This window comes from Acinetobacter lwoffii, assembly GCF_029024105.1.
In the GTDB taxonomy this organism is placed as follows: domain Bacteria; phylum Pseudomonadota; class Gammaproteobacteria; order Pseudomonadales; family Moraxellaceae; genus Acinetobacter; species Acinetobacter lwoffii.
In genome coordinates this window covers 1,838,434-1,953,776 of the sequence record NZ_CP118963.1, presented here as the reverse complement: position 1 = coordinate 1,953,776, position 115,343 = coordinate 1,838,434, and the positions used below count along the sequence as shown (strand labels likewise).

Below are 115,343 nucleotides of genomic sequence, written 5' to 3'. Positions count from 1 at the left end.
ATTGCACTGTATGGCTATTTTGCTGGTTCAGGCGCCAGAATGCTTTTTGCTGCCACACCGGATTGCTTGGAACGGGATTCTGTGCTTGACGTGCCAGGAATTCAATCAGTGCGGCACTGACCACCAGTTCGGCACTGATATCCGCAGAAGGTTTGAGCAGGAATTCCTCTTCACGCTGAATCAGGCCAGTATCTAAATGTGCATTTTTAAACGAGTCACACAGCACCAGGCGATCTAGAAAAGCAATATTGTTACCCAGACCATCAACATGGAACTGACCCAGTGCATGGTGCATCTGGGTTAGGGCTGCTTCACGGTTTTTGCCCCAGACAATCAGTTTGGCAATCATCGGATCATAATAAGTGCTGATTTCATCGCCTTCGACAATACCGCTATCCACACGTACACAGTCACTTTGCTCCGGATAATGCAGGTAGCTGATCTGACCAATCGCAGGAATAAAGCCTTTTTCCGGTTCTTCGGCATAAACACGGGCTTCGAGTGCATGTCCATGAATCTGCAACTCATGCTGCTGCTTCGGTAAAGGTTCACCAAAAGCCACGCGCAGTTGCCATTCCACCAGATCCTGTCCGGTAATCATTTCCGTCACTGGATGTTCAACCTGAAGACGGGTGTTCATTTCCATGAAGTAAGCTGTGCCGTCTTGCTCCACGATAAACTCGACTGTACCGGCACCGACATAGTTCACTGCACGCGCAGCATCGATTGCCGCCTGACGCATCGCCTCAAGTTTGTCTTCCGGCATTTTCGGTGCAGGCGCTTCTTCCAGCACTTTCTGGTGACGGCGCTGTACCGAGCAATCACGTTCGAACAGATGTACATAATTGCCGTGGGTATCACCAAATACCTGCACTTCAATATGACGTGGCTGAATCACATAGCGTTCAATCAGAACGTCTTCATTGCCAAAACTTGAACGTGCTTCACTTTTACAAGATGCCAGTGAACTCAGGAAATCTTCACTGCGTTCCACCAGACGCATGCCTTTACCGCCACCGCCGGCACTGGCTTTAATCAATACCGGATAACCAATATTGTCTGCCTGCTGTTTCAGGAAGTCGGCATCCTGATTGGTACCATGATAGCCGGGGGTTAAAGGCACACCGGCTTTTTCCATCAGGGCTTTAGAGGTGGCTTTCAGACCCATTGCCAGAATGGCATCGACTGGTGGGCCAATAAACACAATATTGTTGTCCTGACAGGCCAGGGCGAACTGGTCATTTTCAGACAGGAAACCATAACCTGGGTGAATTGCCTGAGCACCAGTGCTTTTGGCTGCCTGAATAATGTGATCAATCTGTAAATAACTTTGTGCAGCTGGCGATTCACCAATATAGATCGCTTCATCGGCCAGTTTGACATGTTGTGATAGTGCATCGGCATCGGAGTAGACGGCAACAGTAGCAATACCTAATTTCTTCGCTGTACGAATGACACGGCAGGCAATTTCACCACGGTTGGCAATTAAAATCTTTTCAAACATCGTAGGATCCTTCTTGTTGTTATGCCGTGGTCTTGATCCAGGCCGGGCTTTGTTTGTTCAAAAATGCATTCAGTCCATTTTTCGCCTCATCTCCCTGGCGAATATGGGCAATATGCTGTGCTGTTTTAAGCAGTAAATCTTCGGTCAAAACCTGTTGGTCAACCAGTTGGATCAACTGTTTCGATGCGCTCTGTGCAGCAGGACCACCCAGTAAAAGTGCTTCCACAATTTCATCAATTTTGCTGTCGAGCTGTTCTGGTGTAGTAACTTCATGCGCAAGACCAATGCTTTTGGCCTGTTCAGCAGTAATCCGCTCGGCGGTCAGGAAATAACGTGAGGCCTGACGGGCACCAATCGCACGAATCACATAAGGGCTGATGGTCGAAGGTGCCAGACCTAAGCGAACCTCGGAAGTGGCAAACTTGGCATCTGTACTGGCCACACAAATATCACAGGCTGAGGCCAGCCCCATGCCGCCACCAAAGGCAATGCCGTGTACCCGGGCAATGGTTGGCTGTTTTAAGGTCGCCAGACTTTGCAGCATTTTTGCCAGTTTGAGAGCATCCGCTTCGTTGTCTGCCTGTGATGCCTGACCTGCCTGTTTCATCCAGTTCAGATCCGCGCCAGCAGAGAAACTCTTGCCTCGGCCTGCCAAAATCACCACACGCACATCATCATGGTCATTTAAAGACCGGAAACAGGCATGCAGTTCTTCAATCACCTGGGTATTAAAAGCATTGTGCAGTTCGGCACGGTTAATCCAGACTGTCGCGACCTGATCCTGCTGTTCGAGCTGTAAAAATTGATATGTCATTTTGTCACCCCTTACATGCGGAACACGCCGAATTTGGTTGGCTGGATGGGCGCATTCAGTGCCGCAGCCAGACTCAAGGCCAAGACTTCACGCGATTGCGCTGGATCAATCACACCATCATCCCATAAACGCGAAGACGCATAATAAGGGTGGCCTTGGCGTTCGTATTGGTCACGGATTGGTTGTTTAAACTGGTCTTCTTCTTCAGCTGACCAAGTTCCGCCTTTTTGCTCAATCTGGTCACGTTTTAAGGTCGACAAGACGCTGGAGGCCTGTTCACCGCCCATCACTGAAATACGCGAGTTTGGCCAGGTCCACATAAAGCGTGGCGAGTAAGCGCGTCCACACATACCATAGTTGCCTGCACCAAAAGAACCGCCAATCACTAGAGTCAGTTTCGGTACATTGGCATTGGCGACGGCCATCACCAGCTTAGCACCATTTTTGGCAATGCCTTCATTTTCATACTGGCGGCCGACCATAAACCCGGTAATATTTTGCAGGAAAATCAGCGGAATATTGCGCTGGGTACACAGTTCAATAAAATGTGCGCCTTTTTGGGCAGACTCGGAAAATAGAATGCCATTATTGGCAATAATCCCGACCGGCATGCCATAGAGCTTGGCAAAACCGGTCACCAGGGTAGTGCCGAAACGTGCCTTGAACTCGTCAAAACGTGAGCCATCGACAATACGCGCTATCACTTCACGGATATCAAAAGGCTTGCGCGCGTCACTCGGCACAATGCCGTACAGTTCCGAACTGTCAAACAGCGGCGCTTCGATTTCATCTGCGGTCTTGTTTGGCTTTTTGTTCAGGTTGGCCACGATGTTGCGGGCAATCGCAAGTGCATGTTCATCGTTTTCAGCCAGATGATCAGCCACGCCAGACAAACGGGTATGCACATCACCACCACCGAGATCCTCACTGGACACCACTTCACCAGTAGCTGCCTTAACTAGAGGAGGGCCGCCTAGGAAAATGGTGCCCTGATTGCGGACAATAATGGTTTCATCTGACATGGCAGGCACATAAGCACCGCCTGCAGTACAGCTGCCCATCACCACTGCAATTTGGGCGATACCTTGGCTCGACATACGTGCCTGATTGTAGAAAATACGGCCGAAGTGATCGCGGTCTGGAAATACTTCATCCTGTAAAGGCAAATATGCACCGCCTGAATCCACCAGATAAATACAAGTCAGATGGTTCTGTTCGGCAATTTCCTGGGCACGTAAATGCTTTTTCACTGTTAATGGATAATAAGTACCGCCTTTCACCGTAGCATCATTGGCGATGATCATGCAGGTCACACCCTTGACCTGACCAACACCAGCGACCACACCTGCGGCAGGAACATCATCCTGATACACCTGATAGGCAGCCAGCTGACCAATTTCCAAAAAAGCTGTGCCTGGATCAATTAAATGATTAATCCGTTCACGGGGGAGTAATTTGCCACGGTCCAGATGTTTTTGACGGGCAGTTTCGCCACCACCCAAAGCAATTTTTTCAACTTTCTGTTTTAGGTCATCCACCAGTTGCAGCATGGCAGTCTGGTTGGTTTTAAACTCTTCACTACGTATATTGATTTTGCTCGATAACTGATTCATGACCAACATCCTTGTTTTATTCTAAGTGTTAAGGTTTAGGCTGTTTCGTTGAAAAGTTCACGGCCAATCAGCATGCGGCGGATTTCTGAAGTACCGGCGCCAATTTCATACAGTTTGGCATCACGCCATAAACGGCCGGCAGCAAATTCGTTGATATAACCGTTACCACCTAAAGTCTGAATGGTTTCTCCTGCCATCCAGGTCGCTTTTTCAGCAGCATATAAAATGGCACTGGCAGCATCTTTACGCAGGCTACGGCTATGCTCAGCTTTGTCACATTCAGCACCGACCGCATAAACCAGTGCCTTACAGGCTAGCCAGGTCGAATACATGTCGGCAATTTTGCCTTGCATTAACTGGAATTCGCCCAGCGCCTGACCAAACTGTTTACGGTCATGAATATATGGAATCACGGTATCCATACAGGCATCCATAATCCCCAGTGGGCCAGCACTCAATACAGCACGCTCATAGTCCAGACCACTCATCAAGACCTTGGTGCCATTACCGACGCCGCCCATGACGTTTTCTTTCGGAACTTCAACATTGTCAAAAAACAGCGGATAAGTGTTTGAACCACGCATGCCGAGTTTGTCCAAATGGGTGCCGTGGCTAAAACCTGGCATATTTTTCTCAACCAGAAATGCAGTCATGCCTTTGGCACCGGCTTGCAAATCGGTTTTTGCATAGACCACCAGGACATCGGCATCGCCACCATTGGTGATCCACATTTTTGAACCATTCAACAGGTAGTGATCGCCTTTGTCTTCTGCTTTCAGTTTCATGCTCACCACATCCGAGCCTGCATTCGGTTCAGACATTGCCAAGGCACCGACATATTCACCTGAAATCAGTTTAGGCAGATAACGCTGTTTCTGTTCTTCAGTACCATTTCGCTTAATTTGGTTTACACATAGGTTAGAATGTGCGCCATAGGACAGCCCAATGGATGCAGAAGCACGGGAAATTTCCTGCATGGCAATGATGTGCGCCAGATAACCAAAATTTGAACCGCCATATTCCTCACTGACTGTCAGCCCGAGCAGGCCCATCTCGCCAAATTTTTTCCAAAGGTGAGCAGGGAACTCGTTGTCACGGTCAACCTGTTGAGCAATCGGGGTAATTTCTTTGGCGCAAAATGCGGCCACTGAATCACGAAGCGCTATTAGAGTTTCATCCAAACCGAAATCCAAGCTTTGTAAATTCATTCTTCATCCATCCTGAGGTTATATTTGTTGTGTCCAAAAAAGCATTGTTGTTGTGCTTGTGGTTTTAACATACAACGAAAAAATAAAAAAGTGAATCTATATTCACAAAATGATTTACAATTCATTTTATCTTGTTGAGATTAATTTTATGAGTTATAAAAGATCATCATTGATGCAGGAACGAATGGAACAAAATCGCCTGTCGATTTTGGAATCTGCTCGTGAACTGATTATTCAAGGGGGCTTGAAGGAGGCATCGATTCAGGCGATTGCAGAACGCGCAGGCGTTTCTACAGGGCTGGTCTATCGATATTTCGAAAGCAAAAGCCAGATTTTAATTGAGGTTTTGTCGGCCGCGATTCAGCATGAAGTCGGAATTCTGAACCATATTGCCGAGTCAGATTTATCGCCAAAACTGAAATTGCAAAAATCTGTTACAACTTTTGTCAAGCGTGCCATGAATAGCCCCCAATTGGCGTATTCACTGATGTTCGAACCGGTTGATCCGGAAATGGAACATGAGCGTTTTCGCAGTAAGCAGCTGCTTAAGCAGAGCATTAAGGAAATTCTGGCCGAAGGAAAGGTCAATGGAGAATTCGAATTTGAAGATTTGAATACGGCAGCATTAGGTGTGGTTGGTGCCATGACCTTTGTCGTGATTGAACCTTTAAATCCGTCCCGAAATGTCATGTTTGATCAGAAGTATAAGGATCACTTTGTCAAACAGATTGCCGATTTTTGTGTCAACGCAGTACGTGGGCAGGAGGAAAATTTACAAGCATAAACACACAAAAAACCGGTACACAGACAAGGTCGTCGTGGTCATAAAACAATTAGTAAAGTTGAAAATCAGAATTACAAAGAATCAAGGAGATCGATTCAATGACACAAGTACGGTTAAGCTATGCCTATGGAACCAGCAGCCAGCCTTTATTGGGCATGACGATTGGTGAAAAATTTGATCAGGCTTGCGAGCAGTATGCAGAACGTGATGCGGTAGTGAGTTTGCATCAGAACATACGCCTCAGTTACCGGCAGCTACAGGATCAGGTCAATGCCTTTGCCTGTCAGCTGCTGAAACTAGGTATGCAAAAAGGTGACCGTCTGGCAATCTGGTCGCCGAACTGTGTGGAATGGACCATTACCCAGTTTGCGGCCTTCAAGGCAGGCATTATTCTGGTGAACCTGAATCCGGCCTATAAAAGCAATGAGCTTGAATATGTGCTAAACAAGGTCTCCTGTAAGGGACTGGTGATTGCAGCGCAGTTTAAGACGACGGACTATCAGGAAATTCTGACTAAAATTGCACCGGAATTGCAGGAAACCGAGGATAAGTTCCTTAATGCAGAGCGTCTGCCGCATTTAAAACATGTAATTAAAATTGATGACCAGCAGCATACCGGCATCCACCGGTTTCAGGATTTGCTGAGCTCGCCTGGCGAACAAGAGCTGCAACAACTGCAACAGATCTCCAGTGAACTGCAGTTCGATGAAACCATTAATATCCAGTTTACCTCGGGCACCACCGGCAATCCGAAAGGCACCATGCTGACCCATAATAATATTTTAAATAACGGGTACTTTGTTGGCGAAGCCATTCATTTAGGGCCAGAAGACCGTGTCTGTATTTCAGTTCCTTTATTTCACTGCTTTGGTATGGTCATGGGCAATCTGGCCTGTATTACGCATGGTTCCGCCATGATTTATCCGTCTGCCGTGTTTAATCCATTAGAAACCTTAAAAGCCATTCAGCAGGAAAGATGTACCGCGGCTTATGGTGTGCCAACCATGTTTATCGCCATTCTTGAGCATGAACAGTTTGACGAATTTGACCTGTCCAGTCTGCGTACCGGGATTATGGCGGGTAGTCCATGTCCGCAGGAAATTATGCAGCGCGTGATTGAACGGATGCATATGTCTGAAATCACGATTTGTTATGGCATGACTGAAACCGCACCCGTCAGTGCACAAAGCTCAACGGCAGACAGTGTCGAGCAACGTGTCAGTACGGTTGGCCGGGTACATCCGCATCTGGAAGTTAAAATTGTCGATGAAAATGGCAAGGTGGTTCCACGCGGCCAATTGGGTGAGCTGTGTGTACGTGGTTATTCAGTGATGCTCGGTTATTGGGAAGATCAGGATAAAACCCAGGAAGTGATTGATGCGGCGCGCTGGATGCATACCGGTGATATCGCTGAAATGGATGATGAAGGCTTTGTCAAAATCAAGGGCCGAATCAAGGACGTGGTGATTCGTGGAGGGGAAAACCTGTTCCCGAAAGAAATTGAAGATTTCCTTTATACCCATCCGGCAGTTTCGGACGTACAGGTAATTGGGGTGCCAGACCATAAATATGGAGAAGAGCTGTGTGCTTGTATCATCCTGCATGAAAATGATCCATGTACTGAAGAAACCATCCGTCAGTATTGTAAGGAGCATATTTCTCACAACAAAGTGCCGCGTTATGTGCGTTTCTTCCAGGAATTTCCAATGACGGCTTCAGGTAAGGCGCAGAAGTTCAAATTGCGTGAATTTATGCGTGAAGAGCTGAACTTGAAAGAGATTGCTTAAATTATATTGATGCGATTCTTAAGTGGGGCAAAGCAGTATTTAATGCATGCATTGCCTCCATTTGTATAACGGCTTCGATATCAATGTTCAGGCTTTTCTTACTTTTGATGGGCCAAAAGTAAGCAAAGTCCCTTTATTTTGCTGAAGGGACTTCCATGTCGCCGGGCCTATGATCAAATTTCAAGAAAACAGCAAATAAGATCAAGCTATAAGATTTAAATATTCAATCTATCTAAAGACCCGCCTGAGTTTTAGATTCGTGCATAGATTTAGAGTAAAAATATGGCAAAAAACTTTCACAGTGAAGTCGTGGTCGCTAGTTATGACGATCATATCCGTAAACTGATTCCCGGTTATGAACTGGTGCATCAGCAGATTGAAGCAATTTTCAGCATTGAACTCCTGAAAACCGCTCATATATTGATAATAGGTTGCGGAACAGGTTATGAACTGTCCTATTTATTGCAGCGTTATCCAGACTGGACCTTTACTGCAATTGATCCATCAGCAGCTATGCTGGAACAGGCCAGTAAAAATCTGAATTCTATAGATCGACAAAGGGTGAAATTCGTCCAAAGTATGATTCAAGATTTGAATCAGCCAGATACGTTTGATGCTGCGTTAGCCATTCTGGTGGCACATTTCATTTCAAATTCCGAAAAAAACGGATTTTTTCAGGCTATCCAGCAGTGTCTTAAAACCAATGGTCTTGCATTGACCTATGACCTGATGCAACCCGAAGATCAGCAAGACATCAAAATTATGCAGAAGCTGGCACAACAGACAGGGTTAAGCGTGGTGCAAAGTAACAAGATGGTTGAACGCTTGGAGCAGGATTTTCACTTGTTATCTGCACAAAATTTTAAAGCGCTTTTAACCAAAGTCGGATTTAAACAGTGCAAGATTTATTGTCAAATCATGAATTATCATGGCTTTTTGATACGAAAATAAAGATCAAAGAACTTTTTGCAAATTCTAAAGTTTAAGAGAATATTCAGGGAAGTATTAAAACAATGTCGGCATATTACAGTTTTATTCAGCGCGAACAGCATGCAGATGGCAGTACCACGGCCTATTATAGTTCTAATATTCATGCACAAGGTGCATGGAATCCGCATGAGCAGCACATGGCGCCAGCCACCGGTATTCTATGCGTCGAACTGGAACAGTTTCAGCCACGTGCTGACATGCGTATTGGTCGGGTCGGGCTGGATATTTTTGGCCTGATAGCCTTTGGTGAGTTTTCAATTACCACGCGCATGATCCGTCCGGGTAAAACCATCGAACTGGTTGAAGCTGAAATGTGTGCCAATGGGAAAACCTGCATTGTGGCACGTGCCTGGAGAATGCTAACTTCAGATACCAAGGCCATTGCCGGAGTGGAAGACTTTCCGATCGAAAGTCCAGAATATTTACCTATTTGGGAGGGTATGCGTTGCTGGCCAGGCGGTTATATCCAGAGTATTGAAACCCGGGCACATGCCGACCATCGTGCAGGCAAGGGCATTGTCTGGTTAAGAAATTCGCTGGACATGGTAGAAGGCCAACCGACGACAGACTTTAGCCGTTTGCTTGGTATGGTCGATACGGCCAATGGCATCGTGCCACGTCAAGACCCGAATTCCGGTTGGGGATTTCCGAATCTGGACCTGCAGATTCATATGCACCGTCTGCCGCAGGGTAAATGGCTGGGACTGGAAGTGGTGCAGCAATATGGTGAAGATGGTATTGGTCTGACCAGCGGGATTCTGCATGATGTTCATGGACCTTTTGGTCGAAGTGAACAGATTCTGACCCTGCGAAAGTTCTAAAGTCTATTCGAAACATCAAGGCCAATTGCCTCAATCTTTATTTATTGGCATGCTGTGCGTAATTTATCAGGAAGAACAGCAGATGCGGATCAGTATGATTGGGGCAGGGCGAGTGGCATATCATCTTGCCCTTGTATTGTCAGCACACCATGAGATCGTACAGATCTACAGTCGAACCCTAGAAAAAGCACAATATCTGGCTGAGCAATTCAACGCTCAGGCCATCGCTCAGCCTCAACAGCTGGATCATGAGGTGGATCTGGTCATTATCGCGGTCAGTGATCAGTCGATTGCCAACGTCATTGAACAGATTCATCCGTATCTACAGCAGAATCTGATCGTACATACCTCTGGCAGCACCCATCTCAATTTACTGAAAAATGTGCATGCGCGTGCAGGCGTATTTTATCCTTTACAGACCTTTAGTCTCGAACGCCAGATTGATTGGCAGCAGACGCCACTGTTGATTGAAGCGGTGAATGAACAGGACCAAATCCTGTTATTAGAACTGGCAAATAGCCTAAGCAATCGTGTTTATACTTATAGTTCCAGTCAACGTCTCAGTTTGCATCTTGCAGCGGTATTTGCCTGTAATTTTGCCAATTACTGTTATGACATGGCCAAGCAGGTGGTTGATGTACAACAGGTCGATTTCAGTTTGTTGTATCCCTTAATGCTGGAAACTGCCAATAAAGCCACTCAGAATGATCCCAAACAAATGCAGACCGGCCCAGCGATGCGTGGTGATCAGAATATCTTGAATATGCATCAGCAGATGTTAGCCAATATGCAGCGAGAAGATTTACAAAATGTCTATCAGTTGTTGAGCCAGCAGATTCTCACGCGTCATCAGAAATGAAGAAGCTGATAATTTATCTACGAAGCAGGGTTCAAAGCCAAATTTTTCCCATAAAAAAGCGCTGAATAATCAGCGCTTTTTTTGAGTCTTAGATTAAGAAATTTTCTTAAAGATAAAATCATTAATCTTGTGACCTGCTTCAATCCCGCGACGTTCAAACTTGGTTTGTGGACGCCATTCCGGACGAGGATAGCTATTGCCTTTGCCCGCCAGATTTTCCAGACGTGGACGTTCTTCCAATACTTCTATCATCCATTCCGCATACGGTTCCCAGTCCGTTGCAGCATGGAAAGTTCCGCCAAGCTCCAGCTTTTGCTCCACCAGCGGCATACGGTCATGCGAAACAAAGCGGCGTTTAAAATGACGTTTTTTCTGCCATGGATCAGGGAAGTATAACTGAACTGCATTAATACTATTGTCTGGCATTTCACGTAATACCTGAATTGCATCAGCATCCAGCACACGTAAGTTCGTTAGGCCTTCAATACCTGCTTCATACACGCACTGCGCAATTCCAGGTACATGGACTTCAATTCCGACAAAGTTACGTTCAGGATTAGCTTTGGCCATCAATACCAGTGAACGGCCCATACCAAAACCAATTTCTACAGTCAAAGGACGTTCAGGATGTTCAAAGTGCTGACGCAAATCACCGACTGGATATTCCAAAATTAAGTGACCATATTGTTCAAGCGCAGTACGTTGAGAGGTATTCAGCGGCATTGAGCGGCGCATAAACGTCACGATTTCACGGTGCTCGCTTAAGTTTTCCAGCTCCACGACTTGCTGGTCTAATTGATCGTTCGACATAACTTTGGCAAATCTAAAAATTCAGAATGCGGTATTTTAAGTCCTGAGCCGAGCAAGTCAAACTTTTCTCGGTATTTCTCCATAAAAATTGGCGAGATCTTCCAGATAAAATAAAAGAGCCAATTGAGGCTCTTTTATTAATCATCGTTCATCAGCTACTAAAACGGTCAATCAGTGTACTGCTGGCTTCATTTAAACCGATTACTGTTACGTCTATATTTTGGGCTTTAAATTTCTGGATCACATTATTCAACATATTTACCGAAGTCACGTCCCAGATATGTGCGTGGGTTAGATCCAGTTCCACATGCTCAAGCTTCTCTTTAAAATCAAAGAACTGATAGAATTTTTCTGTACTGCTGAAGAATATCTGTCCGGAAATAATATAGCTGCGTGAATGAGCCGAATTCGAATGTGTATGCACATGTACGGTTCTTTCCAATTTATTAATAAAGAACAGAGCAGAAAGCAGCACGCCGACAAATACACCGAGTGCCAGATTATGAGTGGCAAGCACGACAATAATCACGGCAATCATCACGGTATTAAATTCCAGTGGATGTTTGCTGAATTGCTTGATTGCTCCCCATTGGAAGGTGGTAAATGCCACCATAATCATGATTGCAACCAGTGCTGCCATCGGAATATAAGCCAGCCAGTCTTTCAGGAATACCACCAGACAGAGCAGAAATACCCCAGCGACCAGAGTCGATAAACGGGTACGTGCCCCTGAAGACACATTGATAATTGACTGGCCGATCATGGCACAACCGGCCATCCCGCCCATAAAGCCGCTGACAATATTGGCCATACCCTGACCACGACATTCCTGATGACGGTCACCTTCAGTTCCGGTCACTTCATCAATGACCGTAGTGGTCATCATGCTTTCCAGCAAACCGACAGTCGCCAAGGTAAAGGAATAAGGCAGGATAATTTGCAAGGTTTCCAGATTGAGTGGAATTTCTGGAATCAGGAATACTGGCAAAGTATCCGGGAATTGTCCAAGATCGCTCACGGTACGCATATCTGCACTTAACAACAGCGCCAACCCGCTTAATACGATAATACAGATTAAAGGTGAGGGAATGGCTTTGCCAATTTTCGGGATATACGGAAACAGATAAATAATTGCCAGACCAATCGCAATAAACAGATAACCGGTGCTATCCATCCGGTTAATTTCCGGGATTTGTGCCACAAATATCAGGATCGCCAAGGCATTCAAAAATCCGTATACCACCGCCTGCGATACAAAGCGCATTAATTTAGCGACTTTAAAATAACCCGCAATGACCTGAATGATGCCGGTCAGAATTGTGGCAGCCAACAGATATTGCAAACCATGTTCTTTTACCAAGGTAATCATCAAAAGTGCCATTGCGCCTGTAGCCGCAGAGATCATGGCAGGACGGCCACCAAAAAAGGCAATGGATACTGCAATGCAGAAAGAGGCATATAAACCGACTTGCGGATCGACACCGGCAATGGCAGAGAAGGCAATTGATTCAGGAATCAGGGCAAGTCCCACCACCAGACCTGCCAATACATCTGTGCGGATATTGGAAAACCATTCTTCTTTTTTCAGGCTAATCACGAAATATCATCTAAATTTGGAAAACCTGTGTATGTTAAACAGATAGAGATAAAAATCTACACAAGATTGACTTGCAAAAGCCCGGAATATCCTGAATATTGAATGAGTAACTGCCCTGAGGTGACAGTTACGCTTTTTTGCAATTTACAGGTTTGATCACTTGAAAGTTTGTCAGAAGCGATTTAAAACATTGAGAAGTGTATAACAAGGATCAGAAATGAAGCTTTACTATTCACCAGGTGCCTGCTCACTGGCAGCACATATTATTTTAAATGAAATTAATGTCGATTTTGATTTGGAACGTGTTGATTTAAAAACACATAAAACAGAAAAAGGTACGGATTATTACGAAGTTAATCCTAAAGGTTATGTACCAGCGTTAGAAATTAACCCTGGTCTGATCCTGACAGAAAATGTTGCAATTCTACCGTTTCTTGCTCAACACGATCCAAAACAAGATCTGATTCCGCCATCGGGCATGGGACGTGCCAAGGTACTTGAATGGCTAGGTTATCTGAATTCTGAACTACATGATGCCTATGCGGTGTTCTTCGGTGGCAAGTTATCCGACGATGAAAAGAAAAAAGCCTATGCAGAGGTTGATCGCCTATTAAGTTATATCGATAAAGCGATTGGTGAATCAGACAATGATTATCTGGTGGATGATAACTTTGGCCCTGCGGATGCTTATCTGTTTGTCTTGACCAACTGGTCGAACCAGATTGAGCATGATCTGAGTCCATATAAAAATATTATTCATATCCGTAATAAGGTGGCAGAACGTCAGTCTGTACAGATTGCCATGCGTGATGAAGGTCTGATTCCTTAATTACTGGAAAAATAAAGGACTCCATCGAGTCCTTTATTTTTGTTGATGAAAATTTATTTAAAGAAATAGCCGGTTTCCGGCGAGCTGGCATTGGCCATACGCTTGCGCGGCATACGGCCTGCAAGAAAAGCTTCTCGGCCTGCTTCAACTGCTTTTTTCATCGCAGATGCCATCAAGACCGGATTTTGTGCAGCTGCAATCGCCGTATTCATGAGTACACCATCACAACCCAGTTCCATCGCAATCGCGGCATCACTTGCTGTACCGACACCGGCATCGACCAGGACAGGAACTTTGGCATTTTCCTTGATGATTGACAGGGTGTGTGGATTCAGAATGCCCAGACCAGAACCAATCAGGCTACCCAATGGCATAATCGCAACACAGCCCATGCTTTCCAGCTCTTGCGCCACGATTGGATCATCCGAGGTATAAACCATGATCTCAAAGCCATCGTCAATCAAGGTACGAGCGGCTTTCAATGTTTCAGTCACGTTTGGATAAAGCGTTTTTTCATCACCTAAAACTTCAAGTTTGACCAGATTGTGGCCATCGAGCAACTCACGCGCCAGCATACAGGTGCGGACGGCACTATTGGCATCGAAGCAACCTGCAGTATTCGGCAAAATGGTATATTTTTCCGGAGGAATCACTGATAGCAGATTCGGCTGGTCAGGATCTTGGCCAATATTGACACGGCGAATAGCGACAGTGACAATCTCTGCACCACTGGTTTCAATGGCCTGCTGAGTTTCATTTAAATCTTTGTATTTGCCCGTGCCTACCAAAAGGCGTGACTGGAATTGGCGTGAACCAATCTGTAATAAATCTTGCATAATTGTCCCGAGTATTAGCCGCCACCGACCGCGTGAATAATTTCTATTTTGTCTGTATCGCAAATTGGCGTATCGCCCAATCTGCTTTTAGGAATAATCATTTCATTGACTTCAACTGCAAAACGCTTACCCTCAAGCGCCATACTCTGAATCAGTTCCAGCAGATTCTTGCAGTGAGTTTCCTGTTGTTCGCCATTGATGTAAATCATCATTCTAGCAACCCTCCATGATTAAGTGTTGTTCAAACTTATCTGGCGTATTTTAAAGCATTCCAGGCCAGAATTAACCATCCGGCAATCATTAAAGCCCCGCCGATGGGCGTAATAGCACCTAAACCGCGGGGTAATCCTAAGGCCATGATATACAGTGAGCCAGAAAACAGTAAAATGCCGACCTGAATCAGACCGAAGCTCCATTGAATGGGCAATGCAGGGATGACTTTCGCCAGTAAAGAAAGAATCAATAGTCCTAAGGCATGATAGAAAAAATAATCCGTTGCCGTTTGCCACCAGCCGAGCTGTGCTTCAGTCGCCCGCGCTTTTAAACCATGTGCACCAAAAGCACCGAGCATGACTGCAAGTGCCAAATTAAGTGCTGAAATCGCAATCCACATTTGAATTGATCTTCCTGATAAAGTTTGCGCTCAACCTTAGCATAAATTCAAAATGCGGACATAAAAAAGCCTTCATCAAAGAAGGCTTTTTCGAGGTAAATCAGTAACAGAATTTGGTGTTAATTGGATGACATCGCCACTTTAATTTTTTCCATGGCATTTTTTTCCAGCTGACGAATACGTTCCGCAGAAACATTATATTCGGCTGCAAGTTCGTGCAGGGTCGATTTCTCGTCATCTAGCCAGCGACGCTGCAAGATATTACGTGAACGATCATCGAGCTGATCCATGGCTTCATGCAGAGCAGAGGTACTTTGCTCCTCATAGTCTTCATTTTCAATCAGACGAGCCGGGTCATAACGGTTATCTTCAAGATATAATGCTGGTGCCACATGGGTTGAACCTTCATCGTCGTCATCGCTTGAAGCATCAAAAGCCGCATCATACGCCGTCAGACGGCCTTCCATTTCCAGTACTTGTTCTGGTGTGACATTTAAATCATTGGCAATAGACTGTGCTTCTGCGAGCGTCAACTTTTTCGATGATTTCTTCAGGCTGCGCAGATTAAAGAACAGTTTACGTTGCGCTTTAGTGGTGGCGATTTTCACAATACGCCAGTTACGGATCACATATTCGTGAATTTCCGCCTTGATCCAGTGCACGGCAAATGACACAAGACGTACGCCCATATTCGGGTCAAAACGTTTTACAGCTTTCATCAGGCCCAGGTTGCCTTCCTGAATCAGGTCACCTTGTGGCAAACCATAACCTGCATAACTACGCGCAATATGTACTACAAAACGCAAATGCGACATGACCAGCATTTTCGCTGCATCTAAATCTTGGTCATAATAATAGCGTTCAGCCAACTCTTTTTCTTGTTCGGCCGTTAAAATCGGAATCTGATTGACAGTGCTGATATAAGCACCGAGGTTGACACCTGGCGCCGATAATGACAGGGGCATTAACTGATTGCGGCTGTCACTCATGTGTTCTCCTTGAAGTGCGGGATAACCCTAAACTAGGTTTTATCTTAATCCAATCTCTCCGCAAATAATGGATATTTGGGTAGAGAAATGTAAAAAAGTATACGAAAGTGAAGATCAACAGTTTAATTGAAAATTTTTAAGATTCAATTAAGTAGTGAAACTCTGTATCAGAAATTTTTTTAGATTCAAGCTTGAGCTGATGCAGCTGACAATAGCGGCTGACATCTGTCTGGCTATGCGGATCAGATGATTTCAGCAGGAATGTTTTCTGATTTCCGGCCTTTAGTGCGCGCTTTAACATTAATAGCGGCATCGGGCACGGTTTTCCCATAGCGTCTATAAGGCTGAATTGCGCTGGATATTCGGACATTGCGGTTTTATTTAGATAGCAGAAAAGGCTATAAATAGTAGCAAATATGATGCCAGAACCAAACTGGTTTCAGAAAAAGAAGATCTAAATGACTTTATAAAGTCTTTTGACAATTTTCATGAAAAAAATAACTAAATCAAACAGAACATGCTAAAAAAAATCTATTAATTGTGATAAACCCATGTTAAGCTCGTTGCGTATTTGGGACTTTGAATAAACAAAGTGATTGTTTTTCACCCTATTACATAAATGGATGTAACCGGGATTTTGTTGATAGTTTTACAGAATGATTACAAGCTTAAAAATAATATTTTCAAACTTGTTTGCTCTGCTGTTTGCAACACCGGGTGGTCCTTCTTTTAGTTTCAATGAGGATTAACTTATGACAGCTGCTCGCGAACAAGGCGTAGTTAAGTGGTTTAACGATACTAAAGGCTTCGGCTTTATTCAACGTAATGGCGGCGATGACGTATTCGTTCATTTCCGTGCTATCCAAGGTGACGGTCACCGTTCACTTCGTGACGGCCAACGTGTTGAATTCAGTGTTGTTAAAGGCCAAAAAGGCTTTCAAGCTGAAGAAGTTCAACCATTAGACTAATCTTCGGATTAAGCTAAAAAGAAAACGCTCCAATATAACTTGGGGCGTTTTTTGTTTATACTATTCCTATCTTAGTGATTACCCAATTAGAGCACCGCTTTATGTCATCTGGTTTTGAAACCTTAAATTTACATCCCAATCTAAAAAAAGCGATTGATGCTTTAGGCTTTACCACCATGACGCCTATCCAGCAGAAGGTTTTGAAATTCACGCTGGCAGGACATGATGCAATTGGTCGTGCACAGACTGGTACAGGTAAAACTGCGGCCTTTTTAATTAGTATCATGAACGATCTGTTAAATAATCCGATTCAGGAACAACGTTATCGTGGTGAGCCGCGCGCGCTAATTCTGGCACCGACCCGTGAACTGGCATTGCAAATTGAAAGCGATGCACAGCACCTGGCGAAATATGCGGGTTTGCATGTGGTGACCTTGCTGGGTGGTGTGGATTTTGACAAGCAAAAGAACCAGCTTAATAAAGCGCCTGTCGATATTATGGTGGCTACACCAGGTCGTCTGATTGATTTTGTAGAACAAAAAGAAGTCTGGCTGGATCAGATTGAATTTTTAGTCATTGATGAAGCAGACCGTCTACTGGATATGGGTTTCATTCCATCGGTTAAACGGATTGTACGTTTCTCGCCGCGTAAAGAGCAGCGTCAGACTTTAATGTTCTCCGCAACATTTAGCTATGATGTGTTGAATCTTGCGCAGCAATGGCTGTTTGAACCGGTTACGGTTGAAATTGAGCCAGAAAAGAAAACCAATGCTGATGTCGAGCAACGGGTTTATATGGTGGCAAAATCAGATAAATATAAATTGTTGCAAGAAATTCTGCGTGATGAGCCGATTGAGAAAGTCATGATTTTTGCTAACCGTCGGGATCAGGTACGCAAACTTTATGATCATTTAAAACGGGATGGTTATAAGGTGGTGATGTTGTCTGGTGAAATCGCGCAAGATAAACGCACGAAAATGTTAGATCAATTTAAAAATGGTCAGCATAATATTATGATTGCGACGGATGTGGCAGGACGTGGTATTCATGTAGATAACGTATCCCATGTGGTGAACTTTACCTTGCCAGAACAGTCAGATGATTATGTACATCGTATTGGTCGTACAGGCCGTGCCGGTGCGCAAGGTGTAAGTATCAGTTTCTTGTCCGAAGATGATGCGTTCTATCTTCCGGAAATTGAAAAAGCCATTGGTCAAAAATTGCCTTTGACCCGTCTGGAAGGTTATTGTTAATCCAGACCATAGAAAAACCGCTCTTTAAGAGCGGTTTTTTATTGCGCTATGGTTTATTAGCTTATTTGGCCTGACAGCGGAATGTAAGAACCGTCTGATAATCATCATTCTGGTTTAAACCGGTATTGGTACCTGCGATATTCCCGAGAACGGTAGCTGCTGCCTGGATCATCTGACCTGTTTGTTCATCGACCACGCCTTTTAAAGCGCCGTTATAAGCTGTCTTTTCATCCACAATAATTGGGGTTGATCGAGAGCCACAGGCTTTATTGGCCGCAGTAATCGCATTGTTTTTCGAGGTCAGTTGATTTTTACCTAATCCGGTCACCTCATACTGGTTATTTTCCTTTTGCACTGCCAATGCAGTCGGGTTTGAGGCACAAGCAGTAAGCAGTAATGCAGAAATAGCTAATCCGCTGAAAGCGATTGTTTTTTTCATCATAAAATCTCAAGTAAATACGATGCTGAATATTTCAACACAGCAAGCAGCGCAGATTTTGTAGCTGTTGTATAGGTTTGGCAATTTTTGGTATAGCTCTATGTGACTTAGGTGAAAAATAGAGCAGTACGGGCTTGAAAAACCAAGCAAGTTTATTTTTAAGTGTTGATGAGCGTGCTGAATCGCTATGAAGTTTCTAGCGTATTTTTCTTTGAATATGCTAATCTTGAGTATAGTTTTTAAGTGTAGATATACAAGGCAATGACGGAATCTGCGATTGACATCGTTCATCAAAATATTCACCAACGACAATCGATTGGTCATCTGCTGGCACCGGCACCGAATGCAGAACAACTGGAAAAAGCCTTTCAGGCGGCATTAACTGCACCCGATCATCATCGGCTCAAGCCGACCACATTTGTGGTGGTTCCAGATAATCAGCGTGAAGCTTTTGGAGAGTTGCTGTCGCAGGCGCTCGTCGATTTGGGTGAAACTGAAACAGCGCAGATTGAGCGTGTTAAAAATCATCCATTTCGTGCGCCTTTATTGGTACTTGCCTTAACGCGTTTGCAGGATCATCCTAAAGTTCCTCATTTTGAGCAAATCCTTAGTTCAGGCGCAGCCATTCAAAATTTTCTGTTGTCACTTCAGGTTCAGGGTTTCTCGACCATGTGGCGCAGTGGGGCTGTAGTCGAGTCTGGTCTGTTTAAGCAGGCATTGGGAATTTCAAAAGATGATCTGGTTTCGGGGATTATTTATATTGGCACTGCAGCAAAAGCAATTCCAGCACGCGCAGAGGTTCGAACCAGTGATTTTGTAAGTTATTGGAACCAGAACAGCTAGTTGGCACGGTATAACAGGATATTAAAAAATAAGATGTCAGAATTAAATTTCTCAAAACTGGTAGAACCGGTTGCAGTTGATCATAAGACAGCTTTAAGAGTCACAGTATTGGGTGGGGGCAGTTTTGGTACTGCAATGGCCAATACTGCAGTGCGTAATGGTTGCAATACCATGATCTGGATTCGTGACGAAGCAGTTGCGGCAGATATTAATGCCACGCATATTAATAAACGCTATTTGCCAGATTTTAAGTTAGAAGAAAATCTGCTGGCGGTGTCAGACCTGGAACAGGCTGTGCGTGATCGAGATATTATTTTAGTCGCTATTCCGAGTCATTCTTTCCGGGATGTCTTGCAGCAAATCAAACCTTTTATCACGTCGCAAGCCGTGATCTCGCTGACCAAGGGTATTGAAGCCAAAACCTTTAGTTTCATGAGCGATATTATTCGCGAAGTGTTGCCTGAAGTGCCTTATGGTGTGTTATCAGGACCGAACTTGGCCAAGGAAATTGTGGCAGGACAGCCGGCAGGAACCGTGATTGCCAGCCAATCTGAGCTGGTGCGTTATGCGGTACAACAAGCCTTACATAGCGCCTTGTTCCGCGTATTCGCTAGTGATGATGTGCATGGCGTAGAGCTCGGGGGCGCATTAAAAAATATCTATGCTGTCGCGATGGGCATGGCTGCTGCGTATAACGTGGGTGAAAATACCAAGAGTATGATCCTGACCCGTGCTTTGGCCGAAATGAGCCGTTTTGCAGTAAAACTCGGTGCTAATCCGCTGACTTTCCTTGGGCTTTCAGGTGTGGGTGATTTGTTCGCTACCTGTAGCAGCCCTCTTAGCCGTAATTATCAGGTGGGTTATGCGCTTGGTAAAGGTAAAACCTTGGAGCAAGCAACGACTGAGTTGGGGCAAACGGCAGAAGGGATTAATACCATTGTACAGGTCAAGGCACGTTCGGAAGAGCTCGATGTGTATATGCCGATTACCTCGGCCTTGTATGATGTGATTTTTGAAGGTGCGCCGCCACTCAATATTGCATTGTCATTGATGAAAAACGGTCATCGCAGTGATGTTGAATTTGTCTTGCCACATCATCAAGTCTGATCTATAACACAGGGACTGTCTGCGAATTGTCATATTCGCTGCTTATCATGCAGGCAAAAGAATATAAGGAAATCAAATGCAACTGACTTTAGTTCGACATGGCGAGGCCGCACCACCGGTCAATGGTAATGACACCAAGCGACCTTTAACGGAGCGTGGTCATCAACAGGCTGAGCAAACTGCGCAGTTCTTAAAGGATCTGATTAAGCCTGAAGTCTTTGTGGTCAGTCCGTTATTGCGAGCGCAGGAAACTCTGGCACATTTGCAGCAGTATTTTAAAGATGTGCCGGTGGTGATCTGTAATACGATCAAACCGGATGATGATGCCAAAGTCGCAGTGGAATGGTTATCGCAACTGCCTTATGAGTCGATTGTAGTGGTGTGTCATATGAATGTGGTGGCCCATATGTCTTCCATTCTGCTGGCTGAATCTTTTCATCCCTATGCATTGGCAGAAGCACGCATTTATGATCAGGCGGTGATTGCCCAGGGCTTATCCACACAGATTAAAAGTTTTATTCCTACACTATAAAAAATTAATTAAAACGGCAGAACACAATCGATGTTGTATTTATGGATGCCTGAAGCCAATGGGGTTTGGCAATGGTCAACTGGGGAATTCTGGAACACTGCAGCCACACTTGAGCAGCTGATTCAGGATATACAGGCTCATCATGGCGAAGAGGCGGTGGTGTTTTTTCCGAGCCGTCATGTGCAAATTTTGCAGCAGACCTTGCCCAAGAGCCAATATAAGAAAATGGGCAATGATGGCATTAAATATTTGCTTGAAGAATACGTGGTGCTGCCGGTAGATGCTATGAAAGTGCTACATCATTTTCAGCAGCCGGATCAGATCAGCATTATGGGGGTTGCGAATTCTACGCTTGAGACCTTGCAACATGCTTTAAGCCTGATCCCAGTCAAGCTGGCAGCTTTGTTACCGGACTTTTTGGTGCTGCCTGTTCCTGATGCCAATCAGCGTGTGATTGCGCAAATCGGTGGACGTTTGCTGGTGCGCGAGTCGGAATATATCGGCCAGTCGCTGGATGATCTAAGCCTTTATCTGGATTATCAGCCCAAGGATCTCAGCTATAAGGTGAGCAATCTGAATCAGGAGCAGTTGCGTAGTCTTGAAGCACTGGTCACTCAGGAGCAACTGGAGTCTTTCCAATATGGAATTCCTGTACTAAAAAAACCGAAACAGCATCCGTTTAATGTCTTGCCTAAAGCAAAATCCAATGGCGCTATTTCCGGCTACTGGAAAGCCTGCGCGGCGGTTTTTCTGGGTATTTTAGTATTGCAGTTTAGTTATGATGCTGTGCGCTGGTATCAATATAAGAAAGTGGCGAATCAGACCGCCGCGCAAGCCATCGACCAGTTTAAATACTGGTTTGGACAAAATTATCCGGTCACTGAGCAGAATATCAAAAGTCAGTTTGAAGGGCAGTTGCGTCAAAGCCAGATTGCAGATACGCATGCATTGCAGCTGATTAGTCGGGTGGGGCCAGTCTTGATGCAAAATCAGATTGTGGCACAACGGGTGAATTATGATGCTTCTGTGTTAAGTATGGAGCTTAAAGCCAATTCATCAGAAACGTTAAATGCACTGACCACACAATTAAGCCAGCAAGGCTTTAAGGTGGAGCTGGGGAATATTCAGGCCAGCGGAACAGCTGCGATCGGACTGGTGAGGATTCAATAATGAAAGGCATTGAAGCGCTACAAAATCGTATGGATCAGTCTTTTGAAAAACTGAGTGATTATCTGGACAGCTTGTCGGTACGTGAACGGGTAATGGTGATTTTTACCACTGTTTTTGTGATTGTGGCGGCAGTCGGTTCTGCACTCTGGTATATGCATCAGGCGGCAGATACCCAGCAAAAACGCTTAAATCAGCTGAAAGATACCATTGTTTGGATGCAAAGTAATGCAGTAACCATGAAACCGGCTGGGGACACCCAACTGGATGCAGCGGAGAAAGTACAGCGAGTCGCACAGCAGCAAGGATTGTCGGTGGCTTCCCAGCAAATGGAAGGAAAAATTCAATTGGCGGTCATGCATGAAAATTATGCAGTACTGGCAAATTTCCTGACTCAGCTGGCACAAATGGGGCTAAGTATCGAGAAAATGGAACTAAATAATGAGGCGGGACAGATTAAATTAACGGCGACCATACAATAAACGGTAAAAATAAAGATTTGCAAAGCATGGTTTTTAAGTCAGCCTATGCCTATAATATGCCGACTTAAAAAGCAGTAGACTTTTCTGGATATGTTGTATTCTCTAGCCCGCCCTTTGTTGTTTTCTTTAGCACCAGAGCGTGCACATGAGCTGACATTATCACTATTGAAATCATCCCATAAAATGGGCTTGATGCGTCAAAACGTTGCTGCGAAACCTGTGACCTGTATGGGAATCGAATTTCCCAATCCGGTAGGTCTTGCGGCAGGTTTGGACAAAAATGGTGCCTATATTGACGCCCTTGCCGGTCAAGGTTTTGGTTTTATTGAAATTGGTACCATTACCCCGCGACCGCAAGCCGGCAATCCTCATCCGCGTTTATTCCGTTTACCACAGGCCAAAGCCATTATTAACCGTATGGGCTTTAATAATGATGGCGTGGATCAGCTGGTTGAAAATGTCAAAGCTGCCAAATTTAAAGGCATTCTCGGTATTAATATCGGTAAAAACGCTGATACTCCGGTAGAAAAAGCAGTAGATGATTACCTCATCTGTTTAGAAAAAGTCTATAATTATGCTTCTTATATTACCGTCAATATTTCTTCTCCCAATACCAAAAACCTGCGCAGCCTGCAAAGTGGTGATGCACTCACCGAACTGCTGGAAACATTGAAGAAGCGTCAGCTTGAATTGGCTCAGGAATACCAGCATTATGTACCTTTGGTACTGAAAGTGGCGCCTGATCTGGATAACAGCGATATTGCCTTTATTGCCAAACAGTTATTGCAATTCAAGATCGATGGTCTGATCGTGACCAATACCACACTGTCACGTGAAGGGGTAGAGGGTCTGGAGCATGCAGAGGAAGCGGGCGGTTTGTCTGGCGCGCCAGTATTTGAGAAAAGTACCGCATGTCTGGCTGCATTTGCTGCGGTATTAAAAGGACAAATTCCATTGATTGGTGTGGGTGGTATTCTTTCAGGTGCAGATGCTGTTGCCAAGAAACAGGCAGGCGCCAGCCTTGTACAGGTTTATAGTGGCCTCATCTATACTGGACCTAAACTTGTAAAAGATTGTGTAGACGCACTTTAAATCCTATGAATGTCATTGATATCTTTCTACTGATTATCTTGCTCATTGGAGGGCTCAACGGTTTGCGTCAAGGATTTATTAAAGCCTTTGCGAACTTAGTGGGATGGATCTTTGCCCTGATTGTTGCGGCAAAATATTCAACGCTACTTGCGCCGTCTATGGTTGCTCTGAGTACAGATCCAGTTGTACAAAAGATTGCGGCCTTCGCCTTTATCGTCCTGCTGATTGTAGTTCTGACCTGGATCGTTACTGCACTGTTGAACCGTATTTTAAAGAGTCTTAAACTGGGTCCTCTCAACCGTCTGGCTGGTGGTGTCTTTGGTAGCCTGAAAGGTTTGCTGATTGTTCTGATTACCATGCAGGGGATTGGTCCGTGGGTAGAAAGCTCGCCGCACTGGAAACAGTCCAAGTTTATTCAAGCCTTATTGCCTTATGCGCCTTGGGCGACTCAAATGTCGAAAGAAGCCGCGAATGGCGCACTACAACATATCAAGCCTGAAGGGGCATCGAAACCTTCAGCTTCATCATCTGAAACATCGTCCAAGTCTGGAGTTGCAGATGAGTCTACAAATAATCCTTTTTATTAATCCTAGCTTGTCTGCGAGGTTGCTATGTGTGGAGTAGTTGGTATAGCTGGTAAATCACCCGTTAACCAAATGTTGTTTGATGCATTAACGATGTTACAACATCGTGGACAAGATGCAGCTGGGATCGTGACATGTGATGAAGGACGTTTATTCCTGCGCAAAGACAATGGTATGGTGCGTGATGTATTCCATACCCGTCATATGCGTGCTTTGAAAGGAAATTACGGTATTGGTCATGTGCGTTATCCAACAGCCGGTTCATCGAGCAGTGCTGAAGCACAGCCGTTTTATGTGAACTCGCCGTACGGGATTACCTTGGCACATAATGGTAACCTGACCAATGCTGAAGAAATTCATGATGACCTGTTCAAAACTGACTTGCGTCATATGAACACTGATTCTGATTCAGAAGTCCTGTTAAACGTGTTTGCGCATGAACTGCAAAAACATGGCAAACTGGTGCCAACGTCGGAAGATATTTTCCATGCGGTAACACGTGTGCATGAGCGTTGCAAAGGTGCTTATGGCGTGGTGGCGATGATTACCGGTCAGGGTCTGGTGGGCTTCCGTGATCCAAATGGTATTCGTCCATTGATCTACGGTTCACGTGAAACTGAACAGGGTATGGAATATATTATTGCTTCTGAATCTGTTGCGATTACTGCGCTGGGCTTTAAAGTTGAGCGTGATATTCTGCCAGGTGAAGCGGTATTTATTGATTTAGAAGGTAATTTCTTTACCAAGCAATGTGCCGTAAATGCCGAATATCGTCCTTGTATTTTTGAATACGTTTATTTTGCCCGTCCAGATGCCATTATTGATGGAATCTCGGTGTATAAAGCACGTTTAAAAATGGGTGAGAAACTGGCGCAAAAAATTCTGCGTGAGTGGGGTGAAGAGCATGATATTGATGTGGTGATTCCGATTCCGGATACTTCACGTACTTCAGCGCTAGAACTTGCCAATATGCTGGGTGTGAAATTCCGTGAAGGTTTCATGAAAAACCGCTATATCGGCCGTACCTTTATTATGCCGGGACAGCAGCTGCGTAAAAAATCGGTACGTCAGAAACTCAACCCGGTTGAGCTTGAGTTTAAAGGTAAAAACGTACTGTTGGTGGATGACTCGATTGTCCGTGGTACGACCTGTAATGAAATTATCCAGATGGCTCGTGATTCTGGCGCGAAAAAAGTATTCTTTGCGTCTGCAGCACCGATGGTGAAATATCCAAACGTTTACGGTATTGATATGCCGGCGAAATCTGAGCTGATTGCATCGGGACGTAGCGTAGAAGAAATCCGTGAAATTATTGGTGCTGACCGTCTGATTTTCCAGGATCTGGAAGATTTGAAAGATGCGGTAAGAACCACCAAAGTACCGGATGTCAAAGACTTTGATTGTTCAGTCTTTGATGGCATCTATGTTTCGGGCGGTATTGATGCGCAATATCTGGATGATCTTCAGCAAAAACGTAGTGACAGTGCCATGAAAGAAAGCAATTATATTGATGTCAATATTGATGCAGCTTCAGTGGATTTGACTGGCGTACGCGAAGTCTAAGTAGTTAAAATCATCATGAAAAAGCGGGAATTTCCCGCTTTTTTGTTTTATGATGAGCCCATTGAAAATCATCATTTTAGGATTCTGCATTGCGAAACGTAGGATACGATTTTATAAAAAACAAAAATATAGTACTGCCTGTAAGTTTTTGCCTGATTGCAATTCTGTTGACTATTTTTATTATTAATACCGTTGTTGGTCTCTTTGTTTTTTATACTGATCCTAGCCAGTCAATCTTCTGGCATGCGCTGAGTCCTTACCTGATTGCTTTGTTGTTATGTGCCATGATGATCTCGGTCATCTACGAGTTTTATATTTTTCGGAATGGTGGTTATTCACTGGCGAAGCAGTTGGGTGCGCGTCGGTTGAGTCCGATGGACAGTATTCCAGAAGAAAGTGCTGCACTGCACATTAACCAGCAACTGGCAGAGACTTTTCTGATTGAAGTTCCGGCGGTGTATGTGCTGCCCGATGAAGTTGGTGTTAATGCACTGACGGCGGGATTTAGTCCGCGGGATACCGCGATTATTCTGACTTGGGGTGCGATACAAACACTCGATAAAGTCGAGCTGTATGGCTTACTCAGCCATGAATTCAATAAAATCCTCTCTGGTGAGGCTGCGGAAAATACCCGTTTGAAAATTCTGTATAGCAGTTTAACTACGTTTAGTCAGTGTGGCAGTAAGATTGCCAAGTCTGGTTTTTATCGAGCGGGTAGTCCGCGTGAAAACAAGTTCGAAACCTTCTATGTGGCAGTTGGTGCGGTGATCTGGCTGATTGGTAGTTTGGGCGTTTTGATTTCCCGTTTTATTAAATATATTTCGTTGGGTGGTCGAACCTATAAAAATGATCAGAAAACTCGTCGCCTGATTCAAAATGATGCCAATATCCAGACTTTACTCAGAATCCATGTGCATCATTCCGGATCCCAGATTTATAGTGAATATGCTGAATCCATTTCACATATGTGCTTTGCCAATTCTTTGAGCCCGCAAAACTGGCTGAATATTCATCCCAATATCAATCAGCGGATTTATGAATTAAATCCTGCCTTGATTCAGGACTTACAGCTTGAGAATCTGAAAAAACTCAAAAATCAGCCTTTGTTTAGTTTGTTCCGTTCTTTGGAAGAAGTGGTGCCTGAAACTGCAATGAGCTGGAGTTCGCCACAGCCTTTGCCATTATTACGGCTGTCTCCGATCAGTTTTGCGATTAAAGATGCGATCAAGCCGCTGAATCCGGAACTTCGGCTCAAGATGCCACGTCCGGAACTGATTGAGCGTGCATTACAAACGGCAACCGGCTCTCGTGAAGTGATGGTCGCCATTTTAATGATTCGTCAATATCGTGAATTTATTCCGACTGAGGCTGAAGTTAGTCGTGCAATTGTAGATTCATTGCTCAATCTCGATGGGCGTGTGCATATTTCGATTTTCCAGCAAGCCTGCAAGAATATCGGCGGCATGCCGACAACTGTCGCACGGCAGTTTTTGATGAAGCTGGCACGGATTATTCAGGAAGATGGCGAAATTGGCCTGCTGGATGCGTTATTACTGGAATGTGTGAAATATGAGTTAAATCTGCTTCCTGCACATACTCCTACAGCACTCGAAGAAGTCAAGCCACAGATTGTGCGTTTGATTGACGCCTTGCTGCATGTACAGCAGATTAATAGCGGCAACCAGCTTGAGGTGCGGGAGCGGATTTTAAACCGGATTCTGACCGCTCAGGAACTGGACTTATACAATGAAATTTCTGATGAGCCGATTGATCTTGCAGAAATTCTGAATGATATTGCGGGGCTGTTATTACGTGATCGTCTCAGTATTTTAGGTATTGCAGAAGCCTGTTTGTGGAGTGATCGTATCGTGACACAGGATGAGTTGGACGTGATGGAGCTGTTGTATTGGCGCTTGGGTTTTGAGGCAGAACAGGTCGTTCAGCAAATGTTAAAGAAGAACAGTTTAACCATTCTGTAGAAAATAAATGACAACGCGCAGCTTTAGCCGGAATCTGTTATAACAGCAGAAATGGTTTGATGGTGTATTAAAAGCACGGTTTTTAGCAGACAGCTAAACTTTGTACTAGAATCCATCAGGATAAAAAAGAAAAGCTGAAAAAGTTCGGCAAAGCACAGGCAATCCGGCTAAAATGTTCAGCCTGAAATTGGTGATGATGAAAAGATGATTGGGCATCAGCGTGACATACTGGCAACATTAGGAATCGATCTCTGGATTCCTAGGGACAGCGCATGTCAGCCGCACCAGGTTTCGATCTGGCGTGATCAGGCTGCACCTGAATTTCACACCGATATCGTCTTACCACAGCCTGCTTCCGTAGAGGCGTTGGCTGATCTACCGATTCCTGAGCCAGAGCCAATTGTTACGCTTAAGGTTGATACACCAGCTGCGGCACCGACTCACATTGCAACTGTTCAGGAAGAGCGTGAAATCGTACAAATCCCGCCATTCAGTTTGCAGGCTTTAAGTCTGGCACATTGCAGTATCGTGATTGATGCAACTGCAATGACCGAAGACACCCAGAATTTATGGGGCAATATCCAGCGTGCAGTCCCAGGTGAGTTTCATGAGCTGAACTGGCCATTTCCCTGGGCCAATGTTCAGGATGGACGTGGTGTAGAATCCTATATTCAGGGTTTTCTGGATGGAATGAGTGCAGAGAAAAATATTATTTTCCTCGGGCCTGTAGCGCATATATCAAATACGAAAATGATCCAGTTGGCATCTTTACAAGAAATGCTGGATCAGCCGATTCTAAAAAAACGTTTATGGCAGTTTATGCAAAATAGGACTGCCAGTCTGGAATAATCTTGCTGTGGAATAAAAATAGATGAAACAAAAAGTGGTTGTATTTAGTCAAATTGATACTGATATTCAAAACAAGCTGGAACAAAATTATCAGGTTAGTTATATACAACCGAAGCTAGGCGATGTGAATCAACAGCTTTTGCAGCAGGTTCAGGATGCTGATGGCATGATTGGCGCAGGGCGCTTGTTGAATCGCGATAATCTGGCCAGTGCCACCCGGTTAAAAATTATCTCCAGTGTCAGTGTCGGTTATGACAACTATGAACTGGATTATTTAAATGAAAAGAAAATTTATCTCAGTCATACGCCGCATGTACTGACTGAAACCACTGCTGACCTGGCTTTCACTTTACTGATGTCAGCAGCACGCAAAGTGGCTTACCTGGATCAATGGACCAAGCAGGGACAATGGCAGCGTACCGTGGGCGAAGCACAATTTGGTATGGATATTTTTGGAAAAACCCTCGGAATTATTGGTCTCGGTCATATTGGGGCGGCAATCGCACGTCGTGGTTTTTACGGTTTTAATATGAATATTCTGTATCATAATCGCCGGGAAAAACCAGAACTCGCTCAAGGGGTGAATGCGCAATATTGCCAGCTTGATGAACTGTTACAGCGTTCTGACTTTGTGGTTGTTGCAGTAGATTTGAATGCGGATTCCAAGGCGCTGATTGCAGCAGCAGAATTGGCGAAAATGCAACCTCATGCGGTATTGGTCAATATTTCACGTGGTTCGGTCATTGATGAGCAGGCATTAATTGAAGCTTTAAAAACCAAGCAGATTTTTGCTGCCGGTCTGGATGTATATCAGAAAGAGCCGTTAAAAGAATCGGAATTATTCCAGTTGGATAATGTGGTTACATTGCCACATGTGGGTTCGGCCACTGCAGCCACCCGTAAAAAAATGGCAGAACTGGCTTATCAGAATCTTGTTGATGCCTTGGAAGGACGAGTGCCCCGTTATGTGGTCAATCCGGAATTTTAAAATGCATCTGATTCGTCGTTTAAATGGTATTAAAAAATAACATTTTCTTGCGTCTCTGCTCATTGTTCAATGCTATATTCAAGATAAATTAGATCGGCAGGATTAGAGATTTTTCATTGAAACGATTGGCGCTGGCGTGTGGCTTAAGTCTGTATATGGTAGCAGGGCACGGCTCTAACCATGATTTTAATCAAGTAAATGTACAATTTTCTGTGCCTGATATTGGTACAGGCGTCGGCTTACTCGATCAACAAAAAGAAAAAATGATCGGTGAAAAAGTCTATCGTGAAGTGCATAAACAAATGCCGGTCCTGCAAAATCCATGGCTTGAAGATCAGCTGCTTTCAGTATTTTCTCATATCCTGAGTCAGACTCAATTGCAACAGCCGATCGGTTTGCTGGTTATTAATGACCCGCAAATTAATGCCTTTGCTGTACCAGGTGGTCTTTTTGCACTTAATGCTGGTCTGATTAATTCAGCCCGAAACATGGATGAAGTGGCAGGAGTGATGGCACATGAAATTGCACATGTCACACAACGTCATTACAGTCGCTCTCAGGATGCCTTTAAAGGGCAAGGTTTACTGGCGCTAGCTGGAATTCTCGTCGGTGCTTTGGTCGCTTCTCAGGCAGATGGTGATGTCGGCACAGCGGTCATGATGGGTTCACAGGCAGCACTTCTGGATAAACAGCTCACTTATAGTCGTAATCAGGAACGTGAGGCAGACCGGATTGGTATGCAATATATGTATCGTTCCGGCTATAACCCGCATAGTATGGCAGATTTCTTTGAGGTCATGCATCGCTCGACCAGCCGCTTAAGCTTTCTGCCGGATTTCTGGTTCACTCATCCACTCACCACCGAGCGTATGAGTGAAGCACGTTTACGTGCCAACCAGCTTCCTGCGGTGAAACGCAGTCTCAATGACCAAGACTTTGACATTATCAAGTGGTATAGCAGGGTATTGTCTGGTCAGACCAATGCAGAGCAGCTTATCCTGATGGACCAGCAAAATAATTTTGCAGGCCAGCTTGCCTTAACTGCCTATCGAATACAGCAAAGTGATTTCCAGGCCGCGCAGGCCACTTTAGATCGAGCAAAAAAGCATAACCAGATGCATCCTTTACAGGTTTTATTCCAGACTGATATTTATTTAGCTCAGAACCAGCTTGATGCAGCTTTGGAAAGTGTAGCGTCAGCAGCGCGGATCATGCCGGAAAATCGAGCGCTCAATTATAAATATGCAGAAGTGCTGATTCGCGCCAAGCAACCCGATAAAGCAAAAGTTTTAGTGCAGCGATTTCTAAATGCCAATTCACGGGATGTCAGTGGCTGGCGACTAATGCAACTGGCTGCCAATGCAGAGCCAGATTCGCCGATTAAGGCTGCTAATGTGCTGCGCTATCGTGCAGAAGTAGAATATTGGTCAGGATATGAAGAAACTGCCATCAAATCATTATTACATGCCCAGCGTAGCGTAAAGAATAATCAATCTTTATCGTCCACCATTCGCCAGCGTCTGAAACAGATGCAGCAGGCACATCAATACAAGATTTAAGGTTGCACTGGGTTTTAAGTTTTTGTATCAGGATGATATAGCAAGAATATATTCAATCAGGCTACAATATTTTTGAAAGATCAGCGTGAATCAAACTGAAGCATAATATGAAAAAAATACTATTGGGCGTGTGTCTACTGGGATGGAGTTATGGGGTTTTTGCTGCGAGTGCAGTTGAATATGTAGAAGCAATAGAACGAATTAATGCGGATTATAAAAAGGAATCGCGTCAGTTTTTAAGTGGTTTAAATCCGCAGCAACAGGGATTTAGTCCTGAGCAGAATGCAAAATTTTGTGGAATTGTAGGACGTTATGTTGATCGTTTATATCAGGCCGCTGACCAGAATCGTCCTTATCTGGATCGTCAGTTTCAAAATATGAGTAAACAGGATGTAATTGTAGAAGTGAAATCGTCGAAAGAGATGCAATTACTTAAGCGTTATCAGGTCGATTGTAATTTGCAATAAGAATACGTCAGGAACTGTCTTTGATTAAAGGCAGTTCAACGTTAAAGAGGAAATGCTAGAAAGTAGGGATTAAGCAAGTTGCGCTTTGATTTTGGCGGAAACTTGTGCAGGATCGGCGCGCCCGGCTATGAGCGGACGCAGAGAATTCATCACCTTACCCATATCTTTCATGCTAGTAGCTTGTTGCGCTGCAATAGCTTGCGCAATCATGGAATCAAGTTCTTCCTCAGTCATAGCTTCTGGTAGAAACTGAGACAAAATCTCAATTTCGGCTTGTTCCTTACTAGCTAAATCATCTCGGCCAGCGCCTGCAAAGGCTTTAACCGATTCTTTACGTTGTTTAATTTGTTTTTCAATGACCGCAAGAACCTGAGCGTCGTCAAGTTCTTTGCGCTCATCGACTTCGATTTGCTTAATTGCTGCCTGTAGACTACGAATGACCGTCAGCTTGGACATTTCTTTGGCACGCATTGTTGCTTTCAAAACATCCGTGATTTGGTCTTTTAAAGTCGTCATTATTTATTCCAGGCAATCAATCACAAATTAATCTTAGTAAAGGCGAGTTGTACGTACTGATTCACGCGCCAATTTCTTTTGGTAGCGTTTAACAGCAGCAGCTTTTTTGCGCTTACGTTCTTGAGTTGGTTTCTCGTAGAATTCACGCTTACGTACGTCAGCAAGAACACCCGCTTTTTCGCATGAACGTTTGAAACGACGGATAGCTACGTCTACTGGTTCGCCTTCTTTCAATTTAACTTGTGGCATGAAGAATCCTCATATCAGTTAGGGTAAGATCTCGGGCTGAATTGCCCTCAATCACAAGTGAAGGTCAGTATTTTACTCATTTACATCTCATACCACAAGTCTATAATAGTTGCTGCAATAGAATTGATACAGGTTATAGGCAGTTTAATGATCGTTTTAGGCTTGGAAACGTCGTGTGATGAAACAGGACTTGCGCTGTATGACAGCGAGTTGGGTTTGCGCGGACAGGTGCTTTATAGCCAGATTAAACTGCATGCAGAATATGGCGGTGTAGTTCCAGAGCTGGCGTCACGTGATCATGTGCGTAAACTGATTCCACTCATCAATGAGCTGCTTGAACAGAGCGGCGTGAAAAAATCAGAAATTGATGCAGTCGCATATACCCGTGGCCCGGGTCTGATGGGCGCACTCATGACCGGTGCATTGTTTGGTCGTACTTTGGCCTTTGCGCTGAATAAACCCGCAATTGGTGTGCATCATATGGAAGGTCATATGCTGGCACCTTTATTGTCAGAAACTCCGCCTGAGTTTCCATTTGTTGCATTATTGGTATCGGGTGGACATTCTCAGCTCATGGCTGCTTATGGCATTGGCCAGTATGAACTCTTGGGTGAATCCATTGATGATGCGGCAGGCGAAGCATTTGATAAAGTCGCGAAGATGATGGGTCTGCCGTATCCAGGTGGTCCAAATATCTCCAAACTGGCGGAGCAGGGTGACCCGAATGCCTTTGCATTCCCGCGTCCAATGCTGCATCAAGGCCTAGAATTTTCATTCAGTGGTTTAAAAACAGCTGTTTCTGTACAGATGAAAAAACTTGGTGATGAAAATCGTGATGCCGATATCGCTGCCAGTTTTCAGGAAGCCATTGTTGATACTTTGGTGAAAAAGTCGGTAAAAGCACTGAAGCAAACTGGGCTTAAACGTCTGGTGATTGCGGGCGGTGTTAGTGCCAACAAGCGTTTACGTGAGCGTTTAGAAGCAGATTTAGCCAAGATTCGTGCATCTGTTTATTATGCTGAACCTGCACTCTGTACAGACAATGGTGCCATGATTGCTTTTGCGGGCTATCAGCGTCTCAAAGCAGGACAGCATGATGGCTTGGCTGTGACGACAACTCCACGTTGGCCAATGACGGAACTGACTAATCCGACTGAGGCATAGATTTCAGGCTTGAAGAAAAGAGGCTTAGGCCTCTTTTTTATTGTGAATTTTTAAATGAAAACTTATAGCAACGGTATGTTGTAAATATATAGTTTTATAGCTGTATTTAGAACTCTTATATTCTATTGAAACTGGAAAAATAGTTTAATAGCTTAAGTTGATATCATGCATATTTTTACAGGTTTGCAGCAGAGGCAATCTCGAATGGAAAATATAAATTTCAAAAGTTTTCAGGATGCTGGAGAGGCAGTATTAAAGTTTCTGCATCAGCATTTTGGCTTTAATTTATGGATGATCACCCGGGTAGAAGGCCAAGACTGGATTGTGCTGCAAAGTGAAGATCATGGTTATGATATACGACCCGGTCAAGTGTTTCAGTGGGCTGATTCTTTTTGTTCTCATATGGTCGCAGGTAAGGCCCCGAGAATTGCCCCCCGCTCTGAAGAAATTCCTTTATACGCCACAGCGCCGATTAATCAGCAGGTCTGTATAAAATCTTATATTGGTCAGCCACTCCTTAAAGAAGATGGCAGTTTGTTTGGAACGCTCTGTGCGATTGATCCAGAAACCAAATCAGAAGCTATTGTGCAAGATATACAACTGGTCGAGTTGTTGGGACAATTACTCAGTTCGATCTTGCAGGCAGAATTACGTCAGAGTGAGCAGATGAGACAGCATGAATTATTGCAGGAAGAAGCCAGTAAAGATGAATTGACCGGGCTATATAATCGTCGCGCTTGGGAAAAACTGCTGCGAGCAGAAGAAGAGCGTTGCAAGCAATATGGTCATCCCGCCGCTGTATTATTTATTGACCTGAATGACCTAAAAAAAGTGAATGATAATTTAGGTCATGATGAAGGTGACAAACTGATTCAAAATGCAGCGCAAATATTACGAGATAATGTACGGATCAATGATATTGTTGCTCGTTTGGGTGGTGATGAGTTTGTGATTCTTAGCGTGGAAAATGATGAAACGGGTACTGAAAGTTTAGTGGATCGTTTAATTAATGCCTTTGCAGCAGCAAACATTGGCGCAGCGATTGGTATGGCGATGCGTCATCCTGGTCATGGTTTATTTGCAGCGCTCGCACAAGCGGATCAGAACATGTTTGAATATAAGCGTCGGAAAAAATTCAGTGAATCCGTGACCAATCTAAAATAATCGACGCTTTAAATCTTCTGTAAATAATTAAGTATTTCATATCATGAAAATGATCATTTTATATGCTCTAAAGTCATCCTATCTTTCAATATTCTCTTTCATGGCTCTGTATAAAAGTTGAACATGATTCTCCATAAAAAGAAAATTCAATCCATCTTTAACTTAACAATTACAAATTTTATAAGCTTTGTTGCAAAGTAAATTGATTTAATTAAATGCGCTTTAATTGTATTGAAAAGTGACACTGGTAAGGAACAAGATTCACATAAGCACTTCATTTCTTATGATAATTGTTGTTTGAAATATACATTAAAATTACAGAACCAAAAATTTCTTTGTTTAAAGATAAAGCGATATCGAAGGATAAAGCTGGCTGCCAAGAAAAAATATCACCGGCAGAAATAGCATTTGAGCTGTTCAGTTTCGAGAAGGCCAATCTTTAGTGATCACCAAATAAAAATGCAAAGAAATTTTAGGGAATAAATTTTATGAAAAAGCAGATTTCTATCTTTGGACTTGCTCTTGTTTCGGGTTTAATGAGTGCCTGTGGCGGTGGTGGGGGAAGTAGCTCAGACAGTCCTACTGTCACTACACCTCCAAATGTTCCTACGGAAAGTATTTCCCCTGAGCTTTCAGAGGAGTTTGTCCCGTTTGAAGATCAGGATATTGTAAAGAAAATTCGCGATAAAATTTCCGGAAATACCAGTAATGATACCGACTATAATGTTGCTCTAGGTCACATGATTGGAGAAGTATTCGCAGATTATCCTTATGGGCGTACTGCACGTATTATCAAAATTTATAATTTGGGCATCAATAGTATTAAATATCCAAATCTGATCTGTTCGGAAGTCAATACCACTGGTTCGGTCAAAACCCTGAAATTAAAAATAGATAAAGATAACTGTATTATTCTGGATAAAATTTACCGTAAAGGCTCAAACATTACTCAGACGGTGAATGGTGACACGACGACTTTAAGCTTTAGCAATGTCCGTTATGGTTCAAATGTAGATTTTAATCTCAAGGACGACTACCTGATTTCTGGCACAATTGTGCATCGTAAAACCAAAAATAACATGGGGCAATCCGAATCTTATCAAATCGATCAGTTGGAATTCCAGCGTATCGCCGAGACCGGTCAGGCAGGTACTTCTGGAATCGCATTTGATACAAAGAGCAAAGAATATCTGCAGGTGCGTAATTATAATTACAGCTTGGTTGATGATTATGGCAGTGGCAGTAATGGGATTCGTACCTTAACCAGTCGTGGTACGATTATCGGTCAGCCTGATCTGGCAGATTATCGTTACAGTTTTGATTTTAATACCACGACACCATTTAAAATGGATGAAACCGTATTAAATAACTATAAGCATTTGCCAAAAGAGGGCGTGCTTAGAATTAAGGACAGCGATGATCAGGTGATTGAAGTCAAACAGAACCAGCCTGAATCATTGAAGGCTACTGTTTATTTCAATGGCAGTGAAATTGATGACCTGCTATGGTCTACCATTATCGGTGATAAACAATAATTCGAGATGTCAAAAAAGCCCTGTATTTCCAGGGCTTTTTTTATTATTGATTGGGGAGAAGTCTTTATTACAAAACTATTTTGAATAGCCGTGCTAATAAATCAGGTAACTGTAGCATCCAATAACAATTCGGCGGGATAAACCGCTTGCCATGAAGTTTTAAACTGTTTATGCACTTGGTCAATTGGGAAAGTACTGAGTTTTGCAATATTTTGCGCTTTTTGAATATTGTCGGCGCGCATATATGCAATCAAATAGTCCTGACCATGAAGTTGCAGATAAAACCAAGACTCGACATGAACCTGTTCAGCCTTAAGCGTTTCAATTACTTCGTCTTGACGTGCTTTCAAAGTACGCTGCCAGTCATGAACTTGCTGCATGTGTAAGGGCTTAAGTTGAATGAGAACTGCGCCGACATCCATAATTTTAATTTTCTTTTGAGTATCATCATTATATAAATGATTTATATGAAAAAAGCGACCTGAACCGGTCGCTTTTAAGTTGTTAAGAGGCATTTAGTTGGGTTGAACCAATCCAGTGCTTGGAAAACTGATAGGCAGCACGTCCTGAACGTTGACCGCGTGCCTGACACCAGCGTAGGGCTTCAGCACGGGTTTCTGGCGTGAGTTCCATGCCTGCCTTTTTGAGGTAATGTTCGACAATTTCCAAATACAGGTTCTGATCCATTGGATAGAAAGACAGCCATAAACCAAAGCGGTCAGACAGTGAAATTTTTTCTTCAATCGCTTCCTGAGGATGTAATTCAGTATATTGCGGCACATCAACTCGGGTAACGGGCGTATTTTCATGCATGAATTCGGGTAATAAATGACGACGGTTACTGGTCGCATAAATCACAAAATTGCTGGAACCGGACTGTAAAGAACCATCCAGAACACTCTTTAAACTGCGATAATTTTCATCTTCGGCATTAAAGGCCAGATCATCACAGTAGACAATGAACTTCTCTGGACGCTCTGCAATGAGTTGCTGAATTTGAGGCAGATCGGATAAATCATCCCGTTCGATTTCAATTAATCGTAACCCTTGATCTGCATACTCGGTGAGTAGGGCACGAACAATGGAGGATTTACCCGTACCGCGTGAACCGGTCAGTAAGACATCATTGGCAGGTAAGCCGTTTAAAAACTGCAACGTGTTCTGGATGACTTTTTCTTTTTGTCGCTCAATCCCTTTTAAATCGGCCAGTTCCATCTGTCTAAGCTGATGAATAGGTTTGAGTTCACCCTGTTGCCACTTATAGGCATGAGCAGACAAATCAGGAATTTGTTTTAGTTCGGGCAGACTTTGCTGAAGTTGCTGCAGAACAGTCGAAAGGGCATTTAAAATATGGTCAGGTAACTCAATTTTCGCCATGATTTAACATTACAGATTTAAAATTATGGCTAAGATAGTACCATTGCAAAATTCACAGTCAAAGCCAGAAAAGTATGATAATTTGCTTAAAGTAGAGAATTTTCGTTATTGTAGAGGATAGAAAATTTGTACACATTTTCTGGCTCTGGGTACGAGCTGTATCAAGAATAAATATAGGGAAAAGGCAGATGCTGTTTAAAGATTTTACTCAGGATATTAATCCACATCAGGCCTATCGTATTAAAAAGCTCAAGCAGCAGCTGCAACAGGCTGAGTCCTATGAGGAATGGAAATATATTGCCCTGAAAATAGATGAAGAATCAGGTGCACAGGAATGGAAATTTGATAACAGTTCACCCTACTTTGATGCAGAAGTGATCGCACATCGTCTGGGTAAATTACGACGCTATCGACAACAAAAGCGCACCCGTGACCTGATGTATATTTTGCGCGAAGGCCTGAGCTACGATATTGCCAACATTGCCCATCCTCTACTGTTTACCGAAGCCTATGTGGGCACTAAAAGAATTATTGAAGATTATGTCGAAGAAGTCAGCCAAGGCTTAGCCTATATTGCTTCAATAGACTGTACCTGTCTCAGTATGGAAGAAAAAATCGAATATTTTCAGCATTGTCAGCGCGCCTATGGCCAGCCAGCCCTGATGTTTTCCGGTGGTTCGACGCTGGGTCTGTTTCATACTGGTGTATGCAAAGCCTTAATGGAGCAGGACTTGTTGCCGAAGGTAATGTCCGGTTCAAGTGCGGGTGCCATCATGACCGCCATGTTAGGTGTATCCAAACCTTCGCAATATATTGATATTTTGAAAGGCCATAATTTCTTTCATGAGGCTTTTCATTTCCGCACCATGAGTGAATTGATGAAAGGTAATGGTGGTCTGGCGGATGTAAAATATCTAAAAAAATTTCTGGTCGAAAATCTGGGTGATCTGACCTTCGAAGAAGCACTCAAAACCTCAAGTCTGCATATCAATATTGCGGTTGCACCTTATGATGCTGGACAGGATGCACGCATTTTAAATGCCTATACTTCTCCGGATTTGCTGGTCTGGAGTGCGGTACTGGCGTCTTGTGCGGTGCCGGTTCTGTTTCCACCGGTTCGTTTGACCAGTAAGCGCTATGATGGTCAATATACGCCTTATATGGGTTCAACCCGCTGGGTGGATGGCAGCGTGCGCAGTGATTTTCCGCAGGAGAAAATGGCACGCCTGTATAATATTAATTATACCATTGCCAGTCAGACCAACCCGCATATCGTGCCATTCATGCAGGATGATATTTCACGTTTCCGTAAAGGTACCTTGAGCTGGCCGCAACGGATTGTTCGCCGTCAGGGCGCGGTGATTACCAAAGGCATGATGGATTTTGCCAGAGAGCATGCCGGAAGCTTACCTCCTGTACGCCGTCTGCTGGATCATGGCTATGGTGTAGTTGACCAGCGTTATTATGGTGATGTGAATATTGTCGGTAAATATAGCCTGCGCCACTATAGCTATATGTTGCAGAATCCACGGCCGTATCTGTTTAAAATTTTACAGCGTGAAGGCGAGCGTGCCACATGGCCGAAAATTTCCCTCATTGAGACTCAGGAACGGGTCGGGAAAACTATTCAGCATTGTCTGGAGCTGCTAAATTATCAGCATACACTTAATCCAATACCTGAATACATTGCCACGACTTAATTTAGATCATCTCGATATTTCTGATTTTGAACTACGAACCAAAGCCCGTAGTCTGGGTTTTGGTCGGCGTCTTTATTATGCCAAGGGAAATGCGCTCTGGCTAAAAACCCAGATATCGCATAGATCTGATAGTTTAATATCATCTCCACATGCTGAACTAGGCTGGCAACATGAGCTGGATTTTTATCAGGCTCATGCCAGCTCAGGTGATCTAAATTTTTTCCTTCCACATCAAATTATTCAACAGCTTTTCAAGATCAATCATGAACAATTTGAGCAGGCCTTAATTCTGGTCGATGCGCCGGCGCATTTTCAGATCATGCCGCATCAGCAATCCATCACGCAAATTCGGCAACATTTGCTGCAAGCTGTGGAGCCTTTAATCTGCCTGCAAGAATTGGGTTATTTGCATGCCGATTTAAAGCAAGAACATTTTGTAAATAATCAGGGCAGGGTCTGCCTGCTTGATTTTGAGCATGTCCAAATACTCCATCAGAATGACCTGCATGAACTGAATGCGACACCGCGTTATATGGCACCTGAACTGTTTCAAGGCCAAGCTAAAAGCTTACAAAGTGAAGTTTATGCTTTGGGTGTTATTTTTTATGAGTGGTTGAGTGGTCAGCGTTTACAGGCGACAGATTATCTGGATTGGGCCTTTTTGCATTGTCAGCGTCTGAAAGTTGAGTTACCGCAGCACTTACAGGCTTTTCAAGGCTTATTAGAAGAAATGTTAAGTAAGCAGAAGCAGCATAGATTGGCCGATTTTCAAGCGGTTAAAGACTACTTAATGACTGAAATTGAATGAGAAAAATACAATAAAACTAGGATTGTTTCTTATTTAATCAAACGAGTGTTTTTTTATGATAAACGGCTTGTCAGCTGGAAATGATCTCTATAATATACACAGCCATTGGGGACGTGGCGAAATTGGTAGACGCACTGGATTTAGGTTCCAGCGCCGCGAGGTGTGAGAGTTCGAGTCTCTCCGTCCCCACCAATCGATATTTGGGTAACTGGATATTGGGTGGAAGTAGAGGATTGGTGTAATGGTAGCATGACGGTCTCCAAAACCGTTCGTCAAGGTTCGAATCCTTGATCCTCTGCCAAAGTTTGAAAGAAATCCAACGCTAAGTTGGTACCCTGATGGGGACGTGGCGAAATTGGTAGACGCACTGGATTTAGGTTCCAGCGCCGCGAGGTGTGAGAGTTCGAGTCTCTCCGTCCCCACCATCATATTAAAGCAAGGCGAGTGCCTTGCTTTTTTATTGCCTGAAATTTAAGGGCGGTTTTTTAGTACCAGATTTTTGCTGTCATGGTTGATGAACATCAATGCGTTCTGGATTTAAATTCTCCAGCGAATGATCATGCAAGGGCAGAACTTTAGCAAATTTCATGGTATTGCATGCAATCTGCATATTGAATAATTTAAATGTTATATGGATCAGTTCCATTGTATTCATCAATTTTATATGTTGGTCTAAATAGAGCATTATTTGCTCAATAATGAATTAACTGCTTAATTTTTGATATAAAAGTATTTAGCTTTTTGCAGAACTACTTGTGAATCAGGTCTGATCGCTATAATATACACAGCCATGGGGATATGGCGGAATTGGTAGACGCACTGTGTTCAGGTCGCAGCGCCTTCTAGGCGTGAGAGTTCGAGTCTCTCTATCCCCACCATCATATTAAAGCAAGGCGAGTGCCTTGCTTTTTTATTGCCTGAAATTTGGTAAAGCTGTTGTTATTTATGCGGTATTGTATTCTGATTTCAAGCACTGGTTCAGACATTATTTATCAATAATAGTTTCAGTATTCTGAATGCCTATGTTGATCAAGATTAGAAATTCATTTGAGTTTTAATTTAAAATGCTGGAATTGAATCGAAATGATTAAAAATAACGAATGGGCAGTCATATCCTAAAATGAATCAAATTTTCGGCAGAAATTTTATAAAAAATTAAAAAATAGAACTAACTGTTTATTTTATAGTGGAATAGATTGTGATTGCTTGTAAAATCGCTTGTCAATGTCGGTCTATCTCTATAATATACACAGCCATTGGGGACGTGGCGAAATTGGTAGACGCACTGGATTTAGGTTCCAGCGCCGCGAGGTGTGAGAGTTCGAGTCTCTCCGTCCCCACCAATCAATATTTGAGTAACTGGATATTGGGTGGAAGTAGAGGATTGGTGTAATGGTAGCATGACGGTCTCCAAAACCGTTCGTCAAGGTTCGAATCCTTGATCCTCTGCCAAAGTTTGAAAGAAATCCAATGCTAAGTTGGTACCCTGATGGGGACGTGGCGAAATTGGTAGACGCACTGGATTTAGGTTCCAGCGCCGCGAGGTGTGAGAGTTCGAGTCTCTCCGTCCCCACCATCATATTAAAGCAAGGCAAATGCCTTGCTTTTTTATTGCCTCAAATTTACTAAACAAAGAAAAGCCCATCGAAATGGGCTGAATAACTGGAGAATAGCGCTGTTGAATCAGTGGAAAGATTAATTTATTTTTCTGCTCTTAAATAGAAGCAATCAGGCTTTTAAATGATCTTCAAATTCCTCGCCTAGTTGTAGTGCCAGGGCATTACCTGCCAGATCACAGGTCACCAGGCCATATTCTTTCTTGAAGCTGAAACTGAAACCACGATCATCGGCCAGGGTGCGTACCGAATATCCCAATTTTTCTAACCATAGTCGAAATGCAATCAAATTTTTCGCTTTAACCACTTTTTTCACGAGATCACTCCTTCATCATTGTTAAATCTTAAATAAGGGTGAAAAATTATCTTTTAAAGGGCAAATGCCTTTATTTAAATTAATTTAAATGAATTTGTGTATATAGTGAACATCGGTTGATTAAGAAAAAATCAATTTAAACGTTAAGTAAATGATTTTTATCATATTGAATAGGTTGTAACTAAATATTAAGTTTTTATAAGCTATAAATTTGGATAATTAATTTTCTAATTCAATAGCTTATTAGTGAACCAGGTTATTTTCTAATTTTATCAACCGTATGAAATAGAAAATTTCAGATCTACAATGAGAAAATTAAAATCCAATCGACTTATTTATTAAAAGAATACCGGCTGCTGGTTTTCTGATCTTTAACCTCATTTGCATGCTTTATACTGTCTGAAATGTAATTCTAAAACTGAATACTCGTACCATGACTGAACTGACCATTGAACACTATGTGAATCAGAAAATTAAATTGATGCAACAGCAGGGACTTGAGCCGGTTGCTGTGATGTGGGGACATGAAGACTGGTTGAGCTTTAGTGTTCAGTCGAAAGTGACCTATACGCCTTTTGGCAGTGTCCGTCGTTATCAGCCTGCTTTAGGTGGCTTGCTACTGGTACGTATTGATGAAATGCAGGCGGTGCGTGTCGTTACTCAAGGTGAACTGGATACTTATGCACAAAGTAACCAGATTCTTTAACATTGCTTCATGCGACAGATACGTTGTCAGTTTTAGTAAATAGAATCCAAGAAACTAGTTAATGCTATCCTACATATCATCATTCGGGATCGACATGGCCAATGTCACTTTTAAAGTTGAACGACAGAACTAATGTCATGCTCTGAAAGCAGATATTTCATTTCTATTTTGGTTTAAAGTTTAATTTCGAATAATGCCCATTATATTAAATGGGTGCAAATGAGAGAGGGTATCTAAATCTCACTTGTCAAAAATAGACAGTATAGACAGTGAATCGTTCATGAAGTAAATGGTTAAATATCCTAATACTACAGCCATATCAGGATAATAATTCCTGCTGCCCAACGGTTTATAGGCCTTTCAACTAAGGTTTCTGCAAGAATTCTACAATCATCTATAATGTTTTGTGGGGTAAGCTTGATAACTAATAAAATACCTAAAGGTACAACAATAATATCGTCTAAATACCCAAGTACGGGAATAAAATCTGGAATTAAATCAATTGGTGAGAAGGCATAGGCAGCAATAATTAAAGCTAAAAACTTTATAGAATTGGGCGTTCGCTTGTCTTTTGCAATAAGCCAAACAACCAAGATATCTTTTTTAATTGATTTAGCCCATTTTTTGATTCTTTGATACATAGCAAATATTAAAAGAACTATAGAGATTTAATCATAAGAGAGTTTTCTTAAAACAATATAGATTTTTATTATCCTATTACGATTTTCTAGAATTAACATAATACACGTTATCCGAAATTCTTTTTTTTATTATATATAAATCATACCTTTATAGTTTTTTAAAAGCCCAATTCAAGTAAATTGGGCTTTTTAAATAATTTATTAGGTTCCATGTTGATTATTTAAGCAATGTTCCACGAATTTCTCTAATTTAAATCAATATCATCCTGTTATTTATAAGTCATTATTTCATGTGTTGGAACTGAAATTGGTTTCTAAAAAAATAGAGGACTTGATTAATTATAAGAAAGCAAAAATGGCACAGAAAGACATTTTTTAGATGGAGATTCAACTTATTCCAATTTGTGCAAAATTTGTACGTGCCTTTCAATAACATTCTATGCATCGCAAATGACAAATAAGTAAGTCGGCTGAAGCATTGATCTTCAGCTTTGAATCCGGTTTAAAACTGATCTTTCAGGGTTCTTAAACGCTGGAATTCTTCCACGCTTTCTGCGCGCAGAAAAGGATTGGTTTGCAATTCATCTTCAATACTACTTGGCAGCGTGCACTGGCCTAGTATACGCAAACGCTCAATATGTTCGAAGCGTTCCAGAATTGCCGAATTGTCCGGTTCAACGTGTTTGGCAAACTGTGCATTCGATAATGTGTATTCATGGGTGCAATAGACTTGGGTGCGCGGTGGCAAGGCAGCCAGACGGGACAGTGAATGATACATCTGTGAATAGGTGCCTTCAAAAACCCGGCCACAACCCATGGCAAATAAGGTATCGCCGCAGAACAGTACATCAATCGCATCAATAAAATAAACAATATGGCCGAGTGTATGCCCGGGTACAGCAATCACCTGGATATCTATTCCATGAAAATTAAACTGTTCTTCATGCTCAAGAGGATGGGTGATAAACGGAATTTTGCTTAGTTCTGCCCGTGGGCCATACACAGGCAGATTTTGTCCTTGGATCAGTTCCGGCACACCGCCAATATGATCTTTATGCCAGTGAGTCAGCCAGATTTGACTTACAGTTAAACCGTGTTCGGCACAATAGTCTTGTACCAATTCTGCTTCGGTTGGATCAATCACAGCCACCTGATGCGACGCGGTATGTTCAAGCAACCAGATATAATTTTGCAGTGAATTCTGGACATCAATACAGTGAATTTTAAAGGGTGTCATAGCACATCACATCAAATGAAGATTATAGATAAAGTAGCATAATTTCGGCTACTCTGGTGCTGGTTGATATCGTCTGATCATCCGCGATTACTTTCATTTATTCCAAATTTGAAAAATTTATAATTCCGGATCATCAATGCTCACCGCATTGCCGATGGTGTAAAAATGCCCGCCGGCTACATGATGAATACTTTTCCACTCTTCAGCCACTTCATGATAATGCCAGTGGCCGTCGCGGAAGACCCGATCATCGGCATAGGCTGCAATCACCTTGCCTATAAACAGGTCATGCATTTGCTGGTTATGCGGCTCAGGAATCAGCTCGCAGAGTATCCAGGCCGCACAGCCTTGTACTACAGGAATATCAGCATCAGGAAAATGAAATAGTTCTACTCCTGATTGTGAGAGTTTGTCCGGCACATCATGCAAGCTCTGCGTACCCAGACGATAGACCATATTCAGTTGTTTCAGTGTCGGAATTTGTAGCGCGAAATAACCTGAATTTTCAATAATATTTCGGGTTTTGGTACTTTTGTCCAGAACCACCGTCACTTTGGCGGGGCTGAATTCCAGTGCACATGCCCATGCTGCGGCCATGACATCTGTATCGTGCTGATCTTGAGCAGAAACCAGTATAGTAGGGCCATGGGTAATCAGACGATAAGCTTTTTCTAAAGGAACACTTTGAATATGGGAGTTTGTCATGCAGCACCATTTGCTCTATTCATTTAATAGGCTAGATTAATGAGATCATTAACATATTCAAGTTCATTCTTGCAAAAAAGCTTTTAAACTAGAGATCTTTATATTCAGGAATTCAAAAAATGAAAATGTACCAGGTCGATGCGTTTACCACGGAACTGTTTAAAGGCAATCCTGCAGCCGTGATTGTGCTGGATGAATGGCTCGAAGATGGTCTGATGCAAAATATCGCCTTGGAAAATAATCTGTCCGAAACGGCTTTTGTTAAAGTCATCGATAGCGATAATTATGCCATCCGCTGGTTTACGCCAACCAAGGAAGTGGATTTTTGTGGTCATGCGACATTGGCCAGCAGCTTTGTACTATTCAATCAATTTGATACGGGGAAAACGATTCATTTTCATGTAAAAGACTTAGGCATTTTTGTAGTCAATCAGGATGCAGATGGCAAGATCAGAATGAACTTTCCAGTTCGTCGTGCAGAGCCAGTTGCTGAATATCCTGAAGCTTTAAGACAGGCCTTGAGCAAACCGTTTAAACAGGTTTATCTGAACGCGCAGGGCTATATTGTTGAATATGAATCGGTACAGGATGTGCTGGATGAAATGCCTGATTTTGAACTGTTAAAACAGTTGAATGGCAAGCGTACAGCCATTACTGCTCAGAATACCTATTTAGACGTCGCGATCACTTCACAAGATACCCAATACGACTGTATTTCACGTTATTTTGCACCGAGTAATGGAATCAATGAAGATCCGGTAACCGGTTCAATTCACACTGGAATTGCGCCGCTCTGGGCCGAGAAACTTGGTAAAAATGAACTGGTTGCCTATCAGGCCTCGGCGCGTGGTGGGGTGCTATATTGTGCCTTGCAAGATCAGAATCGAATTGAAATTTCCGGTTACGGCAAGCTATATATGCAAGCTGAGATTTATCTTTAATTTTTTAATTACATAGAACTACATGTCGTCAGGTGAGGCGGCATGTTATTTTGATGGTCCGGCTTGGAATAGATTATTCAGAAAAAGAATCATTCTCTAAGAAGGGCGCGAATAAAAATTTATATTTATAATTTGGATGAAGAATGTTGCTACGTTATAAAAATTTAAGTCTGGCGATTGTATTGTCTGGCTGTAGTGCACTGAGTTTTGCACAACCTGTTTTGGTGAAAACGGAACAAAATGTTGAAGAATACCGACTGGATAATGGACTGCGCATTATCCTGGCACCGAATGATAAAGAAAATAAAGTTTTTATGAATACGGTCTATCTGACCGGCTCCCTGAATGATCCTCAAGGCAAGGGCGGTCTGGCGCATCTGCTGGAACATTTGGCCTTTAAAGGCACAGAAAATGTCAAAGGGGATGAATTCCAGCGTCGACTGGATCAATATACCTTGATGACCAATGCCAGTACCGACTATTACTCAACCAAATATACTAATGTGATCCGTCCTGAAAAAATTGCGCTGAGTGAAGTCATTTTTCTCGAAGCCGAACGCATGGACAAGCTGGTGCTTCAGGAAAAATATGTACCGACTGAAATTGATATTGTAAAACGCGAGCGTGAAATTCGTCTGGATCAGCCATTTTCAGTATTGATCGATCAGGTGTTTAAATCTGCTTATGGCAATCAGTATTTAGGCCGTTTGCCGATTGGTGACCTAAATGAGCTGCAATCAATCAATATGCAGGAACTAAACCATTTTTACCGTCAATGGTATGCACCGAATAATGCCTTTGTGGTCATTTCGGGCAAATTTGATAAGGCCGAAGTCTTAAAACAGCTGGATACGCATTTCAGTCCGATTCAATCCCGAAATGTACCAGCGCAAGTGAAAGTCCCAGCGCTTAAACCAGAGCAAATCAAACAGCGTGAATTTACAGTAAAGAAAGGCAGTGATCTGGCCAAGTTTAATCTTTATTTGAATCAATCCGAAGAAAGCATTAAAACGGCTTTGGCTGTTTCGCCAACGCTCTATACTTTGCAGCCAAGTGGACATCTCTATCAGAATATGGTGGAAACTGGGAAGTCAACAGCGGTGCAATCCAGTACCTGGCTGGATAAAGACTTTAATCTGGTGTTTATGGGAGCAATCTATGCTCCGAATCATCAGGCACAAGCGATAGAGCAGGGACTGATTCAAGGCGTAGAACAGAGTCAGCCATTTACCGAAGCAGAATTAAACCGGGCTAAAAATCTGACCCGAAATCAGGCCGACAATATTAAAAACAGTGCGACTGCTTTGGGTTCACGTTTAAGCGATTATGCAGTGGCGTATTCAGGTGACTGGAGCCAGTATTTTAAAGATCTGAATGCAATTCAAAGCCTGAGTGTGAATCAGGTCAATCAGGTCTATAAGAATTTTTTAAAACCTGAATACCGTATTTCTGGCAATATTTTACCTACCCCGGAAGATCAGAAGAAAGCGCAGGAACTGGCACAGACAGAAGCACCGGCAAAAACTCTGGATCAGCAGGCTGAAGCAGAAGAGCCAATGAAAGATGTCAGTGTCTATCAGGCTGAAGTAAAGCAATATGTCCAGGAATCCAAACAGTATTTGTACAGTAAAGACAAACAGATTCAGCGTGGCAAGTTGAAAAATGGCATTAAATACGCGCTGTTTCCGACGACTACCCGCGATGACAAGGTCTATGCCACAATTTCACTGGATTTTGGTACCGCTCAAAGCCTGATGAATAAAGGCGAGATTCTGGACCTGACGGCTTATTTAATGTTGCGCTCTTCGGAAACTCAAAGCTTGCAGCAGATTGCCGATAAAATTATTGAAGTAGGCGGTTCGGCAACTGCCGGTGCATCGGGCAATGGCCTGACCTTGCAGATCAGCGCCAAAAAAGAAAAGTTTGAAGAGTTTTTTCAGTATGTGGTTGATGTGCTGAAAACGCCGGCATTTGAACAAAGTCAGTTTGATTTAATCAAGGGACAGACTTTATCCAGTCTGGATCGTCCTTATACTGAACCAGATACGGTGTCGAGCTTGACGATGGCCCGAACGATCGAGATCTATCAGCCTGGCGATCTGCGTTTCCATTTCGAGCCTGAACTGGCCAAAAAACAGTATCAGAAAGCGACTCGCGAACAGGTTATGGCACTGTATCAGCAGTTTTTAAAAACCCAGCATGCACAAATCGCGGTCACAGGTGAGTTTAATCCAAAATCGATGCAAAAAACGCTGAAAAACAGTTTCTCAGACTGGAAAGCTACACAGCCTTATGAGCGTCTGAAATCGGAATATCGAAGCTATCCAGCCCAGAAAATTCATGCTTTGTCTGAGCAGCGTGAATTCGGGAGTTATGAGGCATTCATGAGCATGCCGGTCGGCGCAGATCATGCCGATGCACCTGCATTACAGGTATTTCGATATATTCTGGGTGATTCACAGTTATCGTCACGACTGGCACAAGAGCTACGCGAGAAAAATGCACTAGTCTATGGTTTTAGTGCAGATGTGCAACTCGATGAATGGGCAGATGTGGGCGCCATGATGATTAGTGCCAATTATACGGCTGGAAAATCCGCACAGGTTTCTCAGGCAGTGCATAAGGTACTCAATGAACTGCTGACACGTGGCGTGACTGAACAGGAAGTGGAAGCGGCAAAAGCCAGTATCTTGAAACAGCGTTTAACTGCACTGGAAGATGATCGTCGTATTCACGCTATGCTGATTCCACAGCTGGAAAAAGACCGTAATCTGGTTTATCGGGAAAAACGTGATCAAGCAATTGCTCAACTGAGTAAAGCTGATATTGATGCCATGATTAAAAAATACATCAAGCCGGATCAGCTGGTTGAAGTGATGGCTGATCAGTACGGTAAGCAAGTGAAAACATCATAGTGTTGATAAAAAATCCCCTCAAGTGAGGGGATTTTTTGATTTTAGTTTTATGCTCCAGGTTGCTCTATGGCTAAAAATAACTCCTCCGATTATGCCCGCAAGGATAGATAGGGGCAGACTCCAATCAGATGCGATAAGAAGAAAAATCAATATTCCACAGCCAATCAAAGTTGAAACGAAAGCAATATCTTGATCAAAAGGATGATGGATCGCCACTTGATAATAATAAGACGTTATCCAGCTTGAAATAATAGTGAGTAAAATACAAAGTCCTTTGCCTGAAGGCGTATTTAGACTGGAATCTGTTATCCAACTTAGCATGTTCTCATCTACTCAAAGTCGATAAAAACGTTTAGCATTTTCATAAAAAATCGACTTTAAGGCATTTTCATTGTAGTCCTGCACAATATCGCTAAAGGCATCAATAATGTTGGTGAGTGAGCTACTGACACTGTCCATTGGAAAGTTGGATGCAAACATCACGCGCCCAGAACCAAAACAGTCTAAAGTATGCTGGATCACGGGTGCGGCACGTTCCACTAATTCCTGTTTACTTGCCAGCCGTTTCTGCGTGTGAAAATCATGTCCCAAGACTGGCATAAACAGACCAGACATTTTGGTCGATACATTTTTGCATTCGGCCAGTTCTGCCAACTGATCTTTCCAGTCTGCAAATATCTGGGTGCGATCTTGTTCGGTCTTGCCTGTAGCTTTGCCCACTTTGCCAAATAAACCTGCGGGCGTACCCAGATGATCCAGCACAATAGGGGTGTTTGGAAAGGCTTTGGCCAGCGCAGTAACATCCGCAATCTGGGTAGAGTACACCCAGGCATCAAAGCTTAAATCTTGCCTGGCCAGTTCCTCAAAACCTTTCAAGAAATCTTTATTACGATAGAGATGCGGTTCATCCGTCCAGGCATGAATTCCTTTATCTGAATGTACCGCAGCCATTTTACGGATGCCGCGAAATTTGGGAGAAGCTTCGCGATGCAATTCAATCAACTGTTTAAATTTTTTCTGCCGTGGATCAGCCGTAGCGACAATTCCACCTAACTGGATATTGTGCTGGTCAAAAGGAAGTCCAGCGATAAAATGGGTTTCATCCACCACGCCTGTGCCTTTCTGGTCATGCCAGCTGGCTTCAACATGCACAACTTGCTCAACTTCATAATGTCCTGCATCTCTCTTGTAATTTGCAGGCAGATAAGGTGCAGTCAGGTGCTGTGTCAGGCCAATGGTCTCAATGACGTCTTTGGGTTTCAACAGTTAGCGCTGCCGCATGTGGGGTATTGTACGGATCCCATTGGTGAATATGTGGGTCAATGATCGGGAAGGGAAGTTGCTGCATGCTATGCCTTGTTTTCGTTTATTTATTATTCAATTTATATAGTGCTTAAATCACTTTAAAGTCAATATCTTAAATTACAACAAATATGAAAAGCCCCGCGGGGCTTTTCATATTTTAATCAATGATCGTGTTTGTGATCATGGTTATGCTTGTTGGCATGAAACTCTTCATTGTGACGAAAACGCAAATAGTTTTCGAACTGTTCACAGTATTCATCATAGTTATCTTCCAGCATCATTTGAAATTGCTGCAAAATATAAGACATGACCTGATCTTTGGCATCACGCATCTCGTTGCCATCTTTAAAATTATTTGCTGCCACCCAGGTATTGAAACGGGCAGTACCAAATAACATCGCCGCACTGACTTGACCGCGCTTATCGCTCGGTTTTTCCTGTGAGCCTTTTTCTACGCGACAAAACTCGTTGGCTTGTTGAATAAATTCATCAGCACGTTCAAAGAATGCCGCATTTAACGCTTCTTCTTCGGTTACATCGGTTGCTTCAATCTTTTGAACCATGAATTTGTTCCTAACACTAAAATCTCAATCGCTAATTATAGGCAAAGCCTTGCAGAAACTAAACCTTTGCCTTAATCTAAAAAATAGCCTAAGCATATAAAAGTGAATGCCATGCAGGATGCGATTGCAGTACAAAGTCTAAAAAGTGATATTGCCTTATTGCGCCAGAATATCTGGCCACCGGTAAATCTGGCCAATGTTGAAGGCTTGCCGATTTATTATGGCAGCCAGTCACAGGTAGATGAATACTATAGCCAGTGGCTCGGTTTGATTGAAAGAGCACAGGATCTGTTTCAGCCTTTTATGGAAGATGAAATCTTGGATGCGATCCATCTGCCGAGTCATTTAAACCTGCCGCTGTTTTATTTTCATGTTGACCGGATCCGGATCAATAAAACCCGTGCCAAAGAATCCAAAACTTTTCGTGGGGTCGCCAGTCTGATCGAAAAATGTGGCCAGTTCGAGCCAGAACAGGTTGCGGCCATGCGGCAGTGGCTTGATAGTGACGATACCGCAGTATTAGTGGCACACCGTGAATTTGTAGATTTACGCACTTATGTGTTTCAGCATGGCCAGAGCGAATATACGCGCACCCGTTTTTATGTGAATGGGATTGTGCTGAGTGTTGAGCCACATTTTGAACTGGTCGATGCACGCGATAAGCCACGCAAGCAACGCAGCGACAGTTATAACGATCCTCTGGCAGACAATAATACCTGGAAAGTATTCGGCAAATATCGCTAGCACAATTTGACCAAGCCCGGTCTTACCAGAAGGGCTTGGTATTTTCTGCAAACTGCTGTAAACGCTCTGCTGCTTCGTTCGACAAACGCTGCTGTTCCGCACTTATCCAGCCTAGCACAAACCAGGCCTTGGCCTGTTGTTTGACATAAGGTCTAAATAATTCGTCTGCTACAAATAGGTCATTATAATGCCCGAGACTTTCCTGCAAGGGTTTTAAGGCTTTTAGATAGGCTTTAACCTCTTTTTCAGGAAATAAGCTTTGCAAGAATTCTACATTATAGCGTAAGCGTTTAACCCGTTTGCGTGTGCGATGTCGGGATTCAATATCCAGTTCTTGATAGTTCTCGGCATCCTGACAGATTTGCTGGTGCAGCTTGCTCAGGCCTTTACACAAAATTTTATGCGAAGACTTGGCTTTACCCTCTGTATTTTCTTGGCTAAAGCTGAATAGTTGCAGCATTAATTCTACTGTGGCAGGACTTCTGAACAGTGTACTGATATCTGGTTGTTTTTGTCGGTGTGGTGGTAATTTCAGTAAGGGTGAACCTGCTTTTTCTAGTTGTGGAATCAGGCTTTCTGCCAAGGCATCGCGATCTCGGGTAGAACCCAGTTGCTGGAAAATATCCCGCAGCTGTTCTGGCCATTCTGGCTGTACATGTTCAGTTACGGACTGGAAAATTTTAAAGGCACTGCGCAAACGTCGAATCGCAACACGTGCCTGATGCACATGATCACTATTATAATTTTCTGCAGCAATCGCCGTCGCATTTGGGAAAAGATGAGCCAGACAGTTGGTGACAATCTTTTGCAAAATCGTACTGATCTGATCTTTCTGTTCAAGCACTAAGGGAAGCTGATGCTGAATCGGCAGATTCTCTTCGCCATGTAATAAGGCATAACCGCGTTCCGATTTGCTCCGTGTATCTAGCCACAAAGCATAACGCTGAACCCAGGGCTGAATGAAATCAATCAATTCACTCAGCTGGCCGGATTTAAGCTCAAATTCGACTTCATAAATATCGATGGCTTGATCATTGTGTCGAATTTCTCCGACATCAAAGGCAATTTCAATCTTACTGTCCAGATGACTTTCTGTGAGTACATACCGTACGACATCTGTTTCAAATTGCAGAATAAGCGGTGTCTCCAGATCACCGAGCGCCTGTTTCAGGATTTTTTTGGCCGGTTTATGTTTGCGATATAACTGAAAATCACAATGTTCCGGAGGACTTTTTAATTCATGCTCAAGTTCAAAACGTTCAAATTGTTGTTCGGTCGCTGCTTTCAGGGTTTGAATCCATTGCTGGTCTTCCAGACGTTGCCGCAGGGCAATCTGATGTTGTTGTAATTGTTGCGCTTCAGTATCAAAGTAGCGTGCACACAGACGATGCCGAGTCGGCTGAAGTTTCTGGATGTCCTGTTCAAATTGCACACGAGACTGTGGCGGAATCTGGAATTTGAGTTCTATTTCTGCCATCGGGTTATTCCTCCGCGATGTTGGTTTTACAGATTAATATAGCCCAAAGATCAGCAGGGGTGTGATGTGCTTCTGCAACAAAAAGCACGCCATAGAAGGCGTGCTTTAAGTATTTCTCGTGATATTTATTTCAATATGTTTATTTCAGGAATTTACGGCTGACCAGGAACTGTTCGGTCGCTTCAAGCAGTTTCTGCGCATAGACTTCCTGCTTGGCGGTCAGCCAGCCCAGCACAAACCAGTCACTTGCTTCCAGTTCGGTCTGCTGAATATAAACTGCAGAAGAGGCCAAGGTTTGATATTCACTGGCTGCCAGTTGTGCATCATTCAGCGCTTTGCTGTATTTCTGCAAATTTTTGACATCATAGATCGTGGTTAAAATCGGAAAGCTGAATTTGAGTTCCTGAATCCGGCTGGCCAATTGATCCAGACTTTCAAAATCGGTGATATCCGTCTGGTTCATTTGTTCCTGCAAGGCTTTATATTGCTGTTGCAAGGTGGTTTGTGCAGCAGTTTTCAGATCCAGAGAAGCATGATCATTATCATTTAAACTAAACATCAGCAATTCCAGATAATGATGCACATTCTGGGTGGATTTGACCAGATTACCGAGTTTCTCCTGCGCATACAGAATATCTTTGCTCAGGTTTTCTGCCGTGGTTGGATTTTGCAGGAAGCCGGCCAAGCTGTTTTGCATGTGTTGCAAATGTTGCAGATGTTCAAATTGCTGCTTAAAGGCCGCCAGTTGATGTGCCCATTTGTCCGAAAGCTGAGGATGCCAGTCTTTGAACAGCAGCAAGGTCAGATATAAGTGATCCAGTGCCAGTCGTGCCTGATCAATATGTTCCTGCTCTGCAACCTGTGCTGCAATCGCCGCGATATTCGGCAATAAATGCTGCATCTGCTGCGCAATCAGACTGCGCATGGTTTTACTGGCGCTGTCTTTTTTGCTGATCTGAAATTCTTTGCTAAGGGTCGCAGGGCTAACGCGCTGTGAAGTGGCCAATAAATTGCCTATTTCTGCTTTGCTGCGTACATCGAGCCAGAGCTGGTATTTCTTGACCCATTCAAAACTAAAGGCCAGCAGATGTTGAATTGAACCATTTTTTAGTTCGAACTCAACTTCATGTACTTCTTGCTCAGCATCCTGTGTGCGGATCTGTCCAATATCCAAGCTGACTTCGATCTGGGTATCTTCATAGTCAATTACCCTTAACGTACGGGAAATATCGGTTTCAAACTGGAGTTGTAGCTGGTCGAACTGATTGCCGAGCGCATTGCTGAGAATTGTCCCGGCTTCTGGAAATTTTTTATAAATATCTAAATCCAGTTCAGGAGATGCAGTTAATTCCCCTAGATCATGATTATGTTCAAAGCGTTCGATGTGGCTTTTTCCGGCCGCTTTTAGGGTTTGAAACCAACGTGTACCTTCCAGACGCTGACGTAGTGCCACCCCATGCCGGGCCAGTTGACGGTCAGCAGTATCATAATATTTGGCTTGAAGCTGGATCTGTTGAGACTTTTTCGGATCAAGTGCCTTCAGCAGCGCAGTGCGTCGTGCCACAGGAATCTGGAACTTGAGTTCAACTTCAACCATGATGATCATCCTATCTGTTCAGTGCAATTAAGCACTGAATCTTCACTTGAATAAGGTTTTGAAATGAGGCGGACAGCAGCCGCAATTATATTTTTAGATTTGTGCGCAGCAGATTGTAACCAAAATCAAAATGCATGTAAGACTTGACTGAACATAAAAAGCTTAAACAGAACTTTTAAGATTGAATTTCATCGGTTCATTTTAGGCTAAAACGATCGGATTCAGACGTTCAGGGGGATGTTCAAGATACATTGAAGCGCGAATCAAAAGGCTGTTATTTGGCTAAAATATACGCTAAGGTAAAACAAAAACGTCAGGATGATGACAGATGAATGTACAAGTACAACCAGAAAGTAAGAATGAGGTGGTGGCTCAGCCCCAGATGCCGATTAAAAATTATCATGAATTTTATCGCTTCTATTTGACCGAACATCGGCATATTATCAGTCGCCGTCTGCACGTGGCCGGCAGTAGCATCGGTTTATACTGTTTTGCTAAAGCCATTCGTCAAGGCAAGCCGCGATATTTTGCCTATGGTTTACTCACGGGTTATGCTTGTGCTTGGGTCGGACATTTTATCTTTGAGCGCAATAAACCGGCCAGTTTCAAACAGCCTGTATATAGCTTTATCTCGGACTGGCGCATGTTTGCCGATGTCCTGCGTGGCAATATCAGTCTGATAGACCGTAAATACGATAAAATTTCCAGTTGAGCCAGAATGACTTTTATCGGAATGTGCTCACTTAAAGCATGAAATTTCGATAAAAGCCTTGCAAGTCTAGAATTATTATTCTAATAATTATGTTATTGCAGATTTGGTTTTTTGATCAACCATTATATTTTAGTCATACATCAGTTTTCCAAGCCTGGAGCGACCTTCTCCGGGCTTTTTTTATGTCTGTTTAATATCAATAAAATTTTAAGATTTTGCTGATGCTATTATGTAAATAGTCATAGAAGCTTTTATGCGGATGTGTGCTGAAAGTAAAAGATCCTTTCTGGCTTTGAAACGTCTTCCCACAAACGAAGGACTCAAAACCAGAAAGGATCGGGTATTACCAACACAGGTATTTATTTTTCTGTTTATTGTCTGTGTCTAAGACTATTTAAGTCGCTTCGTGCCGATTGGGCTATCCCTGAAAATGGGTATTTTTAACATTCATTAATTTGAGTGCGCTTGAACTAGGTGAAAAAAAACAAAAAAATCGCTCTTAGAATTTTGCAACTTCTCCACCAAGTTGTCTGCAAAATCCTAAAAGCGTTTGTCGGAGGGCGTAAGTATTAACACGTTATAATTATTGTTATAAAGCGATTAAAACGTAGATTTAATAGCCGGTATATCCCTGAAAATGGTGATATTTAAAATTTAACGGATAAATTGTACTAAAAAACTGCAAATCTGTTGTTGCCCGCGGTCTCAGAAACAGCAGGACTGCGGAAATCTAGCGGAGTTATGCCTATAATAGAGCCATTCTAGGAAATGGCGAGCAAGATGCGCGGTTTATATTTAATTACCAATGATGATCCATTAGAGCTTTTATTAGCGAAGTTGGAAGGTGCAATGGCCAATGGTGGTGTTGCGGTCTTGCAATATCGCCGTAAAAAAGTGGCGAAAGAAGATCAAATTTACGAAATCGAGTACATGAAAGCCATGTGTGCTGAATATGGCGTACCTTTCGTGATTAACGATGATCTGGAAATGGCGGTTAAATACGGCGTGGGTGTGCATTTAGGCCAGGATGATGGTTCGATTGTCGACGCTGTTGCGCGTTTGCCTAAAGGCGTGTTGATTGGCCGTAGCTGTAATAACTCACTTGAGCTGGCTAAACAGGCCATTGCCGATGGTGCGAATTATGTGGCATTTGGAGCAATTTATGCGACTGATAGTAAACCTGAAGCGGGTAATATTGGTCTTGAAACCTTAAAACTGGCCAAAGAAAAATTGAACGTGCCTCTCTGTGCCATTGGTGGTTTAACGGTTGAAAATTCAAAGGATGTCATTGAGTCAGGTGCGGATTATTGCGCGGTGATTAGTGATATATTGGGACTTCCTATGAATGCCATTCCTGAACGTTTAGATGAATGGTCTGCGCTTTTTCAAGCTACAGCATAAAATTTTTTGATTGATTTAATTTTGAGTCGAGTGCCTTCATGAGCTTATCTCCAAAGCAAGAACAATTGTTCAAACAAGCCAATAAACATATCCCGGGTGGCGTCAATTCACCTGTACGCGCATTTAATAGTGTCGGTGGGACGCCGGTCTTTATCGAAAAAGCCCAAGGTGCGTATCTTTATGATGTCGATGGCAAACGTTATGTGGACTATGTGGGTTCATGGGGGCCGATGATTTTGGGTCATGCGCATCCTGCGATTATTAAAGCAGTTCAGGATGCTGCGGTCGATGGTTTGAGTTTTGGTGCGCCTACAGTCCATGAAACTACGCTTGCAGATATTATTTGCGAGATCATGCCATCGATTGAACTAGTGCGTATGACCAACTCGGGTACAGAAGCAACCATGACCGCGATTCGTTTAGCACGTGGTTATACTGGCCGTGACAAGATTGTAAAATTTGAAGGCTGTTATCACGGTCACTCGGATTCATTATTGGTAAAAGCCGGTTCAGGTTTATTGACCAGTGGTGAAGGGGAAGCGACGTCTGCAGGTGTGCCGGCGGATTTTGCAAAACATACGCTGACACTTCCATATAACGACATCGCGACTTTAAAAGAATGCTTTGCCAAATTCGGTTCAGAAATTGCCGGCGTGATTGTTGAGCCTGTGGCAGGTAACATGAACCTTGTGAAACCGATTGATGGTTTCCTGCAAGCGATTCGTGATGTCTGTGATGAGCATGGTTCAGTGTTTATCATTGATGAAGTAATGACCGGTTTCCGTGTCGGTCTTGGCGGTGCGCAAGCACATTATGGCGTTACTCCGGATTTAACCACTTTAGGTAAAATCATCGGTGCAGGCTTACCAGTGGGTGCTTTCGGTGGTAAACGTGAAGTGATGGAATGCATCGCGCCATTGGGTAAGGTATACCAAGCAGGTACATTGTCGGGTAATCCACTGGCAATGCGTGCCGGTATCGAGATGTTCAAGCATTTACGTACCGAAGATTTTTATGAAAAATTAACCGCACAACTCGAAAAATTGCTCGCCGGTTTACAAACTGCTGCTGATGAAGCAGGCATTTCATTCAAGACCCAACAAGTGGGCGGTATGTTTGGTCTTTACTTTACCGATCAGGAAGATATTACTAGCTTCGACTCTATGCTGAAATGCGATGTCGATGCGTTCCGTAAATTCTTCCATGGCATGTTAAATCGTGGCGTAAACCTTGCACCATCTGCTTTTGAAGCAGGATTTATTTCTGCTGCGCATAGTGATGAAGATATTGCTTACACGATTCAAGCGGCTAAAGAAACTTTTGCTGAGATGAAAGCGTAATACCTCTCCCAAACCCTCTCCTTAAAGGAGAGGGCTTTCATCTATCGAATAGAAATGAAAATTTAAAGACTTCCTCCAGTATTCTTGCGCTATATATGGCTCAGGCTTAGGGGGAATTACATTTAAAATTAGAGATCATTTTCATGCAAACCAAACATTATTTGACTTTAAGCGATGCGGAATTTTTATTAGATCAAGCCCATCAATATGCCATTCAGAACAGTTTTAATGTCAGTATTGCAGTCGTAGATGAAACGGGTAATTTGCTTGCGATGAAGCGTATGAATGGTGCAGCACCGATGACTGCAAATCTGGCCGTCGAAAAGGCTAAATGTTCAGCTATGAGTCGCCATCCCTCCAAACTGTTTGAGGATATTATCAAAGGCGGACAGATGGGTTTTCTGACCATGGAAACTTTCTCAGGAATGTTGGAAGGTGGTGAACCGATTCTGTATCAAGGCCAGCTCGTCGGTGCGATGGGTGTGTCGGGTGTGAAGTCGTTTGAAGATGCGGAGATTGCACAGGTAGCCATTGAGAAATTTTTGGCTAAGCAAAGCTAATCCAAAATAGAAATTGATCAGCTTAATTTAGGGTGTGTTGACACTTTTAGCTTAAAAAAATAGCGAAGTAGTAAAATCAAATCGCCAAACCCAATTTTACTATTCGCTATGCCTCGTACCATGCTGACAGATCAACACTGGCAAAAGTTGAAAGTTATTCTGCGTAATTTATCCATTCACCACAACTCAAATTTACGCAATTTTATTGAAGCTATTCTCTATAGAATTAGAACAGGCTGTCCGTGGCGAGATATTCCTTGCTGTTTTGGTCATTCAAACTCTATTTTCAAACGTTTTAATCGTTGGTCAAGCAGCGGTAAGTTACTTAGATTATTCAAATTACTAGCCTCATGCCCCGATATGGAGTGGATTTTTATTGATGGCTCTCATGTACGTGCTCATCAACATTCTGCCGGCATAGCGAATCAATCTATTTCTAAAAGTGTAGGAGGAAACTCCTCAAAAATACATTTGATTGTTGATGCACATGGCAATCCTATTGATTTCATGATTACCGATGGAACCACACATGATGTTAAAGTTGCACCTGATTTAATATCAACATTAGATTTAAAAGAGACAAAAGTGGTATGTGCAGATAAAGGCTATGATTCAGAACCACTGCGTGAACAGATCAGGAAAACAGGGACTAAAGCGAATATACCAAAGAAAACAAATAGCCAATCGAACAATGACCATATGGACTGGTATTTATATAAAATCAGGCATTTAGTTGAAAATATGTTTTGTAGATTAAAGCAATTTAGAGGAATAGCTACTCGATATGACAAGCTCAAAAGAAATTATCAAAGTTCTGTTGCTTTAGCCTGTATATTTTTATGGCTACCTTTATAGGGTTAATTATGAACAGTAAATGTCAACAGACCCTAATAAAATCATTCAAAGTTGTACCAAAATGAAGCGTGGAACGTGAAATATCAACTAAAAAGCCCAATCGCTAATGAGTGGGCTTGTCTATATACAATAAAGTTATAATTTAAAAAGGAAATCAAAAGATGTTATTCACCAATTAAAATGTCTATGCGATAAACCATTTAAAATGTCCTGTTTTTAACCACAAGAGTCAAGCACAGGATTTAACTTTCTTTGTTCAATAACAGCTTTCTGAGCTTTACGACTCGGCATACTTTTCTTGAGACGGGAACGTTTATTCTGTTTTTCCAACTCTTCATGCTGTTGCTGAATATGTGCCAGAACTGTACCTAACCGTTTATTCTCAACGATCTCATTCTGCTGTAGCCCAGCTAATTTATTGAAAATGCTGTAGTTGAGCTTTCGTTCCTCGTGCATGAGGGCCACAGTCCCATCCGGGTACTCCAGAAATGAAATATATTGCCCAACAAGCTTATGATTCAGCTCTATCGGTTCAAGCAGATAAATACATTTGTCATAGGTCAGGGTCAGATTCTTGGTGACCTTACGCGGTTCCTGCCAGGTAAAAATATCATCCAGTTCAAGATGAGATTCGGTTAATGGCCGATGTAAATTCTTTGAGTTTCGCGCACACTTGGCAAACTTCTGATTGAAATGCTCAATAAAGCAGGGCAGCCAGGCATTTGCCTCGGCAATTGAACAGATACCTTCTAGGCGCATTTCCTTGATCAGGCGATCCTGGAGTGTTCTATTGGCACGTTCCACACGGCCTTTGGCCTGGGGTGAGTTGGCGAAGATAATATCAATATTTAACTCATTCAGAATCCGCCCAAATTGCGTGATCTGGCTATCTTGGCTCGATTTCTGATTCACTCGGAATACCGAGTGTTTATCGCTATAAAACGCTAAAGGCTTGCCGTATTGCTCAATGTAGGCTCGGGTTGAAAGCATATAATCAAAGGTCGTTTCAGCCTCACAAAAGCGCAGATGCAACAGCTTTCCAGTGGCGTCATCGATATAAACTAGCAAGCAGCATTTGGAAGCTCGACCTTCAAACCAGTCATGATATGAGCCATCGATCTGGATCAGCTCACCGAAGCAATCACGGTTGTATCGAGGCTGATATGGACGTTTCAGGCGCTTGGATCGAGGAATCCAGAGGTCATTTGCATGTCATCCAGCGCCGAACCGTTTCTACCGGGATATGCAGGCCAAACATGCTGCTGAGCTTCTCATGAGCCAATGTAGGACCAAAGCCAAGTAAATGTTCAGAAATAATGGAAAGACATTCTGATTTTAACAGGACGTCATGGCGACGATGACCCGGTTGACCACGACTGGCATGTGCCATACCTGAGACACCATCTTGATTGAGCTTCTGCAATAACCGGGTAATTTGACGGGTGGAAAGATTCAGGATTTCAGCAGCACGGACCTGGGTAATACGATGATCTCTAACGTCTTGCAGAACTGCAAGACGTTGAATTTCTTTATCAGACATAGTGATCAGCATCTATATTTTATATCCAGTCCATGGTGATAAAAACCATCATAAACCAGACATTTTTATTGGTGAGAATATAGACACTTTAAATGGGTTCTAACAAAAGAATTTCGTATAACGTGTATTATGTTAATTTTAGAAATAATTAAAAGTTTGGAAATACTAGTGAAATGCAACTTATAGAAATAGAGCCTTATTTTTGGGAACTATATGAGGATAGCGAAAATATATACCTCAATGTTTGTATAAATATGAGTGCAGTTTCTTGGGCGAAAACTATCTGCCTAGATAAACAAACGATTCAGCAATATCAGACTCAAGGAAAAGGTTTTATTGATGACTTAGCTAAAAGAATTGAAAGCAGCCAATTTAGAAAAGATTATGAAAGATTTTATTCATTTCCAGATGCCTCCGCAGAACAAAAAGAGGGAATGCTTCTAGCATTTAATGAATATAGGGCTAAGCAAAATTAAAGCCATTTAACATAATGGCGATGATACGAAATTAGAACAATAAACCTCTGTGAAATCAAAGTGTTTTTCAAATCGATGCTAAACTAAAATAGCATGAATCATCATGCTATTTTGTATTTATAAGAGCCTCCCATGCTGTACCCCATCCCTAAAAAAATCCAACTTGCTCCATCCCAAGCCAAATGGCAGCTTGCATCAAATGAATCTGTTTTGGTTTTAGTGGGATTACAAAATTTAAGGATGATGGTAGGCATACAAGAAAGCGACCTAATGAGTCATCTGATCCAGATCAGCAATAAAGCCAAAGCACTCGATATTCCGATTGTTGACTTATATGGTGATGACCTGATGCAAGGCATGCAGCAATTGGGAGAATATGCCTCAATGCATCCGCAACTGATTTTTGCCGGGCAGGTTACACCGATGCTGAAACAGATTTTGCCGCATCTGATGAGTGTGACGGATCAAATCGGTGTGGTCGATGATGTGATTTTATTGGCGAATCAAGATCAGCATATTCAATGGATCGAAAATATTTCAGCACAGGGGATACATCACTTAAATACCTATAGCCTGACCCGCTTATGGGATTTAAGCGCATCTTCCGAATATGTATTGTCGGCCAAAGGCATTATGTTGGCTGTCGCAGAACAGCTGGATATGGATGCTTTGGAAATTGATCCCTATGTCGACTTAAAAAATTATGGTCTGGATTCGGTAGCGGTGGTGAGTCTAGTCGGTATATGGCGTGCACATGGTGCCAATATCCGTTATGAAGATGTGCTAAAACATCCGTCTTTGCACGAATTGGCAAGCTTCATTTTAAAATCCTCAGGTTGATGCGCTGCGATTGAGCAATTTTATGCGCTAAATCGGAAATTTCATCGTCATTTACATAAATGCGCATTGTAATTATTGGCTAAGCTTTCTATCATTGCCGCCTTGTTTTTCACGATCAGCCTGGGATTGAACTTTGAGTAATTTTCTAACCGAACATCTGATACATCGTGATGACGATTTCATGGTCATCCACAAACCTGCAGGTTTACTCACAGTTCCCGGTAAAACAGAAGACTTACAAGATTGCCTGATCAACCGTCTGGTCAAATTAGAACCCAAAACTTTACTGATTCATCGACTGGATCGCGATACATCCGGTATTTTGGCCTTTGGTCTGAGCAAATGGGGACAAAAAACCATTTCCCGCCAGTTTCAGGAACGCCAGACTGATAAAACCTATCAGGCTATGGTTGCCGGTACACTCGAAGGTGAAGGCACTATTGAAGTGCCAGTGGTGTATGATCCAAGCCGTCCCCCCTTACATATCGCAGATCCCGCACATAATAAGCCGGCCATCACGCATTGGCAGGCGATCGAACATTTTAATATTCAGGGACAGCCCGTGACTCGGGTGAAACTGACCCCAATTACCGGCCGTTCACATCAGCTACGGGTGCATATGCAATATCTCGGACATCCGATTATTGGCGATACCTTATATGCGACATCCGAACAGCAACAGCTCAGCTCGCGTTTATGTTTACACGCGGAACGTTTGAGTTTTTATCATCCTCAAACAGAGCAGTTGGTCGAATTTTATTGTCCGGCGCCGTTCTAGGAAATACTTCTTTAATCGGCGTGAATTATGCTCACTTTTTAGTGGGCTTTATGTCAAAATACATTGCTTGAAGGTGTGGAATTTTGCTCCAATGACGTTTCGTGATTGAGCCTAATATTCATAATCTTGTACTTAAGATAAAGGTGGAAAAATTGCAGCAATTTGCTATTGGTCAACGTTGGTTATCAGATACTGAAACAGAACTCGGTTTAGGCGTTCTTATTGATGTTGATGAGCGGTCGGTCAGCATTTTATTCCCGAAAAGCGATGAAACCCGCGTCTATGCACGCAGCAATGCACCCTTATCTCGTATCGTATTTAATGTGAAAGATGAATTACAGGATCAGGAAGGGACCAAGTGGATTGTAGAATCCGTTGAAGACCGCAATGGCGTGGTGCGTTATCATGTCGTTCGTACCTTGGAAGATGGAACTGAAGAACGTAAATCGCTGAATGAAACCCGTATTGGTGCGACCATCCAGCTGTCTAAGCCTCTAGACCGTTTATTGGCCAGTCAGGTTGATTATAAAGAATGGTATGACCTGCGTATTGAAGCACTGCTGATGCAGGCCAATATGCAAAGCAGTCCACTGCGTGGTCTGGTGGGTTCACGTGTCGGTCTGATTCCGCATCAGCTTTATATTGCGCATGAAGTTGGTCAGCGTTTTGCACCGCGTGTATTACTGGCCGATGAAGTGGGTCTGGGTAAAACTATTGAAGCGGGTCTGATCATCCATCAACAGCTGAAAACTGGCCGTTCTGAACGTATCCTGATTTTAGTGCCGGATTCACTGCAATATCAGTGGATGATCGAGATGCGCCGTCGTTTCAATCTTGAGTTCTCGCTGTTTGATTTGACTCGTACGGCATCGATCAAAGAACATGATCCTGAACAGAACCCATTCCTGACCGAACAAAAAATTATTGCCTCTGTCGATTTGATGGTCGACCATGAAGATCTGCGTGAACAGGCACTTGAAGCAGGTTTCGATTTGTTGGTGGTCGATGAAGCGCATCATTTGATGTGGAGTGAAGAAGATGGTGGTAATGACCGTTATGATCTGGTCGAAGAGCTGGCTGAACATACGCCGGGCGTGTTGTTATTGACGGCAACACCTGAACAGCTCGGTGTGGAAAGTCACTTTGCACGCCTACGTTTGCTTGATCCACAGCGTTTTAACTCGCTGGATCGTTTCCTCGACGAAGAAGCACAGTATCAGCATACAGCTAAAATTGCAGAAGTGCTGATGTCAGACATGCCGCTAGAAGCCGAGCATTTAACTGCGATTGAAGCCTTGTTAGGTCATCCGATTGAAGATCAGCCTGAACAGCGTTTCCGTGCCATTCACGAACTTTTAGACCGTCATGGTACAGGTCGTATCCTGTTCCGTAATACACGTGAAGCCATTCAAGGTTTCCCGGGTCGTGACTGTCAGCCGGCACCATTGCCAGCACCAGAAAACTGGTCGAAAGATGGCAAGTTGCGTGAACAGATGTGGCCTGAAGAGGCGCAGCTCGATGGCGCATGGATGGAAGCCGATCCACGCGTGATGTGGCTGATGGAGCGTTTGCGTACCGATTTAAAACACAAAAAAGTCTTACTGATTGCGCGTAGCGGGCCAGTGGTTGAAGCGCTGGAAAATGTACTGCGCTTACATGCCGGTATTCGTACCGCCATGTTCCATGAAGGCATGAGCTTATTAGAACGTGACCAGGCCGCAGCTTATTTTGCTGAAGATTCGTATGGCGCGCAGATTTTACTCTGCTCGGAAATTGGTTCGGAAGGTCGTAACTTCCAGTTTGCCTCTGACCTGATTCTGTTTGACCTACCTGCGAACCCGGACGTGTTGGAACAGCGTATTGGTCGTCTGGATCGTATCGGTCAGGAAAACCGGATTCAGATTCATGTGCCTTATCTGGTGGGAACTGCACAAGAACGTATGTTCCGCTGGTATAACGAAGCGCTGAATATCTTCAGCAATATTTCTCCAGCTGCACAAACCTTGCAAGAAAATTTTATTGTTCGCTTGAAAGACTGTCTATTGGCAGACAAAGGTCAAGATTTTGAAGACCTGCTGGAAGAAGTTAGCGTGCAACGTGAAGCGCTGGAAGCTGAATTGCAGGAAGGTCGAGACCGTTTGCTTGAATACAACTCTTGCCGTCCGGTGGTGGCACAGGAAATTGTCAACGCGCTTGAAGACTATGATGACAATACCACTTTGCCGATTTTCATGAAGCGCTTTATGGCGTCTACGAATATCGACTTTGACGAGCAAAGTAACGGTACAGTGATCATCAAGCCAACCGATCAAATGCAGGTTCAAGGTTTGACGTTGGATGAAGAAGGGATTACAGCGACTTTCTATCGTGATCAGGCACAAATCCGCGAAGATGCGCAATACCTGACACTGGAACATCCATTCACTGAAAGTGTGATGGAAATGATCAATACGCAAGGCTTTGGTAGCACTAACGTTGCGGTACTAAAATCTGCAGCACTGCCACAGGGTTCGGTATTACTTGAAGTATGGTTCAAGGTCGATGTGGTGGCTCCGAAAGCATTGAACTTGCCGTCTAGCTTGCCGCAACAGTTGATTCGTGTCTTGCTCAGTGAAAAAGGTCAGGATCTATCACAAAAGATTGCACCAGAAATCCTGAAACCGTACTTGCATCATTTAGATGGCAATAGTTGCCGTCAGGTGGTGAAAGCACGTCGTGATGTGATTGAGGCACGTTATCAGCAAGCGCTTGAACTGGCACGCAGTGCATTGCCTGGCTTCAAGCAGCAAGCCAAAGAAGTGTATGGCAATAAATGGCAATATGAAATTGATCGCCTGACCTATCTGAAACAGTTCAATCCAAGTATCCGTGAAGATGAAATTGCACGTTTACAAAAGTTGCAGAAAGAAGGTTTAAGCCTGCTGGATGGTCTATCGGTAACACCGGAAGCAATTCAGGTGATGGTCGTGGTCAAGCCTTAAGCTTTACGCAATAAAAAAATGCAGCTTTCGGGCTGCTTTTTTTATAGGCAAAATCCGGGTTTATTATTTTTTTGGTCGGAGAATGCTGGTCTGTTATTTTCCTCCTGTTTAAAATTAGGCTACTGAATAATAAGAATGACAAAGTATGTCAAAAGCACTGATTACCCTTGGCACAAAGACCAGTCATGGCGGCATGGTGACTGAATGCGAACTCTCTTTTTTGATCAATGGTATTGCCGTACATTTAAATGGCATGAAGCATTATTGTCCCAAATGCCAGACTATGGTCACCGCAATTTCCAGCAATTTGTCTATTACTGTCAAAGGACGGGCAGTGGTCATCGCGGGGGATAAGGCCAGTTGCGGCGCGACTTTTCTACCGATGCAACATTTGACTGTATCGCAGAAATAGACTTTAAATTCTGAAGGAATACAGAGAAATGACTTTGAGGTCATGCTTTGAGCATTTTTGCGCTGCCGAATAAATCTTTAAAGCGGTAAGCTCATCTTACGATTTCAGGATGAATACGCACTGCGTTTAAAAATAATGAAGCAAGCCTTACATTTTACCCATGCCAATGGTATCCCTTCGGCAACTTATCGGAAGTTTCTGGACTGTTTTCAGCAAGACTATGAGGTCAAAGCGATTCCCTTTATCGGCATGAACCCACAATATCCAATTACGCGAGACTGGCCTTATCTGGTCGATGAAGTCATTGCAGATATCGAGCAGCAGTTTCCTCAGCAGCAAGTGATTGGCTTAGGACATTCCTTTGGTGGTCTGGTGACCCTTATGGCGGCGTATCGACGTCCCGAACTGTTTTCCAAGCTGATCATTATGGATCCACCATTTGTGATTGGAAAAAACAGCGCCATGTTTGAACTGATCAAAAAGCTGAATCTAAAAAGTGTCGATCGTTATACACCCGCAGGAATTACGCTAAAACGCAAAGATTATTGGTCATCAAAACAGGTCGCTATTGAAGCACTCCGGTTTAACCGCTTATTTAAAAATTTCGATGAGCAGTGTTTTGCTGATTATATCGAGAGCGGCATTCAGCCAGAACCTGAACGTGGTGGGGTGACGTTAACTATTCCAAAACAGATAGAAGCGGAAATCTTCCGGACTGTGCCAGCCTGGTGGTGGAGAACGCCACGCCGACCGCCTGAAGTGCCGATGCATCTGATGACTGCAGAGCAAAGCCAGTTTTATCAGCAGGGGTTGCCACAAGGGATGCACAAGATTTATCGGATTAATTATTCTGTGGTCGAGGGCGGGCATATGTTCCCGCTTGAGTATCCGGAAGCCACTGCAAAGGCAGTCAAAGCTCAACTCGCACTTTTGTAATCATCATAAAAAAGAGACGCTGATTACGTCTCTTTTTATACTAGTTCATGCAAATCGGAAAATTAGCGCAGCTGAGAATCTTCCAGATGACGTGCACCTTCAAGGATCATCCGGATCATGATCATGGTCTGTTCGGCAATTTCTTTGCGGTCTTCGGCAGGCATATCAATCACATTAGCACCCATGTTGAAGACCAGTTGGGTAATGGCTTTGGCTGCAATATCGGGATGAAATAACTTCTTATTGTTTAGGCGTTCCAGACGAATTAAATCTTCCTGAAGTTCCTGCTGAAAATAATTTAATTGGCGTTCCACCGCCTGTTTATAAGATTTGGAACCGGTATAGCCTTCACGTAATAACAGGCTCAGATTGCCTTCATCGGCATCCAGCTGGGCAATAAAGACTTCTACAGAACTGCGGATAATGCTGTTCTGGCGAGAAGCTTGCAGACGTGCTTCATGCAAAATCTGACGCAATACAATCCCGGCACGATCAATCAGCTCAATGGCCAGTTCATCAATATCTTTAAAATGACGATAGAAGCTGTTCGGTGCAATACCAGCTTCACGCGCGACTTCACGTAGACTTAAAGAGGAAATACTTTTTTGTGGCCCAATCAGATTCAACGCAGCCTGAAACAGTTCTTCCTTGGTAATGGTGGCCTTGCGACCGACACTCCGTACGATAATCGGCTCATCAATGCTTTTCGATTGTAATAAAGATGCGTCACTGCTTATTTTCATTGAAGGCTCGTTCATCGATAGGTTCATGCATGAATCATTTTATTATAACCGAGCCAGTCAAGCTTGTGAAATGATTAGAAACAATACGGTTGTATATACAAATATATATACATGTGTATAATAATTAAAAACCCAAGGTGATGTCACAAACGATGCATGTACTGCAAAAACTTAAAATGCCATTGAATGCACTGTCTGATAGTGTAGTTGATCAGCATGCAATTAATTTCTGGATTCAGAAACTCAATCCTGTATGGTCGTTGAATCAGCCATTAGGCAAGATCGTGCATATAGAAAATGCAGCACAGGATATGCTGAGTCTGAAAATTCAAGTGAATCGCTTATTTAAGTTTGGTGAAGCAGGGCAGCATCATCCGGTCTATGTGGTGGTAAACGGCATCCGTTATGAACGTAGCTATAGTTTGACCCGTGTAGATGCGCAACATGTTTTATTGACCGTGAAAAAAGTCAATGCCGGTAAAGTCAGTACCTGGTTGGCAGAACAGGCACAAGTAGGTGATGTGATCGAATTTGGTCAGCCTTATGGTGATATGACCTTGCCTGTGCAGACGAGTCCATTGATCTTGCTTGCAGCAGGGAGTGGTATTACCCCAATGCTCAGTATGCTGGAAAGCTTGAGCAAAAAAGGTGAACTATCTGCACCGGTCACTCTCTGGTACTGGGTTAAAAAAGATCAGGATGCCGCATTTAAAGCACGGTTTGAAGAGCTTGCTCAGAAACATGCAAATTTCTCATTTCATGTGTATGCCACTCAAGAACAGCCAGCTGCTGCACGTCTGGATGAAACCTATCTGACAGATCTGCAAAATCTGGAAAATAGCATCGTATATTGCTGTGGTCCTTCAGGTTTTGTATCTAAAGCAGAACAGCTTTTTGCTCAGGCAAAACAGTTTAAAGGTGAAGCCTTTAGCATGAGTTTGGCGGATCTATCGGATACCGGCTTTATTAATGTCACCCTGACCCAGTCGAAAAAAATTGTCAGCATTCCAAAAGGCCAATCCATTCTAGTGAGCCTGGAACAGCAAAATATTAAACCGACCCATGGTTGCCGTATGGGCATTTGTAATAAATGTGCCTGCAATAAAGTAGAAGGTTCGACCAAGAATTTGGTCAACGGTGCACAAAATACCGAACCCGGCAACCTGCTCAAAATTTGTATTAACTCAGCGCAGACTGACCTTGTCATCGACTTATAAGCGAGTTTTATCTTATGAATATGCCAGTAAAATTACAGTATTTTAAAAATCCTAAAAACCGTGAATTAACCCAGTTTGAACTTGATGAACTTGCACGTGAGCTCGATGCGATTAAGCAAGAAGTGCTAGATGATCTAGGTGAAAAAGATGCGAAATATATCCGTCGTGTCTATTCAACCATTCGTTACTCATCGATTGCCGGTCGCGCCTTATTGTTTGCAGGCTGGTTCCCGCCAGCATGGTTGCTAGGCACAGGTCTATTAGGCTTTGCCAAAATCATGGAAAACATGGAGTTGGGTCATAACGTCATGCATGGTCAATATGACTGGATGAATGATCCTAAACTCAATGGTCAGACTTATGAATGGGATATTGTAGGGACTTCAGACAACTGGCGTCAAACCCATAACTTTAAGCATCATACTTATACCAATATTAAGGGTATGGATGATGATATCGGTTATGGTCTATTACGCTTGTTCCCGGAACAGCGCTGGAAACCGGGTTATTTATTGCAACCGATTTATGCAGTGCCATTCTGTTTATTGTTCCAGTGGGGTGTTGCGATTCAGAATCTTGAATTGGGTAAATACTTCAAAGGTCGCAAAAGCAAAGAGCAGACCAAAGAAGAATGGCGTCCAATGCAGAGCAAAATTGGTAAACAGTTGTTTAAGGATTATGTATTCTTTCCATTGATAGCAGGTCCTGCGGCTTTACCGGTTTTGACCGGTAATATGGTGGCCAATGGTCTGCGTAATATCTGGACCTTTAGTATTATTTTTTGTGGTCACTTTACCAAAGATGTCGAAGTGTTCCCAAAATCGGTACTTCAAAATGAAAGTCGTGGTCACTGGTATATGCGTCAGATCCGTGGTTCATCTAACCTGACCGGTTCTGAAGCGTTTCATATCTTGACGGGTCATTTAAGTCATCAGATTGAACATCATTTGTATCCTGATGTACCTGCACGTCGCTATCGTCAAATGGCACCGAAAGTTCAGGCTGTTTGTGAAAAATATGGTTTGAACTATAACAATGCCAGTCTGGTTAAGCAGTACGGCAGTGTAATTAAACGTATTGTGAAATATGCATTTCCGTTTAAGAAATAATTTTTCTTAAAGCTAAAAAAACCACTTCAAATGAAGTGGTTTTTTTATTTAAGAGGCTAATACTTCAGGAAGTAGAAGTCCTGATTGCGAAGCTATTTAATATGATTTCAAGGCATAAAGTAAAAAAGTTAATCTGCCATTTATAGTATTGTCTAAAGGTGTTTAGTAGATCAGCCAGATAAAATAGAAAGGACTAATATGGCATCGAATTAGATAAAATATTAATTTTTGGAAGCTGTTTATCATGCCCTTCGAGATAACGTTGATGCGCTAGACTCAACATTTCTTCATCCTCCTCACTATTCCCATAAGCATAAATTTCCGCATAATTATCCAGATTATATTTTTCTAGAATTCTAATTTTCTTTTGTGTGTTACTACAGTCAGGGGTTTGATAAAACCCTGTCATTTTCCCAGCTTTGATTTCAACTTCGCTACAGATTAAATCGATATTTAAATAGCTGCAGACCGGTTTTAAATATAAATCCAGAGATGCGGAAACTAGCACCACTTTATGGTCTAATTCTTGATGTTGCCTAAGCTGTTCTAGTAATTTCGGATTTAACTTAAGCATCAATTGTTGTGCATAGTCTTGAGCCAAATGCAGAATTTCCTCTGCATCACTGTCTTTAAACATGCTGACGTACAACTTGGGACGCATGTGGTGTGCTGGATACAGTTTTAAATAATAAGCCTGAATCCACGGCAGAATTTGCAGGCCGCGTTTCACAATATGCCGTTTTCTCAAGGCGTAGAAAATGAACCCAGTAAAACTGTCATGCAGATACAGGGTTCCATCAAAATCGAATAAGACTAGAGTTTTAGGTTTTTGATTTTGCGCATGCATGTTTGATATCGACCATCGACGCGGGTAGCAAACCAGTTGGTATTATAATCACGACTTAATTTTGGTCCGGAAATAACCACTTCAGGCATGATCGCATAAATAGGGTCTTTACCGGTTTTTTCCTGATAGAGCTTGCTGACACCACGATAAGTCATCGTATCTTCAAAGTCTTTATCTTTTTCTTTCTTTAAATCAGCTCGGATTTGACGTTCAGTGATAATAAAATTATTTTTGGCAAAAACACTGATTAACTCACGCTCAGATTGACTCTTCTGCGAACGGATCGCGCCATCTTTAGTATAGAGCAATAAGTCGCCATCCAGATCAAGTTCGGCTTCAGTTAAATCATTTAACATGCTCTGAAAAGCGGCATTTCGACTGGAATACATGCCCGAGTTATAGTCCGCAAAACGATAAATTGGCTTGTCATAATCCGCCGGATACATCATCAGGCGATGAATCCCATAATACAGACCGCCATATTGACTGTAGAGATCGGTACGTAACTCTGCGATATTGCCGCCTTGGCGTTTATGTTCTTTCGCATAGCTGATATGTACCTGCATTGAACCCAAGGTGGTAATTGGATTCATTTTCTCGCCAATATTCTGGCCGACCAGTTTGGCAGCACCAGTCAGGGCGCTAACATGATAATGCTTTGACATATAATCAAATATTTCACGATATAATTCGTCGAGTTCACGTTCGGTTTTGACCCGGCGCATCTGGCTTAAGTAGTTGTCTTCAGGACTCGGATGGTTCTTGAGAACTTCCTGGAAATATCCTGCAACTGTGCCACCAATTGCTTGACCAAGCTTATCTTTGAATTTTTCATCAAGGCGACCTTGGACTTCCTTAACCGCCTTTTCACCCAAACCCGGAACAGTAGGATCTGCAACAAAGTTAGATTCCTGATCAACCACTGCCACAATCGTACAAACATTTTCCTTGGTCTGAGGAATGCCGAGCTGTTCGGTAATGTCATAAATATCTTGTGCCCAAGACTCACGTTGGTTGACACGGTTTGGAATAGCTTTGCGAATATGTTCAACTTCAAGTGTCGGTTCATCATCTTTTGACCACCATGAACCATTGCCACAACCGGCAAGACCCAGAGAAAGTACAAGTACAGACAATGACTTAAAAGAAAAACAAGAAGCGAAAGTTTTATTCATGGTGTCGTAAATTAATTGAAAAGATGAGCGAATAAGGCAGATGCAGTATACTATGCCCATCAAAAAAGTGATGAATTTATATGTATATTGGTCCATATCAACTGTCAAACAATTTGATTGTCGCTCCCATGGCAGGTGTGACCGATCGTCCGTTTAGAACCTTGTGCAAATACTTTGGTGCAGGCCATGCTGTCAGTGAAATGATGACATCTGACAAAACTTTGCGCATGAGTAAAAAGAGCTTATATCGTGCCAATTTTGATGGAGAGCTGGCACCTATTTCAGCGCAGATTGCTGGTTCAGATCCCCATGATCTGGCTGAAGCGGCACGTTATCAGGTGGCCAATGGTGCGCAAATTGTTGATATTAATATGGGCTGCCCAGCCAAAAAGGTCTGTAACCGACTCGCCGGTTCTGCTTTATTGCAGGATGAAGATCTAGTTGCGCGTATTCTGGATGCAGTTGTGGCTGCAGTTGATGTGCCAGTGACCTTAAAAACCCGTCTTGGTTATTTGAACGGCCAGGAAAATATTATACGGGTCGCCAAACGTGCTGAACAAGCCGGAATTGCGGCACTGGCTTTACATGGCCGTACCCGTGAAGATATGTACCTGAATACCGCGCGTTATTCTTTAATCAAAGACGTAAAGGAAATGTTGAAGATTCCCGTGATTGCTAACGGTGATATCGACAGTCCGGAAAAAGCCAAATATGTGCTGGATTATACTGGTGCAGACGCAATTATGATTGGTCGTGCAGCACAAGGTCGGCCCTGGATTTTTCGTGAAATTGCCCATTATTTGAAAACCGGTCAACATCTTGATGCACCGAGTATTACAGAAGTGAAAGATGTTCTATTGGGACATTTGACAGAATTATACGAGTTCTATGGCGAGTATTCCGGCTGCCGGATTTCCCGTAAACATATTGCCTGGTACACCAAAGGACTGCGTTCTAGTAATGAATTTCGTCAAAGCATGTATCAGGTGGAAAATACGGCTGATCAATATCGTGTGGTAGAGGATTATTTTAATGCACTGCTAGAACATGGTTTAACCATGAATGATGTACAAGTCGAGCAGGTGAATTTACTGGAAACCAAGTAATGGCGGGCAAAATTCAGCGAATCAAGTAATATTTTTTGTGTGAAATCCCTACCTTTTTTATCTTGAGCAGGCTGATTTTTGCATTCTGTTTACACTTCAGCCTGTCTAATACATAGCAGCACAGTTTGTTCACTTAAACTGGACAGGACTTGGACATTGCTTACTCAAGCTTCCTCTATGATGAATCTATCCAGATATAAACCAGATGTGATCCATCTTGTTTATCGTCATCATTGAGGGAGATCTGTAATGACAAATACCAATCGTCCAGTCACAGAGTTTAGCCATAAAACGTCAACGGAATTGTCACAAGAGCGCAGTGAAGGCCTGAATATCAATCCGACTGATACTAACGCGCGTCCAGATTTGAATACACCCGTGAAAGATAATCCTCGTGTTCCAGACATGAATGAAGGTGAGGATAATCTGGCTGCGACCAGTGCCGGTACTTTGGGTGGAGCTGCGGTAGGCGCAGTTGCAGGTCTGGTAGGTGGCCCTCCAGGTGCAGTGGTGGGTGGTATTATCGGTGGTGTTGTTGGCGGTATTGCAGGTAATGACATTGCGACACCTGATCATGAGAAACAGGCAGATAATTACCAGCACCCAGAGAACTTGCCTGAGGCAGATAACTATCGACATCCAGATCATTTGAGAGCAGAAGATAATTACTGGAGAGATGAGTATCATAATCGCCCGTATTTCAATGAAACGCGTAGCACATATGGCGATCTAGATTATGATCGTGATTATCGCGGTGCTTACCGGGTCGGTTATGAAAATCGTCCGATGTATGAGCATGATACGGATTTTGACCGTGCCGAACCTGAACTGCGTACCAAGTGGGAACAGTTAAAAGGTGAGTCTCGCCTCAACTGGGAAGAAGCGAAATTTGCAGTTAAAGATGCCTGGCATCGTGTCACACGCTAATTCTAGATAAATTAAAAACCTCTCCATGTGGAGAGGTTTTTTTATGATTCAAGTATTAAAGATGCTTCATTTCCAGTATGAGCTGGTTAATCAGATCGGAAGCTTCCATTTCACGAATCTGTGCCACGTTCGAACCTGCCCAGAATGCACCATAACCTTGATCCCCATGTTTGGCAGCAGCAGCATGTAATTGCTTGGCCAGATCATAAGTATATGGATAAGCCGGAACATCCAGCCGATCGGGTGTATCCACTTCAATATGCCAGTGGTTAATGATGCCGCGTGCAGGACGACCAGAAATACTGGCACTCACTTGAGTAAGTGGCTTGGAAAATAAGGCTTTACGATAAGCATCATTGGCATTGGAAGATTTACACTGCACAAATGCAGTCCCGAGTTGCACGGCATCTGCGCCGAAATCCATCATTTGGCGGGCTTGTTCACCCATCATAATCCCGCCTGCTGCTACAATCGGCAGGGAAGAATGCTGTTTGATTAGCTTCACCAGATTGGAGGTTTTAACTGAAGCATCAAACTTGGTGCTAAAAATCCCACGATGGCCGCCGGCCTCAATACCCTGTGCAATAATAATGTCGATTCCGGCTGCCTCAATAGCTTTGGCTTCGGCATAATTGGTGGCAGATACCATGGTCAGAATCCCGGCCTGTTTTAAGGCTTGAATCTGATGCGGATGTGGAATCCCAAAATGAAAGCTGACCGCTCGCGGTTTGGTTTCCAATACCAGATTCAGGAAGTCATCATTGTCTTTAAAACTTTGATAAATACACTCCAAATGCTCCGGTGCCTGAGCACCATATTCGGCAAATTTATCCTTAAACTGTGCAATCCATGCCTGTGCTACAGCTTCATCTACAGGCACACTCTCATGACAGAAAAAATTGACCTGAAAAGGGCAATCTGTCAGTTCCTGAGTCTTTAAAATCTGTTCTCGTGCAGCCTCAATACTGCTGGCCCCCAGACCCAGTGAGCCCAAGCCGCCCTGATTGGACACTTCGGCAGCAAGCTCAGGTGTAGAGACACCTGCCATCGGTGCCAAGAAAATAGGGTGTTTAATTCCGAGATTTTCTAATAAAGACATAGATTTGCTCCTTGTTATGCTTTTACTTTGCCTTTGAGCACAAAATTAAGCAAATCATATTGGTTATTTTATTTTGAAATACTGCAGCATGGGTTACGTGTTATTTACATTTCTTGCGACACGCTACGTCGCCAAAAAGATAGAACTTTTATTAGCCTAGAATTGAACACTTTATAATAGCCTTTTGGTCACATATTCTCTGAGCTCATGTCTGATCGTATCCGTGAAAAACTGCAAATTTTAGCCGATGCTGCCAAGTATGATGTGTCGTGCTCATCCAGCGGTAGCAACCGTAAAAATAAAGACAAGGGTGTGGGCAATACCGGGAATGGCATCTGTCATAGTTATACCGAAGATGGCCGCTGTGTTTCCTTGCTGAAAATTCTGTTCTCTAATGTCTGTATTTTTGACTGTTCCTATTGTGTTTCGCGCCGTTCCAATGACGTCCAGCGTGCAGCATTTACCGTGCAGGAAGTCGTGGATTTGACCATGAATTTTTATCGGCGTAATTATATTGAGGGTCTGTTTCTCAGTTCGGGAATTTTTAAATCGGCCGATCACACCATGGAACGGATGCTACAGGTGGTCAAAAAACTTAGACTCGAAGAAAACTTTAATGGCTATATCCATCTGAAAACTATTCCGGGTGCATCACAGGAGATCATTACCGAAGCCGGACTGTATGTCGATCGTATGAGTATTAATCTGGAAATGCCGACGGAGGCGGGACTGCAAAAATTTGCGCCTGAGAAAACCCATGCCGAAGTACAAAAAGACTTGGGCATTGTGCGCGACCGGTTGATCCAGCTCAAAGATGAACGCAAGCTGATCAAGTCCGTTCCAAAATTTGTACCTGCCGGACAAACTACACAAATGGTGGTGGGCGCGCATAGTGAAACCGATCAGGACATTATTTTAATGGCTGACCGGCATTACAAGGAATTTAAGCTGAAGCGGGTGTATTTCTCTGGCTATATCCCGATTAATCCTGAAGATAAAGCCTTACCTGCTATCGGCTCAGCACCGCCATTATTAAGAGAAAACCGTCTGTATCAATCTGACTGGCTGATGCGTTTTTATGGCTTTGCTGCTGATGAAATTGTTGATGATCAGCATCCGAATCTGGAGCTGGAGATTGATCCTAAACTCAGTTGGGCCTTGCGTCATTCTGAAGCCTTTCCAGTCGATATTAACCGTGCCGACTATAAAATGATTCTACGGGTACCCGGCATAGGCGTGCGTTCTGCCCAGAAAATTGTACAGGCACGCCGTTTTGGACAGATTCATATTGACCAGCTAAGGCGCATGGGCGTGGCTTATAACCGGGCGCAGCATTTTATTCGCTGTGCGGATACACCGAAATTTAAGAAAGATCAGCACGCCCATCAGATTCGCCAGCAAATTTTGATGTCAGGACAATCCAAATATCAGCAGCAACTTTCACCTCAATTAGGATTTGGTTTCTAGTGGCAAGTTACTGTTTTGATGGCAGCATGACTGGTCTGCTCAGTTGTGTATTTCGTGCTTTCGAGTTTAAAGAATTTAACGTGATAGTGACGGCCAATCCTCAAGCACAAACAGGTTTATTTGATGAATTTATCCATGTGGCCTCTAATGATCAGCATGGGCAGCGGGTGTGGCAGGGATTAAAGCAGAAAGTATCTTCCAGTAGTTTGCGTGCTTTTTACTATACCTTTTTGTCAGAGCAGGAAGCAGCGTTCCAGACTCTTTTTGATTTTGCAGTCTATGTCTTTCAAAACCAGCGTCCAGTCGATAAAGATTATGGTCATGCTGCGGTGATCGGCATGTCGCAATGGGCCAAGCAAGTGGGGCGGGAAAAGCATCGTATGGAGGCTTTTGTACGCTTTAAAAAAGCCAAAGATGGTTTGTTTCTGAGTCTGGTCAGACCGGATTTTAATGTCTTGCCGATTATTTCCCGACATTTTCAGGAGCGTTATCAGGATCAAAGCTGGCTGATTTATGACGAGCAGCGTAATTACGGTATTTATTATGATTTAAGGCAGATGCATCAGGTCGAGATGAACGCTGAAATAATCGATCCACAAATCCGGATTGGTCATAGTCAATCATTCAGTATTGAACTGGATGATCAAGAGCTGCTATATGATCAGCTCTGGAAAGACTATTTTAACAGTGTGAATATTCAGGCGCGCAAGAACATGAAATTGCATATTCAATATGTGCCAAAGCGCTACTGGCGTTATATGAATGAGAAATTACTTTAAACAGTACATCAAGCTGCTTTCAGGCATAATAAGCATTGGTATATTTAAATTGAGTGTATAAACATGAAGGTATGGCTAACGTCATTAGCGCTGCTCACTGGATTAACTGCATGTTCGGAACAACCACAAAAACCGGTCGTAGATCCAGCCAAATATCAGGTTCAGACCGCACAGGAACTGCAGCAACGTTTTGATGCACTCAATGTCCAGTTAGCCCAAGACTTTCAGAAATTTAAGAAAGTCGAAAGCATTGCTTTCGCACACCAGTTTCCTTTAGATGTCAATAATCTGCAAAGCTTGAACCAGCATCTCGTTAGCAGTACCGCATTAAAACCTAGTAAAATCGCCTATTGCGATATGATGAATAGTTATTTTGCCGATATGTTCCGTTTGGGACATTACAATCTGGAACTGGTCGATGACATTAAATTGCCCAATGCCAAGAATGAAAATTTAAAAGCTAATTTCTCTGATGCTGATCATTTTTATACCTTTATTCTGGATCGTTATACGACTTATCGTCAGGTTCAGCAGACCATGGGTTATGGCTGTAATTTAAAAGCTGCGCTGTAAATCCTAAAGCCAGAAAAAAGCCCATCACAGATGGGCTTTTTTGATTTTAAGCATTAGCAACCGGTCAGTTTTTCAGGCTGCGGTTTTTCATTCGGGAAGAAAATCGGACGAAGTTTTACCCCGATCCCATTACCAATAAAAGCGAAGACCAGCCATAACCAGCCATGCAGACTACCCGACGCAATTCCACTGAAATATGCACCGATATTACAACCGTAGGCCAGGCGTGCGCCATAGCCCAGCATTATGCCACCTATAACAGCAGCAATCAGTGAACGTTTTGGAATATTGAAATTCGGCGCAAATTTACCTGCCAAACTTGCTGCCAACAAAGCACCCAGCATGATACCGAAGTTCATCATTGAGGTAATATCAAACCATAATGATTCTGCCAGTGCTTTGGCATTGCCTGCTTTTTGCCAATAATCCCAAGAAGCTACATCAACACCCACAAGCGTAGCACCTTTGGCACCCCAAACTGCCAGCGCAGAGGTTACGCCCCAAGGACGACCTGCGAGTGCCAGCGTAGCAAAGTTGAGCAAGGTCAGAATAATACCGCCCCAAATCAAAGGCCATGGACCACGAACAAAGCGCTTCCAGCCCTGATATTCACTGCGTGGCTCAATTTCCAGGCTGCCATGACGTTTCTTTTCGAAATAAACTGTTGCTGCAGCAATGATGGCAAAAACGATAAAGCTCAACAGTAATCCAGGGAGAACGCCTAAACTTTCTACCAGTGAAATCGGTTCAAGATGTGGCAGGGCAAACCACCAGTCAAGGTGCGAGGTCGCAATCACAGACCCGATACAGAAGAACAAGAGCGTCACCAGCATACGTGCGCTACCGCCACCTACAGTATACAACGTACCTGATGCACAGCCGCCACCAAGTTGCATGCCGATACCGAAAATAAAGGCACCAATCATGACTGACATGGAAACAGGATTAACGTTACCTTTAACTGGGTTGCCGAATAATTTACCTGCACCTAAAGCCGGGAAAAACAGCAGGACCGCCAGAGCGAGCATAATCATTTGTGCACGTAAACCACGGCCGCGACGTTCCTTGATAAAGACACGCCAGCTCGAAGTAAAACCAAATGAAGCATGGTACAGGGTCATGCCCAGTGCACCACCAATCAAGAATAATAGAGCCTGATTTAAGCCTACGATTTGATAGGCACCGATTGTACCTATGATAAGCAAGATAAAAGCTGCCCAGACCGAAATATTCGACCGTTGGGAAGCAGCAACAATGACTGACATGGGAGATTAAATTATTAAAAATAAAGGCTGGTATTCTACTGAATTTCAGTTTAAATGCAGCCCGTTTTGCCGAGTGAATCACAATTAAGTCATTCTAATACTTGATAAGTTCTATCAGTTTATCTGATTTTGTCGACTCATTTAGATAAAAAATGATCCCATCAAGAATTAATGCAATTTCAATTTAGATCATTCGCTATTTAAAATCATCTCTAATAAAAAAGCCTGCAATCGCAGGCTTTTAAACATCAAACTGAATGCTAAAATCAGTTTTCAGCTTTTTCCCGAACGTCTCCCGCACCTTCTTCAACTGCCGCAGCAGTTGCTGCAGTTGCTTTACGTGCTGCTTCCGCAGTGGCATCTGCTGCTCTAGACGTTGCAGCAGCTGCTTCGTCCGCTGCCTGAGCAGTATTTTCTGCGGCATTATCCATTGCTCGTTCGGTTTCTACCGCAGCCTCACGGCTGGCATCTTCCATATCATGGCCGGCTTGATTGGCTGCATTTTCTAAATGCTCACCTGTGGTTGCGCCGGTTTCAGGCGCTTCTTCTTTACTACAGCCGACTAAGGCAACAGTGGTCGCCAAACCTAAAGCAATCAGTAATTTATTCATCGAGTAATATCCTTTTGTTGTTGTAGAGCTGCAATCTAATTTAGCAGCCATTTATTTAGATTTATGCTAGCAAATAGATCAACATTTGTTGATTAACTGTAACTTTTTTCGATACTTATACTGTAATGGCACAGCCGGAAGTTGTTTTAAGTTTCATGGAATAGTGATATTCACAGAGAGGGGAGTTTCAAAAGTATCATTCAAAAGTCAGGTTATAGTATGAAGCTTGGTATTTAAATATTTGTCATCAGGACCTAGAGATAATTCTAAAAATGAAAAAATAAAAGACATAAAAAAAGCCCGCATGATGCAGGCTTTTTTAAAGAAAAACTTATAGACCAGCAGAGGCTTTAAGCGCTTCCACTTTGTCAGTTTTTTCCCAGGTAAATGCAGTATCAGAACCTTCACGACCGAAGTGACCATAAGCAGCAGTTTGCTTATACATCGGCTGGATCAGGTCAAGCATACGGGTAATGCCATATGGACGTAAGTCGAAATGTTCACGAACCAGTGCAATAATCAATTCTTCAGAGACTTTTGCAGTATTGAAGGTATTGATTGAAATTGAAGTTGGCTCAGCAACACCAATTGCATAAGACACCTGAATTTCACACTTGTCAGCCAGGCCAGCAGCAACGATATTTTTCGCCACATAACGACCTGCGTACGCAGCAGAACGGTCAACTTTAGAGGGATCTTTACCAGAGAAAGCACCACCGCCGTGACGTGCCATACCGCCGTAGGTATCTACGATAATTTTACGGCCAGTTAAACCACAGTCACCTACAGGACCACCGATCACAAACATACCCGTTGGGTTGATGTGGAATTTGGTGTCTGCATGGAACATGTCAGCAGGAATGATTTTTTTCACGATTTCTTCAATCACAGCTTCTTTCAGGTTCGCTTGAGTGATTTCAGGATCATGTTGAGTCGAAAGAACGACAGCATCTAAACGAACTGGTACGCCATTTTCATAAGCAAAAGTTACCTGACTTTTTGCATCTGGGCGTAACCATGGCAAGGTGCCATTACGGCGTAATTCAGCCTGCTTTTCCATTAAGCGATGCGCATATGAAATCGGTGCAGGCATTAATACATCAGTTTCGCGGCTTGCATAACCGAACATTAAACCTTGGTCGCCGGCACCCTGATCTTCAGGTTTCTGGCGGTCTACACCCTGAGCAATTTCAGGTGACTGTTTACCAATCATGTTGATCACGGCACAGGTTGAACCATCAAAACCAAGATCAGAATGGTGATAACCAATTCCGTTTACGGTATGACGTACAATTGCCTCAAAATCAACATTTGCTGTCGTTGTGATTTCACCGGCAAGTACAACCGCACCTGTTTTTACAAGCGTTTCACAAGCAACCCGTGCATATGGGTCTTCTTTTAAGATTGCATCCAAAATAGCGTCACTGATTTGGTCAGCCATTTTATCTGGATGGCCTTCGCTTACAGATTCCGAAGTAAATACAGCGTACTCGCGCATAGTCCTATCACAGTTAATTTTAAAGACCCGATATGTTACATCGAGTTGCGCTCTAGGACTAGCTTAACACGACAAAATTGGTCGAAATTGTTTCAAATTATTGTGTTTTTAATTGATTAATAGAATTAAAAAAATTGATATATCTATTTAGACAGCATTATTGATTGGGGAATATGAAGCAACAATATTTTAATCCGTCAGACTGTCAGAAAATTAAATGCTTAGATTTCCGATTAAATCTTAAAAAAATAGACGATAGAAAAAATACAAAGCTCAAAATTCAAAATTTACTTAAGCAAGTGATCATTACATCAATAAAGCAGATTCAGGCTGTGCGCCTTGCGACCAAATGTCTTGTTGATGTTCGGGTATATCTTCATATTAGCGCTAAGTCTTCCACATTAGCTGGTTAGGAATGGCGACATCTTTTGCTATGGACTTCTTGGAGCAAGACTGTAAGGAGATCAGAAATCATGTATCAAAAGGCATTTACCCTGATTGAAGTGCTGATCGTGCTCATCATTATCGCGATTTTAGTGACGATGGCTTTTATGAGTTATCAAGCTTATGTCGTGCGTAATCAATTGGCCGAAGTGTTTGAACAGGCTGGAGCATATCGAACCCAGTTTATTGCTTCGGATCAGCACTGTGATGCCGGACGCCAGATTGGTGGGCATGGTCAATATATCGAAAAAGTCATTATTAATGCCGCTTGCCGGATAGAGTTCAAGATACGAGAGCAGGGAGTCGATATGGCCATTCGCGGGAAATCAGTCGCTTTTGATGTTCATAGTGGCAAATGTTATTCCACTGATATTCAGCAGCGCTATTTGCCTAAAGACTGTCAGGGACATTAAGTCTACCGAAGTTGAAAATTAGCCTAAGCAAATTTGATTTCACCTGTATATCAAACAATCCTGCCAATATTTTATAAAATTTAGTAAAAATTACATTATGAATGGATCAGTGAATTGTATAGATTTTCTTTAAAAATAATGATGTGAGACATATAAAATAGAAATAAAATCAGCATAAATTCAATCCTGTTTATCAGCTTAGAATCCAGATACAGACAAGAAAGTTAATTAGAAAATGCGGGATAATTCAATCTGAAGAACCGAAGCCGAAGAAGAAATGTGGAATAATTGTACGATAAGGCAAGAGACACTCAATAAACTGATAAATATTGTTGGTTAGTCTTTACCCCTCGCTGTTTTTTTAAGACAATAGACAGCAGTTTTGAAAGTCTTTTCATCATTTCCTATTTCTGAATATTTTGGACTCTGATTTATGACAACCCCGCTTAATGAACGTCGTATTGCAAACGCAATTCGTGTATTGGCAATGGATGCTGTGCAAAAAGCAAACTCAGGACATCCAGGTGCTCCAATGGGGATGGCAGATATCGCTGATGTGGTTTGGCGTGAATTCATGAACCATAACCCGACCAACCCGAATTGGGCAAACCGTGACCGTTTTGTATTATCAAATGGCCATGGCTCTATGCTTCAATATGCGCTTCTTCATTTAACGGGCTACGATCTTTCGATTGAAGATCTTAAAGCATTCCGTCAACTTCATTCTAAAACACCTGGTCACCCGGAGTTGGGCTATGCACCAGGGATTGAAACGACGACTGGTCCTTTAGGTCAAGGCATCGCGAATGCTGTCGGTTTTGCACTGGCTGAAAAAACTCTAGCTGCGCAATTCAACAAAGACGACATCCAAGTTGTAGATCACTTCACTTATTGCTTCCTCGGCGATGGCTGTTTGATGGAAGGTGTTTCTCACGAAGCATGTTCTTTGGCGGGTACATTGGGTCTGGGCAAATTGATTGCTTACTATGACGACAATGGCATCTCGATTGATGGCGAAGTGGAAGGCTGGTTCTCTGACGATACAGAACAACGCTTCTTGGCGTACGGCTGGCAAGTGATTAAAGTTGATGGCCACGATGCAGATGCAATCCGTCAGGCAACTGTTGAGGCGAAAGCTGAAACTGCTAAACCAACCATCATTATCTGTAAAACCGTGATTGGTTTGGGTTCACCAAACAAGCAAGGTAAAGAAGACAGTCATGGTGCACCACTCGGTCATGACGAAATCGTCTTGACTCGTGAAGCACTAGGCTGGACTGATGAAGCATTTGTAATTCCTGAAGATGTTTATGCAGCTTGGGATGCGAAAGCCAAAGGTGCTGAATCAGAAGCAGCTTGGAACGAAACATTTGCTGCTTATGCTGCAAAATATCCAACTGAAGCCGCTGAATTTAAACGTCGTTTATCTGGTGAATTACCGGCTGACTTCGTTGCAAAAGCGGATGCCTATATTGCAGAAGTGAATGCCAAAGCTGAAACAATTGCAACGCGTAAAGCCAGCCAAAATGCATTGCAAGCACTTGTTCCATTATTGCCAGAAGTTCTAGGTGGTTCTGCGGATCTTGCAGGTTCTAACCTGACCCTTTGGAAAGGCGCGCAAGGCGTACAGGACAATCCGGCAGGTAACTACGTACACTATGGCGTACGTGAATTCGGTATGACTGCAATCGCGAATGGTGTTGCACTGCATGGCGGGTTCATCCCTTATGTAGCAACATTCCTGATGTTTATGGAATATGCACGTAATGCGGTACGTATGTCTGCATTAATGAAAAAGCGCGTGATCCATGTGTATACGCATGACTCAATTGGTCTGGGTGAAGATGGCCCAACGCATCAACCTGTTGAGCAGATCGCATCCCTTCGTGGTACACCAAACCTAAATACATGGCGCCCATGTGACACCGTTGAAGCAGCAATTTCTTGGAAATCTGCATTAACGCGTGCTGAAGGTCCAACCGCATTGATCTTCTCTCGTCAGAACTTGCCATTCCAAACCCGTACTCAAGCTCAAATTGAGAACGCTGCGAAAGGTGGCTATGTATTGGCTGAAGAAAAAGGCGAATTGAAAGCCATCATCATTGCAACTGGTTCTGAAGTATCTCTGGCAATGGAAGCTTATGCACAGCTTGAAGGCGTGCGTGTCGTGTCTATGCCATGTGCTGAAGAATTCATGAAGCAAGATGCAGCTTATCGTGAAGCGGTTCTTCCATCAAATATTCGTGCACGTGTTGCTGTTGAGGCTGCACATGTTGATTACTGGTGGAAATTTGTAGGTCTTGATGGTCGTGTCATTGGTATGACCACTTATGGTGAATCTGCACCTGCAAAAGATCTGTTCCAGTTCTTCGGGATTACCACTGAAGCAGTGGTTGCAGCTGTAAAAGAGATTACTGCATAATCAACTGATTAGGCGGTTTATTAAAAGGCGCTCCAGTTTTGGGGCGTCTTTTGCTTTTTAGCGTTGTTTTCATGTGGCAACTGTTAGAAAGTTCTCCCATAGTCGAAATGAAAGAGTGAGATGAACATGAGCTTGTATGAACAAATTAACGATGAAATTACTTTAATGGATGCAGGCGAACTCAAGTGGATCGGACAGGAATTACCTCTTGAAGCGATGGTTGCAGTTGATTTAATGCTGCAGAATTAGCCGAAGAAAATATCATTAAAGTGCGTCGTAAAAATCATGAAAAGACGACTGGCCTAAAACAGGTTGATCGTATTCTGGTTGAAAAACTTTAAACATAAAGCATGAAAAGTCCCTGATTGGGACTTTTTTATGCCGGATGATTTTTCATCTGACAGGTTGCTTATGAACATCAGATGAGATAAAGCTAGGTTTAGGCCGCTATAAAAATTCAGCGACCACTATCGAAACGACTTAAATTAAAGAAATAAGCCAAAGAAGCGGTTAAACATGAATATACAGCCCCAGATCCAGATCAAATCTCTAGAGCAAATATCACAGCCGGAATGGCTATTTTTATGGCAAGACTATCAACGCTTTTATCAGACGCAAATTTCGGATGAGGTGAGTGAAAATACCTGGGATAAATTAACCAATTATGAATTAGATTCAATATACGGTTTTGCGGCCTTGATTGATGGAAAGGTCGTTGGGATGGTGCATGTCATCGAACATAACAGTAGCTGGACAGTAAGACCTTATGCCTATTTGCAGGATCTATTTACCCATCCTGACTATCGGGGAAAGGGTGTGGCGCGTAAGTTGATTCAACATGTCTATCAGGTTGCACAGCAGCGTAATTGCGACCGGGTTTACTGGCTGACTCAGGAATCAAATCATCAGGCACAAGCGTTGTATAACAAAGTCGCCAAGAAAACTGGATTCATCCAGTACCGTATGGATTAAAGCTCAAAAATTAAAAAAATAACTTACAATTTTATCGTTTCATCACTGCAACAAAACGTTTTATCTTTAGGGCTGTAAACGGTTCCAGATTCTATACACTTAATAACATCCAAAACGTGAGATAAAAACATGAATTTCAAAACATTAGCATTAGGCTTGGCGGTCGCATCTGTAGCAACAGTTTCTATGGCAAAACCAGTGGCCTATACGATTGACCCGACTCATTCAGCAACGGTGTTCTCTTGGAGCCACTTTGGTTTCTCTACACCATCTGCAAACTTCAGTGACATCCAGGGTACGATTAATGTTGATAATGCAAAACCTGCGAATTCTTCGGTCAATGTGAACATCCCGGTTGCAAGCATTAATACGAATGTGAAAGCGCTGGATGACCATATTAAGACAGCAGAATTTTTTGATGCTGCCAAATATCCGAATATCACTTTTAAAAGTACTAAAGTTCAGGCTTTAGGCAAAAACAAATACAAAATCACCGGTAACTTAACCGTAAAAGATGTCACTAAACCTGTGGTACTGGACGCAGTTTTAAATAAACAAGGCGTGCACCCAATGACAAAATTACAAACGATTGGTTTCAATGCAACCACTTCATTTAACCGTTCAGCCTTTGGGGTAGGCGGTTATGTTCCAAATGTGGGCGATAAAATTACAGTGAACATTACTACCGAGGCTTCTGTTCCTGCTCCGAAAAAATGAGCATGACAAATTAAAAAAGCACCCAACTGGGTGCTTTTTTATTACGGTTATTTAAGTTGCAAGTTTTCTAAATAATGCAGCAATACCGAACTGGCGGCCTGTTCAAGCGCGGGCGCATAGCTTTGATGATCCGCCCGTAAGGCGGGAATATTGATCTGGGCTTTGCGTAACTCACAGGTATGTCCAATCAGCCATTTCTCTAAACTTTCACTGGCCACTTCAGCATGGAATTGTAGTGCTAGAATATTCTGTCCTACCCGAAAGGCCTGATTTGGATAAAGATCAGAGCTGGCCAGTAATTCTACCTGTTCAGGTAGGTCAAAGGTATCACCATGCCAATGCAGGACGTCAATATCCTCCAGAGCTTTTAGTGGATTGTTTTCAATAGAAGCAAGACTGAGTTTAGACCAGCCAATTTCCTTCACATCTCCGGGATAGACTTTAGCATTCAATGCAGCAGCAATTAACTGCGCACCTAAACAGATGCCTAAAGTCGGTAAATTCTTTTCCAGTCGAACTTTAAGTAAGTCTATTTCTTGTTGTAAGAAAGGGTAATCCTCAGTTTCATAGACTGCAATCGGGCCACCGAGAATAATTGTTAATCCAGGATGTTTAAAAGCCTTGGTAAGATCATCGATGCCAGCTTCGAAATAACGCACACGTAAGCCGAGCTGATAAAAAATATCTTCCCAAGCACCTAAGTCTTCAAAAGCCAAATGTTGAATGGCATACACGGTATCGGAGAGGTGGGCTAAGTTCAGCATAGTTTTTTGATATCAAGAGAATGATTTAATTTAACGTGAATCAAAAGCAAAATAAAAGGCTTTATGCCCCACATCATGTGCAAAATAGAAAATAATGAACATCGCTGCGCTATCGGCAACTGTGTAAACATTTTCGTGTGATCGCTACATGAAGCAGTTCATTTTTCCTTTTATATAGGAAAGAGAGTAGAGTAAGGCTGCCGTACTGAATAAAAACAACAAGCCTATCAGGATCAAGGATATGCAAAATATACGTTTATATGTCGATAAAAATAGAATCAGCCCTTATGCCATGTCGGTCTATGTTGCCTTAAAAGAAAAGGGTTTAGATTTTCAGGAAATAGTGGTCGATTTAGATCAGCAGCAACAGAAATCTGCGGCTTATCAAGCCATTTGTCCAAGTGCTAAAGTTCCGTGTTTAATAGTAGATAACTTTAGCCTGTTTGAATCATGGGCGATCACTGAATATTTGGAAGATGCCTTTCCAGCACCTAATTATCCAGCCTTATATCCTAAGGAAATTTATGCTAGAGCTAAATGTCGGGCCATACAAGCCTTGGTCAAAACCGATTTTATGCAAATCCGCCAGCAGATGCCTTCCGATTCGGTATTTCATCTAGCAAAAATGTCTATACCTCTTACAGCTTCGATCACTGAAGAAATTCAGCGCTTGGTGAATGTGGCAGAATATATGCTGGAGGACATATGGTTGACTGAACACTGGTCCATTGCAGACTTTGATCTGGCCTTTATGTTGCATCGTTTGCTGAGCCATCAGGTGAAACTTCCTGTGAAAATAATAGAATATGTCGAGCGTAATTTTAAGTGTGCTTCGGTACAGGCCTGGCTGGCAGAACATGAAAAAGCTAAAACTTTAATCTAATGTCGACTGATAAAACAGTTCATAAAAAACCTACTTAAATAGGTAAAATTCAAGCGTAATATGAATCAGAACAAAACTTGAAAAGATGCTGAGGATACAGTCCTCGTTGAATAAGAAGGAGGGAGGGGCCGGTGGGGAATTCACATCATCATGAACATAGTCATGTCGCCGTGACTGCAAAAAATGCCAGAAAATTATCAATAGCGCTGGGATTAACCACCACTTTTTTAATTGTGGAAGTGATTGCTGGTTTTCTAACTCAAAGTTTGGCCTTACTTTCTGATGCTGCGCATATGTTTACCGATGCTGCTGCACTGGCTATCGCTTTAGTCGCTATCAAAATTGGACAAAAACCGGCAGACAATAAACGGACATTTGGTTATCAGCGCTTTGAGATTTTGGCTGCTTTGTTTAACGCCTTAATGCTGTTTGTGGTTGCGATTTATATCTTGTTTGAAGCTTATCAGCGTTTGAGTCATCCACCAGAAATTCAAAGCCTTGGCATGATGATTGTTGCTGTTTTGGGGCTGATCATTAATCTGATTTCCATGAAAATTCTGGTGTCTAGTAGTCAGGAAAGTCTCAATGTCAAAGGTGCTTATCTGGAAGTGCTCAGTGATGCACTGGGATCTGTAGGCGTGATTATTGGAGCACTAGTGATTTATTTCACCGGCTGGATGTGGATAGATACACTCATTGCAGTATTAATCGGATTTTGGGTATTGCCAAGAACCTGGATTTTGCTGAAACAGAGCATCAATATTCTGCTTGAAGGTGTGCCGGAGGAAATTGATATTGAAAAATTACGTCACGATCTTTTGGCGCTTGATGGGGTCCAGGATATTCATCAGCTCAAGGTTTGGGCGATTACTTCCAAAAAAGTCATGCTGACCGTGCATCTGGTTGCACCGAATGTGGATTATCAGAAACTGCGGCATCAGACCTTTGAGATGCTTCACCATGAGCATCATATTACCGAGATGACCTTGCAGATTGAAGCAGAAGATTGCCCGCCGGAACATCGGGGACAATCCTCACATCCGCATTCACATGCTGAAACCCATCAGCATTGAAGTGGAATAATCTAAGCATCGGGAAAGTTGATTATTTTTTTAAAAGTGAACGAATCACATCCAGATAACTTGGCGGAGCATCGACATACTCACGCTCCCTTAACATCTGATGCATTTTCGCCAGCTTTTGATGCGGAACAGAGGCCATCAAATGATGTTCAATATGATAGTTCACATGAATTGGGGCTACAAAAGCACGTGCCAGCCAGTCTGCACGGGTGGTGCGGGTATTGCTAAGGGCGGAATGACTGGTTTCTAGGCCCGCATGCTCAGCCATAGCGCGGATGCGGATGAACAAAGGAAATGGAGTGATATAGGCGAGAGGCCATAATAAATACATTTTAGGATGGCCGCTGGCCCACAGAGCAGAAAAAATTGCTGCATTTGAAATTAACATACCAGAACTATTTTTAAGCAAGTTTTTCGCTAACTCTAAATTGCTGCGATCACCATGCGGAATTGGCTTGGGGTCATTGGAAACACTCCATTCCAGCAATTCCAGATCCATTAATACTCGACCAGCGAGAAATTTAAGCCCCGATTGCCCATTCAGGTCACGGAAGAATTTCCTGAATAGTGAGCTTTGCGTAATGGGAAAGTTTTTTACCAACCCCAAGTCAGGATCATCTGGCTGCGAGGTTTTAGCATGATGTTTCAGGTGATAAGGACGGTATTTGCTGACATCATTCCAGATCGGGCGTGCACAGAGCCAATCAGTCAGATGGGTATTTAACCATTTGGTTTTGAACAGGCTATGGTGCGAGGCATCATGCATCAAAATAGCCATCGCAAGCTGGCGTCCAGCAAGAATAGCCAATGCCAATGCACATATCAGGATTTTTCCCCATGTAGGTAAATATTCCCAGCTATAGGCAACCGTACCAAAGGTCATGACAATTACGGTCCAGGTTGAACCTACTGCCCAGGCACCGTGTAAGTCTGAGGTCGTGGTGAGTTCTTTAATTTCGTCACGACTAAAAAGTTCTGTGACACTGACCTTTCTGTTCATTCTTCTGCCTATATTTAGTTCTTATTGCTTTATTCAATATATTTGGATGAAATATTACAGTCAATTCATTTTTGTGTATAAAAAAGAAATAAATTAGACCCCTTGGTCTTTAAAATAGTGTTGCCATAAAAGTTGTCCCTGTTTTTCTATTTTGCGGACTGCGAGCTCAAATTGTTGTCGAGCCTCGGTATCTATCCATTCTGCAGGAAGCAAAGGGTCAGCACGCAAACTAAATAGGGCAGATTTACCTAAATAAAAAGCACTTTTTGCAGCCTCTGCTAAAGTCAGATTTTGGTAATTTTCAAACCAGTCGTTAATATCATGCTGTACTTGATGATAGGTCTGATGTAGCTCTTCGATATCCCATAAATCACGAATTTCGGTTTCACTTTCCAGTTGACTGACTTGAAAAAAACGTGCGTCAGGATCTAATCCAAACTGGATTACAGCTGTTTTTAATGGACTTAGATTTAGCGTTAAATTATCGGGACGAATAAAAACATTTTGCTCTAGTTCCTGAAAACCATAATAACGTAGCGCTTTTTCCCTTTTAGATAATGCCGTACGGTCTACACGTCCCAAAGTACCGGTATAGACCAGCACATATTTTCCGTTCCATGTAGTCGCCGTTTGCATATCAGGATGTTTGTTTAAGCTGATAAAAGAAGTATCGAATTTTTTCTCTAGCAATTGATACACGCCGCGCTCTACAGCTTGAATGACATTTTCCTGATTTAATCGGGCTACAGCGACACGGATACCATTGTCAGATATACCTAATAATTCAGCAGCAGCTAAGATCCGCTTAATAGACAGGGTGGAGTTTTTAGATGCATATAAAAGATCTAGAATTAGATGACGAGCATTTAATTTATAAGTCATGAAACGATATCGTTATGAAAGGGATTGAAAGTTTTAAAGTTTATCCACAATAGCACTTTGTCATGACTAACCCAAAAAAATTGTCAGGGTAAAAGAGGATGAATAAGTGATTTGAGATATGCATTTTATTAATAAATTTTTTTCAAACACAATAAAAAACCCTTATCTTTCGATAAGGGTTTTTCGTATTCTGGAGCGGGAAAGGAGACTCGAACTCCCGACCCCAACCTTGGCAAGGTTATGCTCTACCAACTGAGCTATTCCCGCAATGAGGTGAATTATAGAGAATTCCACAGCAGTGTCAACTCTCTATAAATCTGTTTGATTAATTAATCAGCACGGCGCCAAACTGTACCTTGACGGGTATCCTCAAGAACAACACCTTGATCAAGTAAAGATTGACGGATTTCGTCTGCGCGTGCGAATTCTTTGGATTTCTTGGCATCCTGACGCTGTTGAATCAAATCTTCAATTTGTTCAGGCGATAGTCCCAATGCTTCTTGACCAATGTCAGATTTGAGGAACTCATCTACATTTTGCTGTACCAGACCGAGAATATTGGTCAGGTGACGTAAAGTTGCGTAGTAGATCGCTGCCTGTTCCGCATTTTCTTCTTTCACGGTACGATTCAGCTCTTTATTGATTTCGAACAATACCGCAATCGCTTCAGGCGTATTGAAATCATCACGCATAGCGGCATTGAAACGCTCAACCAAAGCCTCATCCAGAGTTTCAATCAGATGATCACCATAAACCGCCTGATAGGTTTTAAAAGAATGGTAGAAACGAGACAAGGTATTTTTTGCTTCTTTTAAGGCAACATCCGAGTAATTCACCGGGCTACGATAATGGGAAGAGACAATAAAGTAACGCACCACTTCCGGATGGAATTTTTCAATCACGTCGCGAATGGTGAAGAAATTGCCTAAAGACTTCGACATTTTCTCGCCATCGACATTAATAAATCCGGCATGCATCCAGTAATTGACATACTGTTCACCAGTTGCTGCTTCAGATTGTGCAATTTCATTTTCATGATGCGGGAAGGTTAAATCAGCACCACCGCCATGAATATCGAAATGATTGCCTAGGCAGCAGGTCGACATTGCGGAACATTCAATATGCCAGCCTGGACGGCCATTGCCCCAAGGTGATGCCCATGACGGTTCATTTTCCTTGGCATGTTTCCACAGTACAAAGTCAAATGGATGTTTCTTTTCAACTTCGACATCGACACGTTCAGACGCACCCGCTTGCATATCTTCCAGTTTACGGCCAGAAAGACGACCATATTTGGCAAACTTCTCGACCTCAAAGTAGACATCACCATTATTGGATGGATAAGCCGTACCTTTGTCGACCAGGTTGCTGATCATATCCTGCATCTGATCGATGTAATCTGTGGCTTTAGGTGCTACATCAGGTGCAAGGCAGCCCAGTTTGGCAAAATCCTCATTCATCGCATCAATAAAGCGGCTGGTTAGCTCTGAGATACTTTCGCCATTTTCATTGGCACGTTTAATAATTTTGTCGTCAATATCCGTAATATTACGCACATATTTGACTTTCCAGCCTTGGCTACGCAGGAAACGGATAATATAGTCAAATGCAACCACTGTACGTGCATGTCCAATATGACAGTAGTCATAAACCGTCATACCACAGACATACAGATCAATTTGACCTTCAACACGAGGTACGAATTCTACTTTTTTGCGTTGCTCTGAGTTATATAGAACAAATGGTTGCATAGCTGTTCAAAAGACTTCAAATAAAAGGATGAATCATCTTAACCTAAGCATAATTATTCATAAAGATAAAAGCGTAAAAAGCCTCAGTTATTTAGGGTAGTTAGGCGATGAGAGTGATTTAGAAAGAAGAGGTTCAGGAAGTAAAATGACGATATTGAGCTTACATTTTCAGAGACAGTATCCGTCAGGGTAATTGAGTTAAATTGAAATGAGGATGATTTAGTATGAATCCCATTCATTGAGACGAGAGTGAGGATATTCTAATAAAAAATAAAAATAAGCACATTCTACAGTTTTAAAAATGGAGTGAATGTAGAGGCGGAGATACCAGATTGCGCAAGTTGAATACAATCTGAATATATTAAAAATCCGTCGAATCTTCTACATTTAGAAAGCTTACAATTGCATAGCTATGCTAAAATTGCGAAAATTATGCCCATCAAACCAGAGTTTTTCTCTGTCCTTAGCGTAGGTAAACAGGCTTTGAATCCACAAAAAACAGCGAATCAACTAGATTTCCAGAAAGTCGCACTTGAAACACTGCGCATCGAAGAAAATGCACTACAGATTTTAGCAACACAGATTGATGACCGTTTTAGCCGGGCATGTGAAATTATTCTACAGTGTACTGGCCGTCTGGTGATTACCGGAATGGGCAAGTCAGGTCATATTGGCCGTAAAATGGCGGCGACCTTTGCTTCGACCGGAACTCCCTCATTCTTTATGCATCCAGGTGAAGCTGGTCATGGCGACTTGGGTATGCTGGTGGCTGGTGATGTGCTGATTGCAATTTCAAACTCGGGCAAGAGTGATGAAATCATGATGCTGATGCCACTCATCAAACATCTGGAAATTCCGCTGATTACCATCAGTGGTGATGATCGTGGTCCAATGCCACAAAATGCTGATGTGGCTTTGACGCTAGGTAATATTCAGGAGGCTTGTCCACTGGGTTTAGCGCCGACATCGTCAACGACGGCAACATTGGCTTTGGGTGATGCTTTAGCGGTGGCTTTACTGGATGCTCGCGGCTTTACTTCGGATGATTTTGCACGTTCACATCCTGCAGGTGCATTGGGTAAACGTCTGTTATTGCACGTGAAGCATCTGATGCGTACTGGTACTGATTTACCTAAAGTCTCGCCAGATACCGCCATGAATAAAGTATTGTACGAAATTTCTAACAAGCGCTTGGGCTTAACCACAGTCGTCGATGAAAATGATGTGTTGCTGGGGATTTTTACCGATGGTGACTTGCGTCGCTTGATTGATAAGCAGCAAGGTTTTGATGTCAATCTGGCTATTCAGGACGTGATGACCAAAAATCCGTTGACCATTTCTCAGGAAGCACGTGCAGTGGTGGCACTGGAACGTATGAATGAGCATAAAATTAATCAATTTGTAGTTGTTGATGATGCCAATAAAGTCATTGGTGTGATTAGTATGCATGACCTGATTCAGGCTGGGGTAAATTAATAAATGGCATCTTATGTATTATTAGAGCAGGCACGTCATATTGCAGCACTGGTGCTTGATGTAGATGGTATTTTAAGTGATGGCTTTGTAACGCTGACCAATACTGGCGATGAGATCAAATCCTTTGATATTCGTGATGGTCTGGGCATGAAACTGGTTCAGCAAGCAGGGATCAAGGTGATTATTATCACCGGACGTAAAAGCAATATTGTAGAAAAGCGTATGTCGGATCTGGGTGTTGATCTGGTCTATCAGGGCCGTGAAGATAAAGGTACAGCACTTCGTGAAGCCTGTGCGCAGCTCAACATTGATCCTGAAGATTGCCTGTATATGGGCGATGACTGGCCTGATCTGTCTGCGTTCGCCATTGCCGGCATGAAAGTGACCGTACCTAATGGTCATGTCGAAGTTCGCCGCCGTGCCGATCTCGTGACTCAGGCACAGGGTGGACGTGGTGCGGTGCGTGAAATCTGCGATATGTTGTTAATGTCCAAAGGCATGTACCAAGAGTTACTTGAAAAATATACTCGTGCGCCTTATTAATAAGTCATATCTTTTGGATTAAGTACACCGCTTATGGATACTAAAGTTTTATATATTACGGCTGTGATTATTGCCGCAATAAGTGGTGGTTATTACTATTACAGCGGCAAGGGCAACAAGCTGCAGGCAGACTCTGCGCGCAGCATGACCTATTCCGCTCAAAATATTAACTTAACCCAGACGGATGAAGCAGGCCAGGTGTCGGTTCGTGCCCAAGTGGACCGACTCGAGCAGAACCTGCAGCTAGAAACCTCAAAGCTGGAAAATCTGCGAGCATCGACCTATGACAATGGTAAAGTCGATGCGACTTTCTTTGCCAAAATGGCGCATGGTTATGATGACAATACAAAAGTTGTACTCTCTCAAGAAGTGCTCGCCACCAAAATCATGCAAAATGGAAAAATGCAGTTTCGTACTGAAGAACTGACTGCTTTTCCGAAAACACGTGAAATTGAAACAGACAAGACAGTGATTGTGGAATCTCCACAGGCTGAATTCGTCAGCCAGGGTCTTAAAGCCAATCTTAATGATGGTCAATACGAATTCTTTAATATTCGAGGAAAGTATGAACCAAACTCCTAAAGCCAAAATGATGCACACTTTCCTGAAGCGTATGACGCTGGCGACTGTGGTTGGACTCGGTTCAATCGCTGCTTTTGCACTGCCATCTGACCGTAACCAGCCAATCACTTTGCTGGCTGACCGGGCGACTTTCAATGAGCGGACGGGTGTGACGACGTATTCGGGCAACGTTATCATTGAACAGGGCACCATGAAGCTGCAAGCCAATTCGATTGTGGCCAATCTGAACAATAAGCGTCAGATCAGCCTGATTACAGCGACAGGCAGCCCGGCACAGTTCCAGCAAAAAGTGGATCCGGCCAAAGGTCTTGCCAAAGGTCAGGCGCAGAAAATTGTCTACAATGCTGAAACCGGGATTATTACCTTGTCAGGTAATGCCTTCCTGCAACAGGACGGTGCCAGTATTCGTGGTGCGACTTTAAAATACAGCATGAACAAAGGCGATATCGAAGCTACCGGAACACCAAATAAAACCGGTTCATCGTCTGGCCGTGTACAAATCGTGATTCCACCCTCTAGTTCAACATCCTTCCCGGGAGCGCGTGATTAATGGAGCAATCGCAGCAGGTTCAAACCTTAACCATTAAGCATCTGGCGAAAAACTATAATAAACGCTGGGTAGTGAAAGATGTGTCGTTCAGCATGGAAAGTGGCCAGATTGTTGGGTTGCTGGGACCAAATGGCGCCGGTAAAACCACCAGTTTCTATATGGTGGTCGGTCTGGTGCGGATGGATAAGGGGGAAATCTATCTCGATGATCTAGATCTTTCCGACCTCGCAATGCATGAACGGGCACGTAAGGGAATTGGTTATTTGCCGCAGGAAGCTTCGATTTTCCGAAAACTGACAATTTCCGAAAATATTATGGCGATTCTGGAAACCCGTAAAGATATGACCAAAGCACAACGTCAGCAACGTCTGGCGGAGCTATTGGCAGACTTTAAAATCACTCATATTAAAGATTCTTTGGGCATGAGTGTATCCGGTGGGGAGCGACGTCGTGCCGAGATTGCGCGTGCACTTGCTGCGGACCCAAAATTTATGCTACTCGATGAGCCTTTTGCTGGTGTCGATCCGATTTCGGTTGGAGATATTAAGGATATTATTACGACCTTGAAAAATCGCGGAATTGGTGTACTGATTACCGATCATAACGTGCGTGAAACGCTGGCGATTTGTGAGCATGCTTATATTGTTAGTGAAGGCGCATTGCTTGCTGAAGGTACACCAGAAGAAATCCTGGCGAATGAGACCGTAAGAAAAGTTTATCTGGGTGATGATTTCACTGTTTAAATAATCCTGCTTTATATAAAATCCTGCATCAGACGCCAGTTGTCGGATGCAGGGTTTTTTTTGATCAAATCAAAGTGAAAAAGATTTCTTTTAAAGGGGTTTGATATATTGTTAGACTAAAACAAGAAACATTACATAATTATGCGATTTAGGGAAGAACACTTTAAAAAAAATCAGGGGAAAACAGATCAAAAAAGAAAGAGATTGATACTTCTTCTTTTGCCTTTATCTGTATCTTTGGTGCATGCAGAAAGCTCACCCCATTATTTTGCCAATCTCAAAAATGGCTTGGGTCAGCTGATTGCACCCAAACCACACGATCCGCGCATACCATTGATATCACGTCGCTGGGTCATTATGCATTAGATACATCAAAAGAAGCTGAGCTGCCACAGATTACTCGTTCACAGTCAGGACAGCCAACTTTAAATCCTACGATCACAGCTGGTATTCCACAAAAAATGAATCTGGTGGGAGCCGTACACCGCGCAGTGCAGCGACGTCCTGAAATCACCCAGAGTATTTCGACATTATCTGCGCAGGCAGCGAATATTGATGTAGCGAGAGCGGGTTATTATCCGCAGGTGTCCGGTGGTATCGGGACAGGGGATCTCACTTCCGGTGAACGTGGACGACAAATCGTTTCTTTGAATGCCACCCAGATGCTGTATGACTTTGGCAAAATTAAAACCAATATCAGTGTGGAAGAAGCCCGCTTGGCAGAAGAACAGGCAAGAGTGCTGGTTAGTTTGGATCAGATTGCATTTGAAGTAGCAGATGCAATAGTGAATATCAAACGTTATCAGCAAATCACCCAGATTGCCCAACAGCAGATTCAGGGCATTGGACGGATTGCAGAAATTGCCAATTTGCGTGCCCGCGCCGGAATCAGCAGTCAGGCCGACCCGATTCAGGCCCAGTCCAATCTGGAAGCAGCGCAATCGAATCTGATTGTACAGCAGACCCAGCTCAGACAATATCAACAACGCTTGCGTACCTTGCTAGGATTTGATGTATCCACTGTTGAATGGGATATTCCTGATCGTATTGTGGCACAGGCCGATCTTTATCAGGATCCGGAATTTACCCAGATTCCGAACATGATTCTGGCCCATGCCGGGGTCAATATTGCCCGTTTGCAAAAAGATCAGGCGCGGCTAAGCCCTTATCCGACCATTAGTGTTAAAGGTAGTCTAAGTCAGGCGATGAATGGACGGAATCCAAATAATAATGAAGATGATGGCTTTTATAATTCAGTCATGATTGAAGCCAGCAGTAATTTGTATCAGGGTGGTGCAACGCGTTCACAGACCCGTGCCGCAAGCTATGCCGAAGAAGCTGCACGCGCACAGGTCAATACGGTCTATCTGGATGTGCAGGATCAGGTGCGCTTGATCCGCGAGCAGATTGAAAATAAACAAAAACAAATGGGGGGTTTATCCCAGCGCCGCGCAACCACGGTACGCACCAAAGAGCTGTATCAAGAACAATATAAATTGGGTACCCGAACCGTAGTGGATTTGCTGAATGCAGAGCAAGTCATTCATAGTACCGCGCAGGAAATTGAATCGGCACGCTATGACATTTACTCGGCGATCGTACAGTACATTCAGGTCACGGGCCGTACACGGGATATTTACGCGCTTAACAGCATTTCTATTCAGGGGTTTGAAGTTCAGCCATGAGTACTACAATAATAAATTATCAACCTTGGCTTCAGGCAGTTTTAAATATTGCCCGGCATTACCGGATCGAGCCTTCTGAGGAGCGGATACGCCTGCAACTGGACTGGAACCAGCATCATGACATCGATGACATGCTCAAGATAGTCAGTCGTCAGATGGGTTTAAATGTCCGTAAAAATAAATTTGAGCGCAGCCTGCTGAATCCATGGTGTTTACCTTTACTGGTTGAATTCGGTAGTGGTGATGTGGGGGTGATCGAACGCATCGACACGCAAGGCAATGTCAGCATTCAGCTCAGTGGTGATGAAGGTTTATCTCAAAGCTTTACAGTTGAACAATTAGATACTGGCGTAAAGCATCTTTATGTACTGCGTCCTGAATCTTCAGTTCCAGATGCGCGGGTGGATGAGTATATCAAACCCTTTGAGAAAAACTGGTTCTGGTCAATTGTCCTGAATGACTGGAAGCGTTATATCGATGTGATGTTTGCGTCTTTAATTGCCAATATTTTGGCATTGGCCACGATAGTCTTCTCGATGAATGTCTATGACCGTGTCATTCCATCGCAGTCTATTCCGACGTTATGGGTGTTGGCTGGTGGGGTGCTGATCGCCGCGATTTTCGAGTTTGTTTTACGTGTCTCGCGGATCTATCTGTCAGATATTATTGGTAAACGCGCGGATTTAAAAATTTCTGACCGGGTATTTGGTCATTCATTACGGATTAAAAACAGCGAACGTTCCAAATCAACAGGAACCTTTATTTCACAAATTCGCGAGCTGGAAGGCGTCCGCGAACTGGTGACTTCAACCACAGTTACGGCCATTGCCGATCTGCCATTTTTCTTCCTGTTCTTAGGGATATTCTGGGTCATTGGGGGAAATCTGTTCTGGGTTATGCTGCTGGTGGTACCACTCATGATTCTCCCGGGAATTCTGGCACAGAAAAAACTGGCACAGCTGGCCCAGTTGGGGATGCGTGAATCTGCCATTCGCAATGCCTTGCTGGTAGAAGCCGTACAAGGTATTGAAGACATCAAGCTGTTAAGAGCTGAAACACGTTTCCAGAATCATTGGAATCATATGAATGAAGTGTCAGCCGATGTCAGCATGCAGCAACGTAAAATTGTCGGCTTGATGACCGCCTGGACCCAAAAAATTCAGGGACTGACCTTTGCAATTGTAGTCTTGGTCGGGGCTTTTGCGGTGATGGAGGGTGACATGACCACAGGCGCACTGGTGGCCTGTTCGATTCTATCTTCACGCATGCTGGCACCAATTTCAAAAATTACGGGCGTACTGGGTCGCTTGCAGCAGGCCAAAGTAGCGAAATCCGGTCTGGATGAATTGATGAAAAAACCGGTGGATCAGCCGGACTATTCGCACCTGATTCATCGTCCGGCACTGGATGGGCATTATGAGCTCAACGGTGTGGTGTTTAAATATGGCGATGATGATCCGAAACCGAGTTTGATGATTCCCAAGCTGGAAATCAAGCCCGGGGAGAAAATTGCGATTCTGGGCCGTAATGGTGCAGGAAAGTCGACCTTGTTGCAGCTCTTGTCTGGGATGCAGACACCGCTACAGGGCAAGGTCAAGCTGGATGGTATTGATCTGACCCTGATTGATCCGTCAGATGTACGTCGTGATATGGGCTTGCTGAATCAGAACTCACAGTTATTTTATGGTTCAATTCGTGAAAACCTGACTTTGGGTGCACCCTTGGCCACCGATCAGCAAATTCTGGAAGCCTTACAGATTACCGGTGCACTGGGATTTGTACAGGAGAAAAAAGAAGGGCTGGATCATATCATTTTGGAAGGCGGTGCCGGCTTTTCTGGTGGGCAGCGTCAAGCCTTGTTATTGGCGCGGCTATTGATCCGTCAACCAAAAATTTTACTGCTGGATGAACCGACTGCCGCCATTGATGATGTATCAGAAAAGCAGTTGATTGATTATCTTAAAGGCTATTTAACCCATCGTACGATGATCGTTGCAACTCATCGCCGTGCGGTATTGGAACTAGTGGATCGTATTCTGGTGGTCAATGATGGCAGGATTCTGATGGATGGACCAAGGGATCAGATCCTGAATCAGTCGCAAGGTGGTAATAAGCGGGTTGTGGGAGCAAGTGCATGAGTGAACTACAACAACTAAAACGTTCCAGCAAGGTCAGCTTTCAGGAACCACCCTTACCCAAATCAAGTGTCATCATCTGGATTATTGGCATTGGCCTATTGGTATTGCTGAGCTGGGCATGGTTATTCAAATTGGAAGAAGTGTCTACCGGGACCGGGAAAATAATTCCATCATCCAAAGAGCAGGTGATTCAGTCTCTGGATGGCGATATTCTGACCACACTCAACGTCAAAGAAGGTGAAATTGTCGAGCGTGGGCAAGTATTGGCCCAGCTTGATCCAACCCGCTTTGAATCCAATGTCGGTGAATCAGAATCCTTGCTGGTTTCATCACGTGCCACTTCAGCCCGTTTACGTGCGGAAGTCACCGGCGCACCGTTGGTCTTTCCTGAAGAAGTGTTGAAATACCCCAAATTGGTTAAAGAAGAAACGGCCCTGTATCAGTCGCGTCGAGCCAATTTGCAAGAATCTGTTGCAGGCCTGGAACAGGCTTTGTTACTGGTGCAGCAAGAACTGGAAATGACCGCGCCATTGGTCGCCAAAGGGGCAGCCAGTGAGGTTGAAGTGTTGCGTCTAAAACGTGAAGCCAATGACCTGCGTAATCAGATGAATGATATCCGTAATCAATATTATGTGAATGCGCGGGAAGAATTGTCCAAAGCCAATACTGATGTAGAAACCCAGCAACAGGTGGTACGTGGCAAGTCGGATACTTTGAGCCGAACTGTTTTTAAATCACCGGTTCGCGGTGTCGTCAAAGAGATTGATGTGATGACGCTGGGCGGCGTGATTCCACAAAATGGCAAGTTGATGACCATCGTGCCACTGGATGAAAAATTACTGGTTGAAGCACGAATCTCGCCGCGTGATATTGCCTTTATTCGCCCTGATCAGGAAGCATTGGTTAAAATTACAGCTTATGATTATTCGATCTATGGTGGGTTGAATGGTAAAGTTGCGATGATTTCACCGGATACCTTGCGTGATGAAGTCAAGCAGGATCAATTTTATTATCGGGTGTATATCCGTACCGATAGCGACAAGCTCAGCAATAATGCCGGGCAGGAGTTCAATATTACTCCAGGGATGGTGGCCACCGTGGATATTCGTACTGGTTCAAAAACCGTGATGGATTATCTGATCAAGCCATTTAATAAAGCCAAAGAAGCCTTGCGTGAACGGTAATATTTGCCAAGCAATTGAGTAAAACAATCGATCAAAATCAGGCCTCTCCGTGGAGAGGCTTTTTATTTGTCTGTGCAAAGCGGGTATACTGCAGCAGTGAGAGTTTAAAGCCTGAAGTTATGCCATTTACCATTGCCAGCCTGGTCAGTTTTGAGGAAGACATCAAAAAAAGCCGCTTTCAGGCCTTTGCCACCCCTGTTGAGAATGAGCAGGACGTCAAAGATTTTCTGGAAACTTATCGTGATCCAAGCACCACGCATCAATGCTGGGCCTGGAAAATTGGCCATCAGGTACGCTTTAATGATGATGGTGAACCTTCAGGCACAGCGGGACGCCCGATTCTGGCGACCATTGAAGGCAATGAGCTGACCAATGTGCTGGTACTGGTCAATCGCTGGTATGGCGGGATCAAGCTGGGAACAGGGGGCTTGGTACGTGCCTATGGCGGTTGCGCTGGACAATGTTTGTTGTTGGCAGAAAAAATTGAACTGATTGAAAAGAAGAAGGTGCAATTTTCCTGTCAATTCAATGAATGGGCCATCTTTCAATATGAATTGAATCAGCAGCAAATCGATTATCAGGAAGAATATACAGCCGAAGGGGTGCAGATCAGCGCCTTATTTCAGTTACATCAAATTCAACCTTTTGCCTTAAAAATTCAAGATGTGACCCGCGGCCGTGAACAGCTCAAAATCATAGAAGAAGCGACAGATGACTGACGTAGATCCATTACTGAAATATCGTGAGCAGCATAAACATCGCCTGAATTACATGCCTTGGCTGTACTGGTCTTTAAAGCCAAAAAATCGCGGTTGGGCAGAAGCGTGGCAAAAGGACTATCAGGCTTACTTGATGGAAATGGAAACCGTCGAGATTGGTGAAAACTGTTTTATTTCACCTCTTGCACATATTTTCGCGGAGCCGGGACGCAAAATCATTATTGGTGATAATAGCTTTATTGCTGCAGATTGCACCTTACATGGCCCCCTAGAGATCGGTAATGAAGTGGCGATCAATCATCACTGTATTCTGGATGGTGGCCGGGTGGGGATTAAACTGCATGATCAGGTGCGCATCGCCGCTTATTGTCATCTTTATGCCTTTGATCATGGCATGGATTTGGAGCAGCCGATTTATCAGCAGCCAGTACGTTCGCAAGGCATCGAGATTGGTCGGGATGTGTGGCTCGGTGCGCATGTCGGTATCAAGGACGGAATTAAAATCGCAGATCAGGCCGTGGTGGGAATGAACAGTATGGTGACCAAGGATGTCGAGAAGCGTGCGATTGTCGCCGGTAATCCGGCCCAATTCATTCGCTATCGTGAATAAGCTTTTGGAAGTCAAGTGCTTGATGCAACAGCCTGACTCAGCAGATGGTTCGATATATTGATCTATATTTGTTCACATAAAAGTTAACATATTTCAAGTCAAGCCTTACAGATTTCGCTGCACATTTTTGAATGCTTATGCTAAGTTAAAAATAACTAAGAAATTTTTATCATAAATAGAAGAGAGGCTAAACATGAAACGTGTCATCGCCTGCATCGACTCATCACCATGTATAAACGCGCTGGCTGACGCGGCGGCATGGATTGCCAAACAGACTGGCCGTGAACTGGTCCTGTTACAGGTTTTGGATTATTACCCGGCCAGTTATCATCTGGGGGAAATCAGTGGGGTTATTGGCTTTGAAAGCAATGCCATGTTACTCAAAGAGTTGGCTGAGCTTGAACAAAAACAAAGTGAAATTGCGCTGGATTATAGCAATAACCTGCTGCAACACATTTCCGAGCGGATTCTGGCAGAACATGGTATTCAAACCACACATATTCAGGAAAAAGGTGATTTTCTGGAACAAAGCTTCCAGATCCTGCAGCCTGATGATATCGCAGTAATTGGATTACTCGGTGAACGCTCCGCTGAAAAAAACAAACCGATCGGCACCAATGTCGAAAATTTTATTCGTGGGGCCAATTGTACCGTGATGACTGTCGGAGAACAGTTTAAGCCGCCGACACGATTTATTTTCGCCTATGAATATTCACCGACCTGTATCAAGATGATGAAACGGATTGCGGAAAGTGATCTGCTGCGCTTATTGCAATGTCATCTGTTATATATCGGTGATCATGCTGAAATTCTAAATGAACCTTTGCAATATTTAAATCAGGCCGGTTTAGATGTGGTGCCACAATACCGCTATGGCGATGTCGCAGAAAATATTTTGACCTATCAACAGGAACTCGGGATTCAACTGATCGTGTTGGGTGCATTTAGTCACAGTAAAATTCACCAGTTCTTTTTGGGCAGTATTGCGACCACGATTTTCCGGAATTCCAAAGTACCTTTACTGGTTGCGAAGTAAGGATTGCATAAAATAGCCAAGCGCGAAGTCTAATCGTAAATTGTTACAGCTTGATTTAAAAATGACCAGAGTTATCCTCATATATTGTGGATAACTCTGTGGTTAATATTTATAAGTTAATGTTATTTATAATAAATATGTCATTGGGTGATTTTTGTTCTTCTTGTTTTATTTCACAATCGCGAGTGCAAAACCATCATGTCCTTTGCTGCCAACCGTTTGTAAAGCAGTGCATGACAAGATACGTGGATGATTTTGAAGCGCTTTAAACATGTCACGAATGCCTTCAATACTTGGTTTATTATTGTCCGGATTAATGATCTCGCCAGCACGAATCACATTGTCTAGAAAAATAAGCGTACCTGAGTGGGACAGGTTTAAACTGAGTTCCAGATATTCCGGATAACTCTGTTTGTCTGCATCAATAAAGATGAAATCGAAAGCTTCCGTATCTTCAGGCAGGGCTTTAAGCACATCTGCTGCACGGCCGCATTTCAGTTCGACGGTCTGTTTAAGCTGCGCGCGATCAATATTTTCCTGACCCATCGCTGCATGGGTATCACGTCCTTCAATGGTCAGGATATAGCCATCATCCGGCAAAGCACGTGCCAGCCACATGGTGCTATATGCTGCAAATGTGCCGAGTTCCAGTATACGTTTACATTGGTTCATCTGGATTAGCATCTGCAACAACATGCCTTGGTTCGGTGCCACAGCCAGATGATCAGGAAAACCGTGCGCTGCGGTATTCTCAAGAGTTTGATTCAGAATAGGGTCTTCAGGAATTAAATGTGAATCAATATAGTGATCAATGTCTGTCCACATTTGTTGCATAGTCTTAGCACCTCGATTGCGATGCGTGCATTTTAAACTTTTCGCGGCAGAGCGCAATTTATTGTTCTATAGGTGATGATTTTTTAGGCTCTACAAAGTCCTGCATGAACTTTGTAGAGTGGTTGTCATGACTTAGTAATTACACATCGAGGAATTACGGCCTAAACTCGGTCCCCACGTACGATAACCTTGGGTATCGATGTGGATTTGACCTGAAGCATACATGCCAAGTCCCATATTCAGACTTTGACCATGCTGTACCCAGAACTGACACAATTTGAACTTGGTATTTTCAATATAGCTATAATCTTGTGCCTGCGGATATTCAGGCCCAATTCGGAAATCGATCGCAGAGTTATACAGATGGCGTGAAGAATTGGCACCACCGGCACACTGGTTTAAAGGTAGGTCACGATAGACTGATGTGACTTCAAAATCAGTCAGTACATTGGCTGCAACCAGATATTTAAAAACTTTTAAAGTTGGGATCTGATTGGCCCATAATTCACGGCTTGGAATCATGTATTGGGAACGGCCACACTTGGCCCAATCACGTGCAGTACGCATCAATTCGAAACTTGGAATGATATTGCCAACCCCATGACGTTCCAGAAAAACCTCATATTCACGCACGCGTGACAAATTATCCAGTGCCGATACCCAGTGGGTATACACATAAGGCACAGTTTTTGGGTGGGCTTTACGATCGTATTGAACACGTTCTTGTGGAATGTAAATCCGTTTTCCAGCAGGTGTGGTGGCCTGTCCAGGTTGTTTTGTGGTCGTGGTACAGCCCACAAAAACAAGAGGAATTATACAAAGACTCAATAATCCCTTTAACAAGTTCTTCATTTATAGAAATCAGATATTTACAAAATAGCGCTATTTTAGACTAAATATAGGGAGAAATTTGGAGAATATTGCAATGAAATGTGTGCGTTGAGTATAAAAAAGATCAGCATTTGCTGATCTTTTAAAGTTTAAACTAATTACTTTTCAAGGTATTGTAATTTGTCTGCTTTGCCATTCCATTCTTCACGGTCTGCTGGCTGGTCACCAATTTGTGTGATATTTGGCCATTTTTGTGACAGGTCAGCATTCAGTTCAATAAAGACTTCTTGACCCTCTGGTAATTCGTCTTCAGAGAAAATTGCATTTGCCGGGCATTCAGGTTCGCATAACGCACAGTCGATACATTCGTCCGGGTTAATCACAAGGAAGTTAGGACCTTCATAGAAACAGTCTACAGGGCAAACTTCAACACAGTCTTGATATTTACATTTAATACAATTTTCAGTGACAACGAAGGTCATGGCGACAGCTACCTAAAAAATATGGTTCTAATTACGAATGCTGTATTTTAGGCAAAAACAGGGGGAACTAACAATTCCTTTTATTGATATTTGTTATATATAGGGCTGTTAAATTTGAAAAAAGGTCGCATACCGATGAATTACAGCATTCATCGGTATGTTCAGGACATCGACCCTATGCCAGATGAGGTCTAGGACCGAGAATTAACTTGACTGTTTGATCAGGTCTTTGAGCGCATATAACTGCTGCAAGGCTTCACGCGGAGTTAAACTATCTACATCAATATCTTCGAGTAAGTCCAGTGCAGGCGATTCTTTCTCAATTTCGATGATACGTTCTATAGGCTCCATAACTTCAGGCATTGCAAACAGATCATGCTGCGGGCTCAGTGGCTTGGCCTGATGCTGTTTTTCCAGAATCTTTAAGCGGTTTTGCGCTTCTTTAATCACTGCAGCTGGAATGCCTGCCAGTTTGGCAACCTGCAAGCCATGACTCTGACTGGCCGGGCCATGTTGTACTTTATGCAATAAAATCAGATTGCCATTCAGCTCTTTGGCCGTGACATGGTAGTTGTTAATGCCACTTTCCTTATCCAGTTCAGTCAGTTCGAAATAATGCGTGGCGAATAAACACAAACATTGAATGCGTTTCGTTAGATCTAGCACACAGGCCCAAGCCAGCGACAAGCCATCATAGGTACTGGTTCCACGGCCAACTTCATCCATCAGTACCAAAGAATGACTGGTGGCATGATGCAGGATTTGCGAGGTTTCGGTCATTTCCACCATAAAAGTCGATTTGCCTGTCGATAAATCATCGGCAGAGCCAATACGGGTGAAGACACGATCTACAGGGCCTAGGGTTGCAGCTTGCGCTGGAACATAAGCGCCACAATAAGCCAAGAGTACGATCAATGCAGTCTGGCGCATAAATGTAGATTTACCACCCATATTCGGGCCGGTAATGATGGCCATCCGATGGGAAAAATCCAGTCGCATATCGTTCGGAGTAAAGGCCGATTTACTGAGGGCTTCTACCACCGGATGCCGACCAGCAGTGATACTTACACCAACTTCAGGACTGAATTTTGGACGCGACCAGTTGCGTAAACGCGCCTGATGGGCAAAATTCGCAATCAGATCAATCTGGGCTATGGCGCTGCTCATCATCTGTAAATTGCCGATATCCTGACGCAGTTCATCCAGCAGCATTTCAAACAGCATTTTCTCACGGGCCAAAGCACGCGATTCGCTAGATAAGACTTTGTCTTCAAATGCTTTTAGTTCAGGGGTGATGTAGCGTTCGGCATTTTTCAGGGTTTGCCGGCGAATATAATGCTCGGGTGCTTGTTCGGCCTGTGCGCGGGTCAGTTCAATATAATAGCCACTGACGCGGTTGTAGCCAATTTTCAGTCCCGGAATTCCGCTTTGTTCACGCTCTTTAATTTCCAGATCAATCAGGAACTGGCTGGCATGATCACGAATCTGACGCAATTCATCCAGTTCACTGTCAAAACCTTCGGCAATGACATTACCATCACGAAGCAGGACGGGCGGGTTTTGCACAATGGCGGACATCAGACGTTGATGCAGACCATGGAAGTCGCCTAGCTCTTCATTGAGTTGTACTAAAAGTTTGGACTGTTGCTGACTGACAATCGGTTGCAGGGCATGGCGTAAAAATGGAATTTGCGCACAGGCCTGACGCAGTTGTACCAGATCACGTGGACGGGCACTGCCAAGCGCAATACGGCTCAGCACACGTTCAATATCGCTAATCTCTTTTAGAACCAGACGTACAGGCACTTCGTGGAAACCTTGAAGTAATGCTTGAATGGCATCCAGGCGCTCATCCAGCAGTGCAGTATCGCGTAAAGGTTGCATCAGGGTGCGACTAAGCAGGCGTCCACCCATAGCAGTCTGGCAATCATTGATTAGCTGAAATAAGGACGTCCCATGTTCAAATAAAGGCTCAATCAGCTCCAGATTGCGGCGTGTCACCGGATCCAAAGCAATAAAATCTGAACTTTGTTCTAGCTGAATCGTGCGGATATGCGGTAACGCAGTTTTCTGGGTTTCTTTTGCATAGTGAATCAGTGCCGCAGCCGCTGCTTTAGCCAAAGGTAAATGATCAATGCCGAAACCTGAAAGCGTGCTGACAGCAAACTGGTCGCATAAGGTTTTTTGCGCATTGTTCAGGTTGAAGTCGACATCGGGACGTTTGGTGACCGAGATATCCAGTTGCTGTTTGAGTTGTTCGGTCAATGTTGGATCAGTGATACTTTCATCCAGCAGAATTTCGCTTGGCATCAAACGCGCCAGTTCAATCATGAGCTGGTTAAGATCATAATCCTGCTGCTGGACTTTAAATAGGCCGGCGCTGAGATCGAGAAGTGCAATGCCAATCTGATTCTGTTGAATACACAAAGCCACCAGATTCGAGCTTTGATGTGCACCGAGCATGGCATCATCGGTCAGGGTGCCCGGCGTAATAATCCGAACTACACCACGCTCAACCGGTCCTTTGCCAGTGACTTCACCGATCTGCTCGCAGATCACCACGGTTTCGCCTTTTTTGACCAGACGTGCCAGATAACCTTCGGCTGCATGATAAGGCACGCCCGCCATAGGAATTGGCTGACCATTGGCTTTACCACGATGGGTCAGGGTAATGCCTAAAATCTTGGCTGCCTTGTGTGCATCTTCAAAGAACAGTTCATAAAAATCACCCATACGATAAAACATCAAAGAATGCGGATGCTGCATTTTCACCGACATGTATTGCTGCATCATGGGCGTTAAGGTAGAAAGATCAGCCATAATTTCTGAACTGGTCATTAAAAATAAATCCTTTCAACAAGAGATAAATGCAAATACTGCTCAATAGGCTATGCAGGAAAATTTAAAGCACATTTTCAATCAGGCCAATCCAACATGGTTGAGCACAGGAGATCGAAAATGTGAAATGAATCTGCTGATTCAATTCAGCTTTAAAGCTGTATTGCAGCAAGTCTATCAAATTTAATTTTTAGAAAGAAATGAAATTCCAGATGAATCTTTAAGTCAGCGCTCAGATCTGTCGCTATGGCTTCTTATTCAGCATTATTTGCAATTTTAAAAAATAAACCACCGGATGCGAACATGCGGTGGCAAGTCTCAATCAAGACGATAGTTTATTCCGGATCATAAAGACCAAGATCGGTCAGATGTAATCTGAGAATCCGGCGTAATTCCAGTACGGCTTCAGGCGTTTCCTGAATCGAATGGCCACCCTTAATGACTTTGCTAGATACAGCACCATTTAGGTAAGCACTCTCATATGAAACGATATCATCGCTCATGAGCTTGGTGTCTTGCGTATCTACGGTATTGCCGATAATCGAGTGAAATTTGATATCTTTAGAAGGCTGAATATCCTGGGTCAACGCCGTGAATTTTGAATTTTCACTCAGATCGCTTGGGCCATTTTGAATCAGGTCATGCCCCAGTTCTTTGACAAACTCGTTTAACCCGATCTCACCTTGCAGGGTATCGGCAAAGGCACCCAAAAATGCGCCCGGTATACGGATAATTTTACGGGCCAGTTTGGTGTGCCAGCGGTCGGCATATTCCGTTCCACGATGCGGTGTCGCTAAGAAAATGGCTCGGCTAAAGTTCGGAATAGGCTGCATTTGCAGGCGTGCTTTAAATAACGGGTTATCTTTAAACTGGGCAATGCGGGTATTTTGTACCAGCTTGAATGCATCTTGGGTAATATCGGCCTGACTGACCATTAAACGGGCAATTACACCTCCCATACTGTGTCCGACCAGTACCGCATCTTTTTTGGCTGGCGCATTGTTCGCAACCCGGGCAAAGCCTTGCTGAACCAGTGCATTAATTTGAAAACGGCTTTCCAGAATCGGCATATTAGTAGAATAAAATACCTGCCAGACCTGGAAATTTTCTCTTAATACCGGATCACCCATAATGTCGTTGGTCAGACGAATCCAGGCTTCAGGACTACTGGCCAGGCCATGAATCAATACCAGCACTTTCTTGTCCGGATTATAAGGTTCCAGCATGTACAGGTGCGGCATGCTCAGACTGTCTTCGCGATTAATCAGCGTCAGATAGGCTAAACGCCCCAGATTGTTCTCGGCCAGCCATAAACCGTAAGGTGCGGAAAAGTTGGCGGCTAGCGCATATTCTTTCGAAGCCACCTTAATCTTTTTATGCTTATAAGGATCATACAGTTTCAGGTGAAACTCTGAAGTAGATAAAATCTGTTCCGTCGAATTCGCGGATTTGGGTACAGCGGTAATGGTGGTCGCCAGATAGCGGGCTGAATGAATGTTTGGATTGATACCATTTGGATAGTTGTGCTTGAGCGGATCGACAATATATTTTTTATCCTGCTCGGTTTGCTGTGCTTCAGGTAAGACCACTAAAAATTCTGAACCAAAACCATCACGGCGGGTGATAGAACGCAGGCCGGAAAAGTTCATGTTATAGGTGGACATCAGCTGTTCAATGGTCTGGTTTTTCAGCTGCGGAAAATTTTCCAGATCAATGGTATATACACTATCACCGACCTGAATGCGCTGGCCGGACTGTTTGGTTTTATAACGTTCAGCATAGCGTTGAATCAGATGGGCAATCGCCAGGTTATAAAAGTCACGAATCTGAACCTGGCGGTTATCAAAAATACGCTCTTGCGGCGCACGCTCGGTTTTAAATAGATAGGCATAGCTATAACGAATGCTTTTATCCAGCATAGTGAGCTGCTGATCCAGACATTTCTGGATATTCTGCTTGTGTTGTTGCTGTTTTTCCGGTGATCGGGTTTTGTTTAAAACACCGGTGTTGCATTCGGCAGACTTGGCATTTTGTAAGGAGTTGGCTAGATATAATTCACTTGCTGTAGAAAGCAATTGTTCATCTAAAATCTGGGGAATACTTTTCAGATCTTCCACACATTCTTCGGGCTGATCAATACAGATCTGAGCTTCACGACCTGTCATGGACAACACATTCAGACTGGCTTCGCTAAGCTTGTCGCGGGTCAAGATGCTGTCACGCTCATTGTTCAGCGTGACATTAATCGCCTGTTCCTTAACACTGACCACCTGACAGCCGCTGAGTACGCTGGTGATGAGTAAAGTGCACAGCATTAATCTTTTATTTATTTTTTCGTGCATAAAACTTTTCACTGAATTCAAGTTATAAAGCGGGATAATGTTTTGTATTTTACTAATTTTTTCCCATAAAAATAGACCGCCGTAGCAGTCTATTTGTAATCAAATTGAAGTGAATCTTGATTATGGGGTTACCGGTGCTGTTGCTGGGTCTGTAGCCGGAGCGGGTGTTGATGTTTGCAGAATTTGCCAAACATTCCAGCGGCCATTTTTTTCAATTTCCTGAATCAGACGGTCGGCTACTTCAGCTTCTTGCGGATATTTCACCTTATAGTTCGCCAAGGTTTGAGTGGCATTTTTTTTCTGTTCTAATGCAATATAGTTATTGGCTGCAGAAAGATAAGCCTCCTGAACGCCAGCTTTCATGGCTTTGTCCAGATAAGCGATGGCTTCACGTTGACCACCGCCTTCAGACAGACCAAAACCAAACCAGAAGTTGACTTCAGGATCATCCGGGTTAATTTTGAGAATACGCTGGGCATAGGTCAGGGAATTGGTGGTATAAACTGAACCCAGATCCAGGTTACGTGCCATCACGCTGGCTTTAAAAGCACGCATCAACACATCAAAAGAGGCATTTGGACGGGCCGCTAAAGTATCCAGTTGTCGGGTGACTTCACGCAATTTGGCTTCAAAACCACGGCGTTCCTGACGATCGCTGAAACGTGGTGGATAATGACGTGCCTTACCTTCGACCATTTGCAGGAAATCGTCAATTTCGGTGATATCGATTTCATTTGAATTGGCAAGTGCTGCATAACGCATTGCACGTGTATTGCTATCTACCACTGGAATAATCAGTTTATTCACATCCAGGGTCAGTTGCTTGGATGGATCATTAGGATCCGTCACCACCATCTTGGTTACAGGCTGCGCTGCAGCTTTTTTCAAATGCACTTCAAATTCAGGTGGTTCATTATAATTGAATGGATTTAAAGCATAAAATGGTGGGCTCAGTTCAGGCTCTACAAAAACCACTTGATCTACAGGTTTCTCAGCAGATTTCTGAGGAGTGGTTGAACACGCAGTAATTGTGAATGCTAAGCAAGCAAGTGCCAAGGGCTTAAAGGTCATAATAGTCATCCATTCTGTTATTTTTAAAACATCTATTCAAAAATTGCATGATCGTCAGTCTATGAAAACTATAACGATCATGCAAGTAAACCCGTGTTACAGAGTGAAGTGTGATATTCAGGCCTTGGATTGGCTGGTTTGCGCTTCACATTCACGGCGCGCTTCTTCCAGAATCTCCAACTCTTTTTTGCTCAAAGGCTGGCCATCCTGTTGCTGCTTGTTAAAGGTCGGATCTAACAAAGAAAGACGATTGCACAAGTTGTTCATGCGTTTTTCATTTTGCTGAATGCGATCCAGCAGAATCCGCATACCTTCTAAAATCGGATCAGACTGATCTTCAGTCGCGGCATAGGGCTGGAAACCGATACTTTCGGCATAGTCACGACGACGGGCTTCAGCATCATCTTTGGGTTTGTCTTTGGTAATAAAACGTGCCGGGTTGCCCACAGCTGTGGCGTTTTCAGGAACCGCTTTGGTAACGACCGCATTAGAACCGACTTTGGCATTTTTACCTACGGTAAATGGCCCAAGAATCTTGGCACCAGCACCGACTACCACGCCATCTTCTAGCGTTGGATGACGTTTACCTTTATTCCAGGTCGTTCCACCCAAAGTCACACCGTGATAAAGGGTGACATCATCGCCAATTTCAGCAGTTTCGCCAATTACGACACCCATACCGTGATCGATAAAGAAACGGCGGCCAATTTTTGCACCCGGATGGATTTCAATGCCCGTGGCAAACCGGCTAAACGAAGACAACGCACGCGCAGTTCCTTTACAGTCTTTGTTCCATAGCTCATGTGCCATGCGATGCATGATCAGCGCATGAATGCCAGGGTAAGTGGTTAAGACTTCTAAGGTATTGCGTGCTGCAGGATCGCGCGCAAAGACAGCTTGTATATCTTCTTTGAGCTGTTTTAGCATTAGATTTGATCCTCGTCCTGTGATGATGTGTGTGAAGATTTTTTCCAGGTACCGTTATTCAATGCCTGAACACGGCTGAAAATACCACGAAGTAAGTGATATTCCATACGATCTAATTGTATACGTCCGAAGAGACGACGCAAGCGTAAAGGCAATAATCTTGGATTTTTTGGATCCATAAATTCAATTTCTGCCAGCATTTTTTCCAAGTGCGGATAGAACTGTTCCATCTGCGCATGATTGACTAAAGGTTCATCCCATTCCATTTCAATACCATCAATGACTTGCATGGTCGCTTTAGCATCACGTGGCTGTTCAATTTGACTCATCGTTGCCATGCGCATCTCATAGCAGATCACCTGAATCGCCTGAGCTACATTCAGTACGCCATAATCAGTATTCACAGGAATAGTCAGATGATAATTGGCCATCGCCAGTTCTTCATTGGTCAGACCACGGTCTTCACGGCCAAATAGAATCGCGACTTCCTGCTGATTTTGTACCACGGCGGACATGGCTTTTTCAGCGGCAGGGCGCACATCTAACAGCGGCCAGGGAATGGTACGGCTACGTGCGCTGGTACCGAATACAATCTGACAGTCTTTAATGGCATCTTCAAGGGTTTCTACAATCTCGATCTGCTCGATCAGGTCAGTTGCACCCGCGGCCAGCGCGTCAATATCCGGATGCGGATAGGTTTTCGGTGCCACCAGAACCAGCTTAGACAAGCCCATGGTTTTCATGGCACGTAAGGCACTGCCGATATTGGCAGGTAAAGTGGTATTGACCATGACAATACGCACATGGGAGAGATGTGCTGAAACAGCAGCATTGTCAATTTGACTCATGAGGATTCCAATTTTAAGGTGTTTTAAAGATCAGGATTTATGAATATTGCGGCTGGGATTCAGCCTGATACAGCTCCAGTGCATCATCCATGCTCATGCCCGCAGGCGGCGGAGGAATATCCACC

The 115,343-nt window shown here is 43.3% G+C and carries 107 protein-coding genes, 8 tRNA genes and 5 pseudogenes (2 of these 120 only partly in view); 73 read left to right on the top strand and 47 right to left on the bottom strand.

All coding sequences use genetic code 11. From position 1 onward, the window contains the following. The 4 genes in view from PYW33_RS09465 to PYW33_RS09450 are tightly spaced (at most 35 nt apart) and all read right to left on the bottom strand, a layout consistent with a single transcriptional unit that may run on beyond the window. On the bottom strand, positions 1 to 1,504 hold the 5' portion of the coding sequence (locus PYW33_RS09465; RefSeq protein WP_004646589.1) for an acetyl/propionyl/methylcrotonyl-CoA carboxylase subunit alpha. 491 nt of this gene lie to the left of the window's left edge; 1,504 of the gene's 1,995 nt are visible here — the first part of the coding sequence; it begins with the start codon at positions 1,502 to 1,504; the stop codon falls past the left edge of the window. Positions 1,505 to 1,523: 19 nt separating this feature from the next. Next, positions 1,524 to 2,318, bottom strand: coding sequence for an enoyl-CoA hydratase/isomerase family protein (locus PYW33_RS09460; RefSeq protein WP_004646590.1), 795 nt, complete (start codon positions 2,316 to 2,318; stop codon positions 1,524 to 1,526). 11 nt (positions 2,319 to 2,329) lie between these two features. After that, entirely contained in the window at positions 2,330 to 3,931 is a 1,602-nt protein-coding gene (locus PYW33_RS09455; RefSeq protein ID WP_004646591.1) for a carboxyl transferase domain-containing protein, read from the bottom strand. A gap of 35 nt (positions 3,932 to 3,966) precedes the next feature. Beyond that, positions 3,967 to 5,139, bottom strand: coding sequence for an isovaleryl-CoA dehydrogenase (locus PYW33_RS09450; protein WP_004646592.1), 1,173 nt, complete (start codon positions 5,137 to 5,139; stop codon positions 3,967 to 3,969). Between the two features lie 148 nt (positions 5,140 to 5,287). Here PYW33_RS09450 and PYW33_RS09445 point away from each other — a divergent pair, with 148 nt between their 5' ends. The 5 genes from PYW33_RS09445 to PYW33_RS09425 all read left to right on the top strand — a co-directional run bounded on the left by PYW33_RS09445 (position 5,288) and on the right by PYW33_RS09425 (position 10,380). Next, entirely contained in the window at positions 5,288 to 5,923 is a 636-nt protein-coding gene (locus PYW33_RS09445; RefSeq protein WP_005251442.1) for a TetR/AcrR family transcriptional regulator, read from the top strand. Positions 5,924 to 6,021: 98 nt separating this feature from the next. After that, positions 6,022 to 7,710 carry an AMP-binding protein gene (locus PYW33_RS09440; RefSeq protein WP_004646595.1) on the top strand — a complete coding sequence of 563 codons (1,689 nt, stop codon included), beginning with the start codon at positions 6,022 to 6,024 and terminating at the stop codon, positions 7,708 to 7,710. 282 nt (positions 7,711 to 7,992) lie between these two features. Continuing rightward, positions 7,993 to 8,661 (top strand): class I SAM-dependent methyltransferase, encoded by a 669-nt coding sequence (locus PYW33_RS09435; protein WP_004646596.1) that lies wholly within the window; start codon positions 7,993 to 7,995, stop codon positions 8,659 to 8,661. A 62-nt stretch (positions 8,662 to 8,723) separates the two neighbouring features. Beyond that, on the top strand, positions 8,724 to 9,521 hold the full coding sequence (locus PYW33_RS09430; protein ID WP_004646597.1) for a thioesterase family protein: 798 nt from the start codon (positions 8,724 to 8,726) through the stop codon (positions 9,519 to 9,521). 82 nt (positions 9,522 to 9,603) lie between these two features. Beyond that, entirely contained in the window at positions 9,604 to 10,380 is a 777-nt protein-coding gene (locus PYW33_RS09425) for a Rossmann-like and DUF2520 domain-containing protein (RefSeq protein WP_004280112.1), read from the top strand. Between the two features lie 93 nt (positions 10,381 to 10,473). Here PYW33_RS09425 and trmB read toward each other — a convergent pair whose 3' ends face one another. Both trmB and PYW33_RS09415 read right to left on the bottom strand, forming a co-directional pair. Beyond that, positions 10,474 to 11,190 (bottom strand): tRNA (guanosine(46)-N7)-methyltransferase TrmB, encoded by a 717-nt coding sequence (trmB, locus tag PYW33_RS09420; protein WP_004280110.1) that lies wholly within the window; start codon positions 11,188 to 11,190, stop codon positions 10,474 to 10,476. A gap of 151 nt (positions 11,191 to 11,341) precedes the next feature. Next, positions 11,342 to 12,787 (bottom strand): SulP family inorganic anion transporter, encoded by a 1,446-nt coding sequence (locus PYW33_RS09415; RefSeq protein WP_004646598.1) that lies wholly within the window; start codon positions 12,785 to 12,787, stop codon positions 11,342 to 11,344. A gap of 217 nt (positions 12,788 to 13,004) precedes the next feature. Here PYW33_RS09415 and PYW33_RS09410 point away from each other — a divergent pair, with 217 nt between their 5' ends. Beyond that, on the top strand, positions 13,005 to 13,616 hold the full coding sequence (locus PYW33_RS09410; protein ID WP_004646600.1) for a glutathione binding-like protein: 612 nt from the start codon (positions 13,005 to 13,007) through the stop codon (positions 13,614 to 13,616). A gap of 53 nt (positions 13,617 to 13,669) precedes the next feature. On the opposite strand, the gene PYW33_RS09405 is transcribed toward PYW33_RS09410, so the two are convergent. From PYW33_RS09405 to PYW33_RS09385, 5 genes are all read right to left on the bottom strand, one after another. Then, positions 13,670 to 14,452: a thiazole synthase gene (locus tag PYW33_RS09405; protein WP_004646601.1), complete on the bottom strand. Its 783-nt coding sequence runs from the start codon at positions 14,450 to 14,452 to the stop codon at positions 13,670 to 13,672. 14 nt (positions 14,453 to 14,466) lie between these two features. Continuing rightward, positions 14,467 to 14,664, bottom strand: coding sequence for a sulfur carrier protein ThiS (gene thiS / locus PYW33_RS09400; protein ID WP_004280105.1), 198 nt, complete (start codon positions 14,662 to 14,664; stop codon positions 14,467 to 14,469). 35 nt (positions 14,665 to 14,699) lie between these two features. Next, on the bottom strand, positions 14,700 to 15,065 hold the full coding sequence (locus PYW33_RS09395; protein ID WP_004280103.1) for a DUF423 domain-containing protein: 366 nt from the start codon (positions 15,063 to 15,065) through the stop codon (positions 14,700 to 14,702). Between the two features lie 119 nt (positions 15,066 to 15,184). Beyond that, entirely contained in the window at positions 15,185 to 16,054 is an 870-nt protein-coding gene (gene rpoH / locus PYW33_RS09390; protein ID WP_004280101.1) for an RNA polymerase sigma factor RpoH, read from the bottom strand. Between the two features lie 136 nt (positions 16,055 to 16,190). Next, the gene (locus PYW33_RS09385; RefSeq protein ID WP_026055754.1) at positions 16,191 to 16,424 is read right to left on the bottom strand and encodes a sulfurtransferase TusA family protein; all 234 of its coding nucleotides are present in this window, start codon (positions 16,422 to 16,424) and stop codon (positions 16,191 to 16,193) included. A 382-nt stretch (positions 16,425 to 16,806) separates the two neighbouring features. On the opposite strand from PYW33_RS09385, the gene PYW33_RS09380 reads away from it, so the two are divergent. Together PYW33_RS09380 and rhlB are read left to right on the top strand one after the other, a co-directional pair. Beyond that, positions 16,807 to 17,022 carry a cold-shock protein gene (locus PYW33_RS09380; RefSeq protein ID WP_004280099.1) on the top strand — a complete coding sequence of 72 codons (216 nt, stop codon included), beginning with the start codon at positions 16,807 to 16,809 and terminating at the stop codon, positions 17,020 to 17,022. Between the two features lie 101 nt (positions 17,023 to 17,123). Further along, positions 17,124 to 18,275: an ATP-dependent RNA helicase RhlB gene (rhlB, locus tag PYW33_RS09375; RefSeq protein ID WP_004646602.1), complete on the top strand. Its 1,152-nt coding sequence runs from the start codon at positions 17,124 to 17,126 to the stop codon at positions 18,273 to 18,275. 61 nt (positions 18,276 to 18,336) lie between these two features. Here rhlB and PYW33_RS09370 read toward each other — a convergent pair whose 3' ends face one another. Continuing rightward, positions 18,337 to 18,717, bottom strand: coding sequence for a hypothetical protein (locus PYW33_RS09370; RefSeq protein ID WP_004646604.1), 381 nt, complete (start codon positions 18,715 to 18,717; stop codon positions 18,337 to 18,339). A gap of 258 nt (positions 18,718 to 18,975) precedes the next feature. Here PYW33_RS09370 and PYW33_RS09365 point away from each other — a divergent pair, with 258 nt between their 5' ends. From PYW33_RS09365 to PYW33_RS09305, 13 genes are all read left to right on the top strand, one after another. Further along, positions 18,976 to 19,557: a nitroreductase family protein gene (locus PYW33_RS09365; RefSeq protein WP_004646605.1), complete on the top strand. Its 582-nt coding sequence runs from the start codon at positions 18,976 to 18,978 to the stop codon at positions 19,555 to 19,557. Positions 19,558 to 19,590: 33 nt separating this feature from the next. After that, the gene (locus PYW33_RS09360; protein ID WP_004280094.1) at positions 19,591 to 20,664 is read left to right on the top strand and encodes an NAD(P)H-dependent glycerol-3-phosphate dehydrogenase; all 1,074 of its coding nucleotides are present in this window, start codon (positions 19,591 to 19,593) and stop codon (positions 20,662 to 20,664) included. Positions 20,665 to 20,740: 76 nt separating this feature from the next. Then, a complete protein-coding gene (sixA, locus tag PYW33_RS09355; RefSeq protein ID WP_004646606.1) occupies positions 20,741 to 21,196 on the top strand; it encodes a phosphohistidine phosphatase SixA in 456 nt (151 codons plus the stop codon). A gap of 30 nt (positions 21,197 to 21,226) precedes the next feature. Beyond that, the gene (gspL, locus tag PYW33_RS09350) at positions 21,227 to 22,366 is read left to right on the top strand and encodes a type II secretion system protein GspL (RefSeq protein ID WP_004646607.1); all 1,140 of its coding nucleotides are present in this window, start codon (positions 21,227 to 21,229) and stop codon (positions 22,364 to 22,366) included. Next, on the top strand, positions 22,366 to 22,845 hold the full coding sequence (gspM, locus tag PYW33_RS09345; RefSeq protein ID WP_004280088.1) for a type II secretion system protein GspM: 480 nt from the start codon (positions 22,366 to 22,368) through the stop codon (positions 22,843 to 22,845). Before gspL ends, gspM begins: the two co-directional genes overlap by 1 nt. A gap of 90 nt (positions 22,846 to 22,935) precedes the next feature. Continuing rightward, complete coding sequence (locus PYW33_RS09340) at positions 22,936 to 23,937, top strand: quinone-dependent dihydroorotate dehydrogenase (protein ID WP_004646608.1); 1,002 nt, start codon at positions 22,936 to 22,938, stop codon at positions 23,935 to 23,937. A gap of 5 nt (positions 23,938 to 23,942) precedes the next feature. Continuing rightward, the gene (locus tag PYW33_RS09335; RefSeq protein ID WP_004646609.1) at positions 23,943 to 24,524 is read left to right on the top strand and encodes a CvpA family protein; all 582 of its coding nucleotides are present in this window, start codon (positions 23,943 to 23,945) and stop codon (positions 24,522 to 24,524) included. Positions 24,525 to 24,548: 24 nt separating this feature from the next. Next, positions 24,549 to 26,084: an amidophosphoribosyltransferase gene (gene purF, locus PYW33_RS09330; RefSeq protein ID WP_004646610.1), complete on the top strand. Its 1,536-nt coding sequence runs from the start codon at positions 24,549 to 24,551 to the stop codon at positions 26,082 to 26,084. Positions 26,085 to 26,173: 89 nt separating this feature from the next. Continuing rightward, positions 26,174 to 28,063, top strand: coding sequence for a M48 family metalloprotease (locus PYW33_RS09325; RefSeq protein WP_004646611.1), 1,890 nt, complete (start codon positions 26,174 to 26,176; stop codon positions 28,061 to 28,063). Between the two features lie 204 nt (positions 28,064 to 28,267). Next, a complete protein-coding gene (locus tag PYW33_RS09320) occupies positions 28,268 to 28,912 on the top strand; it encodes a hypothetical protein (RefSeq protein ID WP_004646613.1) in 645 nt (214 codons plus the stop codon). A gap of 22 nt (positions 28,913 to 28,934) precedes the next feature. Continuing rightward, positions 28,935 to 29,900, top strand: coding sequence for a 2-hydroxyacid dehydrogenase (locus PYW33_RS09315; RefSeq protein ID WP_004646614.1), 966 nt, complete (start codon positions 28,935 to 28,937; stop codon positions 29,898 to 29,900). 116 nt (positions 29,901 to 30,016) lie between these two features. After that, complete coding sequence (locus PYW33_RS09310) at positions 30,017 to 31,459, top strand: M48 family metalloprotease (RefSeq protein WP_004646615.1); 1,443 nt, start codon at positions 30,017 to 30,019, stop codon at positions 31,457 to 31,459. Positions 31,460 to 31,566: 107 nt separating this feature from the next. Further along, entirely contained in the window at positions 31,567 to 31,926 is a 360-nt protein-coding gene (locus PYW33_RS09305) for a hypothetical protein (RefSeq protein ID WP_004646616.1), read from the top strand. Between the two features lie 69 nt (positions 31,927 to 31,995). Here PYW33_RS09305 and PYW33_RS09300 read toward each other — a convergent pair whose 3' ends face one another. Together PYW33_RS09300 and rpsU are read right to left on the bottom strand one after the other, a co-directional pair. Then, complete coding sequence (locus tag PYW33_RS09300) at positions 31,996 to 32,442, bottom strand: GatB/YqeY domain-containing protein (protein WP_004280076.1); 447 nt, start codon at positions 32,440 to 32,442, stop codon at positions 31,996 to 31,998. A gap of 33 nt (positions 32,443 to 32,475) precedes the next feature. After that, positions 32,476 to 32,691 carry a 30S ribosomal protein S21 gene (gene rpsU, locus PYW33_RS09295; protein ID WP_001136722.1) on the bottom strand — a complete coding sequence of 72 codons (216 nt, stop codon included), beginning with the start codon at positions 32,689 to 32,691 and terminating at the stop codon, positions 32,476 to 32,478. A gap of 147 nt (positions 32,692 to 32,838) precedes the next feature. On the opposite strand from rpsU, the gene tsaD reads away from it, so the two are divergent. The 3 genes from tsaD to PYW33_RS09280 all read left to right on the top strand — a co-directional run bounded on the left by tsaD (position 32,839) and on the right by PYW33_RS09280 (position 36,554). Then, on the top strand, positions 32,839 to 33,855 hold the full coding sequence (tsaD, locus tag PYW33_RS09290) for a tRNA (adenosine(37)-N6)-threonylcarbamoyltransferase complex transferase subunit TsaD (RefSeq protein WP_004280030.1): 1,017 nt from the start codon (positions 32,839 to 32,841) through the stop codon (positions 33,853 to 33,855). A gap of 204 nt (positions 33,856 to 34,059) precedes the next feature. Continuing rightward, on the top strand, positions 34,060 to 35,019 hold the full coding sequence (locus PYW33_RS09285; RefSeq protein WP_004646617.1) for a sensor domain-containing diguanylate cyclase: 960 nt from the start codon (positions 34,060 to 34,062) through the stop codon (positions 35,017 to 35,019). A 488-nt stretch (positions 35,020 to 35,507) separates the two neighbouring features. After that, positions 35,508 to 36,554, top strand: a complete 1,047-nt coding sequence (locus tag PYW33_RS09280) for a hypothetical protein (RefSeq protein ID WP_004646619.1) — start codon at positions 35,508 to 35,510, stop codon at positions 36,552 to 36,554. Positions 36,555 to 36,655: 101 nt separating this feature from the next. Here PYW33_RS09280 and PYW33_RS09275 read toward each other — a convergent pair whose 3' ends face one another. Together PYW33_RS09275 and PYW33_RS09270 are read right to left on the bottom strand one after the other, a co-directional pair. Further along, positions 36,656 to 37,069 carry a DUF6176 family protein gene (locus tag PYW33_RS09275; protein ID WP_004646620.1) on the bottom strand — a complete coding sequence of 138 codons (414 nt, stop codon included), beginning with the start codon at positions 37,067 to 37,069 and terminating at the stop codon, positions 36,656 to 36,658. Beyond that, the gene (locus PYW33_RS09270; protein WP_004646621.1) at positions 37,059 to 37,931 is read right to left on the bottom strand and encodes an ATP-binding protein; all 873 of its coding nucleotides are present in this window, start codon (positions 37,929 to 37,931) and stop codon (positions 37,059 to 37,061) included. Before PYW33_RS09270 ends, PYW33_RS09275 begins: the two co-directional genes overlap by 11 nt. Positions 37,932 to 38,119: 188 nt before the next feature. Here PYW33_RS09270 and PYW33_RS09265 point away from each other — a divergent pair, with 188 nt between their 5' ends. The 9 genes from PYW33_RS09265 (at position 38,120) to PYW33_RS09225 (ending at position 42,015) form a co-directional block, all read left to right on the top strand. Then, positions 38,120 to 39,631 carry a DUF3336 domain-containing protein gene (locus PYW33_RS09265; RefSeq protein WP_004646622.1) on the top strand — a complete coding sequence of 504 codons (1,512 nt, stop codon included), beginning with the start codon at positions 38,120 to 38,122 and terminating at the stop codon, positions 39,629 to 39,631. Beyond that, positions 39,618 to 40,439: a protein kinase domain-containing protein gene (locus PYW33_RS09260; protein ID WP_004646623.1), complete on the top strand. Its 822-nt coding sequence runs from the start codon at positions 39,618 to 39,620 to the stop codon at positions 40,437 to 40,439. The genes PYW33_RS09265 and PYW33_RS09260 overlap by 14 nt, the downstream gene beginning before the upstream one ends. Positions 40,440 to 40,546: 107 nt before the next feature. Then, positions 40,547 to 40,631, top strand: a tRNA-Leu gene (locus PYW33_RS09255). 35 nt (positions 40,632 to 40,666) lie between these two features. Beyond that, positions 40,667 to 40,740 (top strand) — tRNA-Trp (locus PYW33_RS09250). Positions 40,741 to 40,779: 39 nt separating this feature from the next. Then, positions 40,780 to 40,864, top strand: a tRNA-Leu gene (locus PYW33_RS09245). 367 nt (positions 40,865 to 41,231) lie between these two features. Continuing rightward, positions 41,232 to 41,317, top strand: a tRNA-Leu gene (locus tag PYW33_RS09240). A 380-nt stretch (positions 41,318 to 41,697) separates the two neighbouring features. Continuing rightward, positions 41,698 to 41,782 (top strand) — tRNA-Leu (locus PYW33_RS09235). A 35-nt stretch (positions 41,783 to 41,817) separates the two neighbouring features. After that, positions 41,818 to 41,891 (top strand) — tRNA-Trp (locus PYW33_RS09230). A gap of 39 nt (positions 41,892 to 41,930) precedes the next feature. Beyond that, positions 41,931 to 42,015: transfer RNA gene (locus PYW33_RS09225), tRNA-Leu, on the top strand. 152 nt (positions 42,016 to 42,167) lie between these two features. Here PYW33_RS09225 and PYW33_RS09220 read toward each other — a convergent pair. Then, positions 42,168 to 42,371: a hypothetical protein gene (locus PYW33_RS09220; protein WP_004280022.1), complete on the bottom strand. Its 204-nt coding sequence runs from the start codon at positions 42,369 to 42,371 to the stop codon at positions 42,168 to 42,170. 433 nt (positions 42,372 to 42,804) lie between these two features. Here PYW33_RS09220 and PYW33_RS09215 point away from each other — a divergent pair, with 433 nt between their 5' ends. Continuing rightward, positions 42,805 to 43,077 (top strand): hypothetical protein, encoded by a 273-nt coding sequence (locus PYW33_RS09215; RefSeq protein WP_004646625.1) that lies wholly within the window; start codon positions 42,805 to 42,807, stop codon positions 43,075 to 43,077. A gap of 308 nt (positions 43,078 to 43,385) precedes the next feature. Here PYW33_RS09215 and PYW33_RS09210 read toward each other — a convergent pair whose 3' ends face one another. The 3 genes from PYW33_RS09210 to PYW33_RS09200 form a co-directional block, all read right to left on the bottom strand. Beyond that, complete coding sequence (locus tag PYW33_RS09210; protein ID WP_004646626.1) at positions 43,386 to 43,718, bottom strand: YkvA family protein; 333 nt, start codon at positions 43,716 to 43,718, stop codon at positions 43,386 to 43,388. Positions 43,719 to 44,220: 502 nt separating this feature from the next. Continuing rightward, on the bottom strand, positions 44,221 to 44,955 hold the full coding sequence (gene gloB / locus PYW33_RS09205; protein WP_004280019.1) for a hydroxyacylglutathione hydrolase: 735 nt from the start codon (positions 44,953 to 44,955) through the stop codon (positions 44,221 to 44,223). Between the two features lie 117 nt (positions 44,956 to 45,072). Beyond that, positions 45,073 to 45,660, bottom strand: a complete 588-nt coding sequence (locus tag PYW33_RS09200) for a flavin reductase family protein (RefSeq protein WP_004646627.1) — start codon at positions 45,658 to 45,660, stop codon at positions 45,073 to 45,075. A gap of 119 nt (positions 45,661 to 45,779) precedes the next feature. Here PYW33_RS09200 and PYW33_RS09195 point away from each other — a divergent pair, with 119 nt between their 5' ends. Both PYW33_RS09195 and PYW33_RS09190 read left to right on the top strand, forming a co-directional pair. Further along, positions 45,780 to 46,601, top strand: a complete 822-nt coding sequence (locus tag PYW33_RS09195; RefSeq protein ID WP_004646628.1) for a PhzF family phenazine biosynthesis protein — start codon at positions 45,780 to 45,782, stop codon at positions 46,599 to 46,601. Positions 46,602 to 46,744: 143 nt separating this feature from the next. Next, entirely contained in the window at positions 46,745 to 49,516 is a 2,772-nt protein-coding gene (locus PYW33_RS09190; RefSeq protein ID WP_004646630.1) for a M16 family metallopeptidase, read from the top strand. A gap of 18 nt (positions 49,517 to 49,534) precedes the next feature. Here the strand turns inward: PYW33_RS09190 and PYW33_RS09185 are convergent, their stop codons facing one another. The 3 genes and pseudogenes from PYW33_RS09185 to PYW33_RS09175 all read right to left on the bottom strand — a co-directional run bounded on the left by PYW33_RS09185 (position 49,535) and on the right by PYW33_RS09175 (position 51,384). Further along, complete coding sequence (locus PYW33_RS09185; protein ID WP_141278898.1) at positions 49,535 to 49,837, bottom strand: hypothetical protein; 303 nt, start codon at positions 49,835 to 49,837, stop codon at positions 49,535 to 49,537. Between the two features lie 12 nt (positions 49,838 to 49,849). Then, positions 49,850 to 50,864, bottom strand: a pseudogene (locus PYW33_RS09180) (amidohydrolase family protein). 118 nt (positions 50,865 to 50,982) lie between these two features. Then, a complete protein-coding gene (locus tag PYW33_RS09175; RefSeq protein ID WP_004280011.1) occupies positions 50,983 to 51,384 on the bottom strand; it encodes a DUF3144 domain-containing protein in 402 nt (133 codons plus the stop codon). 111 nt (positions 51,385 to 51,495) lie between these two features. On the opposite strand from PYW33_RS09175, the gene PYW33_RS09170 reads away from it, so the two are divergent. Beyond that, positions 51,496 to 52,128, top strand: coding sequence for a hypothetical protein (locus PYW33_RS09170; protein ID WP_004646633.1), 633 nt, complete (start codon positions 51,496 to 51,498; stop codon positions 52,126 to 52,128). Between the two features lie 22 nt (positions 52,129 to 52,150). Here PYW33_RS09170 and PYW33_RS09165 read toward each other — a convergent pair whose 3' ends face one another. Then, positions 52,151 to 53,605, bottom strand: coding sequence for a CYTH and CHAD domain-containing protein (locus tag PYW33_RS09165; RefSeq protein ID WP_004646634.1), 1,455 nt, complete (start codon positions 53,603 to 53,605; stop codon positions 52,151 to 52,153). 139 nt (positions 53,606 to 53,744) lie between these two features. Next, positions 53,745 to 55,202, bottom strand: a complete 1,458-nt coding sequence (locus PYW33_RS09160; RefSeq protein WP_004646636.1) for a CYTH domain-containing protein — start codon at positions 55,200 to 55,202, stop codon at positions 53,745 to 53,747. A 328-nt stretch (positions 55,203 to 55,530) separates the two neighbouring features. Here PYW33_RS09160 and PYW33_RS09155 point away from each other — a divergent pair, with 328 nt between their 5' ends. The 5 genes and pseudogenes from PYW33_RS09155 to PYW33_RS09135 all read left to right on the top strand — a co-directional run bounded on the left by PYW33_RS09155 (position 55,531) and on the right by PYW33_RS09135 (position 60,089). Then, on the top strand, positions 55,531 to 55,914 hold the full coding sequence (locus PYW33_RS09155; protein ID WP_004646637.1) for an Mpo1-like protein: 384 nt from the start codon (positions 55,531 to 55,533) through the stop codon (positions 55,912 to 55,914). Positions 55,915 to 56,694: 780 nt separating this feature from the next. Next, complete coding sequence (gene thiE / locus PYW33_RS09150) at positions 56,695 to 57,315, top strand: thiamine phosphate synthase (protein WP_005107266.1); 621 nt, start codon at positions 56,695 to 56,697, stop codon at positions 57,313 to 57,315. A 38-nt stretch (positions 57,316 to 57,353) separates the two neighbouring features. Beyond that, on the top strand, positions 57,354 to 58,655 hold the full coding sequence (hemL, locus tag PYW33_RS09145; RefSeq protein WP_004646639.1) for a glutamate-1-semialdehyde 2,1-aminomutase: 1,302 nt from the start codon (positions 57,354 to 57,356) through the stop codon (positions 58,653 to 58,655). 143 nt (positions 58,656 to 58,798) lie between these two features. Continuing rightward, positions 58,799 to 59,215: a GlcG/HbpS family heme-binding protein gene (locus PYW33_RS09140; protein ID WP_004646640.1), complete on the top strand. Its 417-nt coding sequence runs from the start codon at positions 58,799 to 58,801 to the stop codon at positions 59,213 to 59,215. Between the two features lie 108 nt (positions 59,216 to 59,323). Next, a pseudogene (locus tag PYW33_RS09135) lies at positions 59,324 to 60,089 on the top strand (IS5-like element ISAba31 family transposase). A 197-nt stretch (positions 60,090 to 60,286) separates the two neighbouring features. Here the strand turns inward: PYW33_RS09135 and PYW33_RS09130 are convergent. Beyond that, positions 60,287 to 61,622, bottom strand: a pseudogene (locus PYW33_RS09130) (ISNCY-like element ISAba32 family transposase). A 161-nt stretch (positions 61,623 to 61,783) separates the two neighbouring features. On the opposite strand from PYW33_RS09130, the gene PYW33_RS09125 reads away from it, so the two are divergent. The 6 genes from PYW33_RS09125 to PYW33_RS09100 all read left to right on the top strand — a co-directional run bounded on the left by PYW33_RS09125 (position 61,784) and on the right by PYW33_RS09100 (position 68,033). Then, positions 61,784 to 62,086 (top strand): hypothetical protein, encoded by a 303-nt coding sequence (locus tag PYW33_RS09125; protein ID WP_004280001.1) that lies wholly within the window; start codon positions 61,784 to 61,786, stop codon positions 62,084 to 62,086. A gap of 132 nt (positions 62,087 to 62,218) precedes the next feature. Continuing rightward, positions 62,219 to 62,926, top strand: a complete 708-nt coding sequence (locus tag PYW33_RS09120) for a phosphopantetheine-binding protein (RefSeq protein WP_004646641.1) — start codon at positions 62,219 to 62,221, stop codon at positions 62,924 to 62,926. Between the two features lie 133 nt (positions 62,927 to 63,059). Further along, on the top strand, positions 63,060 to 63,704 hold the full coding sequence (locus PYW33_RS09115) for an RluA family pseudouridine synthase (RefSeq protein ID WP_004646642.1): 645 nt from the start codon (positions 63,060 to 63,062) through the stop codon (positions 63,702 to 63,704). 143 nt (positions 63,705 to 63,847) lie between these two features. Further along, the gene (gene rapA / locus PYW33_RS09110) at positions 63,848 to 66,685 is read left to right on the top strand and encodes an RNA polymerase-associated protein RapA (protein ID WP_016807124.1); all 2,838 of its coding nucleotides are present in this window, start codon (positions 63,848 to 63,850) and stop codon (positions 66,683 to 66,685) included. A gap of 145 nt (positions 66,686 to 66,830) precedes the next feature. Further along, positions 66,831 to 67,097 (top strand): PAAR domain-containing protein, encoded by a 267-nt coding sequence (locus PYW33_RS09105; RefSeq protein WP_004646645.1) that lies wholly within the window; start codon positions 66,831 to 66,833, stop codon positions 67,095 to 67,097. Positions 67,098 to 67,232: 135 nt separating this feature from the next. Beyond that, positions 67,233 to 68,033, top strand: a complete 801-nt coding sequence (locus tag PYW33_RS09100) for an alpha/beta fold hydrolase (protein ID WP_004646646.1) — start codon at positions 67,233 to 67,235, stop codon at positions 68,031 to 68,033. A 62-nt stretch (positions 68,034 to 68,095) separates the two neighbouring features. Here the strand turns inward: PYW33_RS09100 and fabR are convergent, their stop codons facing one another. Further along, positions 68,096 to 68,776 carry an HTH-type transcriptional repressor FabR gene (gene fabR / locus PYW33_RS09095; RefSeq protein ID WP_004646648.1) on the bottom strand — a complete coding sequence of 227 codons (681 nt, stop codon included), beginning with the start codon at positions 68,774 to 68,776 and terminating at the stop codon, positions 68,096 to 68,098. A 152-nt stretch (positions 68,777 to 68,928) separates the two neighbouring features. Here fabR and PYW33_RS09090 point away from each other — a divergent pair, with 152 nt between their 5' ends. Both PYW33_RS09090 and PYW33_RS09085 read left to right on the top strand, forming a co-directional pair. Continuing rightward, positions 68,929 to 69,993 (top strand): flavin reductase family protein, encoded by a 1,065-nt coding sequence (locus PYW33_RS09090; RefSeq protein WP_026055790.1) that lies wholly within the window; start codon positions 68,929 to 68,931, stop codon positions 69,991 to 69,993. Between the two features lie 14 nt (positions 69,994 to 70,007). Continuing rightward, positions 70,008 to 71,102, top strand: a complete 1,095-nt coding sequence (locus PYW33_RS09085) for a fatty acid desaturase family protein (RefSeq protein ID WP_004646650.1) — start codon at positions 70,008 to 70,010, stop codon at positions 71,100 to 71,102. A gap of 193 nt (positions 71,103 to 71,295) precedes the next feature. Here the strand turns inward: PYW33_RS09085 and PYW33_RS09080 are convergent, their stop codons facing one another. Both PYW33_RS09080 and PYW33_RS09075 read right to left on the bottom strand, forming a co-directional pair. Next, positions 71,296 to 71,949, bottom strand: a complete 654-nt coding sequence (locus PYW33_RS09080; RefSeq protein WP_004646651.1) for an HAD family hydrolase — start codon at positions 71,947 to 71,949, stop codon at positions 71,296 to 71,298. Next, entirely contained in the window at positions 71,916 to 73,124 is a 1,209-nt protein-coding gene (locus PYW33_RS09075; protein ID WP_004646653.1) for a DUF1615 family protein, read from the bottom strand. Before PYW33_RS09075 ends, PYW33_RS09080 begins: the two co-directional genes overlap by 34 nt. Positions 73,125 to 73,204: 80 nt before the next feature. Between PYW33_RS09075 and dusB the strand changes: the two genes are divergently transcribed. Beyond that, on the top strand, positions 73,205 to 74,230 hold the full coding sequence (gene dusB / locus PYW33_RS09070) for a tRNA dihydrouridine synthase DusB (RefSeq protein WP_004646654.1): 1,026 nt from the start codon (positions 73,205 to 73,207) through the stop codon (positions 74,228 to 74,230). A gap of 249 nt (positions 74,231 to 74,479) precedes the next feature. After that, a complete protein-coding gene (locus PYW33_RS09065) occupies positions 74,480 to 75,157 on the top strand; it encodes a hypothetical protein (protein WP_004646655.1) in 678 nt (225 codons plus the stop codon). Positions 75,158 to 75,212: 55 nt separating this feature from the next. Here the strand turns inward: PYW33_RS09065 and PYW33_RS09060 are convergent, their stop codons facing one another. After that, positions 75,213 to 76,256, bottom strand: a complete 1,044-nt coding sequence (locus PYW33_RS09060; RefSeq protein ID WP_004646656.1) for an NAD(P)H-dependent flavin oxidoreductase — start codon at positions 76,254 to 76,256, stop codon at positions 75,213 to 75,215. A 207-nt stretch (positions 76,257 to 76,463) separates the two neighbouring features. Here PYW33_RS09060 and PYW33_RS09055 point away from each other — a divergent pair, with 207 nt between their 5' ends. The 3 genes from PYW33_RS09055 to PYW33_RS09045 all read left to right on the top strand — a co-directional run bounded on the left by PYW33_RS09055 (position 76,464) and on the right by PYW33_RS09045 (position 79,075). Then, entirely contained in the window at positions 76,464 to 77,723 is a 1,260-nt protein-coding gene (locus PYW33_RS09055) for a putative DNA modification/repair radical SAM protein (RefSeq protein ID WP_004646658.1), read from the top strand. Further along, entirely contained in the window at positions 77,723 to 78,502 is a 780-nt protein-coding gene (locus PYW33_RS09050) for a TIGR03915 family putative DNA repair protein (RefSeq protein WP_004646659.1), read from the top strand. The genes PYW33_RS09055 and PYW33_RS09050 overlap by 1 nt, the downstream gene beginning before the upstream one ends. Positions 78,503 to 78,565: 63 nt before the next feature. Further along, a complete protein-coding gene (locus PYW33_RS09045; protein ID WP_004646660.1) occupies positions 78,566 to 79,075 on the top strand; it encodes a hypothetical protein in 510 nt (169 codons plus the stop codon). A 53-nt stretch (positions 79,076 to 79,128) separates the two neighbouring features. Here PYW33_RS09045 and PYW33_RS09040 read toward each other — a convergent pair whose 3' ends face one another. From PYW33_RS09040 to metK, 3 genes are all read right to left on the bottom strand, one after another. Then, positions 79,129 to 80,340: a YeeE/YedE family protein gene (locus PYW33_RS09040; RefSeq protein WP_004646661.1), complete on the bottom strand. Its 1,212-nt coding sequence runs from the start codon at positions 80,338 to 80,340 to the stop codon at positions 79,129 to 79,131. 266 nt (positions 80,341 to 80,606) lie between these two features. Next, complete coding sequence (locus tag PYW33_RS09035; protein WP_004646662.1) at positions 80,607 to 80,951, bottom strand: hypothetical protein; 345 nt, start codon at positions 80,949 to 80,951, stop codon at positions 80,607 to 80,609. A gap of 331 nt (positions 80,952 to 81,282) precedes the next feature. Beyond that, positions 81,283 to 82,449 (bottom strand): methionine adenosyltransferase, encoded by a 1,167-nt coding sequence (metK, locus tag PYW33_RS09030; RefSeq protein ID WP_004646663.1) that lies wholly within the window; start codon positions 82,447 to 82,449, stop codon positions 81,283 to 81,285. Between the two features lie 473 nt (positions 82,450 to 82,922). Between metK and PYW33_RS09025 the strand changes: the two genes are divergently transcribed. From PYW33_RS09025 to PYW33_RS09005, 5 genes and pseudogenes are all read left to right on the top strand, one after another. Further along, positions 82,923 to 83,306 carry a prepilin-type N-terminal cleavage/methylation domain-containing protein gene (locus tag PYW33_RS09025; RefSeq protein ID WP_004646665.1) on the top strand — a complete coding sequence of 128 codons (384 nt, stop codon included), beginning with the start codon at positions 82,923 to 82,925 and terminating at the stop codon, positions 83,304 to 83,306. A 433-nt stretch (positions 83,307 to 83,739) separates the two neighbouring features. After that, entirely contained in the window at positions 83,740 to 85,728 is a 1,989-nt protein-coding gene (gene tkt / locus PYW33_RS09020) for a transketolase (RefSeq protein ID WP_004646666.1), read from the top strand. A 126-nt stretch (positions 85,729 to 85,854) separates the two neighbouring features. Then, positions 85,855 to 86,069 (top strand): annotated as a pseudogene (locus PYW33_RS09015) (hypothetical protein). Positions 86,070 to 86,244: 175 nt separating this feature from the next. Further along, a complete protein-coding gene (locus tag PYW33_RS09010; RefSeq protein WP_004646668.1) occupies positions 86,245 to 86,700 on the top strand; it encodes a GNAT family N-acetyltransferase in 456 nt (151 codons plus the stop codon). Between the two features lie 129 nt (positions 86,701 to 86,829). After that, on the top strand, positions 86,830 to 87,417 hold the full coding sequence (locus tag PYW33_RS09005; RefSeq protein WP_004646669.1) for a YceI family protein: 588 nt from the start codon (positions 86,830 to 86,832) through the stop codon (positions 87,415 to 87,417). Positions 87,418 to 87,464: 47 nt separating this feature from the next. On the opposite strand, the gene PYW33_RS09000 is transcribed toward PYW33_RS09005, so the two are convergent. Then, entirely contained in the window at positions 87,465 to 88,181 is a 717-nt protein-coding gene (locus PYW33_RS09000) for a glutamine amidotransferase (RefSeq protein WP_004646670.1), read from the bottom strand. Positions 88,182 to 88,422: 241 nt separating this feature from the next. Between PYW33_RS09000 and yfcF the strand changes: the two genes are divergently transcribed. After that, entirely contained in the window at positions 88,423 to 89,064 is a 642-nt protein-coding gene (gene yfcF / locus PYW33_RS08995) for a glutathione transferase (protein WP_004646671.1), read from the top strand. Between the two features lie 131 nt (positions 89,065 to 89,195). Further along, positions 89,196 to 90,137, top strand: a complete 942-nt coding sequence (locus tag PYW33_RS08990) for a cation diffusion facilitator family transporter (RefSeq protein WP_004646672.1) — start codon at positions 89,196 to 89,198, stop codon at positions 90,135 to 90,137. A gap of 31 nt (positions 90,138 to 90,168) precedes the next feature. Here PYW33_RS08990 and PYW33_RS08985 read toward each other — a convergent pair whose 3' ends face one another. The 4 genes from PYW33_RS08985 to cysS form a co-directional block, all read right to left on the bottom strand. Further along, the gene (locus PYW33_RS08985; protein ID WP_004646674.1) at positions 90,169 to 91,146 is read right to left on the bottom strand and encodes a fatty acid desaturase family protein; all 978 of its coding nucleotides are present in this window, start codon (positions 91,144 to 91,146) and stop codon (positions 90,169 to 90,171) included. 93 nt (positions 91,147 to 91,239) lie between these two features. Beyond that, positions 91,240 to 92,028 carry a PaaX family transcriptional regulator C-terminal domain-containing protein gene (locus tag PYW33_RS08980; RefSeq protein ID WP_004646675.1) on the bottom strand — a complete coding sequence of 263 codons (789 nt, stop codon included), beginning with the start codon at positions 92,026 to 92,028 and terminating at the stop codon, positions 91,240 to 91,242. Positions 92,029 to 92,219: 191 nt separating this feature from the next. Beyond that, positions 92,220 to 92,295: transfer RNA gene (locus PYW33_RS08975), tRNA-Gly, on the bottom strand. Positions 92,296 to 92,357: 62 nt separating this feature from the next. Continuing rightward, the gene (gene cysS / locus PYW33_RS08970) at positions 92,358 to 93,779 is read right to left on the bottom strand and encodes a cysteine--tRNA ligase (RefSeq protein WP_004646676.1); all 1,422 of its coding nucleotides are present in this window, start codon (positions 93,777 to 93,779) and stop codon (positions 92,358 to 92,360) included. A 432-nt stretch (positions 93,780 to 94,211) separates the two neighbouring features. On the opposite strand from cysS, the gene PYW33_RS08965 reads away from it, so the two are divergent. The 11 genes and pseudogenes from PYW33_RS08965 to PYW33_RS08915 all read left to right on the top strand — a co-directional run bounded on the left by PYW33_RS08965 (position 94,212) and on the right by PYW33_RS08915 (position 105,045). Next, positions 94,212 to 95,255, top strand: a complete 1,044-nt coding sequence (locus PYW33_RS08965; RefSeq protein WP_004646677.1) for a KpsF/GutQ family sugar-phosphate isomerase — start codon at positions 94,212 to 94,214, stop codon at positions 95,253 to 95,255. A 3-nt stretch (positions 95,256 to 95,258) separates the two neighbouring features. After that, positions 95,259 to 95,798: a KdsC family phosphatase gene (locus tag PYW33_RS08960; protein ID WP_004279958.1), complete on the top strand. Its 540-nt coding sequence runs from the start codon at positions 95,259 to 95,261 to the stop codon at positions 95,796 to 95,798. A gap of 33 nt (positions 95,799 to 95,831) precedes the next feature. Beyond that, positions 95,832 to 96,380 carry an LPS export ABC transporter periplasmic protein LptC gene (lptC, locus tag PYW33_RS08955; RefSeq protein WP_004646678.1) on the top strand — a complete coding sequence of 183 codons (549 nt, stop codon included), beginning with the start codon at positions 95,832 to 95,834 and terminating at the stop codon, positions 96,378 to 96,380. Next, positions 96,364 to 96,930 carry a lipopolysaccharide transport periplasmic protein LptA gene (gene lptA / locus PYW33_RS08950; protein ID WP_004646679.1) on the top strand — a complete coding sequence of 189 codons (567 nt, stop codon included), beginning with the start codon at positions 96,364 to 96,366 and terminating at the stop codon, positions 96,928 to 96,930. Before lptC ends, lptA begins: the two co-directional genes overlap by 17 nt. After that, on the top strand, positions 96,930 to 97,673 hold the full coding sequence (gene lptB / locus PYW33_RS08945; protein WP_004646680.1) for an LPS export ABC transporter ATP-binding protein: 744 nt from the start codon (positions 96,930 to 96,932) through the stop codon (positions 97,671 to 97,673). Before lptA ends, lptB begins: the two co-directional genes overlap by 1 nt. Before the next feature lie 219 nt (positions 97,674 to 97,892). After that, positions 97,893 to 99,358: pseudogene (locus PYW33_RS08940) on the top strand (TolC family outer membrane protein). Then, a complete protein-coding gene (locus PYW33_RS08935) occupies positions 99,355 to 101,496 on the top strand; it encodes a type I secretion system permease/ATPase (protein ID WP_004646682.1) in 2,142 nt (713 codons plus the stop codon). Before PYW33_RS08940 ends, PYW33_RS08935 begins: the two are co-directional and overlap by 4 nt. Next, the gene (locus PYW33_RS08930) at positions 101,493 to 102,680 is read left to right on the top strand and encodes a beta-barrel domain-containing protein (protein ID WP_004646683.1); all 1,188 of its coding nucleotides are present in this window, start codon (positions 101,493 to 101,495) and stop codon (positions 102,678 to 102,680) included. Before PYW33_RS08935 ends, PYW33_RS08930 begins: the two co-directional genes overlap by 4 nt. A gap of 119 nt (positions 102,681 to 102,799) precedes the next feature. Continuing rightward, positions 102,800 to 103,399, top strand: a complete 600-nt coding sequence (locus tag PYW33_RS08925) for an IMPACT family protein (protein ID WP_004646684.1) — start codon at positions 102,800 to 102,802, stop codon at positions 103,397 to 103,399. Beyond that, positions 103,392 to 104,009, top strand: coding sequence for a DapH/DapD/GlmU-related protein (locus PYW33_RS08920; protein WP_004279945.1), 618 nt, complete (start codon positions 103,392 to 103,394; stop codon positions 104,007 to 104,009). The genes PYW33_RS08925 and PYW33_RS08920 overlap by 8 nt, the downstream gene beginning before the upstream one ends. 193 nt (positions 104,010 to 104,202) lie before the next feature. Next, entirely contained in the window at positions 104,203 to 105,045 is an 843-nt protein-coding gene (locus PYW33_RS08915; RefSeq protein ID WP_004279943.1) for a universal stress protein, read from the top strand. Positions 105,046 to 105,213: 168 nt separating this feature from the next. Here PYW33_RS08915 and PYW33_RS08910 read toward each other — a convergent pair whose 3' ends face one another. The 9 genes from PYW33_RS08910 to dnaE form a co-directional block, all read right to left on the bottom strand. Then, positions 105,214 to 105,879, bottom strand: a complete 666-nt coding sequence (locus PYW33_RS08910; protein WP_004646686.1) for an O-methyltransferase — start codon at positions 105,877 to 105,879, stop codon at positions 105,214 to 105,216. Between the two features lie 132 nt (positions 105,880 to 106,011). Continuing rightward, positions 106,012 to 106,731 (bottom strand): D-Ala-D-Ala carboxypeptidase family metallohydrolase, encoded by a 720-nt coding sequence (locus tag PYW33_RS08905; protein WP_004279938.1) that lies wholly within the window; start codon positions 106,729 to 106,731, stop codon positions 106,012 to 106,014. Between the two features lie 137 nt (positions 106,732 to 106,868). After that, positions 106,869 to 107,192 (bottom strand): ferredoxin FdxA, encoded by a 324-nt coding sequence (gene fdxA / locus PYW33_RS08900; protein ID WP_004279936.1) that lies wholly within the window; start codon positions 107,190 to 107,192, stop codon positions 106,869 to 106,871. 204 nt (positions 107,193 to 107,396) lie between these two features. Further along, positions 107,397 to 110,030 carry a DNA mismatch repair protein MutS gene (gene mutS / locus PYW33_RS08895; protein WP_004646687.1) on the bottom strand — a complete coding sequence of 878 codons (2,634 nt, stop codon included), beginning with the start codon at positions 110,028 to 110,030 and terminating at the stop codon, positions 107,397 to 107,399. A 335-nt stretch (positions 110,031 to 110,365) separates the two neighbouring features. Then, positions 110,366 to 112,372 carry an esterase/lipase family protein gene (locus PYW33_RS08890; protein ID WP_034606007.1) on the bottom strand — a complete coding sequence of 669 codons (2,007 nt, stop codon included), beginning with the start codon at positions 112,370 to 112,372 and terminating at the stop codon, positions 110,366 to 110,368. A 120-nt stretch (positions 112,373 to 112,492) separates the two neighbouring features. Continuing rightward, positions 112,493 to 113,443 carry an ABUW_2363 family tetratricopeptide repeat lipoprotein gene (locus PYW33_RS08885; protein WP_004646689.1) on the bottom strand — a complete coding sequence of 317 codons (951 nt, stop codon included), beginning with the start codon at positions 113,441 to 113,443 and terminating at the stop codon, positions 112,493 to 112,495. 117 nt (positions 113,444 to 113,560) lie between these two features. Next, on the bottom strand, positions 113,561 to 114,370 hold the full coding sequence (cysE, locus tag PYW33_RS08880) for a serine O-acetyltransferase (protein ID WP_004279928.1): 810 nt from the start codon (positions 114,368 to 114,370) through the stop codon (positions 113,561 to 113,563). Continuing rightward, complete coding sequence (locus PYW33_RS08875) at positions 114,370 to 115,218, bottom strand: RNA methyltransferase (protein WP_004646690.1); 849 nt, start codon at positions 115,216 to 115,218, stop codon at positions 114,370 to 114,372. Before PYW33_RS08875 ends, cysE begins: the two co-directional genes overlap by 1 nt. Positions 115,219 to 115,255: 37 nt before the next feature. After that, a protein-coding gene (dnaE, locus tag PYW33_RS08870; protein ID WP_004646691.1) for a DNA polymerase III subunit alpha crosses the window boundary here: on the bottom strand, positions 115,256 to 115,343 show its final stretch. Its footprint extends 3,485 nt past the window's final position; only the last 88 of its 3,573 coding nucleotides appear in the window; its start codon lies off the right edge, out of view — the gene reads right to left on this strand; its stop codon occupies positions 115,256 to 115,258.

What these genes read in the sequence shown, in the direction of transcription:
- PYW33_RS09460 (WP_004646590.1), bottom strand. Translation starts at nt 2,318, where the DNA reads ATGACATATCAATTTTTACAGCTCGAACAGCAGGATCAGGTCGCGACA.
- PYW33_RS09455 (WP_004646591.1), bottom strand. Translation starts at nt 3,931, where the DNA reads ATGAATCAGTTATCGAGCAAAATCAATATACGTAGTGAAGAGTTTAAA.
- PYW33_RS09450 (WP_004646592.1), bottom strand. Translation starts at nt 5,139, where the DNA reads ATGAATTTACAAAGCTTGGATTTCGGTTTGGATGAAACTCTAATAGCG.
- PYW33_RS09445 (WP_005251442.1), top strand. Translation starts at nt 5,288, where the DNA reads ATGAGTTATAAAAGATCATCATTGATGCAGGAACGAATGGAACAAAAT.
- PYW33_RS09440 (WP_004646595.1), top strand. Translation starts at nt 6,022, where the DNA reads ATGACACAAGTACGGTTAAGCTATGCCTATGGAACCAGCAGCCAGCCT.
- PYW33_RS09435 (WP_004646596.1), top strand. Translation starts at nt 7,993, where the DNA reads ATGGCAAAAAACTTTCACAGTGAAGTCGTGGTCGCTAGTTATGACGAT.
- PYW33_RS09430 (WP_004646597.1), top strand. Translation starts at nt 8,724, where the DNA reads ATGTCGGCATATTACAGTTTTATTCAGCGCGAACAGCATGCAGATGGC.
- PYW33_RS09425 (WP_004280112.1), top strand. Translation starts at nt 9,604, where the DNA reads ATGCGGATCAGTATGATTGGGGCAGGGCGAGTGGCATATCATCTTGCC.
- trmB (WP_004280110.1), bottom strand. Translation starts at nt 11,190, where the DNA reads ATGTCGAACGATCAATTAGACCAGCAAGTCGTGGAGCTGGAAAACTTA.
- PYW33_RS09410 (WP_004646600.1), top strand. Translation starts at nt 13,005, where the DNA reads ATGAAGCTTTACTATTCACCAGGTGCCTGCTCACTGGCAGCACATATT.
- PYW33_RS09405 (WP_004646601.1), bottom strand. Translation starts at nt 14,452, where the DNA reads ATGCAAGATTTATTACAGATTGGTTCACGCCAATTCCAGTCACGCCTT.
- thiS (WP_004280105.1), bottom strand. Translation starts at nt 14,664, where the DNA reads ATGATGATTTACATCAATGGCGAACAACAGGAAACTCACTGCAAGAAT.
- PYW33_RS09395 (WP_004280103.1), bottom strand. Translation starts at nt 15,065, where the DNA reads ATGTGGATTGCGATTTCAGCACTTAATTTGGCACTTGCAGTCATGCTC.
- rpoH (WP_004280101.1), bottom strand. Translation starts at nt 16,054, where the DNA reads ATGAGTGACAGCCGCAATCAGTTAATGCCCCTGTCATTATCGGCGCCA.
- PYW33_RS09385 (WP_026055754.1), bottom strand. Translation starts at nt 16,424, where the DNA reads ATGTCCGAATATCCAGCGCAATTCAGCCTTATAGACGCTATGGGAAAA.
- PYW33_RS09380 (WP_004280099.1), top strand. Translation starts at nt 16,807, where the DNA reads ATGACAGCTGCTCGCGAACAAGGCGTAGTTAAGTGGTTTAACGATACT.
- rhlB (WP_004646602.1), top strand. Translation starts at nt 17,124, where the DNA reads ATGTCATCTGGTTTTGAAACCTTAAATTTACATCCCAATCTAAAAAAA.
- PYW33_RS09370 (WP_004646604.1), bottom strand. Translation starts at nt 18,717, where the DNA reads ATGATGAAAAAAACAATCGCTTTCAGCGGATTAGCTATTTCTGCATTA.
- PYW33_RS09365 (WP_004646605.1), top strand. Translation starts at nt 18,976, where the DNA reads ATGACGGAATCTGCGATTGACATCGTTCATCAAAATATTCACCAACGA.
- PYW33_RS09360 (WP_004280094.1), top strand. Translation starts at nt 19,591, where the DNA reads ATGTCAGAATTAAATTTCTCAAAACTGGTAGAACCGGTTGCAGTTGAT.
- sixA (WP_004646606.1), top strand. Translation starts at nt 20,741, where the DNA reads ATGCAACTGACTTTAGTTCGACATGGCGAGGCCGCACCACCGGTCAAT.
- gspL (WP_004646607.1), top strand. Translation starts at nt 21,227, where the DNA reads ATGTTGTATTTATGGATGCCTGAAGCCAATGGGGTTTGGCAATGGTCA.
- gspM (WP_004280088.1), top strand. Translation starts at nt 22,366, where the DNA reads ATGAAAGGCATTGAAGCGCTACAAAATCGTATGGATCAGTCTTTTGAA.
- PYW33_RS09340 (WP_004646608.1), top strand. Translation starts at nt 22,936, where the DNA reads ATGTTGTATTCTCTAGCCCGCCCTTTGTTGTTTTCTTTAGCACCAGAG.
- PYW33_RS09335 (WP_004646609.1), top strand. Translation starts at nt 23,943, where the DNA reads ATGAATGTCATTGATATCTTTCTACTGATTATCTTGCTCATTGGAGGG.
- purF (WP_004646610.1), top strand. Translation starts at nt 24,549, where the DNA reads ATGTGTGGAGTAGTTGGTATAGCTGGTAAATCACCCGTTAACCAAATG.
- PYW33_RS09320 (WP_004646613.1), top strand. Translation starts at nt 28,268, where the DNA reads ATGATTGGGCATCAGCGTGACATACTGGCAACATTAGGAATCGATCTC.
- PYW33_RS09315 (WP_004646614.1), top strand. Translation starts at nt 28,935, where the DNA reads ATGAAACAAAAAGTGGTTGTATTTAGTCAAATTGATACTGATATTCAA.
- PYW33_RS09305 (WP_004646616.1), top strand. Translation starts at nt 31,567, where the DNA reads ATGAAAAAAATACTATTGGGCGTGTGTCTACTGGGATGGAGTTATGGG.
- PYW33_RS09300 (WP_004280076.1), bottom strand. Translation starts at nt 32,442, where the DNA reads ATGACGACTTTAAAAGACCAAATCACGGATGTTTTGAAAGCAACAATG.
- rpsU (WP_001136722.1), bottom strand. Translation starts at nt 32,691, where the DNA reads ATGCCACAAGTTAAATTGAAAGAAGGCGAACCAGTAGACGTAGCTATC.
- tsaD (WP_004280030.1), top strand. Translation starts at nt 32,839, where the DNA reads ATGATCGTTTTAGGCTTGGAAACGTCGTGTGATGAAACAGGACTTGCG.
- PYW33_RS09285 (WP_004646617.1), top strand. Translation starts at nt 34,060, where the DNA reads ATGGAAAATATAAATTTCAAAAGTTTTCAGGATGCTGGAGAGGCAGTA.
- PYW33_RS09280 (WP_004646619.1), top strand. Translation starts at nt 35,508, where the DNA reads ATGAAAAAGCAGATTTCTATCTTTGGACTTGCTCTTGTTTCGGGTTTA.
- PYW33_RS09275 (WP_004646620.1), bottom strand. Translation starts at nt 37,069, where the DNA reads ATGCCTCTTAACAACTTAAAAGCGACCGGTTCAGGTCGCTTTTTTCAT.
- PYW33_RS09270 (WP_004646621.1), bottom strand. Translation starts at nt 37,931, where the DNA reads ATGGCGAAAATTGAGTTACCTGACCATATTTTAAATGCCCTTTCGACT.
- PYW33_RS09265 (WP_004646622.1), top strand. Translation starts at nt 38,120, where the DNA reads ATGCTGTTTAAAGATTTTACTCAGGATATTAATCCACATCAGGCCTAT.
- PYW33_RS09215 (WP_004646625.1), top strand. Translation starts at nt 42,805, where the DNA reads ATGACTGAACTGACCATTGAACACTATGTGAATCAGAAAATTAAATTG.
- PYW33_RS09210 (WP_004646626.1), bottom strand. Translation starts at nt 43,718, where the DNA reads ATGTATCAAAGAATCAAAAAATGGGCTAAATCAATTAAAAAAGATATC.
- gloB (WP_004280019.1), bottom strand. Translation starts at nt 44,955, where the DNA reads ATGACACCCTTTAAAATTCACTGTATTGATGTCCAGAATTCACTGCAA.
- PYW33_RS09200 (WP_004646627.1), bottom strand. Translation starts at nt 45,660, where the DNA reads ATGACAAACTCCCATATTCAAAGTGTTCCTTTAGAAAAAGCTTATCGT.
- PYW33_RS09195 (WP_004646628.1), top strand. Translation starts at nt 45,780, where the DNA reads ATGAAAATGTACCAGGTCGATGCGTTTACCACGGAACTGTTTAAAGGC.
- PYW33_RS09190 (WP_004646630.1), top strand. Translation starts at nt 46,745, where the DNA reads ATGTTGCTACGTTATAAAAATTTAAGTCTGGCGATTGTATTGTCTGGC.
- PYW33_RS09185 (WP_141278898.1), bottom strand. Translation starts at nt 49,837, where the DNA reads ATGCTAAGTTGGATAACAGATTCCAGTCTAAATACGCCTTCAGGCAAA.
- PYW33_RS09175 (WP_004280011.1), bottom strand. Translation starts at nt 51,384, where the DNA reads ATGGTTCAAAAGATTGAAGCAACCGATGTAACCGAAGAAGAAGCGTTA.
- PYW33_RS09170 (WP_004646633.1), top strand. Translation starts at nt 51,496, where the DNA reads ATGCAGGATGCGATTGCAGTACAAAGTCTAAAAAGTGATATTGCCTTA.
- PYW33_RS09165 (WP_004646634.1), bottom strand. Translation starts at nt 53,605, where the DNA reads ATGGCAGAAATAGAACTCAAATTCCAGATTCCGCCACAGTCTCGTGTG.
- PYW33_RS09160 (WP_004646636.1), bottom strand. Translation starts at nt 55,202, where the DNA reads ATGGTTGAAGTTGAACTCAAGTTCCAGATTCCTGTGGCACGACGCACT.
- PYW33_RS09155 (WP_004646637.1), top strand. Translation starts at nt 55,531, where the DNA reads ATGAATGTACAAGTACAACCAGAAAGTAAGAATGAGGTGGTGGCTCAG.
- thiE (WP_005107266.1), top strand. Translation starts at nt 56,695, where the DNA reads ATGCGCGGTTTATATTTAATTACCAATGATGATCCATTAGAGCTTTTA.
- hemL (WP_004646639.1), top strand. Translation starts at nt 57,354, where the DNA reads ATGAGCTTATCTCCAAAGCAAGAACAATTGTTCAAACAAGCCAATAAA.
- PYW33_RS09140 (WP_004646640.1), top strand. Translation starts at nt 58,799, where the DNA reads ATGCAAACCAAACATTATTTGACTTTAAGCGATGCGGAATTTTTATTA.
- PYW33_RS09125 (WP_004280001.1), top strand. Translation starts at nt 61,784, where the DNA reads ATGCAACTTATAGAAATAGAGCCTTATTTTTGGGAACTATATGAGGAT.
- PYW33_RS09120 (WP_004646641.1), top strand. Translation starts at nt 62,219, where the DNA reads ATGCTGTACCCCATCCCTAAAAAAATCCAACTTGCTCCATCCCAAGCC.
- PYW33_RS09105 (WP_004646645.1), top strand. Translation starts at nt 66,831, where the DNA reads ATGTCAAAAGCACTGATTACCCTTGGCACAAAGACCAGTCATGGCGGC.
- PYW33_RS09100 (WP_004646646.1), top strand. Translation starts at nt 67,233, where the DNA reads ATGAAGCAAGCCTTACATTTTACCCATGCCAATGGTATCCCTTCGGCA.
- fabR (WP_004646648.1), bottom strand. Translation starts at nt 68,776, where the DNA reads ATGAAAATAAGCAGTGACGCATCTTTATTACAATCGAAAAGCATTGAT.
- PYW33_RS09090 (WP_026055790.1), top strand. Translation starts at nt 68,929, where the DNA reads ATGCATGTACTGCAAAAACTTAAAATGCCATTGAATGCACTGTCTGAT.
- PYW33_RS09085 (WP_004646650.1), top strand. Translation starts at nt 70,008, where the DNA reads ATGAATATGCCAGTAAAATTACAGTATTTTAAAAATCCTAAAAACCGT.
- PYW33_RS09080 (WP_004646651.1), bottom strand. Translation starts at nt 71,949, where the DNA reads ATGCATGCGCAAAATCAAAAACCTAAAACTCTAGTCTTATTCGATTTT.
- PYW33_RS09075 (WP_004646653.1), bottom strand. Translation starts at nt 73,124, where the DNA reads ATGAATAAAACTTTCGCTTCTTGTTTTTCTTTTAAGTCATTGTCTGTA.
- dusB (WP_004646654.1), top strand. Translation starts at nt 73,205, where the DNA reads ATGTATATTGGTCCATATCAACTGTCAAACAATTTGATTGTCGCTCCC.
- PYW33_RS09065 (WP_004646655.1), top strand. Translation starts at nt 74,480, where the DNA reads ATGACAAATACCAATCGTCCAGTCACAGAGTTTAGCCATAAAACGTCA.
- PYW33_RS09060 (WP_004646656.1), bottom strand. Translation starts at nt 76,256, where the DNA reads ATGTCTTTATTAGAAAATCTCGGAATTAAACACCCTATTTTCTTGGCA.
- PYW33_RS09055 (WP_004646658.1), top strand. Translation starts at nt 76,464, where the DNA reads ATGTCTGATCGTATCCGTGAAAAACTGCAAATTTTAGCCGATGCTGCC.
- PYW33_RS09045 (WP_004646660.1), top strand. Translation starts at nt 78,566, where the DNA reads ATGAAGGTATGGCTAACGTCATTAGCGCTGCTCACTGGATTAACTGCA.
- PYW33_RS09040 (WP_004646661.1), bottom strand. Translation starts at nt 80,340, where the DNA reads ATGTCAGTCATTGTTGCTGCTTCCCAACGGTCGAATATTTCGGTCTGG.
- PYW33_RS09035 (WP_004646662.1), bottom strand. Translation starts at nt 80,951, where the DNA reads ATGAATAAATTACTGATTGCTTTAGGTTTGGCGACCACTGTTGCCTTA.
- metK (WP_004646663.1), bottom strand. Translation starts at nt 82,449, where the DNA reads ATGCGCGAGTACGCTGTATTTACTTCGGAATCTGTAAGCGAAGGCCAT.
- PYW33_RS09025 (WP_004646665.1), top strand. Translation starts at nt 82,923, where the DNA reads ATGTATCAAAAGGCATTTACCCTGATTGAAGTGCTGATCGTGCTCATC.
- tkt (WP_004646666.1), top strand. Translation starts at nt 83,740, where the DNA reads ATGACAACCCCGCTTAATGAACGTCGTATTGCAAACGCAATTCGTGTA.
- PYW33_RS09010 (WP_004646668.1), top strand. Translation starts at nt 86,245, where the DNA reads ATGAATATACAGCCCCAGATCCAGATCAAATCTCTAGAGCAAATATCA.
- PYW33_RS09005 (WP_004646669.1), top strand. Translation starts at nt 86,830, where the DNA reads ATGAATTTCAAAACATTAGCATTAGGCTTGGCGGTCGCATCTGTAGCA.
- PYW33_RS09000 (WP_004646670.1), bottom strand. Translation starts at nt 88,181, where the DNA reads ATGCTGAACTTAGCCCACCTCTCCGATACCGTGTATGCCATTCAACAT.
- yfcF (WP_004646671.1), top strand. Translation starts at nt 88,423, where the DNA reads ATGCAAAATATACGTTTATATGTCGATAAAAATAGAATCAGCCCTTAT.
- PYW33_RS08985 (WP_004646674.1), bottom strand. Translation starts at nt 91,146, where the DNA reads ATGAACAGAAAGGTCAGTGTCACAGAACTTTTTAGTCGTGACGAAATT.
- PYW33_RS08980 (WP_004646675.1), bottom strand. Translation starts at nt 92,028, where the DNA reads ATGACTTATAAATTAAATGCTCGTCATCTAATTCTAGATCTTTTATAT.
- cysS (WP_004646676.1), bottom strand. Translation starts at nt 93,779, where the DNA reads ATGCAACCATTTGTTCTATATAACTCAGAGCAACGCAAAAAAGTAGAA.
- PYW33_RS08965 (WP_004646677.1), top strand. Translation starts at nt 94,212, where the DNA reads ATGCCCATCAAACCAGAGTTTTTCTCTGTCCTTAGCGTAGGTAAACAG.
- PYW33_RS08960 (WP_004279958.1), top strand. Translation starts at nt 95,259, where the DNA reads ATGGCATCTTATGTATTATTAGAGCAGGCACGTCATATTGCAGCACTG.
- lptC (WP_004646678.1), top strand. Translation starts at nt 95,832, where the DNA reads ATGGATACTAAAGTTTTATATATTACGGCTGTGATTATTGCCGCAATA.
- lptA (WP_004646679.1), top strand. Translation starts at nt 96,364, where the DNA reads ATGAACCAAACTCCTAAAGCCAAAATGATGCACACTTTCCTGAAGCGT.
- lptB (WP_004646680.1), top strand. Translation starts at nt 96,930, where the DNA reads ATGGAGCAATCGCAGCAGGTTCAAACCTTAACCATTAAGCATCTGGCG.
- PYW33_RS08935 (WP_004646682.1), top strand. Translation starts at nt 99,355, where the DNA reads ATGAGTACTACAATAATAAATTATCAACCTTGGCTTCAGGCAGTTTTA.
- PYW33_RS08930 (WP_004646683.1), top strand. Translation starts at nt 101,493, where the DNA reads ATGAGTGAACTACAACAACTAAAACGTTCCAGCAAGGTCAGCTTTCAG.
- PYW33_RS08925 (WP_004646684.1), top strand. Translation starts at nt 102,800, where the DNA reads ATGCCATTTACCATTGCCAGCCTGGTCAGTTTTGAGGAAGACATCAAA.
- PYW33_RS08920 (WP_004279945.1), top strand. Translation starts at nt 103,392, where the DNA reads ATGACTGACGTAGATCCATTACTGAAATATCGTGAGCAGCATAAACAT.
- PYW33_RS08915 (WP_004279943.1), top strand. Translation starts at nt 104,203, where the DNA reads ATGAAACGTGTCATCGCCTGCATCGACTCATCACCATGTATAAACGCG.
- PYW33_RS08910 (WP_004646686.1), bottom strand. Translation starts at nt 105,879, where the DNA reads ATGCAACAAATGTGGACAGACATTGATCACTATATTGATTCACATTTA.
- PYW33_RS08905 (WP_004279938.1), bottom strand. Translation starts at nt 106,731, where the DNA reads ATGAAGAACTTGTTAAAGGGATTATTGAGTCTTTGTATAATTCCTCTT.
- fdxA (WP_004279936.1), bottom strand. Translation starts at nt 107,192, where the DNA reads ATGACCTTCGTTGTCACTGAAAATTGTATTAAATGTAAATATCAAGAC.
- mutS (WP_004646687.1), bottom strand. Translation starts at nt 110,030, where the DNA reads ATGACCAGTTCAGAAATTATGGCTGATCTTTCTACCTTAACGCCCATG.
- PYW33_RS08890 (WP_034606007.1), bottom strand. Translation starts at nt 112,372, where the DNA reads ATGCACGAAAAAATAAATAAAAGATTAATGCTGTGCACTTTACTCATC.
- PYW33_RS08885 (WP_004646689.1), bottom strand. Translation starts at nt 113,443, where the DNA reads ATGACCTTTAAGCCCTTGGCACTTGCTTGCTTAGCATTCACAATTACT.
- cysE (WP_004279928.1), bottom strand. Translation starts at nt 114,370, where the DNA reads ATGCTAAAACAGCTCAAAGAAGATATACAAGCTGTCTTTGCGCGCGAT.
- PYW33_RS08875 (WP_004646690.1), bottom strand. Translation starts at nt 115,218, where the DNA reads ATGAGTCAAATTGACAATGCTGCTGTTTCAGCACATCTCTCCCATGTG.